The 112949-nt window shown below is 68.3% G+C and carries 102 protein-coding genes and 1 pseudogene (1 of these 103 running past the window's edge); 62 read left to right on the forward strand and 41 right to left on the reverse strand.

What is annotated here, in order from left to right:
* From H0523_RS05365 to H0523_RS05375, 3 genes are all read left to right on the forward strand, one after another.
* Window positions 1-1644: ATP-binding protein (locus tag H0523_RS05365; protein ID WP_371741518.1), on the forward strand; the 1644-nt coding region annotated here is incomplete at its 5' end.
* Window positions 1645-1703: 59 nt separating this feature from the next.
* Entirely contained in the window at window positions 1704-1913 is a 210-nt protein-coding gene (locus H0523_RS05370) for a hypothetical protein (RefSeq protein ID WP_156333309.1), read from the forward strand.
* 170 nt (window positions 1914-2083) lie between these two features.
* Window positions 2084-2956, forward strand: a complete 873-nt coding sequence (locus H0523_RS05375) for a DMT family transporter (RefSeq protein ID WP_054431331.1) — start codon at window positions 2084-2086, stop codon at window positions 2954-2956.
* A 68-nt stretch (window positions 2957-3024) separates the two neighbouring features.
* On the opposite strand, the gene H0523_RS05380 is transcribed toward H0523_RS05375, so the two are convergent.
* On the reverse strand, window positions 3025-3906 hold the full coding sequence (locus H0523_RS05380) for a hypothetical protein (protein WP_054431332.1): 882 nt from the start codon (window positions 3904-3906) through the stop codon (window positions 3025-3027).
* Between the two features lie 517 nt (window positions 3907-4423).
* A complete protein-coding gene (locus H0523_RS05385) occupies window positions 4424-5410 on the reverse strand; it encodes a Bug family tripartite tricarboxylate transporter substrate binding protein (RefSeq protein ID WP_054431333.1) in 987 nt (328 codons plus the stop codon).
* A gap of 552 nt (window positions 5411-5962) precedes the next feature.
* Between H0523_RS05385 and H0523_RS05390 the strand changes: the two genes are divergently transcribed.
* The 10 genes from H0523_RS05390 (at window position 5963) to H0523_RS05435 (ending at window position 15187) form a co-directional block, all read left to right on the forward strand.
* Complete coding sequence (locus tag H0523_RS05390) at window positions 5963-8878, forward strand: monovalent cation/H+ antiporter subunit A (RefSeq protein ID WP_054431334.1); 2916 nt, start codon at window positions 5963-5965, stop codon at window positions 8876-8878.
* Window positions 8878-9222 (forward strand): Na+/H+ antiporter subunit C, encoded by a 345-nt coding sequence (locus H0523_RS05395; protein ID WP_006227452.1) that lies wholly within the window; start codon window positions 8878-8880, stop codon window positions 9220-9222. The genes H0523_RS05390 and H0523_RS05395 overlap by 1 nt, the downstream gene beginning before the upstream one ends.
* A complete protein-coding gene (locus H0523_RS05400) occupies window positions 9219-10850 on the forward strand; it encodes a monovalent cation/H+ antiporter subunit D (RefSeq protein WP_054431335.1) in 1632 nt (543 codons plus the stop codon). Before H0523_RS05395 ends, H0523_RS05400 begins: the two co-directional genes overlap by 4 nt.
* Window positions 10850-11332 carry a Na+/H+ antiporter subunit E gene (locus H0523_RS05405; RefSeq protein ID WP_054431336.1) on the forward strand — a complete coding sequence of 161 codons (483 nt, stop codon included), beginning with the start codon at window positions 10850-10852 and terminating at the stop codon, window positions 11330-11332. Before H0523_RS05400 ends, H0523_RS05405 begins: the two co-directional genes overlap by 1 nt.
* Window positions 11329-11610, forward strand: coding sequence for a K+/H+ antiporter subunit F (locus H0523_RS05410; protein ID WP_006394683.1), 282 nt, complete (start codon window positions 11329-11331; stop codon window positions 11608-11610). The genes H0523_RS05405 and H0523_RS05410 overlap by 4 nt, the downstream gene beginning before the upstream one ends.
* Window positions 11607-11945: a monovalent cation/H(+) antiporter subunit G gene (gene mnhG, locus H0523_RS05415; RefSeq protein WP_054431337.1), complete on the forward strand. Its 339-nt coding sequence runs from the start codon at window positions 11607-11609 to the stop codon at window positions 11943-11945. The genes H0523_RS05410 and mnhG overlap by 4 nt, the downstream gene beginning before the upstream one ends.
* Window positions 11946-12174: 229 nt before the next feature.
* Window positions 12175-12678 (forward strand): hypothetical protein, encoded by a 504-nt coding sequence (locus H0523_RS05420; protein WP_231689845.1) that lies wholly within the window; start codon window positions 12175-12177, stop codon window positions 12676-12678.
* A gap of 106 nt (window positions 12679-12784) precedes the next feature.
* Window positions 12785-13633: an HAD family hydrolase gene (locus H0523_RS05425; RefSeq protein ID WP_054431339.1), complete on the forward strand. Its 849-nt coding sequence runs from the start codon at window positions 12785-12787 to the stop codon at window positions 13631-13633.
* A 10-nt stretch (window positions 13634-13643) separates the two neighbouring features.
* Window positions 13644-14135: a tRNA adenosine(34) deaminase TadA gene (tadA, locus tag H0523_RS05430; protein WP_054431340.1), complete on the forward strand. Its 492-nt coding sequence runs from the start codon at window positions 13644-13646 to the stop codon at window positions 14133-14135.
* Window positions 14132-15187, forward strand: coding sequence for an LD-carboxypeptidase (locus tag H0523_RS05435; RefSeq protein ID WP_054431341.1), 1056 nt, complete (start codon window positions 14132-14134; stop codon window positions 15185-15187). Before tadA ends, H0523_RS05435 begins: the two co-directional genes overlap by 4 nt.
* Before the next feature lie 36 nt (window positions 15188-15223).
* Here the strand turns inward: H0523_RS05435 and H0523_RS05440 are convergent, their stop codons facing one another.
* Genes H0523_RS05440 through H0523_RS05450 form a run of 3 tightly spaced genes read right to left on the reverse strand, consistent with a single transcriptional unit; the run spans window position 15224 to window position 18776 of the window.
* Window positions 15224-16822 (reverse strand): M48 family metalloprotease, encoded by a 1599-nt coding sequence (locus H0523_RS05440; protein WP_231689846.1) that lies wholly within the window; start codon window positions 16820-16822, stop codon window positions 15224-15226.
* Window positions 16809-17162 (reverse strand): hypothetical protein, encoded by a 354-nt coding sequence (locus H0523_RS05445; RefSeq protein ID WP_054431343.1) that lies wholly within the window; start codon window positions 17160-17162, stop codon window positions 16809-16811. The genes H0523_RS05440 and H0523_RS05445 overlap by 14 nt, the downstream gene beginning before the upstream one ends.
* A gap of 6 nt (window positions 17163-17168) precedes the next feature.
* Window positions 17169-18776, reverse strand: a complete 1608-nt coding sequence (locus H0523_RS05450) for a CHASE2 domain-containing protein (RefSeq protein WP_180180035.1) — start codon at window positions 18774-18776, stop codon at window positions 17169-17171.
* A gap of 259 nt (window positions 18777-19035) precedes the next feature.
* Between H0523_RS05450 and H0523_RS05455 the strand changes: the two genes are divergently transcribed.
* From H0523_RS05455 to H0523_RS05485, 7 genes are all read left to right on the forward strand, one after another.
* Window positions 19036-20640 (forward strand): ABC-F family ATPase, encoded by a 1605-nt coding sequence (locus tag H0523_RS05455; RefSeq protein WP_054431345.1) that lies wholly within the window; start codon window positions 19036-19038, stop codon window positions 20638-20640.
* 122 nt (window positions 20641-20762) lie between these two features.
* The gene (locus H0523_RS05460; RefSeq protein ID WP_054431346.1) at window positions 20763-21980 is read left to right on the forward strand and encodes an MFS transporter; all 1218 of its coding nucleotides are present in this window, start codon (window positions 20763-20765) and stop codon (window positions 21978-21980) included.
* Window positions 21981-22093: 113 nt separating this feature from the next.
* Window positions 22094-22864, forward strand: a complete 771-nt coding sequence (locus H0523_RS05465) for an ABC transporter ATP-binding protein (RefSeq protein WP_054431347.1) — start codon at window positions 22094-22096, stop codon at window positions 22862-22864.
* 70 nt (window positions 22865-22934) lie between these two features.
* Complete coding sequence (locus H0523_RS05470) at window positions 22935-23933, forward strand: ABC transporter substrate-binding protein (protein WP_054431348.1); 999 nt, start codon at window positions 22935-22937, stop codon at window positions 23931-23933.
* Entirely contained in the window at window positions 23930-24703 is a 774-nt protein-coding gene (locus H0523_RS05475; protein ID WP_049073452.1) for an ABC transporter permease, read from the forward strand. The genes H0523_RS05470 and H0523_RS05475 overlap by 4 nt, the downstream gene beginning before the upstream one ends.
* Before the next feature lie 8 nt (window positions 24704-24711).
* Entirely contained in the window at window positions 24712-25527 is an 816-nt protein-coding gene (locus H0523_RS05480) for a transporter substrate-binding domain-containing protein (RefSeq protein WP_054431349.1), read from the forward strand.
* Between the two features lie 84 nt (window positions 25528-25611).
* Window positions 25612-26199: an IMPACT family protein gene (locus H0523_RS05485; RefSeq protein ID WP_054431350.1), complete on the forward strand. Its 588-nt coding sequence runs from the start codon at window positions 25612-25614 to the stop codon at window positions 26197-26199.
* Window positions 26200-26231: 32 nt separating this feature from the next.
* Here H0523_RS05485 and H0523_RS05490 read toward each other — a convergent pair whose 3' ends face one another.
* Entirely contained in the window at window positions 26232-26606 is a 375-nt protein-coding gene (locus H0523_RS05490; RefSeq protein WP_006394697.1) for a thioredoxin family protein, read from the reverse strand.
* 200 nt (window positions 26607-26806) lie between these two features.
* Window positions 26807-27829 carry an LLM class flavin-dependent oxidoreductase gene (locus H0523_RS05495; protein WP_054431351.1) on the reverse strand — a complete coding sequence of 341 codons (1023 nt, stop codon included), beginning with the start codon at window positions 27827-27829 and terminating at the stop codon, window positions 26807-26809.
* Window positions 27830-28138: 309 nt separating this feature from the next.
* Here H0523_RS05495 and H0523_RS05500 point away from each other — a divergent pair, with 309 nt between their 5' ends.
* Window positions 28139-28495: a VOC family protein gene (locus tag H0523_RS05500; protein ID WP_054431352.1), complete on the forward strand. Its 357-nt coding sequence runs from the start codon at window positions 28139-28141 to the stop codon at window positions 28493-28495.
* An 84-nt stretch (window positions 28496-28579) separates the two neighbouring features.
* Here H0523_RS05500 and H0523_RS05505 read toward each other — a convergent pair whose 3' ends face one another.
* Window positions 28580-29872 carry an NCS2 family permease gene (locus H0523_RS05505; RefSeq protein WP_054431353.1) on the reverse strand — a complete coding sequence of 431 codons (1293 nt, stop codon included), beginning with the start codon at window positions 29870-29872 and terminating at the stop codon, window positions 28580-28582.
* Between the two features lie 108 nt (window positions 29873-29980).
* On the opposite strand from H0523_RS05505, the gene tsaD reads away from it, so the two are divergent.
* Window positions 29981-31012: a tRNA (adenosine(37)-N6)-threonylcarbamoyltransferase complex transferase subunit TsaD gene (gene tsaD / locus H0523_RS05510; RefSeq protein WP_054431354.1), complete on the forward strand. Its 1032-nt coding sequence runs from the start codon at window positions 29981-29983 to the stop codon at window positions 31010-31012.
* Between the two features lie 86 nt (window positions 31013-31098).
* Here tsaD and plsY read toward each other — a convergent pair whose 3' ends face one another.
* Window positions 31099-31737 (reverse strand): glycerol-3-phosphate 1-O-acyltransferase PlsY, encoded by a 639-nt coding sequence (gene plsY, locus H0523_RS05515; protein ID WP_054431355.1) that lies wholly within the window; start codon window positions 31735-31737, stop codon window positions 31099-31101.
* A gap of 191 nt (window positions 31738-31928) precedes the next feature.
* Between plsY and surE the strand changes: the two genes are divergently transcribed.
* The 7 genes from surE (at window position 31929) to rlmD (ending at window position 38695) form a co-directional block, all read left to right on the forward strand.
* On the forward strand, window positions 31929-32687 hold the full coding sequence (gene surE / locus H0523_RS05520) for a 5'/3'-nucleotidase SurE (protein WP_054431356.1): 759 nt from the start codon (window positions 31929-31931) through the stop codon (window positions 32685-32687).
* Window positions 32672-33496 carry a protein-L-isoaspartate(D-aspartate) O-methyltransferase gene (locus H0523_RS05525; RefSeq protein WP_054431357.1) on the forward strand — a complete coding sequence of 275 codons (825 nt, stop codon included), beginning with the start codon at window positions 32672-32674 and terminating at the stop codon, window positions 33494-33496. Before surE ends, H0523_RS05525 begins: the two co-directional genes overlap by 16 nt.
* 17 nt (window positions 33497-33513) lie before the next feature.
* The gene (locus H0523_RS05530; RefSeq protein WP_054431358.1) at window positions 33514-34368 is read left to right on the forward strand and encodes a peptidoglycan DD-metalloendopeptidase family protein; all 855 of its coding nucleotides are present in this window, start codon (window positions 33514-33516) and stop codon (window positions 34366-34368) included.
* Window positions 34365-35144, forward strand: a complete 780-nt coding sequence (locus H0523_RS05535) for a 3'-5' exonuclease (RefSeq protein WP_006394707.1) — start codon at window positions 34365-34367, stop codon at window positions 35142-35144. Before H0523_RS05530 ends, H0523_RS05535 begins: the two co-directional genes overlap by 4 nt.
* 169 nt (window positions 35145-35313) lie before the next feature.
* Window positions 35314-35925 carry a hypothetical protein gene (locus tag H0523_RS05540; RefSeq protein WP_054431359.1) on the forward strand — a complete coding sequence of 204 codons (612 nt, stop codon included), beginning with the start codon at window positions 35314-35316 and terminating at the stop codon, window positions 35923-35925.
* A gap of 347 nt (window positions 35926-36272) precedes the next feature.
* On the forward strand, window positions 36273-37025 hold the full coding sequence (locus tag H0523_RS05545) for a TorF family putative porin (protein ID WP_054431360.1): 753 nt from the start codon (window positions 36273-36275) through the stop codon (window positions 37023-37025).
* A 164-nt stretch (window positions 37026-37189) separates the two neighbouring features.
* Entirely contained in the window at window positions 37190-38695 is a 1506-nt protein-coding gene (gene rlmD, locus H0523_RS05550) for a 23S rRNA (uracil(1939)-C(5))-methyltransferase RlmD (protein ID WP_054431361.1), read from the forward strand.
* Between the two features lie 84 nt (window positions 38696-38779).
* Here the strand turns inward: rlmD and cueR are convergent, their stop codons facing one another.
* Window positions 38780-39172, reverse strand: coding sequence for a Cu(I)-responsive transcriptional regulator (gene cueR / locus H0523_RS05555; RefSeq protein ID WP_054431362.1), 393 nt, complete (start codon window positions 39170-39172; stop codon window positions 38780-38782).
* 26 nt (window positions 39173-39198) lie between these two features.
* Complete coding sequence (locus tag H0523_RS05560; protein ID WP_054431363.1) at window positions 39199-41472, reverse strand: heavy metal translocating P-type ATPase; 2274 nt, start codon at window positions 41470-41472, stop codon at window positions 39199-39201.
* 164 nt (window positions 41473-41636) lie between these two features.
* Between H0523_RS05560 and H0523_RS05565 the strand changes: the two genes are divergently transcribed.
* The 5 genes from H0523_RS05565 (at window position 41637) to H0523_RS05585 (ending at window position 46905) form a co-directional block, all read left to right on the forward strand.
* A complete protein-coding gene (locus H0523_RS05565; RefSeq protein ID WP_006394713.1) occupies window positions 41637-41837 on the forward strand; it encodes a heavy-metal-associated domain-containing protein in 201 nt (66 codons plus the stop codon).
* Between the two features lie 168 nt (window positions 41838-42005).
* Window positions 42006-42734: a glutathione peroxidase gene (locus tag H0523_RS05570; protein ID WP_006394714.1), complete on the forward strand. Its 729-nt coding sequence runs from the start codon at window positions 42006-42008 to the stop codon at window positions 42732-42734.
* 201 nt (window positions 42735-42935) lie between these two features.
* A complete protein-coding gene (locus tag H0523_RS05575) occupies window positions 42936-44372 on the forward strand; it encodes a dihydrolipoyl dehydrogenase (protein ID WP_054431364.1) in 1437 nt (478 codons plus the stop codon).
* 185 nt (window positions 44373-44557) lie between these two features.
* Entirely contained in the window at window positions 44558-46222 is a 1665-nt protein-coding gene (locus H0523_RS05580) for an HAL/PAL/TAL family ammonia-lyase (protein WP_054431365.1), read from the forward strand.
* Window positions 46219-46905, forward strand: coding sequence for a GntR family transcriptional regulator (locus H0523_RS05585; RefSeq protein ID WP_054431366.1), 687 nt, complete (start codon window positions 46219-46221; stop codon window positions 46903-46905). The genes H0523_RS05580 and H0523_RS05585 overlap by 4 nt, the downstream gene beginning before the upstream one ends.
* Window positions 46906-46929: 24 nt before the next feature.
* Here the strand turns inward: H0523_RS05585 and H0523_RS05590 are convergent, their stop codons facing one another.
* From H0523_RS05590 to H0523_RS05615, 6 genes are all read right to left on the reverse strand, one after another.
* Window positions 46930-47691 (reverse strand): SDR family oxidoreductase, encoded by a 762-nt coding sequence (locus tag H0523_RS05590; RefSeq protein WP_054431367.1) that lies wholly within the window; start codon window positions 47689-47691, stop codon window positions 46930-46932.
* 13 nt (window positions 47692-47704) lie between these two features.
* On the reverse strand, window positions 47705-48730 hold the full coding sequence (locus H0523_RS05595) for an AraC family transcriptional regulator (protein WP_054431368.1): 1026 nt from the start codon (window positions 48728-48730) through the stop codon (window positions 47705-47707).
* Window positions 48727-49086 (reverse strand): hypothetical protein, encoded by a 360-nt coding sequence (locus tag H0523_RS05600; RefSeq protein ID WP_054431458.1) that lies wholly within the window; start codon window positions 49084-49086, stop codon window positions 48727-48729. The genes H0523_RS05595 and H0523_RS05600 overlap by 4 nt, the downstream gene beginning before the upstream one ends.
* Window positions 49087-49317: 231 nt before the next feature.
* Window positions 49318-50208 (reverse strand): 23S rRNA (adenine(2030)-N(6))-methyltransferase RlmJ, encoded by an 891-nt coding sequence (locus H0523_RS05605; protein ID WP_054431369.1) that lies wholly within the window; start codon window positions 50206-50208, stop codon window positions 49318-49320.
* 12 nt (window positions 50209-50220) lie between these two features.
* The gene (gene ugpQ, locus H0523_RS05610; protein ID WP_054431370.1) at window positions 50221-50970 is read right to left on the reverse strand and encodes a glycerophosphodiester phosphodiesterase; all 750 of its coding nucleotides are present in this window, start codon (window positions 50968-50970) and stop codon (window positions 50221-50223) included.
* Window positions 50971-51504: 534 nt separating this feature from the next.
* Window positions 51505-52797 (reverse strand): M20/M25/M40 family metallo-hydrolase, encoded by a 1293-nt coding sequence (locus tag H0523_RS05615; RefSeq protein WP_054431371.1) that lies wholly within the window; start codon window positions 52795-52797, stop codon window positions 51505-51507.
* 340 nt (window positions 52798-53137) lie between these two features.
* Between H0523_RS05615 and H0523_RS05620 the strand changes: the two genes are divergently transcribed.
* Window positions 53138-55108, forward strand: a complete 1971-nt coding sequence (locus tag H0523_RS05620; RefSeq protein ID WP_054431372.1) for a SurA N-terminal domain-containing protein — start codon at window positions 53138-53140, stop codon at window positions 55106-55108.
* Between the two features lie 38 nt (window positions 55109-55146).
* Here the strand turns inward: H0523_RS05620 and H0523_RS05625 are convergent, their stop codons facing one another.
* Window positions 55147-55806 (reverse strand): arylesterase, encoded by a 660-nt coding sequence (locus H0523_RS05625; RefSeq protein ID WP_054431373.1) that lies wholly within the window; start codon window positions 55804-55806, stop codon window positions 55147-55149.
* Here H0523_RS05625 and H0523_RS05630 point away from each other — a divergent pair.
* Window positions 55805-56476, forward strand: a complete 672-nt coding sequence (locus tag H0523_RS05630; RefSeq protein ID WP_054460650.1) for an ABC transporter ATP-binding protein — start codon at window positions 55805-55807, stop codon at window positions 56474-56476. The genes H0523_RS05625 and H0523_RS05630 overlap by 2 nt on opposite strands.
* A 109-nt stretch (window positions 56477-56585) precedes the next feature.
* On the opposite strand, the gene H0523_RS05635 is transcribed toward H0523_RS05630, so the two are convergent.
* From H0523_RS05635 to H0523_RS05645, 3 genes are read right to left on the reverse strand one after another with little or no spacing between them, the layout of a single operon-like run.
* Complete coding sequence (locus H0523_RS05635) at window positions 56586-57569, reverse strand: ABC transporter substrate-binding protein (protein ID WP_054460652.1); 984 nt, start codon at window positions 57567-57569, stop codon at window positions 56586-56588.
* 22 nt (window positions 57570-57591) lie between these two features.
* Complete coding sequence (locus tag H0523_RS05640; RefSeq protein WP_006388177.1) at window positions 57592-59238, reverse strand: ABC transporter permease; 1647 nt, start codon at window positions 59236-59238, stop codon at window positions 57592-57594.
* 13 nt (window positions 59239-59251) lie between these two features.
* Complete coding sequence (locus H0523_RS05645; RefSeq protein ID WP_054431376.1) at window positions 59252-60328, reverse strand: ABC transporter ATP-binding protein; 1077 nt, start codon at window positions 60326-60328, stop codon at window positions 59252-59254.
* Between the two features lie 243 nt (window positions 60329-60571).
* On the opposite strand from H0523_RS05645, the gene H0523_RS05650 reads away from it, so the two are divergent.
* Entirely contained in the window at window positions 60572-61480 is a 909-nt protein-coding gene (locus H0523_RS05650; protein WP_054431377.1) for a LysR substrate-binding domain-containing protein, read from the forward strand.
* An 11-nt stretch (window positions 61481-61491) separates the two neighbouring features.
* Complete coding sequence (gene serB, locus H0523_RS05655) at window positions 61492-62214, forward strand: phosphoserine phosphatase SerB (protein ID WP_054431378.1); 723 nt, start codon at window positions 61492-61494, stop codon at window positions 62212-62214.
* A gap of 47 nt (window positions 62215-62261) precedes the next feature.
* Here the strand turns inward: serB and fabV are convergent, their stop codons facing one another.
* The gene (fabV, locus tag H0523_RS05660; protein WP_054431379.1) at window positions 62262-63458 is read right to left on the reverse strand and encodes an enoyl-ACP reductase FabV; all 1197 of its coding nucleotides are present in this window, start codon (window positions 63456-63458) and stop codon (window positions 62262-62264) included.
* Between the two features lie 118 nt (window positions 63459-63576).
* The gene (locus tag H0523_RS05665) at window positions 63577-64512 is read right to left on the reverse strand and encodes a DMT family transporter (RefSeq protein ID WP_054431380.1); all 936 of its coding nucleotides are present in this window, start codon (window positions 64510-64512) and stop codon (window positions 63577-63579) included.
* 87 nt (window positions 64513-64599) lie between these two features.
* Here H0523_RS05665 and H0523_RS05670 point away from each other — a divergent pair, with 87 nt between their 5' ends.
* The 13 genes from H0523_RS05670 to H0523_RS05730 all read left to right on the forward strand — a co-directional run bounded on the left by H0523_RS05670 (window position 64600) and on the right by H0523_RS05730 (window position 77967).
* A complete protein-coding gene (locus H0523_RS05670; protein ID WP_054431381.1) occupies window positions 64600-65505 on the forward strand; it encodes a LysR family transcriptional regulator in 906 nt (301 codons plus the stop codon).
* Between the two features lie 384 nt (window positions 65506-65889).
* The gene (locus H0523_RS05675; RefSeq protein ID WP_047992682.1) at window positions 65890-66936 is read left to right on the forward strand and encodes a TRAP transporter substrate-binding protein; all 1047 of its coding nucleotides are present in this window, start codon (window positions 65890-65892) and stop codon (window positions 66934-66936) included.
* A gap of 80 nt (window positions 66937-67016) precedes the next feature.
* Window positions 67017-67637 carry a TRAP transporter small permease subunit gene (locus tag H0523_RS05680; RefSeq protein WP_054431382.1) on the forward strand — a complete coding sequence of 207 codons (621 nt, stop codon included), beginning with the start codon at window positions 67017-67019 and terminating at the stop codon, window positions 67635-67637.
* Complete coding sequence (locus H0523_RS05685; RefSeq protein WP_054431383.1) at window positions 67634-68917, forward strand: TRAP transporter large permease; 1284 nt, start codon at window positions 67634-67636, stop codon at window positions 68915-68917. The genes H0523_RS05680 and H0523_RS05685 overlap by 4 nt, the downstream gene beginning before the upstream one ends.
* A 71-nt stretch (window positions 68918-68988) precedes the next feature.
* Window positions 68989-69672, forward strand: a complete 684-nt coding sequence (locus tag H0523_RS05690) for a DUF2848 domain-containing protein (RefSeq protein WP_054431384.1) — start codon at window positions 68989-68991, stop codon at window positions 69670-69672.
* 92 nt (window positions 69673-69764) lie between these two features.
* Window positions 69765-71111, forward strand: a complete 1347-nt coding sequence (locus H0523_RS05695; protein ID WP_054431385.1) for an amidase — start codon at window positions 69765-69767, stop codon at window positions 71109-71111.
* Window positions 71112-71297: 186 nt separating this feature from the next.
* Window positions 71298-72209 (forward strand): LysR family transcriptional regulator, encoded by a 912-nt coding sequence (locus tag H0523_RS05700; protein ID WP_054431386.1) that lies wholly within the window; start codon window positions 71298-71300, stop codon window positions 72207-72209.
* A gap of 102 nt (window positions 72210-72311) precedes the next feature.
* The gene (locus tag H0523_RS05705) at window positions 72312-73118 is read left to right on the forward strand and encodes a putative hydro-lyase (protein ID WP_054431387.1); all 807 of its coding nucleotides are present in this window, start codon (window positions 72312-72314) and stop codon (window positions 73116-73118) included.
* Between the two features lie 295 nt (window positions 73119-73413).
* A complete protein-coding gene (locus H0523_RS05710) occupies window positions 73414-74664 on the forward strand; it encodes an ABC transporter substrate-binding protein (protein ID WP_006394740.1) in 1251 nt (416 codons plus the stop codon).
* Window positions 74665-74709: 45 nt separating this feature from the next.
* A complete protein-coding gene (locus H0523_RS05715) occupies window positions 74710-75561 on the forward strand; it encodes a branched-chain amino acid ABC transporter permease (protein ID WP_054487460.1) in 852 nt (283 codons plus the stop codon).
* 1 nt (window position 75562) lies between these two features.
* On the forward strand, window positions 75563-76552 hold the full coding sequence (locus H0523_RS05720) for a branched-chain amino acid ABC transporter permease (RefSeq protein ID WP_054431390.1): 990 nt from the start codon (window positions 75563-75565) through the stop codon (window positions 76550-76552).
* Window positions 76533-77255, forward strand: a complete 723-nt coding sequence (locus tag H0523_RS05725; RefSeq protein WP_054431391.1) for an ABC transporter ATP-binding protein — start codon at window positions 76533-76535, stop codon at window positions 77253-77255. Before H0523_RS05720 ends, H0523_RS05725 begins: the two co-directional genes overlap by 20 nt.
* Before the next feature lie 4 nt (window positions 77256-77259).
* Window positions 77260-77967: an ABC transporter ATP-binding protein gene (locus H0523_RS05730; RefSeq protein ID WP_054431392.1), complete on the forward strand. Its 708-nt coding sequence runs from the start codon at window positions 77260-77262 to the stop codon at window positions 77965-77967.
* A gap of 119 nt (window positions 77968-78086) precedes the next feature.
* On the opposite strand, the gene H0523_RS05735 is transcribed toward H0523_RS05730, so the two are convergent.
* The 5 genes from H0523_RS05735 to H0523_RS05755 form a co-directional block, all read right to left on the reverse strand.
* Window positions 78087-79934 (reverse strand): ATP-binding cassette domain-containing protein, encoded by a 1848-nt coding sequence (locus H0523_RS05735; RefSeq protein ID WP_082412392.1) that lies wholly within the window; start codon window positions 79932-79934, stop codon window positions 78087-78089.
* Window positions 79935-80147: 213 nt separating this feature from the next.
* Window positions 80148-81218: a porin gene (locus tag H0523_RS05740; RefSeq protein WP_054431394.1), complete on the reverse strand. Its 1071-nt coding sequence runs from the start codon at window positions 81216-81218 to the stop codon at window positions 80148-80150.
* A gap of 335 nt (window positions 81219-81553) precedes the next feature.
* The gene (locus H0523_RS05745; protein ID WP_054431395.1) at window positions 81554-82855 is read right to left on the reverse strand and encodes a TRAP transporter large permease; all 1302 of its coding nucleotides are present in this window, start codon (window positions 82853-82855) and stop codon (window positions 81554-81556) included.
* Window positions 82848-83348, reverse strand: a complete 501-nt coding sequence (locus H0523_RS05750) for a TRAP transporter small permease (protein ID WP_054431396.1) — start codon at window positions 83346-83348, stop codon at window positions 82848-82850. The genes H0523_RS05745 and H0523_RS05750 overlap by 8 nt, the downstream gene beginning before the upstream one ends.
* Before the next feature lie 7 nt (window positions 83349-83355).
* Window positions 83356-84330, reverse strand: coding sequence for a TRAP transporter substrate-binding protein (locus H0523_RS05755; RefSeq protein ID WP_049073497.1), 975 nt, complete (start codon window positions 84328-84330; stop codon window positions 83356-83358).
* Window positions 84331-84610: 280 nt separating this feature from the next.
* Here H0523_RS05755 and nudC point away from each other — a divergent pair, with 280 nt between their 5' ends.
* The 3 genes from nudC to H0523_RS05770 all read left to right on the forward strand — a co-directional run bounded on the left by nudC (window position 84611) and on the right by H0523_RS05770 (window position 89803).
* Entirely contained in the window at window positions 84611-85381 is a 771-nt protein-coding gene (nudC, locus tag H0523_RS05760; RefSeq protein ID WP_054431397.1) for an NAD(+) diphosphatase, read from the forward strand.
* A gap of 203 nt (window positions 85382-85584) precedes the next feature.
* Window positions 85585-86094, forward strand: a complete 510-nt coding sequence (locus H0523_RS05765) for a winged helix DNA-binding protein (RefSeq protein ID WP_006388202.1) — start codon at window positions 85585-85587, stop codon at window positions 86092-86094.
* Window positions 86095-86179: 85 nt separating this feature from the next.
* On the forward strand, window positions 86180-89803 hold the full coding sequence (locus H0523_RS05770; RefSeq protein ID WP_054431398.1) for a hydantoinase B/oxoprolinase family protein: 3624 nt from the start codon (window positions 86180-86182) through the stop codon (window positions 89801-89803).
* Between the two features lie 80 nt (window positions 89804-89883).
* Here the strand turns inward: H0523_RS05770 and H0523_RS05775 are convergent, their stop codons facing one another.
* Window positions 89884-90036 carry a hypothetical protein gene (locus H0523_RS05775; RefSeq protein WP_156350074.1) on the reverse strand — a complete coding sequence of 51 codons (153 nt, stop codon included), beginning with the start codon at window positions 90034-90036 and terminating at the stop codon, window positions 89884-89886.
* A gap of 166 nt (window positions 90037-90202) precedes the next feature.
* Entirely contained in the window at window positions 90203-91243 is a 1041-nt protein-coding gene (locus tag H0523_RS05780; RefSeq protein WP_054431399.1) for a C45 family autoproteolytic acyltransferase/hydrolase, read from the reverse strand.
* A 165-nt stretch (window positions 91244-91408) separates the two neighbouring features.
* On the opposite strand from H0523_RS05780, the gene glnH reads away from it, so the two are divergent.
* From glnH to glnQ, 3 genes are all read left to right on the forward strand, one after another.
* Window positions 91409-92161 carry a glutamine ABC transporter substrate-binding protein GlnH gene (glnH, locus tag H0523_RS05785; protein ID WP_054431400.1) on the forward strand — a complete coding sequence of 251 codons (753 nt, stop codon included), beginning with the start codon at window positions 91409-91411 and terminating at the stop codon, window positions 92159-92161.
* A gap of 166 nt (window positions 92162-92327) precedes the next feature.
* Window positions 92328-92984 (forward strand): glutamine ABC transporter permease GlnP, encoded by a 657-nt coding sequence (gene glnP / locus H0523_RS05790; RefSeq protein WP_035360348.1) that lies wholly within the window; start codon window positions 92328-92330, stop codon window positions 92982-92984.
* The gene (gene glnQ / locus H0523_RS05795) at window positions 92981-93709 is read left to right on the forward strand and encodes a glutamine ABC transporter ATP-binding protein GlnQ (RefSeq protein ID WP_054431401.1); all 729 of its coding nucleotides are present in this window, start codon (window positions 92981-92983) and stop codon (window positions 93707-93709) included. The genes glnP and glnQ overlap by 4 nt, the downstream gene beginning before the upstream one ends.
* 118 nt (window positions 93710-93827) lie before the next feature.
* Here the strand turns inward: glnQ and H0523_RS05800 are convergent, their stop codons facing one another.
* From H0523_RS05800 to H0523_RS05820, 5 genes are all read right to left on the reverse strand, one after another.
* Entirely contained in the window at window positions 93828-96122 is a 2295-nt protein-coding gene (locus H0523_RS05800) for a RelA/SpoT family protein (protein ID WP_006394759.1), read from the reverse strand.
* A gap of 22 nt (window positions 96123-96144) precedes the next feature.
* Window positions 96145-96348 (reverse strand): DNA-directed RNA polymerase subunit omega, encoded by a 204-nt coding sequence (gene rpoZ, locus H0523_RS05805; protein ID WP_006394760.1) that lies wholly within the window; start codon window positions 96346-96348, stop codon window positions 96145-96147.
* A 46-nt stretch (window positions 96349-96394) separates the two neighbouring features.
* A complete protein-coding gene (gene gmk / locus H0523_RS05810; RefSeq protein ID WP_076413045.1) occupies window positions 96395-97027 on the reverse strand; it encodes a guanylate kinase in 633 nt (210 codons plus the stop codon).
* Between the two features lie 84 nt (window positions 97028-97111).
* A complete protein-coding gene (locus tag H0523_RS05815) occupies window positions 97112-98044 on the reverse strand; it encodes a c-type cytochrome (RefSeq protein WP_054431402.1) in 933 nt (310 codons plus the stop codon).
* Window positions 98041-98763, reverse strand: a complete 723-nt coding sequence (locus H0523_RS05820; protein ID WP_054431403.1) for a c-type cytochrome — start codon at window positions 98761-98763, stop codon at window positions 98041-98043. Before H0523_RS05820 ends, H0523_RS05815 begins: the two co-directional genes overlap by 4 nt.
* Before the next feature lie 360 nt (window positions 98764-99123).
* Between H0523_RS05820 and H0523_RS05825 the strand changes: the two genes are divergently transcribed.
* The gene (locus H0523_RS05825) at window positions 99124-99894 is read left to right on the forward strand and encodes an SDR family oxidoreductase (RefSeq protein ID WP_054502644.1); all 771 of its coding nucleotides are present in this window, start codon (window positions 99124-99126) and stop codon (window positions 99892-99894) included.
* A 174-nt stretch (window positions 99895-100068) separates the two neighbouring features.
* Here the strand turns inward: H0523_RS05825 and H0523_RS05830 are convergent, their stop codons facing one another.
* The 3 genes from H0523_RS05830 to H0523_RS05840 all read right to left on the reverse strand — a co-directional run bounded on the left by H0523_RS05830 (window position 100069) and on the right by H0523_RS05840 (window position 103375).
* Complete coding sequence (locus H0523_RS05830; protein ID WP_054431405.1) at window positions 100069-100662, reverse strand: C40 family peptidase; 594 nt, start codon at window positions 100660-100662, stop codon at window positions 100069-100071.
* Window positions 100663-100874: 212 nt separating this feature from the next.
* Window positions 100875-102962 carry a TonB-dependent receptor gene (locus H0523_RS05835; RefSeq protein ID WP_054431406.1) on the reverse strand — a complete coding sequence of 696 codons (2088 nt, stop codon included), beginning with the start codon at window positions 102960-102962 and terminating at the stop codon, window positions 100875-100877.
* Window positions 102963-103021: 59 nt separating this feature from the next.
* A complete protein-coding gene (locus tag H0523_RS05840) occupies window positions 103022-103375 on the reverse strand; it encodes a hypothetical protein (protein WP_054431407.1) in 354 nt (117 codons plus the stop codon).
* A 211-nt stretch (window positions 103376-103586) separates the two neighbouring features.
* Here H0523_RS05840 and H0523_RS05845 point away from each other — a divergent pair, with 211 nt between their 5' ends.
* Window positions 103587-105086, forward strand: a complete 1500-nt coding sequence (locus tag H0523_RS05845) for an AMP nucleosidase (RefSeq protein ID WP_369815833.1) — start codon at window positions 103587-103589, stop codon at window positions 105084-105086.
* A gap of 166 nt (window positions 105087-105252) precedes the next feature.
* Window positions 105253-106833, forward strand: coding sequence for an amino acid permease (locus H0523_RS05850; protein WP_156333316.1), 1581 nt, complete (start codon window positions 105253-105255; stop codon window positions 106831-106833).
* A 78-nt stretch (window positions 106834-106911) separates the two neighbouring features.
* Here H0523_RS05850 and H0523_RS05855 read toward each other — a convergent pair whose 3' ends face one another.
* Entirely contained in the window at window positions 106912-107841 is a 930-nt protein-coding gene (locus H0523_RS05855) for a YicC/YloC family endoribonuclease (protein ID WP_054431409.1), read from the reverse strand.
* A 179-nt stretch (window positions 107842-108020) separates the two neighbouring features.
* On the opposite strand from H0523_RS05855, the gene rph reads away from it, so the two are divergent.
* On the forward strand, window positions 108021-108755 hold the full coding sequence (gene rph, locus H0523_RS05860) for a ribonuclease PH (RefSeq protein WP_054431410.1): 735 nt from the start codon (window positions 108021-108023) through the stop codon (window positions 108753-108755).
* A gap of 25 nt (window positions 108756-108780) precedes the next feature.
* On the opposite strand, the gene H0523_RS05865 is transcribed toward rph, so the two are convergent.
* Window positions 108781-110151, reverse strand: coding sequence for an MmgE/PrpD family protein (locus H0523_RS05865; RefSeq protein WP_180180038.1), 1371 nt, complete (start codon window positions 110149-110151; stop codon window positions 108781-108783).
* Window positions 110148-111308 (reverse strand): acyl-CoA dehydrogenase family protein, encoded by a 1161-nt coding sequence (locus tag H0523_RS05870; protein ID WP_006394775.1) that lies wholly within the window; start codon window positions 111306-111308, stop codon window positions 110148-110150. Before H0523_RS05870 ends, H0523_RS05865 begins: the two co-directional genes overlap by 4 nt.
* Before the next feature lie 233 nt (window positions 111309-111541).
* On the opposite strand from H0523_RS05870, the pseudogene H0523_RS05875 reads away from it, so the two are divergent.
* Window positions 111542-112949 (forward strand): annotated as a pseudogene (locus tag H0523_RS05875) (methyl-accepting chemotaxis protein); its annotated part runs 26 nt beyond the window's last position; the annotation flags it as partial.

The raw sequence follows: 112949 nt of genomic DNA on the forward strand, positions 1-112949 counted from the left end.
CGCGCCCGCGCGCTGCGCGACACGCACGCCGCCGCCGCCGAACAGGCGCGCCAGCGGGTCGCCGCGGTGCAGGCGGTGGCCGACCGCCGCGACCTCGAACACCAGCTCGGCCAGCTGGCGCGCGACATCGAACGCCTGGACGGCGCGCTCGAAGAAGCCACCCGCCTGATCGAGCAGGGGTCGACCTTGAAGGCCGAGGCCGTGCGCATCGAAATCGCCGACGCCGACATCCTGGCCTTGCGCAAGAGCGAACGCGCGCTGGGCGACCTGCAACTGCGCCAGCAGGCCATCGCCACGCGCCTGTCGTATGCGCTCGATGCGGGCCGCGAGGTCCGGCTCGATGGCGCCACGCTGGTCGGCAGCGGCGAGTTGTTGCTGACCGCCGCGGCCGAACTCGAGCTGCCCGGCCTGGGCCGGCTGCGCATCGCGCCGGGCGGCCAGGACCTGCCGGCGCTCAAGCGCGAACTGGCCGACATGCAGGCGGCCAGCGCGGCCTTGCTGTCGCGCCTGGGCGTGGCCCACGCGGCCGAGGCCGAGGAACGCCACGCGCGCGGCATCGCCTTGCAGCGCGAACTCGAAGCCATGCGCAAGACGCTGGCGATCCATGCGCCCAAAGGCGTGGACGCATTGCGCGGCCAACGCAACGAAGCCCAGGCGCGGCGCGCGCAACTGGCCGAGCGATTGGCATTGCTGCCGCCGGCGGCGGAGGCGGACGACGTCGATGCGCCCGCCGCGCGCCAGGCGTTGCGCGATGCCGAGGCCAGCGCGGCGCAGGCCGAGCAGGACCTGGCGGCCGCGCAGCGCGCGCTGGATGCCGACAGCGCCCGTGCCCAGTTGCTCGAAACCCAGGCCGCCGCGCGCGGCGCCGACCTGCAATCGGCGGAACGCACGACGCAGCGCCAGGCCCGCGCCGGCCGGCTGGCCGAGGCCCGCAGCGGCCACGACCTGCTCGAACAACGCCTGCGCCAGGCGCAGGCCGCCCTGGAAGCGTTGCGGCCGGAACTGCTGGAGCAGGACGCGCAGCGCTACGAAAAGTCCGCCGCCATCGAACGCGACGCCCAGCACAAGCGCCACAGCGAGATCCAGCAGTTGCTGGGCAAGCTGGAGCAGGCCGGCGCGCAGGGCCTGGGCGAACGCTTGTCCGAGGCCGAGGCCGCCTGCGAGCGCCTGCAGCGCCGCCGCGACGAATTCCAGCGCCGCGCGCAGGCGCTGGAGCTGCTGTCCACCTTGCTGGCCGGCAAGCGCGACGCCGCCACCCAGCGGCTGCAGGCGCCGCTGGCGCGCCGCCTGAGCCACTACCTGGCGCTGCTGTTCCCCGAGTCCGCGCTGCGCCTGGACGAGGCGCTGCTGCCCGCGGCCCTGCAACGCGCGGGCGGCGAGGATCCGCTGGACGCGCTCAGCTTCGGCACGCGCGAACAATTGGGCATCCTGGCGCGCTTCGCCTACGCCGACCTGCTGCGCGAGGCCGGACGGCCGACGCTGCTGTTGTTGGACGATGCGCTGGTGCACACCGACGACGACCGCCGCGACCTGATGAAGCGCGCGTTGTTCGATGCCGCCACGCGCCACCAGATCCTGATGTTCACCTGCCATGGCGAGGCCTGGCGCGACCTCGGCGTCGAGCAGCGCCGCATCGGCGCTTGACGCTGGCGCGCCGCGCCGGTAGCCTACACGGGTTCATCACCGAACCCGACGCGCTTCACATGCCCGACTTCACGCCTTCCGCCGAATCCGCCTTCGCTGCCCGCGCAGCCGGCGCCGGCGTGCGCGCAAGCCTGCGGCACGGCGTGTCGCCTCCCGTTGTTTCTCCTGTCGTCTCGACGGTCGTATCGCCGCCGGTGGCTTCGCCGCCGTGCGATGTCGTCGTCGGTGTCGCGGGCGCCTATCCGCCCGTGGTCGCCGTCGTCGGCTGACCGCCCCTCACTTCCCGCTCCCGCCTTACCGCCTGGATCCGCCGCGCTGATGCGCTGATGCGTTTGCGTTCGCGCCCGCCCGCCGCGCGTCCACGCCTGATCCGTTCGCGCGCCGCAAGACGCGCGCACGCCGCGGGAGCCTGTTCCATACCCGACAGGTAGAAATCTTCATGTCTTTCAATCGCAATGCGTGGGCCGCCTACGGCTCCACTTCCTTGTTCGTGCTGCTGTGGAGCGGCGGCGCGATCTTCGCCAAATGGGGCCTGGCGCACGCCTCGGCCTTCGGCTTCCTGCTGCTGCGCTTCGTTCTGGCGCTGGCCGTGCTGCTGGTGATCTGCCTGGCACGGCGGCGCTGGCTGCCGGCTCCCGGCACGCGCGGCATCGTCGCGCTGACCGGGTTGCTGCTGATCGGCAGCTACTCCATCTGCTATCTGCTGGCGCTGGACCACGGCATCACGCCGGGCGTGCTGGCCACGCTGCTGGGGGCGCAACCCATTCTGACCCTGGCGCTGCTGGAGCGCCGCTATCCGCCCCTGCGGCTGGCGGGCCTGCTGCTGGCCCTGTGCGGACTGGCGATGGTGATGTTCCAGAGCATCGGCATGGCGCGGTTCTCGATGGCCGGCATGGCCTTCGCGTTCGCGGCGCTGGCCAGCATGACGGCGGGCGCCATCCTGCAAAAGCGCGTGCGCCAGGCGCCGATGGACGTGATGCCGCTGCAGTACGTGGTGAGCCTGGCGCTGTGCCTGCTGTTCGCGCCGTTCCAGCCGCTGCACGCGGATTGGAGCGTGGGCTTCGTGCTGCCGCTGCTGTGGATGGGCCTGGTGATCTCGGTCGGCGCGACGCTGCTGTTCTACCGCATGATCCAGTCCGGCAACCTGGTCAACGTCACCAGCCTGTTCTACCTGGTGCCGGCCGGCACCGCGGCGCTGGACTACCTGGTGCTGGGCAACCGCCTGTCGCTGCTGAGCCTGGGCGGCATGGCCGGGATCCTGCTGGGCCTGATGCTGGTGTTGCGCACGCCGGCTGCGCGGCCGGGCGGCTGACATCTGCCGGGGTGGGGCTGATTGCCGCGCGGCCCGTCGCGCCAGGCGTTGCGACGGCGCTGTACGTGCTACGCGTGCGCGGTCTCTTCCTGGCCGGCCCAGTGGCCGCTGACCAGTTGCGCCGGCCGTTCGCGGGCCTGGACCCGGGCGCAGACCGCCCAGGCGTCCAGGCGCACGTTCAGGCCGGCATAGACGCCGTGGCCGTCGCCGGCCTCGATCCGGCCGTTGGCCTGCACGCCTTCGCCGGCGCGGATCGAGCCGTCGGCGCGGATGTCTTCGCCGGCGATCAGGCCCCAGCCCGCGGCCAGGTGGCCGCCGCAGGCGATGGCGGCGCCGGCCTGGATGCCGCAGGCGGCATCGATGTCCTTGGCGGCCTGCACGCCGCCGCCGGCCTTGATGCCCTGGCCGCACTTGAGGGCGCCTTGCACTTGCACGTCCTGGCCGGCCCGCAGGTGGCCGGTCACGGCCAGATCCTGGCCCGCGCAGATGTCCCACTTGGCGCGCAGGTTGCCGCGGCAGTCGAAGGCGGCGGCGACCTCGATGCCCCATTCGGCGGACACGTCGCCGCCCGCGCGCAGGTCGCCGGCGCTGGCGATGTTGGCGCCGGCAATGATGTTCTCGCCCGCCACGATCGATTCGCCGGCGCGGATGCCGCCGCCGGTGACGATGCTGCGCCCGGCCCGCACCACGCTGTCGACGTTGATGCCCATGCGCACCTCCAGCGTGCCGGCGAAGACGATGGCGTGGGCGTCGAGCGTGTCCAGCTTCAGCACGGCGTCGGTCGGACCGAACTGATCCAGCAGCCAGCAGGCGTCACCTACGCGCCCGTCGGCCACCAGGGCATCGAGGACGGCCTGGTAGTCCCCCTGTCCGTTGTGGTCGCGCAGGAACCATTTGTAGCCGCCCGCGCAGGGGTTCTTGGCTTTGACGAATTTCTTGGTGAGTTGCATGGCGTTCGGTGGCAATCAAGGCGTGGTGCCGCCCGCCGGTCATAGTCGGCGCGCGGACGGAAAACGTGGCAAGACCGCCCGGCCATGCGGCAGGGCGGTCGCGCCGGCCGGCCTCGAACCGCGCCGCGCGCAACAAAGGTACGGGCGTGCAGGCGGCCGGCGGCGGGCCGGTGACGGAAAGCGGGAAGGGGGGATGCCGGCGATTAGCCGGGCTTGGAACGCGCGTAGGCGGAACGCGCGGCGACTTCCTGCGAGCTCAACAGGGTCGAGCGCAGGGCGCAAAGCACGCAAGCGGTGTCGGAAGGATGGGAGAAATCGATTCGCACGGACGAAATGGTAGCAGAGCGCGGGCGCGTCATCTGCCCGGCGATCGCCGATGTGGCGTGGGACTGTCCGAATCTGGCGCCGCGCAGGGTGCGCATTGTGCCGGCGGCCTCGGAAAGGGCCCGCCGGCACGGCGTGGCGGCGGGCAGACGGACTGGAGCCCGGGTCACGCGGCGAGGCCGCGCGACAAGCCTCAGTTCGTCGACTGGATGTTGCGTTCCTTGGCGATGCGCTGGCGCAGCTCCAGTTCGCGCTTGATCTGGGCGGCGTATTCGGCCGGCGTGTTGCCGTCGACCAGCGAGCCGCCGTCGGCCAGGCGCTGGATGATCTTGGGATCCTTCAGCGCCTTGACGGTGGCGTCGTGGATGCGGTCGATCACCGCCTGCGGCGTGCCGGCGGGGGCGACCAGGCCGTACCAGGCCATGTTGTCCATTTCCGGCAGGCCGCCTTCGGAGAACGTGGGCACGTCCGGCAGGGTGGGCAGGCGCTTGGGCGCGGCCACGGCCAGGGCGCGCAGCTTGCCGGCCTGGATGTGGGGCATGGACGAGGGCAGGTTGTCGAACTGGGCGTTGACCTGGCCGGCGATGACGTCGTTCAGGGCGGGGCCCGAGCCGCGGTAGGGCACGTGCACCATGTCGGTCTTGGTGAGCGACTTGAACAGCTCGCCGTCCAGGTGGCCGATGCCGCCGGCGCCGGACGAGGCGTAGCTGTACTTGCCCGGGTTGGCCTTGAGCAGGGCGATGAACTCGGCCATGGTCTTGGCCGGGACGGCCGGGTTGACCGTCAGCACGTTGGGCACGTTCACCATGTTGGTGATGGGCGCGAAGTCCTTGAGCGGGTTGTAGGGGTTCTTGGGGTTGGTGGCCGGGTTGGTGGCCATGGTGCTGACGGTGGCCACGCCCAGCGTGTAGCCGTCCGGGGCGGAACGGACCAGCGCGTCGGCGCCGATCGAGCCGCCGCCGCCGCCGCGGTTTTCCACCACCACGGCCTGGCCGAGTTCGCGGCCCAGGCCTTCGGCCACCACGCGGGCGACGATGTCGGTGGTGCCGCCGGCCGCGAACGGCACGATCAGGCGGATGGGTTTGTTGGGGTAGGCGTCAGCGGCGTGCGCGGCGCCGCTGAGGCAGAGGCCGGCGAGGGCGGTGGCCAGGACGGCCTTGGCTTGGGACAGCACGGTCAAGAGTCTTCTCCATATTATTGAAATCCGAGCCGGCCGGCTTCGTTGGCCGGCGTCGGTGAAGCGCGCCGGACCCGGATGCCGGCCGGCCGTCGCTTCGTGGGCGCCATTCCACACAGTTATATGGAACCGGTCAATCGGTATTCCCCCTGCGTTCCGTGTGGGTATTTTTACCCCGGCGGAAGCCGGCCCGAAGCGCGACGATGACGCAAAAAAACGTATGCTGACAAGAACTTGAACGAAATTGGGGCCGGTCATCGATGCGTAATGATTGCGCAGCGATCATGTCGTCATCCCCCAGGTACGCGCATAAATCTCTGCATAACTTACAAGAATCTGATATTTTTCGGATGAGATTCTTGGCCGGTCTTGCAAGAAAACTATTGCGTTTGTTTCTGTCCGCGCCGTTCAATGGGCGTTGGTTGATGTCCCCGCGGGGCAACGTGTAGTGCAGCGACGCACCGGGCCAGGGTTCCGTCCGTTTTTCAATCCCCGGTCTGTTTCGTCTCTCGCTGCTGCGCTGGCGGGAGGGGGCCCGGACATTCTCGGAACGCCATGTCGCTGATACTGATCCTCGCTCTGCCGTTCGCCGGCAGCCTGTGCGCCGCGCTGCTGCCTTCCAACGCCCGCAATGCCGAGGCCTGGTTGGCGGGCATCATCGCCCTGGCCTGCGCGGTTCTGGTCGCCAGTCTCTATCCGCAGGTCGCCGGCGGCGGCGTGGTCCGCGTCGACATTCCCTGGGCGCCCGCCCTGGGCCTGCAGTTCACCCTGCGCATGGACGGCTACGCCTGGCTGTTCGCGCTGATCGTCTCGGGCATGGGCGCGCTGGTGGTGCTGTACGCGCGCTACTACATGTCGCCGGAAGACCCGGTGCCGCGCTTCTTCTCGTTCTTCCAGGCCTTCATGGCCGCCATGCTCGGCGTGGTGCTGTCGGGCAACCTGATCCAGCTGGTCATGTTCTGGGAAATGACCAGCCTGGCTTCTTTCATGCTGATCGCCTACTGGCACCACCGCCTGGACGCCCGCCGCGGCGCGCGCATGGCGCTGACGGTGACCGGCGCCGGCGGGCTTTGCCTGCTGGCCGGGGTGCTGATCCTGGGCCACATCGTCGGCAGCTACGACATGGACCGCGTGCTGGCCGCCGGCGACGTGGTGCGCGCCGACCCCTGGTATCCGGCCGTGCTGGTGCTGGTGGCGCTGGGCGCGCTGACCAAGAGCGCGCAGTTCCCGTTCCATTTCTGGCTGCCCAACGCCATGGCCGCGCCCACGCCGGTGTCGGCCTACCTGCACTCGGCCACCATGGTGAAGGCCGGCGTGTTCCTGCTGGCGCGTTTCTGGCCGGTGCTGTCCGGCACCGACGAGTGGTTCTGGATCATCGGCGGCGCCGGGCTGATCACGCTGGTGCTGGGCGGTTACGCCGCCATCTTCCAGCAGGACATGAAGGGGGTGCTGGCGTATTCGACCATCAGCCACCTCGGCCTGATCACGCTGCTGCTGGGGCTGAACAGCTCGCTGGCGCTGGTGGCGGCGGTGTTCCACATGGTCAACCACGCCACCTTCAAGGCCTCGCTGTTCATGGCGGCCGGCATCGTCGACCACGAGACCGGCACGCGCGACCTGAGCCGGCTGTCCGGGCTGTACAAGGCCATGCCGATCACGGCCACGCTGGCCATGGTGGCGGCGGCCTCGATGGCCGGGGTGCCGCTGCTCAACGGCTTCATCTCCAAGGAAATGTTCTTCGCCGAGACCACCTTCGTCAGCGGCGACTGGATCACCAAGGTGGGCCTGCCGCTGGCGGCCACGGTGGCGGGGGCCTTCAGCGTGGCCTATTCGCTGCGCTTCATCCTGCAGGTGTTCTTCGGCCCGCCGGCCACCGACCTGCCGCGCGCGCCGCATGAGCCGCCCGGCTGGATGCTGCTGCCCAGCGGCCTGCTGGTGCTGATGTGCCTGGTGGTGGGCATCCTGCCGGGCGTGACGCTCGGCCCGTTCCTGGCCACCGCCGCGCAGAGCATCCTGGGCGCCGATATGCCCGAATACAGCCTGGCCGTGTGGCACGGCGTCAACCTGCCGCTGGTGATGAGCTTCGTGGCCATGACCTCGGGCGTCATCCTGTACCTGGCGCTGCGCGCGCACCAGCGCGCCAACCCCGGCCGGGTGCCGTTCATCTACCGCCTGGACGGCCGCCGCTCGTTCGAGACGCTGCTCGACGGCTCCAGCGTCGCCGCCGCCTGGCTGCTGCGCTGGCTGGCCTCGTCGCGCCTGCAGGTGCAGATGCTGCTGATCGTGCTGGGCACGCTGTTCGTGGCCTGGCTGCCGTTGCGGGCAGGCGGCTGGCTGGAAGGCGCCGGCCGTCCGGCCGCGGTCGATCCGGCCTTCGCCCTGCTGTGGCTGGTGGGCTGCGTCTGCGCCGTGGCCGCGGCCTACCAGGCCAAGTACCACCGCCTGGCGTCGCTGGCGCTGGCCGGCGGCGCGGGCCTGGTGACCTGTCTCACGTTCGTCTGGTTCTCGGCGCCCGACCTGGCGCTGACGCAGCTGTCGGTCGAGGTGGTGACGCTGGTGCTGCTGCTGCTCGGCCTGCGCTGGCTGCCGCGCCGCATCGAGCAGGACGAGGACGAGGGCCTGGGGGCGACCCTGCGCGCCCGCGGCCGCCGCCTGCGCGACCTGCTGATGGCCACCGCCGCCGGCACCGGCATGGCGGCGCTGGCGTACGCGGTGCTGGTGCGGCCGCAGACCGACACGATCTCCTCGTATTTCGTCGACCGCGCGCTGCCCGACGGCGGCGGCACCAACGTGGTCAACGTGATCCTGGTGGACTTCCGCGGCTTCGATACCTTTGGCGAAATCACGGTGCTGGGCATCGTGGCGCTGACGGTGTACGCGCTGCTGCGCCGCTTCCGGCCGGCCGCCGAGAGCGCCGACCTGCCGCGCCAGCAGATCGACCAGGACGGCCCGGTGCCGGCCGCGCCGGACATCAAGACGATCGTGCCGACCGGCCCGATGATGGTGCCGACGGTGCTGGTGCGCCTGCTGCTGCCGACCGCGGCGCTGATTTCCGTGTACTTCCTGCTGCGCGGCCACAACCAGCCCGGCGGCGGCTTCGTGGGCGGGCTGATCTTCGCCACGGCCGTGATCCTGCAGTACATGGTGGGCGGGGTCTACTGGGTCGAGTCGCGCAGCCGGCTGAACCCGCAGAACTGGATCGGCATCGGCCTGCTGTTCGCCGGCACGGCGGCGGTGACGGCCTGGCTCGCCTACAAACCGTTCCTGGCCGCGCTGGCCTGGGACATCGCCTTGCCGCTGGTGGGACACGTGCACCTGTCCAGCGTGCTGCTGTTCGACCTCGGCGTCTACATGCTGGTGGTCGGGTCCACCGTGCTGGTGCTGGTGGCGCTGGCCCACCAATCGCTGCGCGCACAACGCAAGGCTGCCGCCGAAAGCCAGGCGGCCGCCGCACAAACGGGGGAAGCCTGATGGAATTGATTTACGCCGTCGCGATCGGCGTCCTGGCGGGCTCGGGGGTCTGGCTGCTGCTGCGGCCGCGCACCTTCCAGTTCATCATGGGCCTGTCGCTGGTCTCATATGCGGTCAACCTGTTCATCTTCGGCATGGGCCGCCTGACCTCGGGCCGGCCGCCGGTGGTGGACCCGGCCATGGCCCATGATCCTTCCTGGTACGCCGATCCGTTGCCCCAGGCGCTGGTGCTGACGGCCATCGTGATCGGCTTCGCCACCACCGCGCTGTTCCTGGTGGTGCTGCTGGCTTCGCGCGGCTTGACGGGCACCGACCACGTCGATGGACGGGAGTCCCAATCTTGAGTTTCTGGCTGCAACATCTTCCCGTATTGCCCATCATCACGCCGCTGCTGGCCGGCGCCGTGATGCTGATGCTGGGCGACACCCGCCGCTACACGCGCGGCGCGATCGCCATGCTGTCGACGCTGGCGCAGCTGGCCGCGGCCATCGCGCTGTTGGCGGTCGCCGGCGGCGCCGTGCCGGACGTCTGGCCGCATGGCGTCGGCGTCTACCTGGTGGGCGACTGGCCCGCGCCGTTCGGCATCGTGCTGGTGGTGGACCGCCTGGCCGCGGTCATGCTGACCCTGACCGCGGTGCTGGGCCTGGCCTCGCTGACCTACGCGCTGGCGCGCTGGGACCGGGCCGGGGTGCATTTCCATTCCCTGTTCCAGTTCCTGCTGATGGGCCTGAACGGCGCCTTCCTGACCGGCGACCTGTTCAACCTGTTCGTGTTCTTCGAGGTGCTGCTGGCCGCGTCCTACGGCCTGTTGCTGCACGGCTCGGGCGTGGCGCGCGTCAGCGCCGGCCTGCAGTACATCGCGGTCAACCTGGTGGCCTCGTTCCTGCTGCTGATCAGCATTGCGCTGATCTACGGCGTGAGCGGCACGCTCAACATGGCCGACCTGGCGCTGCGCGCCGGCAACCTGACCGGTTCCGACCGCATGCTGTTCGAGGCCGGCGCCGCCATCCTCGGCGTGGCCTTCCTGGTGAAGGCGGGCGCCTGGCCGCTGAACTTCTGGCTGGTCAAGGGCTACGGCTCGGCCGGCGCGCCGATCGCGGCCATGTTCTCGATCATGACCAAGGTCGGCATCTACGCGCTGCTGCGCATCGGTTCGCTGCTGCTGCCGACCGGCGCGCCGGCGGCGTTCAGCCTGGACTGGATGTTCGCGGCCGGCCTGGCCACGCTGCTGTTCGGCGGCCTGGGCCTGCTGGCCACGCAGCAGCTCGAGAAGATGGTGGGCTATTGCGTGATCGTCTCGGCCGGCACGCTGCTGACGGCGCTGGGCATGCCCGGCGTGACGCTGACCGGCCCGGCGCTGTTCTACCTGATCAGTTCGGTGCTGACCACGGGCGCGTTCTTCATGCTGGCCGAACTCATCGAACGCACCCGCAGCTTCGGCGCCAACGTGCTGGCGGTGACGCTGGACGCGTTCGACCTAGACGACCCGGCCTCGGTGAATCGTTCCGACGACGTGGTCGGGGTGGCGATTCCGGCGGCCATGGCGTTCCTCGGCCTGGCCTTCATCTGTTGCGCCTTGCTGGTGACCGGGCTGCCGCCGCTGTCCGGCTTCGTCGCCAAGTTCTCGCTGCTGTCGGCGGCGGTTTCGGCGGCCAACGAGTCGGCGCCGCCGATGGACGCCTGGATCCTGGTGGCGGCCGTGCTGGTGTCCGGCCTGGCGGGGCTGATCGGCCTGGGCCGCACCGGCATCCGCGTGTTCTGGGCCAGCGACGATCGCAGCACGCCGCGCCTGCGTGTGATCGAGGCGGGGCCGGTGGCGGTCCTGCTGCTCTTGTGCGTGGGCCTGGCGGCGGGCGCGGGCCCGGTGTCGGCCTACCTGGATGACGCCGCGCGTTCGCTGGACCAGCCCAAGAGCTATATCGACGCCGTCATGTCCGCGCAGACGGTGCGCGCCACGCTGGGAGGAAACTGATGCGCCGCCTCTATTTCCTCTTCCTGCCGGTATTCCTGTTCGTCCTGTGGCTGGTGCTGAACGAGAGCCTGTCGGCCGGCCAGATCGCGCTGGGCGTGGCGCTGGCCCTGTGGTTCACCTGGGCCGCCTCGCGCCTGCGGCCGCTGAGGGCGCGGCCGCGCCGTCTGTGGAAGGCGATTCCGCTGTTCTGGCACGTGACGGTGGACATCATCAAGTCCAACATCGCGGTGGCCAAGCTGATCCTGAATCCGCGCCGCAATGATTTCTCGCCCGGGTTCATCAAGATCCCGCTGACCATGCGCGATCCGCATGGCCTGGCGATGCTGGCCTGCATCGTCACCTACACGCCCGGCACCGTCTGGGTCGAACTGGGCGATGACCACCGCCTCAAGCTGCACGTGCTCGACCTGCAGAACGAGGAAGACTGGGTGCGCCTGGTGCAGGACCGCTACGAGCGCCCCTTGATGGAGATCTTCGAATGAACGCCATACTCTACTGGGCGGCGTCCTTTGCCCTGGTGTGCTTCGCGCTGGGCATGGTGTTCGCCGCCATCCGCCTGCTGCGCGGCCCCACCGCGCAGGACCGCGTGCTGGCGCTGGACACGCTCTACATCAACGGCATGCTGACCATGCTGGTGTTCGGCATCCGCTCGGGCACGTCGGTGTACTTCGACATCGCGTTGCTGATCGCGCTGTTCGGTTTCGTGGGTTCGACCGCCATGGCCCGCTTCCTGCTGCGCGGCGAGGTGATCGAGCCATGATCGACAATCTTCCCCTGTGGGCCAGCATTCCGGCCAGCGTGCTGCTGGTGCTGGGCGGCCTGCTGGCGCTGACCGGCTCGGCCGGGCTGCTGCGCTTTCGCACCTTCTACGCCCGCATCCACGCGCCCACGCTGGGCAACACGCTGGGCTGCGGCTGCGTGCTGGCGGCGTCGATCCTGGTGTTCTCGGCGCTGTCGTCGCGGCCCGTGTTCCATGAAGTGATCATCACGTTGCTGCTGATCGTGTCGTCGCCGGTGACGGCGATGCTGCTGATGCGCGCGGCGGTTTACCGTAACCGTTTGACCAAGGCCGACGCCGACCTGGACGCGAGGTAGCGGGCAGGGCGGCGCCGGGTACACGGGGACGTATCGGCGCTTTTTCGGGGACGAATTGCGTTGGCGCAATGAATATTGCGTCGCAGCATCGGAAACTTCGGCTTACGATTGCACGTTGCTGGACATGTCCCCGTCGTGTCATCGTGGGATAGTTGTATCAAGCAGACGGTGCCGGCCCAGCCAGGCCCGCGCCGTTCGGGTTCAATCCTCTTTCTCCAAGGAGCTGGCCATGAATGTACGTCCCATGCACACCAAACGCCTTGCGGCATCCCTTTGCGCGGCTGGCCTGATGCTGGCCGCGGGAGCGGCCCAGGCGGCCGATCCGATCGGCCGCGCCGGCATCCAGGCGCAATATGAACAAGATGTGGCGGCTTGCAAGAACGGCAGCACCGGCCAGGAGCGCACCGCCTGCATGCGCGAGGCGGGCGCCGCCCGCGAGGAAGCCAACCGCCAGCGCCTGAGCGACGGCACCACCGACCAGCACCAGCAGAACATGCTGGACCGCTGCAATCGCCTGCCGGCCGATTCGCGCCAGGACTGCATCACGCAGATGACCTCTCCGACCCAGGTGCGCGGCAGCGTGCAGGGCGGCGGCGTGCTGCGTGAAACCGTGATCCAGGTGCCGGCTGGCACCGCCGGCACGGTGCCGCCGCCTCCGCCGCCGGTTGGCGCGCCCGGCATGGCGCCCGCGCCGGGCATGGCGCCGCCGCCGCCCGCGCCGATGCGCCAGTAACGGGCGATCGATGGCGCCAGGGGAGGGGCGATGCGTCCTTCCCCGCGCCCCGGCCGCCGCCACAATCAGGCAAAATGGCGGCTGTCGCCTTTACTTACGCATATCCATGTCCGACGTCATCGCCCTGATTTTCGACTTCGACGACACGCTGGCCTCGGACAGCACGTCCGGTTTCCTGGACAGCATCGGGGTGGACACGGCGTCCTTCTGGAAAGACCAGGTCGATCCGCTGCTGTCCAACCAGGACTGGGACCCGGTCCCGGGCTATCTCTACCAGATGATCCAGCTCTCGCGCGAGGGCAAGCATGGCCTCATCACGCAGCAGCGGCTGCGCGACTGGGGCGCGCGTCTCGAACTGCACGATGGCGTGGTCACGCTGTTCCAGCGCCTGCGCGCCGCGGTGCGGGCGGCGCAGCCGCAGGTGCAGCTGGAGTTCTACCTGATCTCCAGCGGCATCGGCGACGTGGTCCGCTCCACGCCCATCGCGCACGAGTTCACCGAGATCTGGGCCTCCGAATTCACCTACGGCGCCGACGGCGGCATCGAGTTTCCGCGCCGCATCGTCAGCTTCACCGACAAGACGCGCTACCTGTTCCACATCCAGAAGGGCATCATCGGCCGCGATTTCCGCAACAAGCCGTTCGAGGTCAACCGCAAGGTGCCCGAGGACCGCCTGCGGGTGCCGTTCGACCAGATGGTGTTCGTTGGCGACGGCTACACCGACATTCCGTGCTTCTCGCTGATCCGGCGCGCCGGCGGCTACGCCTTCGGCGTCTGGGATCCGAAGCACCGCGACAAGCGCAGCCGCGCCTGGGGCTTCATCGAGGAAGGCCGGGTGTCGAACCTGAACCAGGCGCGCTACGACGAGAACGCCGAGCTCTACCAGTGGCTCGAAGAGGCCGTGACCAGCCTGGCCGGCCGCATCGCGCTCAAGTCGCGGGTGTACCGTGGTTGAGCCGATCGCCATGGCGGCCGTGCCGCCCTGGACCGCGCAGGACGCCGAATTCATGACGCTGGCGCTGGAAGAGGCGCGGGCGGCCTATGACATCGGCGAGGTGCCGGTGGGCGCGCTGGTGGTCTCGGCCCAGGGCGACATCCTGGGGCGCGGCTACAACCGCACCATCATCGACCACGACCCCACCGCGCATGCCGAGATCGTCGCCCTGCGCGGCGCGGCGCGCGCCCTGGAAAACTACCGGCTGCCGGGCATCACCGTGTACGTCACGCTGGAGCCCTGCGTCATGTGCATCGGCGCCATGCTGCATGCGCGCCTGGCGCGGGTGGTGTTCGGCGCCTACGACCCCAAGACCGGCGCCTGCGGCAGCGTGCTGGACGTGGGCTCGGTGCCCAAACTCAATCATCACACTTCAGTCACCGGCGGCGTGCTGGCGGAACCCTGCGGCGAGCTGCTGCGCCGGTTCTTCCGCGAACGCCGCGCCAAGGAATCCATCGCATGAGCAACACCCGAGGCGCCAAGGCGCGCGGCGCCAGGGCGGCCGCCGCCCCGGCGCATGACCACGCCAGCCACGCGCACGACCACGATCACGAATGCGGCGAGGCCTGCGGCCACGACCACAGCCACGACCACGAGCCGGGCCACGTCCACAGCTTCCCGGACGCGCGCGGCATCTACCTGATCTCGCCGTCGTCGGCGGTGCGCGACCCGCAGACCGTCGAGCTGGCGCGCGAGCGCCTGGCCGCGCAGGGCTTCAAGACCGCGCTGGACCGCACCGCGCTGGCCGAACACCAGCGCTTTGCCGGCACCGACGCCCAGCGCCTGGCCAGCCTGACGCGCGCCGCCAAGCAGAAGCTGCCGATCGTCATGGTGACGCGCGGCGGCTACGGCATGGGCCGGCTGCTGCACCTGGTTGACTGGAAGGCCATGGCCGACAGCGGCAAGCGCTTCGTCGGCATGAGCGATTTCACCGCCTTCAACCTGGCGCTGCTGGCGCAGACCGGCGCAGTCAGCTACACCGGCGCCACCGCCATCTACGACTTCGGCGGCAAGAAGGTCGACGACCTGACCGAAGCGCTGTTCGGCGAAGTGATGCGCGGCGAGCTGGAAATCCTCAGCTTCGAGACCCAGGACGCCGACCCGGTCGATTGCCGCGGCATCCTGTGGGGCGGCAACCTGGCCATGCTGGCCTCGCTGATCGGCACCCCGTACATGCCGAAGGTGCGCGGCGGCATCCTGTTCCTGGAAGACGTGGCCGAGCACCCGTACCGCATCGAACGCATGCTGATCCAGCTGTGGCAGGCGGGCATCCTGGGCAAGCAGAAGGCCATCGTGCTGGGCCGCTTCTCGGACTACAAGCTGGCGCCGCACGACAAGGGCTACGACCTGCACGAGGTGGTGGCCTGGCTGCGCAAGACGGTCAAGGTGCCGGTGGTGACCGGGCTGCCGTACGGCCACGTGGCCACCAAGGCGACGCTGCCGATCGGCCAGAAGGTCGGCATCGCCACCGAAAAGGGTCTGGCCCACCTGGTGCTGGACGAACACCATCATTGACGCGGGCGGGCCGCAAGGCCCGCCGCGTGGCGTGCTTCACTTCTTGAACAGCCTGTCGACCAACGACTGCGCCTTCTGCTCGCCGCGGCGCTTGGCCTCGGCCTGCTCGGCGGGTGTCTGCGCGGCTTTGTTGCAGGCGCCGGCATAGCTGGGAAAGCGCGACGCGCATTCCTGCGCCAGCTTGCGCGCCCTGTCCCAGCTGTCGGTCTGCCCGTAGAAGGCAATGGCCTCCGGCCAGGCCAGGCCGGCATCCTTGAAATACTCGAAGCCCTGGTTCATGACCGCGGTGGCGGGTGCGCGCTGGCCCGAGCCCAGCAGATTGTTGGCGCGCAGGACATAAATGCGCCAGGCGCGGTCGCCCTCGGATTGCAGGTTGCGGTCCAGCAGGGCGGCGGCGCGGGCGGACGGCTTGCCGGGTTCGCCTTGCGCCATGCTTAGCGCCAGCAACGGCAACGCCTGCTGTGCGGTCGGGCCGGAGGCGGCCTGGGCCGCGAGCTTGCGCGCCTGGACATAGTCCTGCGCCTGCAGCGCCTGTTGCGCGGCGTTGGCGCTCTGATAGTTCTTCAGCACGGTGGCGCTGCGACGTTGCGCGCGCGCCTTGTCCCACGGCGCGATGGTGGCCGCGGGGCGAGGCTTGCCGGCCATCAGCGGCGTGACCTGCCCGGTCAGCGAGGTCAGCCGCGCTTCGGTGCTGGGATGGCTGACGGTCAGCTTTTTCCAGATGTCGTCCAGGCCATTGCGCAGGTCTTCGCTGGCGCCAGCGAGGCCGGAGCTCAGCGACGCCTGCATCTCGGTCAGCGGCGCGACCTGGTTGCCCGAGGCCTTGGCTTGCTTGCGCGCATCCTGCGCGGCGGCCTGCTTGATCTGCTCGACCATGCGCTTGCGGTCTTCTTCCTGGATCCTGGCGTTGTCCGTTTCCCAGGTGGCCTGACGCTCCAGGAAGGCCTTGAACCCTTGCGTGTAGGAATAGCCCAGCCGCAGGCTGACGGTGGCGCCGAAGCGATCGGCGTTTTCCTCCTGCTGCCGGTTCCAGGCGGGGACCAGCACGTCCTTGCCGAAGGCATAGGAAGCGATCACGCTGTCCACCGGGCTCCAGCCCGTCGCGCTGCCGGCCTTTTGCGCCAGGGCCACGCCCAGCGCCGCCAGCGTGGCGACCTGGTCGCTGGTCGTATTGGCCGCTTCCAGCTGGTGATAGTCCAGGTAGATGTGGCCAAATTCGTGCGACAGGATGGCGACGATCTCGTCCTCGGACTCCGCGGACGACAGCCATCCGATCGACAGGTAGATATTGCCCGCGCCGGTGCTGTAGGCCTCCAGCGCCGGGGAAGCGGTGACGTACACCGCGCCTGGCCAGCCGGGCACGCCGGCGGCATCCTTGATACGGCCGAGCAGGCCGTTCAGGTAGCCCTGCATCTCGGGCATGGCAACCAGGCCCATGTGTTGCGCGCGCTGATTGCGAGCGTCGCGGTCGGCGTCGGGCCACTTGCGGTCGGTGGGGGCGGGCGGCAATTCCCCGGTCTTGAACGACAGGCCGGCGCCGGGCATGTTGGCACAGCCAGCCAGGACCATCGCCAGGGTCAGGGCCGCGAGGCGGGGCGCGTGATGGAAGGGCATCGCCATGTCAGCGGCAGGCATTTTCGCCGGCGCCGGCGGTGGAGCCGGTGGGACCGGGCACGCGCTTGACCACCGGGCCGCACTGCGCCGACGAATTGCGCGCCACGCGCACCTGCATGCTGTCCACCCAGTAGTCGGCGCCGTTCACCTTCACCCGGTAGAACTCTTCGCGGCTTTCCAGTACCGGCCACGGCATGCCCTGGCCATCGGATTGGGCGGCCGGCGTTCCGCCGCCCGGCTGTGCATAGAGCGGCAGCGGCTTGAGGCTGGCGCCGACGATCTGGTCGGCCGCCAGGGCCGGCGCGCCGTACAGGGCCAACGCCGCGAGGGCGGCGGCAATCATGGAGGAAGGCTGGATCATGCGGTTCTACTCCTGAGGTTTGGCGGAAGATTGCGGCGGCGCCGGGGGCGGGGTGGTCGCGTCCGCCTTGGGCTTGCCGCCGAGAAACTTGGTGACGGTGTCGGTCCAGCCGAGCCAGTGCGCGGCCAGCGCCATGACCGCCAGGTCGACAATGGGCAGGGTGCCGACGTCCACCCATTCCTGCGCGATCAGCACGATGTACATGACCACCAGCGAAGACAGCAGGATGGAGGCCGCCTTGCCCAGTGTCAGCGCCAGCGCGATCAGCAGCTTTTCCGCGACCTTGCGCGCCAGCCAGCGGCGGCAGGCGCGATCGGCGCAGATGGCGCGCAGCAGGCGCAGGCGCGTCAGCGGGCCGCGCGCGGCGCCCAGCGCGATCCACCGCGCGGGCCGCTGCGGCAGCATCTCGGTGCCCTCGGCCGGGGGCGTCGCCGCGGTCAGCCGCCATGATTTCGGCGGCACCAGCCAGCGTCTGGTCCAGCCATTGATTTCGCGCAGTTGCACGACCAGCCACTGGGCCAGCCAGTGCAGGAAGTGCGCCGCCATGACGATGGGGATGCCCAGCAGCCACAGGATGTTGGGTGGCCAGATTTCCCATTCCAGCGCGCGCTTGTAGTGGTCCCGGTAGGTCAGCAGGTTGTCCAGCGCCATGGCGTGCATGAAGACCCCGGGGATCACGTCGTGCACGGGCGACAGCACAGTGTCGTTGAAGCCGCTCAACGCCGCGCCGATCATGACGTAGCGGTCCGTGAGCAGGTCCTCCAGGCGGGCCTGGTCGGTATCGGCGGCGCGCAGTTCGGACAAGGTCAGCGTGCGGGTGTAGGGGCAGATCGGCTTGCTCGCCTCGGGGCCGTACAGCAGCCTGCGCACGTAACCCGGCAGCATTTCGGGATAGCCGCCGCGCGCCAGGCGGCAGTCGGGCGAGAAAGGCCGCTGGCCCAGGTTGTCGACACCCCAGGTCAGGGCCATGGCCTCTTCGCCCTTGGGCAGCGCGATGCCGGCCACGTCCTGCGCCATCGCCAGCGCGGCGCTGCGCGTGTCGCCGTCGGACCAGAGCGGATAACTCCACACCAGCCGGTCGACCTTGCTGGCCGAATAGCGCACGTCCACCAGGGTGAAGCAGGGCGGCTGGCCGGCCGGCGTGGCCAGGCCCGCGCGCAGCCGCAGTCCGCCATCGTCGCCAGGCAGCGCGGCCAGGAACACCGGCACGCCGGCGTCCCGCAGCTCGCACAGGGCAGAGACCAGCTCCGGCAAGGTCGGGTCGTCCCTTTCGCGGCCGAAGGTGATGTCAAGGAAGATGGCGCGGGGCTTGTGGATCAGGCCGATATTGCGCAGCCAGCGGGCATGCGTGCGGTAGGGGACGGGCCAGGCGCCTTTTTGCGGATCGAGCGAATCGTCGTCGATCAGCACCACGGTGGTGTCGTTGCGATGCGCGGGACTGTAATAGCCGCCCACCAGCCGCGCCTGCAGTCGGGCAATGGCGTAGGTCAGCAGATCCGAACTGGGCGTCAGTCGGGGCGTCGCCCACAACATGGTGATCGCGACCAGCGCGGCGACGATCAATGAGCGGAAATAGAACTTGACGTTTCCGGAAGGCGGGGACGAATCGGTCACGGGACGGCGGCTAGGGGTTGAGTCAGCCTCCATGGCCCGGCGGGCAGGAAGCGCGCGTGTCGAGGGCGCAATGGTACCCGATTTAATACAAATTTTTACTTTAAGACAACAAATGGCACTCGACGCCAGCCCGTGCGCCACGCCCGTGCGCTTGCGTGGCAAGCTCCGGACAGATGGGCTTGGTACACTATCGGGTTTCGCCGCATCCGCTTTGGCCGCTGCGCGACCTCAAAACCAAGATTCCCCCCAAGACACCACCGTGATATCCACCGCCAATCTCACCATCCAGTTCGGTCCCAAGCCCCTTTTCGAGAACGTCAGCGTCAAGTTCGGGGAAGGCAACCGCTACGGGCTGATCGGGGCCAACGGGTCCGGCAAGTCGACGTTCATGAAGATCATCGGCGGCGACCTGGAGTCGTCGGCCGGCAACGTCTCGCTGGAGCCGGGCGTGCGCCTGGGCAAGCTGCGCCAGGACCAGTTCGCCTTCGAGGACCTGCGCGTGCTGGACGTGGTGATGATGGGCCACACCGAGATGTGGGCCGCGATGTCCGAGCGCGACGCGATCTACGCCAACCCGGAAGCGTCGGAAGACGACTACATGCGCGCGGCCGACCTGGAAGCCAAGTTCGCCGAATATGACGGCTACACCGCCGAAGCCCGCGCCGGCGAGCTGCTGCTGGGCCTGGAAATCGCCGTGGACCAGCACAACCTGCCGATGCGCGAAGTGGCGCCGGGCTGGAAGCTGCGCGTGCTGCTGGCGCAGGCGCTGTTCTCGAACCCGGACGTGCTGCTGCTGGACGAACCGACCAACAACCTGGACATCAACACCATCCGCTGGCTGGAAAGCGTGCTCAACAGCTACCAGAGCACGATGATCATCATCAGCCACGATCGTCACTTCCTGAACCAGGTCTGCACCCACATGGCCGACCTGGACTATGGCGAGATCCGCATCTACCCGGGCAACTACGACGACTACATGCTGGCCTCGACCCAGGCCCGCGAACGCCTGGTGGCCAACAACGCCAAGGCCAAGGAACGCGTCACCGAACTGCAGGACTTCGTGCGCCGTTTCGCCGCCAACAAGTCCAAGTCGCGCCAGGCCACCTCGCGCCTCAAGCAGATCGACCGCATCAAGGCCGAGCAGGTCGTGGTCAAGCCCTCGTCGCGCCAGAACCCGTACATCCGCTTCGAGCAGAACAAGGTCATGCACCGCCTGGCGGTCACGGTCGAAGGCCTGTCCAAGTCCTACGACGCGCCCGTGATCCGCAACTTCTCGGCCATGGTCGATGCCGGCGAGAAGATCGCCATCATCGGCGCCAACGGCGTCGGCAAGACCACCTTGCTGCGCCTGCTGGCCACCGACCTGGCGCCGGACGCCGGCAGCGTCAAGTGGTCGGAAAACGCCGACCTGGGCTACATGGCCCAGGACGTGTCGGATCAGTTCCTGCAGACCGACATCAACCTGCTCGACTGGATGGGCGACCATCGCCAGCCGGGCGACGACGACCAGTCGATCCGTTCGGTGCTGGGCCGCCTGCTGTTCTCGGCGGACGACCTGCCCAAGGCGCCCAAGGTGCTGTCCGGCGGCGAAAAGAACCGCATGACCTTCGGCCGCCTGATGCTGGGCCGCCACAACGTCATGCTGCTCGACGAGCCGACCAACCACCTGGACATGGAATCGATCGAATCGCTGCAGTTCGCGCTGGAAAAGTACGAAGGCACGCTGGTGTTCGTCTCGCACGACCGCGAATTCGTGTCGGGCCTGGCCACCCGCGTGATCGAGATCCTGCCGTCGGGCGAGATCGTCGACTACCGCGGCGGCTACGAAGACTACCTGTCCTCGCGCGGTATCGAAGCCTGATCCCCCAAGCCTGATCCCCGCATCGAGGCGGCTGGCCGAATCCCGTTCAGCCAGCCGCAATCCTGCTGGGCTATCATCCGGGTAAACCCTGGCCCGTTGCGCCAGGTTCCACCCCGTCAGCCATGCCTCCCACACCTCATACCACGCCCGATGGCCAGCCCATCGGGACGTTCGCGTTGACCTCGCGCATCGTCGCGATCGCCTTTTTCACCTTCATCTGTTACCTGGCCATCGGCCTGCCGCTCGCGGTGCTGCCCGGCTACGTGCACGGCCAGCTCGGTTACGGCTCGGTGCTGGCGGGGCTGGCCATCAGCGTGCAGTACGTAGCCACGCTGCTGAGCCGCTCGCACGCCGGCCGCATGGCCGATACGGTCGGACCCAAGCAGACCGTGGTGATCGGCATGGCGGCCTGCGCCGCCAGCGGCGTGTTCCTGCTGCTGGCCTATGCCTTTGAGCGCAGCGCCTGGCTCAGCCTGGGCGCCATCATCGTCAGCCGGCTGGCGCTGGGCTTCGGCGAAAGCTGGGTCGGCACCGGCTCGGCCACCTGGGCGATTGCCCGGGTCGGCCCGCTGCACACGGCGCGGGTGATCTCCTGGAACGGCATCTGCACCTACGGCGGGCTGGCGCTGGGCGCGCCGCTGGGCGTCTACCTGGAAACCGAATGGAGCATGGGCGCGCTGGGCGGCGCGGTGCTGCTGCTGGGCCTGGCCGGCCTGGGGCTGGCGCTGGCGCGGGCCGCGGTGGCCATCGTCGGCGCGCATCGCATGGCCTTCAAGAGCGTGGTGCTGCGGGTGTTCCCGCACGGCATGGCGCTGGGGCTGGGCTCGGTCGGCTTCGGCACGCTGGCGGCCTTCGTGGCGCTGTACTACGCCAGCTTCTCGTGGGAGGGCGCGGCGCACGCGCTCAGCGCGTTCGGCTGCGCCTTCATCGGCGTGCGCCTGCTGTTCGCCGGCACCATCACGCGCTTTGGCGGCTTCAAGGTGGCGCAGGTGTCGTTCCTGGTCGAGGCTGCCGGCCTGGCGCTGCTGTGGCTGGCGCCCAATCCCACCGCCGCGCTGGTGGGCGCGGCCCTGACCGGCTGCGGCTTCGCGCTGGTGTTCCCGGCCATCGGCGTCGAGGCCGTGGCGCGCGTGCCGGCCGGCAGCCGCGGCGCCGCGCTGGGCGCGTATTCCGCCTTCCTGGACCTGGCCCTGGGCGCCACCGGTCCGGTGGCGGGCTACATCTCGGGCGGCTTCGGCTATCCGGCGATCTTCCTGGCGGCGGCGATGTCGGTGCTGCTGGGCTTCCTGATCGCGTTCGGACTGCAGCGCCACGCCAGCCGCGCGCAGGCGGCGGCCTGAGGTGCTTTGTTTATAACCACAAGTCTTAAGAACATTCGATATTGATCGTTTGGATTCATATAACGAATTGTTAGATTAGGCCCGTTCCCCAACGCGCGCCCACGATTCGTTCCATGAACCTGACTTTCGACCACGTCCACAAGCACTTCGGCGACCTGCCGGTCGTCGACGGCTTCACCAGCGAATTCAAGACCGGCGAGCTGGTCGCGCTGGTCGGCCCGTCCGGCTGCGGCAAGTCGACCCTGCTGCACCTGGCCGCCGGCCTGGAAAAACCCACGCAAGGGCAGGTGCTGGCCGACGGCAAGGCCGTGACGGGCCCGCATCCCAGCCGCACGCTGGTGTTCCAGGAACACGCGCTGTATCCATGGCTGACGCTGGAAGACAACGTGGCGCTGGCGCTGGAATTCCAGAAGACCCCCAAGAAGCGCGCCCGCGAGGCGGCGCGCGAGTGGCTGGCGCGCGTCAGCCTGGCCGGCTTCGAGCACTATTACCCGCATCAGGTGTCCGGCGGCATGCGCCAGCGCGCCGCGCTGGCCCGCGCCTTCATCGCGCAGCCGCAGACCATGCTGATGGACGAACCCTTCGGCGCGCTTGACGCGCTGACGCGCCTTGCGCTGCAGGACGTGCTGCGCCAGCTGATCGCGCAGGAAAAGCCCACCGTGCTGCTGGTGACCCACGACGTCGACGAGGCGCTGTTCCTGGCCGACCGCATCGTGGTGTTCAGCCCGCGTCCGGCGCGGGTGCTGCGCGAATTCAACCTGGCCCATCGCGCCAAGAGCCACGACCTGTCCGACCTGGCCGCCGAGAAGCGCGAGATCCTGCGCTTGCTGGGCATCGCCGTCGACGGTTCGTCGGCCCACGCCGACCTGGCGCTGGCGGCCTGATTCCCTGATTTTCCGGTTTACGGACGGCGCCACCGGCGCCGGCCATCCTCGATTCCCTGGAGCTTTTCCCATGAAATTCAAGCAATGGCTGTCCCTGCCGCTGGCCGCGGCGCTCCTGGCGGCGGCGCCCGCCATGGCCGCCGAGAAATTCCGCGTCGGCTACCTGCGCGTGATGGACGATGCGCAGGCCATCGTGGCGCAGGAGGGCGGCTACTACAAGAAGGCCGGCCTGGATTCCGAGCTGATCGAGTTCAAGTCGGGCACCGACCTGATCAAGGCCATCGTCGGCGGCCAGCTGGACATCGGCGTGCTGGGCTTCACCAATGCCGTGGCCTGGGCCTCCAAGGGCGCGGACCTGAAGGTGGTGGGCGGCGCGCAGCAGGGCTACCACTCGCTGATCGTGCGCGACGATTCGGGCATCAAGGACATCGCCGGCCTGAAGGGCAAGACGCTGGCCTCGCAGGCCGAGGGCAGCACCGCCGACGTGGTGCTCAAGGGCGTGGTGCTCAAGCAGGGCAACCTGGACGCGGACGACGTCAACGTGATGGGCGTGAGCCCGGCGGTGGCGGTGCAGTCGCTGGTGGGCAAGCGCGTCGACGCGGCCTTCCTGTTCGAACCCTACGACCGCATCGCGCAGCTGGTGGCGCCGGTCAAGCAGATCTACGAAGTGGGCCAGGCCTGGCCGTTCCCGTGCATGGTGGTGATCACCTCGGGCGAGACGCTGGCCAAGCGCAAGGATGACGTCTGGAAGGCGCTGGACGCGCAGAACCAGGCCATCGCGCTGCTGCAGAAGGAACCGGCCCAGGCCTCCAAGCTGATCGCCTCGTACTTCATTGCCGAGCCCACGCTCAAGACCCTGAGCCGTGGCGAGCTGCCGCGCGAGACGGTGATCGCCGAGGCCATCAGCACGCAGGTGTTCACGCCCAAGCTGACCGAGAAGGACACCAAGCGCATGCAGGAGATCGCCGACATCCTGCAGGCCCAGGGTTCGCTCAAGACGCGCGACGGCAAGCCGTACGACGTCTCCAGCATCGTCGACCTGTCCTGGCAAGAGGCTCGCAAGCTTTGAGCGCATCGACCCGTGTGACCGGCGCCCGCAAGCATCTGGCGGGCGTGCTGGGCGTCCTGTTCATCCTGGCGCTGTGGCAGGCGGCGGCGTTCGCCTTGCCCGACTTCCTGATGCCGGGCGTGCCGGCGGTGCTCGAACGCCTGTTTGAAGACCTGGGCAAGCAATCGTTCCACCAGAGCCTGATGGGCACGCTGGGCCGGCTGGGCGCGGGCTACGGCCTGGCGCTTGCGGCGGGCATCGGCTTCGGCCTGGTGGCGGCGGTGCTGTTCTTCTTTCGCGAAGTGCTGCGCAGCGCCATCGTCATCCTGCAGTCGATTCCGTCGATCGCCTGGGTGCCGCTGTTCCTGATCGTGATGGGCTTCGGCAGCACGCCGATCATCGTGGTGGTGGCGCTGTCGGCGTTCTTCCCGGCGGCCCTGAGCGTGATGAACGCCACCGAGTCGGTGCAGCGCGTGCACGTCTCGGCCGCCCGCGTCATGGGCGCCACGCCCTGGGGCCTGGTCAAGCGCGTGTACCTGCCGGCCGTCATGCCCGAGCTGATCACCGGCGCCCAGCTGGCGTTCGGCAACGCCTGGCGCGCGCTGATTTCGGCCGAGATGCTGATCGGCTTCGGCAAGGGCCTGGGCCGTTCGCTGGCCTATTCGGGCGAGATCGCCGACATGACCGGCGTGATGACCAACATCCTGGTCATCGCGGTGCTGGCCGCGCTGATCGACCAGTTCGTGCTCGAGAACCTCAAGCACCGGCTGCTGCGCTACCAGTACGTGTGAGGCCAGGGATGCGGCGCGCGTTTTGTCTCCTGATCGGCGTATCGGCCTTGCTGTCCGCGGCTAGCGGCGCGGCGCCGGCCGACGGCCTGGCGGCCGCGCGCCAGCGCGGCGAGCTGGTGGTGGGCGTGCCGTACCTGGCGCCCGCGCCGGCGGCCGGCGCCAAGATCCGCACCCCCGAAGGGCTGGACCTCGCCATGGCCGAGAAGCTGGCGCAGGATCTGGGCCTGCCGTTCAGCCTGCGGCAGGTGGCGGCCGCCGACGCGGCCCGCCTGCTGGCCGCCGGCGAGGTCGACGTGGTGCTGGCCGACCGCGCGCAGCCGGGGCAGGCGCTGCCCGCGTCGCTGGCGGCGGTCGCCACCGGCTACGCCGCGCGTCCCAAGGCCGTGATCCGCAGCGATACCCGCATGCGCCAGGGCAGCGATGCCCGCGGCCGCAGCGTCTGCATGGCCGAGGCCGCCGTCGGCGCGCAGGCGCTGGCCCGCAGCTGGGGCGCGGTGGTGCGCACCTACCGCGTGCCGTCGGACGCGCTGGTGGCGGTGCGCGAAGGCGGCTGCGACATCGGCCTGGTCGACGACGCGGTGTGGGAGCCGCTGATGCGCTTTCCCGAATGGAAGAAATTCTCGGCCACGCTGGGCGCCGACGGCGCCCGCCAGGAACGCGTGTGGCTGCTGCCGGCGGCCGACACCGCCACGCAGGCCTGGCTCGATGCGCGCATGCGCGAATGGGCGCGGGCCGGCGCCTGGAAGGCCCTGCCGGCCAAGTGGGCGCGCGACGTGGCCTTCGACGTCTACCTGGACCAGGAAGTCGCCGACTGCCACGGCTGAGGCCCGCGCGCCGGAGCCGTCCGTCCTGGCCGCGCCAGGCGCGGCCGGGGTCCGGCCTGGATCCGGCCCTTACAATGCCGGGCTATGACCACCACCTTGACCGCTGTCTGCTCGCACGAGGAAGACATCAAGAAAAGCCGCTTCGTCGCGCATGCCGCGCCCGTCTCCAGCATCGACGAGGCCATGGCGTTCTTCGCGGCGCACAGCGACCCCGAGGCCACCCACAACTGCTGGGCCTACCGCATCGGCCAGGAATACCGCTTCAATGACGATGGCGAGCCCGGCGGCACGGCCGGACGCCCGATCCTGCAGGCGATCGAAGGGCAGGGCATGGACCGCGTGGCGGTGCTGGTGGTGCGCTGGTTCGGGGGCGTCAAGCTGGGCGCCGGCGGGCTGGTGCGGGCCTATGGCGGTTGCGCCGCCAACTGCCTGCGCAACGGTCCGCGCGCCGAGATCGTGGACCTGGCCACGGTGGCGTGCGCCTGCGGCTTCGCCGAGCTGCCGCTATTGAAGTCGCGGCTGGCGCAGGCCGGCGCGGTGATCGTGCAGGAGGATTTCAGCGCCGACGGCGTGGCGTTGCGCTTCACGGTGCCGCGCGACGCCGTGGCCGACCTGGAGATGACGGCGGCCAACATCACGCGCGGCCGCTCGGCCTGGGAACAACTGGCGTGAAAAACACAAGGGCCCCGAGGGGCCCTTGCGCATCACGCGTCCTGGCTGTCCTGGGCCGCGGCGATTTCCTGGTGGACCTTTTCCATGTCCACTTCCTTGATCTTGGCAAGCAGCTCATTGAGCTGGCCGCCCGACAAGGCGCCCGGTTGCGAGAACAGCAGGACCTTTTCACGGAACACCATCAGCGTGGGAATCGAACGGATGCCCAGCGCGCCGGCCAGTTCCTGCTCGACGTCGGTGTTGACCTTGGCGAACGTGACGTCCGGATGCTCGGTGGCGGCCTGCTCGAAGACCGGGGCGAAACCGCGGCACGGGCCACACCAGGGCGCCCAGAAGTCCACGATCAGGGTGCCGTCCGGCGTGATGGCTTCCTGGAAAGTGTCTTTGGTCAGTTCAACAATACTCATTTTGGATCCTTGCCGCTGGCGCGGCGCAAAAAGTCGATATCAGCGGCGCGGGGGAGGCATGCCCCGAACCGGATTCGGCGACGCGGTATTGCCGGTCCTGCCAGTCCATAGTAGAGCGGGGACCGGTCACGTCGCAATGGTTGGCGCTGTGGCGAGCGCAGTCTGCGGGGCTTGCGGGGCTGGCGGCGGGGCCGCCGGCCTCACGCCGCGGTTGTTGTGGACATGCCGTCGCGCTGCTTGAGCGCGGCGACGATCTCGAAGGAACGCAGGCGATCGGCAATATCGAAGAAATCGGACACGATCATGACTTCGTCGGCTTCCGTTTCGGCCACCAGGGCCTCCAGCCGGCGCTTGACGGTCTCGGGGCCGCCGACGATGGCGGCGCCCAGGCGCTGGTTCACGGCCTCGCGTTCCCACTCGTTCCAGAGCCCGTCCATGCTGTCGACCGGCGGCTGCAGCTGCAGGCGGTTGCCGCGCACCAGCGACAGGAACTTGAGTTGCTGCGTGGTGGCCTGGCGGCGGGCTTCCTCGTCGGTCGCCGCGGCGATCACCGGCACGCCGATCATGGCGTAGGGGCGGGCCAGCGTCTCGGACGGTTTGAACAGGTGGCGATACAGGCGCATCGCCGCCATGCCCTCGGGCGAGAAGTGGCCGGCGAACGAGAACGGCAGGCCCAGCTCGGCCGCCAGCCGGGCGCTGAAGTCGCTCGAACCCAGCAGCCAGATGGGGATGTCCAGGCCTTCGCCGGGAATCGCGCGCACCGGCTGGCCGGGACGCGAGGGCGCGAGAAATCCGCGCAGTTCCTCGACCAGCGCCGGGAATTCCAGGCCGCTGCGCGGACCGCGGCGCAGCGCGTGCTGCGTGGCGCCGTCGCTGCCGGGCGCGCGGCCCAGGCCCAGGTCGATGCGGCCGGGGTACAGGGTTTCGAGCGTGCCGAACTGCTCGGCGATGATCAGCGGCGCATGGTTGGGCAGCATCACGCCGCCCGAACCGACGCGCAGCGTCGAGGTGTGCCCGGCGATGTGGCCGATCAGCACCGCCGTGGCGCTGCTGGCCACGCCGTTGATGTTGTGGTGCTCGGCCAGCCAGAAGCGCTTGTAGCCCAGGCGTTCGACGTGCTGCGCCACCGCCACGCTGTTGCGGAAGGCGTCGGCGGCATCGCGGCCTTGCACGATCGGCGCCAGGTCCAGCACCGAGAAGGGGATACGGGCGAGGGTGCTCATGCGCGGCGCTCGCGGCGGCGGGGACAGGAGGAATGCGGGGTGTGGCGAGACAAGGTCGGCTCCATAGTCTTATATACATGGGGAGTGTATCGGCGAATTCAACCGCCTCCGACAGCAACCATGAGGGCCGGCGGGTTGATAGCGGACCTCAATGGCGGCGATTGGCTGGGGCAGGTGCGGACCCTGCCGGCTTCACCGGTGCGCCTGTCACTGTCGGGGTTCCGCGTCGCACTTGCCGCGCTTTGGCGAGACGTGGGCAGGCGATTCGCGAGATGATGCGGTTTTCTTCGATATCCGCGGGAGACACGCATGGGCGCCACCGGCCACAACCACCAGATCGACAACATCGAATTCAACGTCGCCGACATCGCGCGCAGCAAGCGCTTCTATGGCGACGCCTTCGGCTGGTCGTTCACCGACTACGGGCCGACCTACACCGAATTCACCGATGGCCGCCTGAAGGGCGGTTTCACCACCGGCGAGCCGGTGCGCCCGGGCGGGCCGCTGGTGATCCTGTACGCCGACGACCTGGCCGACGCGCAGCGCCGCGTGACGGCGGCGGGCGGCCGCATCAGCCGCGAGGCCTTCGATTTCCCCGGCGGCCGCCGCTTCCACTTCGCCGACCTCGATGGCTATGAACTCGCGGTCTGGACCGTCGTGGTCTGACGGCGGGGACGCGCGCCGGCATGAAAAAACCGCCGCCTTCCGGATCGGAAGCGCGGCGGTTTCGCATGGCGCGTCTGGCGGACGTTATTCCGGGAAGAACGCGTAGCGGATCACGAACAGGATCGCCACCAGCCAGGTGGCCGGATGCACGTCGCGCACGCGGCCCGTGGCGGTCTTGAGCACCACGTAGCTGATGAAGCCGAAGGCGATGCCGTTGGCGATGGAGTAGGTGAACGGCATCACCAGCGCGGTCAGCGCGGCCGGGGTGGCTTCGCAGACGTCGTTCCAGTCGATGTCGATCAGCTCGCGCATCATCAGGCCGGCCACGTAGAGCAGCGCGGGCGCGGTGGCGTAGGCGGGCACGGCGCCGGCCAGCGGCGAGATGAACAGCGCGGCCAGGAACAGCAGGGCCACGACCAGGGCGGTCAGGCCGGTGCGGCCGCCGGCCTGCACGCCCGAGGCGCTTTCGACGTAGGCGGTGGTGCTGCTGGTGCCCAGCATCGAGCCGGCGACGATGGCGGTGCTGTCGGCGAACAGCGCGCGGCCCAGGCGGTTGGGGCGACCCTCCGGCATCAGGCCGGCGCGCTTGGCCACGCCCACCAGCGTGCCGGTGGCGTCGAACACCTCGACCAGCACGAACACCAGGATGACGTGCACGAAGCCGGTGTGCAGCGCGCCCAGGATGTCCATCTTGAACAGCGTCGGCGCCAGGCTCGGCGGCGCCGCGAACACGCCCTTGAATTCGTTGTAGCCCAGCGCCATCGACAGCACCGTGACCACCAGGATGCCGATCAGGATGGCGCCGCGCACGCGCAGCGCGTCCAGCGAGGCGATGATGAAAAAGCCCAGGATGGCGAACAGCGGTCCCGGCGTGGTCAGGTCGCCCAGCGTCACCTTGGTGGCCGGATGCGCCACCACGATGCCGGCGCTCGACAGCGCGATAATGGCCAGGAACAGGCCGATACCGGCGGCGATGGCGCTGCGCAGCGAATGCGGAATGCCCTTGACCAGCCAGACCCGGATGCCCGAGATGGTCAGGATCAGGAAGATCACGCCCGAGATGAACACGGCGCCCAGCGCCTGCTCCCAGGTGTAGCCCATGGTCTTGACCACGGTGAAGGCGAAGAAGGCGTTCAGCCCCATGCCCGGCGCCATGCCGATCGGCCAGTTGGCGATCAGCGCCATCACCAGCGAGCCCAGCGCGGCGGCCAGGCAGGTGGCGACGAACACGGCGTTGCGGTCCATGCCGGTGGACGACAGGATGTCCGGGTTCACGAAGATGATGTACGACATCGTCAGGAATGTCGTCAGGCCGGCCACGATCTCGGTTCTCGCGGTCGTGCCGTGTTCACGCAGGTTGAATAGCTTCTCCAGCATTCTTATCCCCAGGGTGCTTGCAGGCTCGGTTTGTCGGGAGGGGGCGTTGCCGCCCTCGGTCATTTTGTAAACGGGCGTATTTTCGCATCAGTTGTAAACTCTGCCGCCATGATTATTCTCGGCTTTGAAAGCTCCTGCGACGAAACGGGCGTCGCAGCCGTCTGTACGGAACGCGGCCTGCTCGCGCACGCCCTGCATACCCAGATCGCCATGCACCAGGAATACGGGGGCGTGGTGCCCGAACTCGCCTCGCGCGACCATATCCGGCGCGTGGTGCCGCTGACCCACCAGGTGCTGCGCGAAGCCGGCCTGGAAATGTCGGACATCGACGCGGTCGCCTACACCGCGGGTCCCGGCCTGGCCGGCGCGCTGCTGGTGGGCGCCAGCGTGGCGCAGTCGTTCGCCTGGTCGCGCCACCTGCCGGCCATTCCCATCCACCACCTCGAAGGCCACCTGCTGTCGCCGATGCTGGCCGATCCGCGGCCCGAGTTTCCCTTCGTCGCGCTGCTGGTGTCGGGCGGCCACACGCAATTGATGCGGGTCGACGGGGTGGGGCGCTACGAATTGCTGGGCGAAACCCTGGACGACGCCGCCGGCGAAGCCTTCGACAAGTCCGCCAAGCTGATGGGCCTGGGCTATCCCGGCGGTCCGGCGCTGGCGCGCCTGGCGACGCAGGGCGATGCCACGCGTTTCGACCTGCCGCGCCCGATGCTGCACAGCGGCGACCTGGATTTCAGCTTCAGCGGCCTGAAGACCGCCGTGCTGACCCGGGTCAAGGCCGCCGAGCAGGACGGCGGGCTGGATGAACAGACCCGCGCCGACCTGGCCGCGGCGACCCAGGCCGCGATCGTCGAGGTGCTGGCCGCCAAGTCGATCCGCGCCTTGAAGCAGACCGGCCTGCGCCGCCTGGTGGTGGCCGGCGGGGTCGGCGCCAACCAGCTGCTGCGCGCCAAGCTGGCCGCCGCGCTCAAGCCCCTGAAGGCCCAGGCCTATTTCCCGCCGCTGGCGCTGTGCACCGACAACGGCGCCATGATCGCCTTCGCGGCGGCCGAGCGGGTCAAGGCGGGGCTGGTGACGCTGGACCCGGACGCCCACGGCTTCACCGTGCGGCCGCGCTGGGACCTGGCCGATATCGCCTGACCGAGACGGGCAATGAAAAAGGGGGCCGCAGCCCCCTTTTTTTCATCCCGCGCCGCGGCGGCCATGCCGGCCCGCCGGACGGGGCGTCACTTTTTCTTGCCGCCGATGCGGCTTTCGGTGCCTTGCACCAGGCGCGTGATGTTGGCGCGGTGGCGGTAGAACAACAGCACGCCGATGATGGCCAGGGCCACGCCCATGGCCGGCTGGGCATGCCAGGCCAGGCCCGAGCCGAACACGTAGTAGACCGGGGCGAAGAACGCCGCCACCAGCGAGGCCAGCGACGAGTAGCGGAAGAACACCGCGATGATCAGCCAGGTGGCCGCCGTGGCGACCGCCAGCCAGGGCTGGATGGCGACCAGCACGCCCAGGGCGGTGGCCACGCCCTTGCCGCCCTTGAAGCCCAGGAAAATCGGATACAGATGGCCCAGGAAGGCCGCCACGGCCACCGCGGCCAGCGGGCCGGGGGCGATGCCGGGGGCCAGCTTGACCGCCAGCCAGACGGCGAACCAGCCCTTGGCGGCGTCGCCCAGCAGGGTCAGGGCGGCGGCGGTCTTGCTGCCGGTGCGCAGCACGTTGGTCGCGCCGGGGTTCTTCGAGCCGTAGCTGCGAGGGTCCTGCAGCCCCATGAGTTTGCTGACCACCACGGCGAACGGCACGGAGCCGATCAGGTAGGCCAGCAGGATGAGCGCCGCGGTGAACGCCAGGGACGGTTCGGTGATCGCCATGTTCTAGAGGGGTCCGTTGTTATCGTGCAGTTGTCTCGGTGGCTGCGGATTCTACCCCGGTCGCCGGCCGGGCCGGGTACGGGTATGCGAGCGGGTCATCGGGGGACAGGTGGACGGGGACATGCCGGCGCCTTCCGCGGACGGTACAATCCAGCCGGTCCACCCGCGTTTTATTTTCTTTCGGATGCACAATGCGAATTCTGGTTTCGAACGATGATGGTTACTCGGCCCCTGGGCTCGAAGCGCTGGTCAAGGCGCTGGAAGGCCTCGGCGATCTGACCGTCGTCGCGCCCGAGACCAACCACAGCGGCGCGTCCAATTCCCTGACGCTGAACCGCCCGCTGTCGGTGCGCACCGCCTCCAACGGCTTCATCGCCGTCAATGGCACGCCGTCCGACTGCGTCCACGTCGCCCTGACCGGGCTGATGGACACGCGCCCCGACCTGGTGGTGTCCGGCATCAACAACGGCGCCAACATGGGCGACGACACGCTCTATTCGGGCACCGTCGCCGCCGCCAGCGAGGGCTACCTGTTCGGCATCCCGGCCATCGCCTTCTCGCTGGCCGAGAAGGGCTGGGAGCACATCGACTCGGCCGCCCGCGCCGCCCGCCTGGTGGTCGAGCGCCACCTGGCGCAGCCGCTGGCCGCGCCGGTGCTGCTGAACGTCAACATCCCCAGCCGCCGCTTCGACGACATGCACGGCTTCGAGGTCACCCGCCTGGGCAAGCGCCATCCGTCGCAGCCGGTGGTGCGCACCACCACCCCTTACGGCGACACGGTCTACTGGATCGGGCCGGTGGGGCAGGCCGCGGACGCCACGCCGGGCACGGATTTCCACGCGGTGGCGCAGGGCAGGGTGTCGGTCACGCCGCTGCGCCTGGATCTGACCCAGCACGGCCAGCTCGAAGAAATCCGGACCTGGGCGGAGCCGCTATGCGCCGACGCATAAGCCAGCCGGACGTTTCCCAGGCCGTGCCCGGGCGGCCCAGCCCGGTCCGCTACGATTCCGGACGGCTCAGTCCCGGCGTTACGCCGGCCAACAGCAATACCCGCATTTCGGCCGCCACCCTGCAAAGCCAGGCCAAGGCGCCGACGCCGGCTGCCGGCGGCAACCTGGGGCTCAATTCCGATCGCCTGCGCCAGGCCATGGTGCAGCGCCTGCGCGGACAGGGCGTCAGCGACGAGCGCGTGCTCAATGCCATGGCCGCGGTGCCGCGCCACCTGTTCGTCGACGAGGCGCTGGCCAGCCGCGCCTACGAAGACGCGGCGCTGCCCATCGGCCACTCGCAGACCATCTCGCAACCGTGGGTGGTGGCGCGCATGATCGCCGCCATCTGCGAAGACCGCACGCCCACCCGCGTGCTGGAAGTCGGCGCCGGTTGCGGCTACCAGGCCGCGGTGCTGGCGCAGTTCGTGCGCGAGGTCCATTCCATCGAGCGCATCCGCGGCCTCTACGAGCTGGCGCGCGAGCATCTGCGCGCCTTGCGGCTGACCACGCGGATCCGCTTGATCTACGGCGACGGCATGCTGGGCCTGCCCGGCGTGGCGCCGTTCGATGCTATCGTTGTGGCTGCCGCCGGCCTGACCATCCCGCAAGCGCTGCTCCTGCAGCTGGCGCCGGGTGGACGCCTGATCGCTCCCGAAGGGGGCTCGAACCAGCGCCTGGTGCTGATCGAACGCACGGGCGCGGCCAGCTGGAAACGAACTGAATTAGAGGCCGTGCGCTTTGTGCCGCTGCGTGCCGGAATACAATCTTGAGCAAACAGGAGAAACGTATGCTCAACGGGCAGTTGCAACTGACCGATATCACCCTTGGCGTGTCCATGACGCGCCTGCGCCGCCCGCTTTTCGTGGCGGGCGTCCTCAGCCTGGCCATTCTGGCCGGCTGCGCATCCAAAGGCACGCGCGCGCCGGTCGTCGACCTGGCCGGCGGGCAACCGGCCGCCACCGCCCAGCCGGGCGGCAGCTACGTCGTCAAGCCGGGCGACACGCTCTACAAGATCGCTCGCGCCAACAACGTCGATGTCGAGAACGTCAAGCGCTGGAACAACCTCAGCGACCCCAACCAGATTTCGGTCGGACAGGTGTTGAAGATGTCCGGTTCGTCGGGCGGCGGCGCGCAACCCGCGCCCATCGCCAGCACCAAGCCGCAGCCGCGTCCGCTGGACCAGCCCGGCGACACCTCGGCCACCGCCACGGCGTCGCTGCCGCCGCCCACGCCGACCCCGGCCGAGAACAAGCCTGTCACCCGCGCCGCCGATGCCGGCGTGATCAACTGGGCCTGGCCGGCGGGCGGCCAGATCATGCAGGGCTTCAACAACAACAGCAAGGGCATCGACATCGCCGGCGCGCTTGGCGACCCGGTCAACGCCGCGGCGGATGGCAAGGTCATGTACAGCGGCAACGGCGTGCGCGGCCTGGGCAACCTGATCATCGTCAACCACCAGAACGGCTTCATCACGGCGTACGCGCATAACCGCACGCTGCTCGTGAAGACCGGCCAGGACGTCAAGCGCGGCGCCAAGATCGCCGAAATCGGCCAGAGCGACACCACCTCGCCGCGCCTGCATTTCGAGATCCGCCGCCAGGGCACCCCCGTGGATCCGATGCAGTACCTGCCCGCCAAATGACGCCCACCCTGGTATTCGACCTCGAGACCATTCCCGACGCGGACGGCCTGCGCAAGCTCAACGGCTGGAGCGCCGACGTCCCCGACGCCGAAGTGGTCGAGCGCGCGCTGACCGCGCGCCGCGAGGCCGTGGGCCACGACTTCCTGCCGCTGCACCTGCACAAGGTCGCGGTGGTGGGCTGCGTGTTCCGCGACGACCAGGGCTTTCGCGTCAAGACGCTGGGCCAGCCCGACGATCCCGAAGCCGCCTTGCTGGCCGGTTTCTTCAAGACCATCGAGCGCTACACGCCCAAGCTGGTCAGCTGGAACGGCTCGGGCTTCGACCTGCCGGTGCTGCACTATCGCAGCCTGATCCAGGGCGTGCCCGCGCCGCGCTATTGGGACATGGGCGAGGAAGACCGCGATTTCAAGTTCAACAACTACATCTCGCGCTATCACTCCCGCCACACCGACCTGATGGACCTGCTGGCCAAGTACAACGGCCGCGCCAACGCGCCGCTGGACGAACTGGCCAAGCTGTGCGGCTTTCCGGGCAAGCTCGGCATGGACGGCAGCAAGGTCTGGGAGGCCTGGAGCCAGGGCCGCGCCGACGAGGTCCGCGCCTATTGCGAAACCGACGTGGTCAACACCTGGCTGGTGTATTGCCGCTTCCGCTTCCTGCGCGGCGAAATCGACCGCACCGCCTACGATGCCGAAATCGCGCTGGTGCGCGATACGCTGGCGGCCAGCGACGCGGCGCACTGGAAGGAATACCTGGCGGCCTGGGACGCCAGCTGAGCGATGCGCGCGGCGTGCGCGATAGGCGCGACGGACGGGGCCCGCTGGGCCCCGTTTTCACGTCCGGCAGGGGCGCAATCGACTGAAACATAGCTTGCGGGGACGAAACCCGGGTGAAACCGGGCGGATCGCACAATGGCCTCGCTTTCTTCACTGTCAGGAGACCTACATGTCCCGATTCGCACTCCGCTCCAACCTGGCTGCCCTGGCCATGGTCGCCGCCGCCGGCGGCTTGCTGGCCGGTCCCGTCATGGCGGCGGCGCCCGCCGACGGTGGTCCCGCCGCGATGCACGAAGGCCCCCGTGGTGGCGGCTTCCACAAGGGCATGCGCGACGGCCTGTGGATCCCGGGCCTGGGCCCCGTATCCAAGGCGCAGCTCGACCAGCTCAAGCTGGATGACAAACAACAAGCCCTGGTCAAGACCGCCCAGGACGGCCAACGCAGCCTGCACGAGGCCATGCGCGCCTCCGGCGGCCAGCGCCACGACCTGCTCAAGGCGCAACTGGACAGCGGCAAGCTGGACCCGCGCGCGCTGATCGAGCAATCCGACAAGTCGCGCGACCAGTTCGGCGCGCAGGCCAAGCAAGTCCGCGACCAGTGGCTGGCCGTGTGGGACAGCCTGAACGACGGCCAGCGCACCCAGGTGACCCAGATGCTCAAGGACCGCCAGGCCAAGATGCAGGAACGTCACGCCAAGATGGAAGGCCGTCACGGCAAGGGTCCGGGCAACGCCCCAGGCGCGGTGCCCCCGCCGCCGCCGGCCGCTCCGGCCGCCAACTGAGGCTAGCGCCAGGCGGCGGGAGGATCCGCCGCCTGACGGCCGCCCAGCCCGGGCGGCGCCGCTCGACCCCGACCCGCCCGCGCGGGCCGGGGTCTTTTTTGTCCCGCGATCCATGACGGGGCGTCAGCCCCATTTTGATGCGCCGCCGCCTGCGCGCGCGGCGTGGCGCACCGCCTTGGTGCGCCCGATATGCCCGTTCAGCGCCGCGCCAGCCCGTTGAGACGCAATTGAAACCTGGCACGGACCTTGCTTGAAGGGGAGGGAGCCGGCATCCGCCGTTGCAGGACCGGCCCGATGGATGCGCCTTCGGCCTTCCTCCTCGTCAAATCCGATCAGGACATCGCACCATGAAGAAGACGTTGCTAGCCTTGCCCGTTGTGCTCGCCACTTGTCTCATCGCAACGGCGCAGGCCGAACCGACCGACCTGGGCGGCGGTTTCTCGCTCAGCGGCAATGCCACCATCGCGAGCGATTACCGCTTCCGCGGCTACTCGCAGACCGATTTCCGGCCGGCGGCCCAGCTGGGCATCGACCTGACCCACAGCTCCGGTTTCTACCTGGGCAACTGGAACTCCAACGTGTCCAATTTCGTCTTCACCGACGGCAACCTGGAAATGGACTTCTATGGCGGCTGGAAGGGCGACGTCGGCGGCGGCTTCACGCTCGATGCCGGCGTGCTGCACTACTACTATCCGGGCTCCAGCTCGCCCAAGGGCGGCAACTACAACAACACCGACCTGTACCTGGCCGCGACCTACGCCAACTACACCCTCAAGTATTCCTACACGCCCAGCGACTTCTTCAGCACGCCCGACAGCAAGGGCACCTGGTACCTGGACGGCACCGCCAACTTCGACCTGGGCGATGGCTGGGGCCTGGTGGGCCACCTCGGTTACCAGAAGCTCAAGAACCAGGTCAACATGGAAGGCGATTCCATCGGCCACTACGTCGACTACAAGGTCGGCGTGACCAAGGACCTGAAGGGCTGGGTGCTGGGCCTGGCGGCGGTGGGCGCCACCAAGGACAACTGGCTGCCGACCAAGTACGGCCATCCGTCGGGCCGCCTGGGGGCGGTGTTCTCGGTGTCGCGTTCGTTCTGATTCCCATCCGTGGCGGCGTCCTGACCGGCGCCGGCTTTGGGGGGCTTGATGGAGACTGCCCGGCGGGCCGTCTCCGGCAAGTCCCCCTTTTTTTCGGGCGCGGGCGGGCCGCTGCCGAATCCTCTTACAATGCCGGGTTGCGTGAATTTTCTGGACTGCGTGAGATGTCTGACGTTTTGAGTATCGAATCCCTGGACCTGGAAGCCCGGGGCATCGCCCGCCGCGACGGCAAGGTCGTGTTCGTGGAAGGCGCCTTGCCGGGCGAGCGGGTCACCGCCACGACCGTGCGCCGCAAGCCGTCCTACGAAATCGCGCGGGTCGATCAGGTGCTGCGTCCGTCGTCGCAGCGCGTCGAGCCGCGTTGCCCCCATTTCGGCGTCTGTGGCGGCTGTGCCATGCAGCACCTGGAACCCAGCACCCAGGTGGCGATCAAGCAGCGCTCGCTCGAAGACACCTTCTGGCATGTCGGCAAGCTGCGTCCGGCGCGCGTGCTGGCGCCGCTGCACGGCCCGACCTGGGGCTACCGCTACCGCGCCCGCCTGTCGGTGCGCGTGGTGCCCAAGAAGGGCGGGGTGCTGGTGGGCTTTCACGAGCGCAAGAGCAGCTACGTGGCCGACATGCGCGAATGCCATGTGCTGCCGCGCCACGTCAGCGACCTGCTGATGCCGCTGCGCGCCATGATCGCGTCGATGTCCGCGCCCGACCGCCTGCCGCAGGTGGAGGTGTCGCTGGGCGACGGCGTGACCGCGCTGGTGCTGCGCCACCTGCTGCCGCTGACGGACAACGACATCGCCATCCTGCGCGCCTTCGCCGACAAGCACGGCGTGCAGTGGTGGCTGCAGCCCAAGGGCCCGGACACGGTCCACCCGCTGGTGCCCGAGCACCGCGACGCGCTGACCTACACCATGCCCGAGTTCGGCTTGCGCATGCCGTACCGGCCGACTGACTTCACCCAGGTCAACCACGCCATCAACCGCGCCATGGTGTCGCGCGCGCTCAAGCTGCTGGACGTGCAGCCGACCGACCGCGTCGCCGACCTGTTCTGTGGCCTGGGCAACTTCACGCTGCCGCTGGCCACGCAGGGCCGCGAGGCCGTGGGCGTCGAGGGCAGCAAGGCGCTGACCGACCGCGCCTACGAGGCCGCCGCGCGCCACGGGCTGGGCGACCGCACCCGCTTCGCCACGCTCAACCTGTTCGAGGTCGATGTCGAATGGCTGCGCGGCCTGGGTTTCTTCGACCGCATGCTGATCGACCCGCCGCGCGAAGGCGCGCACGCCGTCTCGCAGGCCCTATCGCAATTGACGCCCGAGGAACGGCCGCGCCGCATCGTCTACGTGTCCTGTAATCCGGCCACGCTGGCGCGCGACGCCTCCATCCTGGTGCACGAGGGCGGCTACCTGCTCAAGAGCGCGGGCGTGATCAACATGTTCCCGCACACCGGGCATGTCGAATCGATCGCGGTGTTCGAGTCGCTGGACGCCGCCGGCGTGCTGGAAGTGCAGGAAAACGCCCGCCAGCGCGCGCTGCAGCAGGCCGCCGACGTCGCGGCCGCGCAAGCGGAGAAAGCGGCGGCGGCCGCCGAGAAGGCCGCGGCCAAGCAGGCGGCGACCGATGCCTATCATGCCCGGGTGGCCGCCGAGGCCGAGGCCGCGGCGCAAGGCCAGGCCTGACAAGCCCAGGCGGGACGCGGCCGGGCAGGGACCTCGTCCCGCCTGGCGCAAAAAAAGGGCAAGCCGTTTGGCTTGCCCTTGTTCTTACCGGGACCGTCCCAGGTTTTCCAGGATGGGGCAGTCGGGCCGGTCGTCGCCATGGCAGTTGTGCGCCAGGTGCTTGAGCGTGGCCGCCATGTCGCGCAGGGCGCAGGCCTTGCGCTCCAGTTCGGCCACGTGTTCGAGCGCGATGCGCTTGACGTCGGCGCTGGCGCGGCTGCGATCGCGCCACAGCGCCAGCAGCTCGTTCATCTGCTCCACCGAGAAGCCCAGGTCGCGCGCGCGCCGCACGAAGCGCAGCGTGTGCAGGTCGTGCTCGCTGTAGACGCGATAGCCCGAGTCCTTGCGCAGCGCCGGGCCGATCAGGCCGATGCTTTCGTAGTAGCGGATCATCTTGGCCGAGATGCCCGATTCCTGTGCCGCTTGTCCGATATTCATGTGGGTTCTCCTGGTGGGCCGTCGCGTCAGTGCGCGGCGCGCGGGCGGAAGGTCTTCAGGCGCAGCGCGTTGCCCAGCACGAACACGCTGGACAGCGCCATGGCGCCGGCCGCGAAGATCGGCGACAGCGACAGGCCATAGGCGGGGTACAGCGCGCCCGCCGCCAGCGGGATCAGCGCGGCATTGTAAGCGAAGGCCCAGAACAGGTTCTGGCGGATGTTGGCCAGCGTGGCGCGGCTGAGCGCGATGGCGTTGGGCACGCCGTGCAGATCGTCGGCCATCAGCACCACCGAGGCGGCCTCGATGGCGACGTCGGTGCCGGTGCCGATGGCGATGCCGGTGTCGGCCGCGGCCAGCGCCGGCGCGTCGTTGATGCCGTCGCCGACGAAGGCCAGCTTGCGGCCGCCGGCGCGCAGCGCGGCGATGGCCTCGACCTTGCCGTCGGGCAGCACCTCGGCGCGCACTTCATCGATGCCCAGCTGGCGCGCCACGGCCTGCGCCGTGTGGCGGTTGTCGCCGGTGATCATGGCGGTCTTCAGGCCCTGCGCGTGCAGCGCCGCGATCGCGTCGACGGCCGACGGCTTGACCGGATCGGTCACCGCGATCATGGCGGCGGCCCGGCCGTCGATGGCGACGTAGATCGGCGTCTTGCCCTCGTTGCCCCATTGCTCGGCGCGCTGGCCGAAGGCGCTGACATCCACGCCGCGCTCGGCCATCAGGCGATCGGCGCCGGCCAGCACGCGCTTGCCGGCCACGCTGGCCTCGACCCCGGCGCCGGTGATGGCGGCGAAGCCTTCCGCCGGCAGCAGTTCGATCTGGCGTTCGGCCGCGGCCGCCACGATCGCCAGCGCGATCGGGTGCTCGGAACGCGCCTGCACCGACGCGACCCACTGCAGCACGTCCGCATCACGGAAGCCGGCGGCCGGTTCCAGTTCGGTCAGGGTCGGCTTGCCCAGCGTCAGCGTGCCGGTCTTGTCGAACGCCACCACCTGCACGTCGCGCAGCGTCTGCAGCGCGTCGCCCTGGCGGAACAGCACGCCCATGTCGGCGGCGCGGCCGGTGCCGACCATGATCGAGGTCGGCGTGGCCAGGCCCATGGCGCACGGGCAGGCGATGATCAGCACGGCCACGGCGTTGACCAGCGCATGCGACAGCGCCGGCGTCGGGCCGAGGAAGAACCAGGCCAGGAAGGTCAGGAGGGCCATGCCCATCACGGCCGGCACGAACCAGGCGGTGACCTGGTCGACCAGCGCCTGGATCGGCAGGCGCGCGCCCTGGGCCGCCTCGACCATGCGGATGATGCGCGCCAGCATGGTGTCGGCGCCGGTGTGGGTGACGCGCAGGGTGAAGCTGCCCGAGGTGTTGAGCGTGCCGCCAGTGGCCTGCATGCCGGGCTGCTTTTCGACCGGCACGGGTTCGCCCGTCAGCATCGATTCGTCGACGTACGAGCCGCCCTCGATGATCTCGCCGTCCAGCGGGATCTTTTCGCCGGGGCGCACCATCACGATGTCGCCCTTGCGCACCTGTTCGATGGCGATATCCTGCGGCTGGCCGTCGCGCATGACGCGCGCGGTGCGCGGCTGCAGGCCGATGAGGCGCTTGATGGCCGCGCCGGTCTTGCCCTTGGCGCGCGCTTCCAGCGTGCGGCCCAGCAGGATCAGCGTGACGATCACCGCCGCCGCTTCGTAATAGACGTTGCGGGCCGCTTCCGGCAGCCACTCGGGCGCGAAGGTCGCCACCACCGAGTAGCCCCAGGCGGCGCCGGCGCCCAGCGCCACCAGCGAGTTCATTTCCGGCGCGCGGCGCCACAGCGCGGTCAGCCCCTTGCTGAAGAAGTGGCGGCCGGGCCACGCCAGCACGGCGGTGGTCAGCACGAATTGCAGCAGCCAGCTGTTCTGCTGGCCAATGGTCGCCATGACCCAGTGGTGCATGGCGGGAATCAGGTGCGATCCCATTTCCAGCGCGAACACCGGCAGCGTCAGCGCCAGCGCGGCGATGAAGGCGTGGCGCAGGCGCTGCGCCTCGGCGTCGCGCGCTTCGGATTGGCGCTCGGCATGGTCGTCCTGCGCGACGATGGGGCGGGCTTCGTAGCCCATCTTGACGACGGCCTCGACCAGGGCGTCGGGTTGGGCCGCGGCCGGGTCGTAGGCCACCAGGGCGCGTTCGGTGGCCAGGTTGACCTGGGCCTGGGCCACGCCCGGCACACGGGTCAGGGCCTTTTCCACGCGCTTCACGCAGGACGCGCAGGTCATGCCTTCGATGGCAAGTTCGAGCTCGACGGAAGGGTTGGCAACGCTCATGGCAGTCTCGGTTGAGGTAGGAAGGCCCCAGTTTCATCCTTCCCATTGTGGGAAGGTCAAGGATTATTCTACGCTTGACCTTCCTATAATGGGAAGGTCTAAGCTGGGGTTGAGCTGGCACCGGAAGCGGTGCGGCAATCCCCCTGATCCCCACGGAGAACACCATGAGCATCGAATTCCAAGTCCTCGACATGACCTGCGGCCACTGCGTCAAGACCATCACCGGCGCGGTGACGGCGGCGGCGCCGGGCGCCAGCGTGGCGGTGGACCTGCCCACGCATCGCGTCACCATCAGCGGCACCGACCAGGCCGACAAGGTCGAGGCCGCGATCCGCGACGCCGGCTACGAGCCGCAGCGCGTGTGACGGCCGGCCGCCGTCGGGCGTATGATAGGCAACGACTGGCGGCGGTAATTTTGTTATTGCCAAAAACTATCAATCAATTAAGTTAATTAAATTTGAATAATTGATAGCTGCTGTTTATCATTCTTTCCATGGTGGTTAAACAACCCCGCTACCCCAAGGAGAGATTGAATGCTGCAAAACCGTGAAGGCCAACGTGTTCCCAACGTAACGTTCCCCGTCCGCGAGGGCAACACCTGGAAAAAGGTCACGACCGACGACCTGTTCAAGAACAAGACGGTCGTGGTCTTTTCGCTTCCCGGCGCTTTCACGCCGACCTGCTCGTCGACCCACCTGCCGCGCTACAACGAACTGGCCCCGGCCTTCGCCGCCGCCGGCGTCGACAGCATCGTCTGCGTGTCGGTCAACGACACCTTCGTCATGAACGAATGGGCCAAGGACCAGGAATCGGCCAACATCACGCTGCTGCCCGACGGCAACGGTGAATTCACCGCCGGCATGGGCATGCTGGTCGACAAGAGCGACCTGGGCTTCGGCAAGCGCAGCTGGCGCTACTCCATGCTCGTCAAGGACGGCGTGGTGCAGAAGATGTTCATCGAGCCCGAAAAGGAAGGCGACCCGTTTGAAGTGTCGGACGCCGACACCATGCTCGCCCACTTCGCCCCGACGGCCAAGAAGCCCGACCAGGTGGTGGTGTTCTCCAAGCCCGGCTGCCCGTTCTGCGTGGAAGCCAAGGCGCTGCTCGAAGACAAGGGCTATGCCCCGATCGAGATCCCGCTGGAGAACAAGGTCCGCGGCCGCGTGATCGGCGCCGTGTCCGGCAAGGGCACCGCTCCGCAGGTGTTCATCAACGGTTCGCTGATCGGCGGCCTGGACGACCTGAAGGCGCACTTCGCCTGATGCTGGCCGGGAAGGGGGCGCGCCGCGCTCCTTTCCGCGCCGGACCGCCGCTGGCGGCCCGGCTCGCCGGTTTCCCTTTTTCCGCATCTTCGCGCGGCCCCGACCGGGCGCCGCGGGACGGCGTTCGTCCCGAGGGTGCGCAACAAGGCGGAATCCGCTTTCGACACTTTTGCTCCACGCTACACCCGGGGGATCCCACTCATGAAGACTCTGCACACCGATATCGCCATCCTGGGCGCCGGCACCGCCGGCCTGGCCGCCTATCGCGCCGCCAAGGCCGCGGGCAAGCGCGCGCTGCTGATCGAAGGCGGTCCCTATGGCACCACCTGCGCCCGGGTCGGCTGCATGCCGTCCAAGCTGCTGATCGCCGCCGCCGAAGCGGCCCACCAGGCGGCGCACACCGTGCCGTTCGGGGTGTATGTCGAGGGCGAGGTCACGGTCAACGGCGAAGAGGTGATGGACCGCGTCAAGCGCGAGCGCGACCGTTTCGTCGGCTTCGTGCTCGAGGGCGTGGAGAACATCCCGGCCGAAGACAAGATCCGCGGCTATGCCCGCTTTGAATCGGATACGGTGCTGCGGGTCGATGACCACACCGAGATCCACGCGTCCCGCGTGGTGATCGCGACCGGTTCGCGGCCGTCGGTGCCGCCGCCGTTCCGCGCGCTGGGCGACCGCCTGGTGCTCAATGACGACGTGTTCGCCTGGGATGACCTGCCGCGCCGCGTGGCGGTGTTCGGCCCCGGCGTGATCGGGCTGGAGCTGGGCCAGGCGCTGGCGCGGCTGGGCGTCGAGGTGCGCGTGTTCGGCGTCAGCGGCAGCCTGGGCGGCATCAGCGATCCGCAGGTGCGCCACAGCGCCCGCAAGATCTTCCAGCAGGAGTTCTACCTGGATCCGGATGCGCGCGTGCTGGAAACGCAGCGCGTCGGCGACGAGGTCGAGGTGCGCTACGTGGCGCTGGACAACACCGAACGCACCGAGCGCTTCGACTACGCGCTGGTGGCCACCGGCCGCCGTCCCAACGTGGACGGCCTGGGCCTGGAGAACACCTCGCTGCAGTTGAACGCGCAGGGCGTGCCGCTGTTCGACCGCGACACCATGCAGGCGGGCGAGTCGGCGATCTTCATCGCCGGCGACGCCAACGCCGACGCACCGCTGCTGCACGAAGCGGCCGACGAAGGCCGCATCGCGGGTGAAAACGCGGCGCGTTATCCGGAAGTGCGCCAGGGCCTGCGGCGCGCGCCGCTGGCGGTGGTGTTCTCGGACCCGCAGATCGCGCTGGCCGGGCAGGGCCATGCCCGCCTGACGCCGGGCACCTTCGTGACGGGCGAGGTCGATTTCGGCGACCAGGGCCGTTCGCGGGTGATGCTGAAGAACCGCGGCCTGCTGCACGTGTACGCCGATATCGCCAGCGGCCGCTTCCTGGGCGCGGAAATGGTCGGCCCCAGCGCCGAGCACATCGGCCATCTGCTGGCCTGGGCCGTGCAGCAGGAGCTGACCGTGGCGCGCATGCTGGAAATGCCGTTCTACCATCCGGTCATCGAGGAAGGCCTGCGCACCGCGCTGCGCGATGCCGCCGCCAAGCTGGCGCGGGCGCAGGAGGCGCTGCGCCAGGTGGAAGCGGAAGACGCCGCGGCCTGAGGGTATCGAGGCGTGGAAAAGGCTGCCCTTTTGGGCAGCCTTTTTTGCGTCCTGGGCCGATGCGCGGAAGAGGGCGGCCCGGCTGACGGGGCGCCAGGCCTCGGGGCGACGGAGGAACCGTGTGGATTTCTTGTCACGCCAGGAAATTTTATAGATAATCTATAAAAATTGATCAGGCCCCGCCCATGAACACTCCCGTCATCACGCTGGACGGCGCGCATCTGCGCGCCGAGGACGTTGTCGCCATCGCGCGCGGCGGAGCGACCGTCGCCCTGGCTGACTCCGCTCGCCAGGCCCTGGACGCGACCCGCGGCTACATCGAATCGCACTGGCTCAACGACGCCGCGCCGCTGATGTACGCCTTCAACACCGGCGTGGGGGCGCTCAAGAGCCAGCGCATCGCGCCGGCCGAGATCGCCACGTTCCAGGCCAGCCTGGTGCGCTCGCATTCGGCGGGCACGGGCGAGCCGATGCCGGACGAGGTGGTGCGCGCCATGATGGCGCTGCGGGTGAATGCCTTCGCCAGCAACCATTCCGGCGTGCGGGTCGCGATCATCGACCGGCTCATCGCCATGCTCAATCACGGCATCACGCCGGTGGTGCCGTCCAAGGGCAGCGTCGGCGCCAGCGGCGACCTGGCGCCGCTGGCACTGATGAGCGGCGCCCTGATGGGCCTGCCGGAATCGCGCGTCACCTACCGGGGCGAGGCGATGCCCGCCGCGCGCGCCTTCGAGCAGGCCGGCATGGCGCCCACGATGGACGTGCAGGCCAAGGACGCGACGGCGTTGATCAATGGCGCGACCGCCTCGCTCGCCTATGCGGTGCTGGCCGCGCATGACGCGCGCGAGCTGCTGGGCAGCGCCACCGTGTCGATGGCCATGACGCTGGAGGCGCTGCGCGGCGAACTCTCGTGTTTCGAGGATCGCGTCATGCTGGCGCGCCCGCATCGCGGCCAGCGGCGGGTGGCCGCGGCGATCCGCCAGCTGGTGGCGGGCAGCCGGCGCTGCACCGAGCCGGCCCGGCAGGTGCGCCTGCGCGGCACGCCGGGGCTCGATCCGGCGCAGGCCGGCACGCCGCACGCGCCGCCGCTGGCGCCGCGCATCCAGGACGTCTATTCGCTGCGTTGCGTGCCGCAGGTCTACGGGCCGGTGCTGGACGCGCTGGACTACGTCGACGGCATCCTCGCCACCGAAATGAACAGCGCCACCGACAATCCGCTGATCTTTCCGGAAGACGCGGGCTACGCCATCGTCTCGGGCGGGCACTTCCACGGGCAGTACATCGCCCAGGCCATGGATCTGCTGGCGCTGGCGGTGGCCGACCTGTCGGCGATCTGCGACCGCCGCAGCGCGCGGCTGGTCGATCCGGCCTGCAACTTCGGTCTGCCGGCCAATCTGATCGCGCAGCGGCCCGGCATCAATACCGGCTTTTCGGTGGCGCAGAGCATGGGGACCGGGCTGGTGCTGGAAAACATGGGCCTGTGCGGCCCGGCCAGCGCCACCAGCCTGCCGGCCAAGGGCAATACCGAAGACCACATCAGCAACTCGTGTTTCGCCGCGCGCCGCACCCGCACCGTGGTCGAGAACACCCAGGCGGTGGTGGCCGTCGAGCTGCTGCTGGCCGCGCAGGCCCTGGATCTGGCCGAGCCCGACCTGGCCGCCTATCCGGTCGGCGCGGGCACGGCCGCGGCCTGGGCGGCGGTGCGGGCGGTGGTGCCGGCCATGCTCGGCGACGACCGCTGGCTCCATGACGACCTCGCGCAGTTGCGCGCGCGGGTCGCGGACGGCAGCCTGGCCGCCGCCACGCAGTCCGCCTGCGGCCCGCTGTGGCAGGCGCGGGAGGCGGCATGACCTTGGCCCACGGCGCGTCGCGCGACGATGACGACACCTTGCCCGGACGCATCGCGCGCACGCTGGTCGAACGCATCATCACCGGCCAGCTGCGCCCCGGCGAGCGGGTGGGCCAGGACGCGCTGGCGGCCGAGTTCGGCGCCAGCCATGTGCCGGTGCGCGAGGCGTTCCGCCGGGTCGAGGCGCGCGGACTGCTGGTGAGCGAGCCGCGCAAGGGCGTGCGGGTGAGCTCGCTGGACGAGGCCTCGATCGTGGAGATCACGCGCATGCGCGGCGCGCTGGAATCGCTGGCCCTGCGCCACGCGATGGCGGCGATGAGCGCCGGCGACCTGGCGCGGGCGCAGGCCGCGATCGACGCGGGCGACAAGGCGCGCGACATGCGCGACTGGGAGGCGGCCAACCGCGCCTTCCACGAGGCGCTGTACCGGCCGTGCGCGATGCCGCGGCTATTGGCGACGATCGACATGCTGCATGAATCGCGCACGCGCTACATGCATGTGACGGCATCGTGCGTGGCGTGGGATCCGGGCTCGCAGCGCGAGCACCTGGAATTGCTCGACGCGGTGCGCCAGGGCGAGGTCGAGCGGGCCTGTCGGCTGCTCGAGGCGCACATCGAGGAGGCGGGCGAGATCCTGGTGCGCGGCCTGGCGATATGGCGCATGACCGTCGTGGGCGAGCCCTGAGGCGGCCATCGGACCATCAGGGCGCTATTGACGGCCCATCTGCTCGGCATCCGAACGCCTCAAGACGGCGCGCGGGTTGATGCGGCCGATGAAACGGATCAACCTGCTCGCGCCGGGCAGCACTTCGTCCTGGCCCTTGCGCAGCCCTCGCAGCGCGGCGCGGCCGAACTTGGCGACGTCCATCAGCATGGCGCTGTTCATGTCTTCCTGGCCCTTGTTGAAGGCGGTGTCGATGGCTGGCGGCGCCAGTTCGACCACCTTCACGCTGGAATGCCTGAGCTGCGCGCGCAGGGACTGGGTGTACGAGTGCATCGCGGCCTTGGTGGCGCTGTAGATCGGCTTCAGGGCCAGCGGGACGAACGCAAGGCCCGAGGTGACGTTGACGATGGTGGCGCTTTGCTGGCGTTTCAACACAGGCAGGAGCTGGTTGATCAGCTGAATCGGGCCGATCAGGTTGGTCCTGATCTCGTTCTCCAGGTCCGGGAGGGGGCGGTCGGTTTCATTCAGGTTGAGCTTGAGCCCGATGCCAGCGTTGTTGATCAGCACATTCAGCGACGGAAACCGCTGGGAGATCGTCGCGCAAGCGCTGGCGATCGACGCCGGATCGCTCTGATCGCAGACGAAGGTGTGCAATGCGGGGAACGCGTTGCGCGCTTCGGCCAGGCGGGCCTCCGAGCGACCGGTGACGAGCACGGTGTTGCCCGCGGCGAGAAACTGCCTGGCCAGTTCGAGGCCGATACCGCTGGTGCCGCCGGTTATCAGGATGGTGTTGCCGGAGAGGTTCATTGGGCGGGTCTTTTCAAGGGTTGGACAAGGGGACGTGACGCTCGCGCCAGCGGACCGGCGTTGTCTGCTCCCAGTTCCGAAATGCGCGGGCGAACGAGTTGGGCTCCGCGAAGCCAAGCAGCATGGCGATGGCGACGGCATCGAGTTCGGTCGTCGACAGCAGCCGATTCGCGGTGGTGCGCCGGACACTGTCCAATTGCTGCTGGAAGGTGGTGCCTTGCGCCGAGAGCCGCCGTTGCAAGGTGCGGCGGCTGGTCAGCAGCCGGCCCGACACCGCGGCAATATCGGAGGAACGGCCTTCGCTCAGTTGCCGCGCGATCGCCACGCGCACGTCGGCGATGAGCGCCGGGAAACCCTCTCCCTCGGCAAGCCGTTGCTCCAGGCCTTCGGTCACCTGCGCGAAGGCGCCGTCGCTGGCGGTGGCGAACGGCACGTCGAGGGCCGCGCGCTCGAACACCATGGTGTCGCTGGTCGCCGAGAAGAGAATGGGGCATCCGAAGTGGTCGCGCAGAAGCGTCTGGTCCGCCGACCGTCGCGTCAGCTCCAGGCGAATGGGAGTCACCCGACCGGCGCTGCCGCGATGCGCCATCTCCTTGAGCGAGGCCAGGGTGGTGTCGACCAGCAGGCGCGGCACGTCCCCCGTCGCCTGCAGCCAGCGATAGCGCACGATCGCTTCGTCGCCCCGGGTCTCGACTTCCACCAGCTCGGGGCAGGTCAGCCGCTTGTAGCGGGCGAGGGCCGCGAGGGCCTGGCGAAAGTCCGGGGCGTGCAGCGCGACAATCGACGGGATGCCATAGCCGCGGGCGATGCCGTCGGCGCCGAAACGCAGGCCCGCCGATCGGTCATCGAGTTCCGCCTCCACGGCCTGCCAGAGGCGGAAGAACTCGCCCGTGTCCCAATTGGTCGACGGCGCCACGCCCGCGCGCTCGCACAATCTTTCGATCGACAGGCCGAAGCCGGCGATCGCCGAGGGCGGTATCGAGAAGGTCTCGACGCGCCGGTTGCCTGAGCGGACGCCTCGCGCTGACGCGGTCTTCATCGCGTGGCCACCATCGAGAGCGCGAGGACCGCGAACACGCTGATCAGGATCCTGGGCGGACGGTACTCGATGAAAACAAAGGCCAGGACGAGCCAGGCGGCCGCGGCGAAAACGGTGAGCGCGAGCGCGGGCCACTGGCTCAGGAGCGCGGGCGCCTGCCGCGCCACGAGCAAACCGAAGCCGCCGAAAAGCACCAGCCCGAGCGCATAGGCGGAGTGCAGGCCGTAGTACAGCGTCGTTTCCGGCCCGGGGGCGCGCGCACCCCGGGCGAACTGCGCAACGACATCGATGGCGAAGTGCAGGCCGCCTGCCAAGGCCAGCCATGAAAAGGAGGAATAGACCAGGATTTGACGCATCTTCCGGCTCCGTCGGATTGCCGCCGCGTACGACAGGACATCGGTATCGGCCAAACCCCCAAGATAAGCAGGCACCGCCGGTTTCGCAAATCCGATCGCGCCAAAAACGAATTACGTGTTCCCGGCGCAGAGGCTCGGCCGCGGCGCGCCAGGGGCGCAGGTCGAAATAGAAAAGCCCGGCCTTGCGTCTCGATCACGCAAGGCCGGGCTCTTATGGGGACGGGTCAGGAATCAGTCGTCCGACTGCTTCTTCGGCACGGGGAACGGATTCTCGCGGTACTGCAGCGTGAAGCTCGCGCGCTCGTCCTGGCCGAGTTCGCGCGCCAGGTAGGGCATGGTCTGCTTGAGGGCGTCGTGCAGCGTCCAGGGCGGGTTGATCAGGAACATGCCGCTGCCATGCAGGCCATAGCCGTCGATAGTGGCCTTCTTGACCGTGAGGGTGGCGTGCAGCCAGCTCTTGACCTTGAGGTTCTCGAAGTGGCGCGCCATTTCGCTGGCCTCGCGCCGCTGCACCAGCGGATACCAGACGGCGATGGTGCCGGTGGCGAAGCGCTTGACGCATTCCTTGACGGTGATCAGCGTGCGGCGGTAGTCGTTCTTGTCTTCATAGGACGGGTCGATCAGCACCATGCCGCGGCGCGTCGGCGGCGGCAGCAGGGCCTTGACGCCCTCGAAGCCGTCGTCGCCGTAGATGGTGGTCTGGCGCTGCGCGGTGCGGTCCATGTGTTCGAGGTTGCCGACCAGGGTGTCGATCTCGGTCGGGTGCATTTCGAACAGCCGCAGGCGGTCGGACGGGCGCAGCGCGTCCAGCGTCAGCCAGGGCGAGCCGGGGTAGCGCTTGAGGCGGCCGTTGGTGTTGAAGGCGCGGATGCGGGCGACGTAGTCGGCCAGCAGGGGCGGCAGGTCGTCGCGTTCCCACAGGCGGCCGATGCCGTCGGCGAACTCCGAGGTCTTGGCGGCCCAGTCGCTGTCCAGGCTGTAGAGGCCGGCGCCGGCGTGGGTGTCGATGACCCAGTAGGGCGCGTCCTTGCGGTTGAAGTAGTCCAGGGTGTGGACCAGGATGGCGTGCTTGAGCACGTCGGCATGGTTGCCGGCGTGGAAGGCGTGGCGATAGCTGAACACGGGGCGGGGGCCTCAGGCGGCCGGCCGGATGGCGGCCAGTTCGTCGGTGAAAATGCCGTCGATGCCCCAGTCCAGCAGCAGGCGCGCGCGCTCGGGGTCGTTGACGGTCCAGGCGGCGATGCGGTAGCCGGCGGCGTGCACGGCGTCGATCAGTTCGCGCGTGGCGTCCTTCTGGTTGATGTTCAGGGCGACACAGTCGTACTTGACCAGGCGGTCGAGCCAGTCGGCCGGCACCTTTTCGACCAGCAGGGCGCGCGGCAGCTCGGGCGCGGCGTCCTTGGCTGCCTGCAGGGCTTCCTCGGCGAAGGACGACAGCAGCGGGGCCACGGCGGCGCCTTGCCACAGCTCGCGGGCGGCCAGGGCGACGGCGGCGCCGGTCTCGGCCTCGCGGCCGGGGCAGGGCTTGATCTCGACGTTGCTGGCGATGCCGTTGGCGACGGTGTAGCGGGCCACGGCGGCGAAGGTGGGCAGGGGTTCGCCGGCGTAGGCGGCGGAGTGCCAGCTGCCGAAGTCCAGTTGCGCCAGTTCGCTGAAGGTCTTGGCGGCGGCGGGACCGTGGCCGTTGGAGGTGCGGTCGACGTCGTCGTCATGCATCAGGACGAGGACGTTGTCGCGGCTGAGCTTGACGTCGTATTCGAACATGGTGAAGCCGTGTTCGGCGCCGACGCGCATGGCGGCGAGGGTGTTCTCCGGGGCCAGGCGGCCGCCGCCGCGGTGGGCGATGTGGCGGGAATAGGGCCAGGTGGGGAGGGATGCGGTCATTTCTTTGATGCTTTTGGGGTTCTTTGGGACAGGGTGGAAGGATACTCTGTTCTGGGGGTTCCTTTCCTGTCGTGCGGGGGCGGGTTCTTGCTTCGTGCCTGTGTCGCGGGTTCGGTTCTTTTGGCGCGGCTGCGGGGCCGTGGCGCGGGGCCGGGGCTACGAGGCTTGTCCGGCGCCTGCGCGCCGGACAGCGCATCCTCATCCTCGTCGCCTGCGGCTCCTTCGGATTCCGTCGCGCGCGCCTCTACACGCCCCGGCCCCGCGCCACGGCCCCGCAGCCGCTCGCGGTGGGGAAAGCTCGAGGCGTCGCTGGGGCGGGGGGTGTGCTTGGACTTCGTGGGAAGGATGGCGGCGCTTGAAGGATTTGCTGGCGCCCGTCCGACAAGGCCGCCCTGCGCGGCCTTGTCGGACATACGTGGTGGCTGCTCGCGTGGGCGCATCCTGGGGCGGGAGGTGGGATTTGCGGGCGGGGAGCCTGTTGCTTGGGGGCAGGGGCGGCCTTCGTAGGGTTGCGCCGCCGCAGGCGCCGGGCGCCTATTTCATCGGGGCCTTGTCCTGGGAGACGTCCATGATCATGCGGGTGGCCAGGTAGAGGCGGGGGACGATGGAGGGGATCTGGATGTACTCGGCGTCGTTGGAGTGGGCGCCGAAGCCGCTCAGGCCCATGCCTTCGATGACGGGGCCGCGGGCCTTGAGGGCGGCGAAGGCGGCGTCGGTGCCGCCGCCGCTGGCGCGGTCGACGACTTTCAGGGGCAGGCCCAGTTCCTGGTAGATGGCGACGCCGTGGTTGGCGAGGGCGCGCGAGGCGGGGGTGGCTTCGAGGGGCGGGCGGCGCACTTCGAATTTGACGCTGACCTTGGCCTCGGGCAGCAGTTTCTTCTGGATGCGTTCCTGCAGGGTGCGCTCGAGCGCGTCGAAATCGGACACCTTGAGGGCGCGGGCGTCGGCCTGGGCGGTGGCCTGGCCGGGGATGACGTTGCGGTTGGTGCCGGCCTGAGCCACGGTCCAGTTCAGTTTCAGGCCTTCTTCGGGCTTGGACAGGTCCTTGAGCTGCAGGATCTGGTGGGACAGCTCGGTGAGGGCGTTGACGCCGCCCTCGGGACGGGCGCCGGCGTGCGAGGTCTTGCCCTGCACGGTCAGGTAGGCCGCGCCGATGCCGCTGGTGGCCAGGGTCAGGCGGCCCTCGGCGCCGCCGCCCTCGAAGGAGAAGACCGCGTCCTGGTCGGCGCCCAGGCGGGTGATGGTGGCGCGGGCGCCGGGCGAGCTGATTTCCTCGTCGCCGTTGATCAGTACGGTGAGGGTGCCGTAGTCCTTGAAGTCCAGCTTCTGCAGCAGGGCCACGGTGTGCAGGATGGTGGCCACGCCATGCTTGTCGTCGGCGATGCCCAGGCCGTAGGCGCGGTCGCCGTCGATGCGGAAGGGCTGGTCCTTGAGCATGCCGTTGCGGTAGACGGTGTCCATGTGCGCGATCAGCATGATCTTCTTCTGGCCGCTGCCCTTGAACTCGGCGTGCACCATGGGGCCGACGCGCTCGGGCGTGTCGTCCAGGCGGAAGATGTCGGCGGGCTGCAGGATCTCGACCTTGCCGCCGAGGGCCTTGAAGCGCTCGGCGATCAGGGCGGCGATGCGCTCCACGCCCTCGACGTCCTTGCTGCCCGATTCGATGTTGACCAGGTCGCGCATGGTGTCGAGCATGGCCTGCTGCTGGCCCTGGGCGGCGTCGTGGACGGCGGCCACCGGGGCGGCCAGGACGGTGGCGGCGCCACCGAGGCAGGCCAGCGCGAGCAGGGCGCGAAGGGCGAGCGGACGTGAGGACGGGTACGGCATCGAAAGTCACCTCTGCATGAAAAAGGGGAAGGAAGGCGCCGGCCACGGCGTGGCGGCCCGAGGCTCACGATACGAGTGGGGACGGAAGGCGAAAACCGGGGTTTCCCGGGTTGACCGGGGCCGGCTTCCATGGGGGTGGAAAGCGTGTGCCGCGGGGCGCGCAAGGGCGTCGCGCGGGCCGATGTAAGCAGACGCTGCGGGAAGAATGAGAAATGCTAAAATCCGCCCGCTGACCCGGTTTGACCGGTATGGGAATAGGGCGAATGAGATTCGCCTTTTTTTATGCGTTTTCGTGCGGCCCGGGCGGAAGTCTCCCCCCGAGTGCGGCAACAGGGATTCCATGTTCGAATTTATTCGCAGCCACCGGCGCTGGATGCAGTTCATCCTGCTGCTTCTGATTGTGCCTTCCTTCTTCCTCGTCGGGATTCAGGGCTATGAGAGCTTCATGCGCAAGGAGCCTGAACTGGCGACTGTCGCCGGCCAGCCCATTTCCCGCGCGGAGTTCGACCAGGCGCACCGCAACCAGCTTGAACAGTATCGCCAGCGCCTGGGCGCGCAGTTCGACCCGGCGGTGATCGACACGCCGCAACTGCGCGAAGCGCTGCTGAACCAGCTGATCAACCAGCGCCTGCTGGCGAACGTGGCGGTGGACAACCGTTTCTCGGTGTCCGATGAAACGCTGCGCAACACCATCGCCGCGATCCCGGAAGTGCAGGACAACGGCCGCTTCTCGCCCGAGCGCTACCGCCAGGTGCTGGCGGCCCAGGGCATGTCGCCCACTTCGTTCGAAGCCGGCCTGCGCCGTGATCTGGCCGTGGCCCGCGTGCTCGAGCCGGTTGGCCAGTCGGCCAGCGCGCCGTCGGAAGTGGTGGCATCGCTCGAAACCGCCCTGACGCAGCAGCGCACGGTGCAGCTGCGCCGCTTCGCCGCCGCCGATTTCCGCTCGCAAGTGACCGTCACCCCGGCCGACATCCAGGCCTGGTACGACGCCAACAAGCAGCAATTGCAGATTCCCGAGCAGGTCCAGGTGCAATACCTGGTGCTGAACGAGGCCGCCGCCACCGAAGGCGTGCAGGTCAAGGACGAGGATCTGGCTTCGTACTACGAGCAGAACAAGAACCGCTTCGGCCAGCCCGAGCGCCGCCGCGCCAGCCACATCATGATCGAAGTGCCCGCCGGCGCCTCGGACGATGCGCGCAAGGCCGCCCGCGCCAAGGCCGAGGATCTGGCCAAGCAGGCCGCCGCCGACCCGGCGCAGTTCGCCGAGCTGGCCCGCAAGAATTCGCAGGACGCCGGTTCGGCCGCCAATGGCGGCGACCTGGGCTGGCTGGCGCCGGGCATGCTGTCCGGCCCGCTGGAAAAGGCGATCTTCAGCCAGTCCAAGGACCAGGTGTCGGGCGTGGTCGAAAGCCCGTCGGGTTTCCACGTGATCAAGGTCACGGATATCCAGCCGGCTTCGATCAAGCCGCTGGCCGAGGTCAAGAGCCAGATCACCGCCGAAGTGCGCAAGCAACTGGCCGCCGTGCGTTTCTCGGAAATGGCCAGCCAGCTGAACAAGCAGGTCTACGACCAGCGCGACAGCCTGCAGCCCGCCGCCGACGCGGTCGGCCTGAAGCTGCGCACCGCCTCGGGCGTGACGCGCGAAGGCCTGTTGCCGGCCGACCAGGCCGGCCCGGGCTCCGCGGTCGACAGCCCGGACGCCGCGCTGCTGGACAACCCGCGCGTGCGCCAGGTGCTGTTCTCGCCCGACGTGCTGCGTGAAAAGCAGAATTCCGGCGTGATCGAGCTGTCGCCCGACACCATGCTGGCGGTGCGCGTGGCCGCGGTCGAACCGGCCCACGTGCCGGCGCTGGACAAGGTCAGCGATTCGATCCGCGCCAAGCTGCTGGACGAGCGTTCGGCCGAAGCCGCCAAGAAGGCCGGCGAAGCCGCGCTGGCGGCCGACCAGGCCAACCCGGCCGCGGCGCCGGAAGGCTTCGGCGGTCCGCTGGTGGTGTCGCGCCAGGATCCCAAGAACCTGCCGCGCTCGGTGCTGGACGCCGTGATGCGCCTGCCGGCCGCCAAGCTGCCGGCCTACACCGGCGTGCAGTCGGGCGCCGATTACACGCTGGTGCGCCTGGAGAAGGTCGAGGCCGGCACGGTCGAGGCCGCCGACAAGGAACGCCTGGCGCAGCAATTGGCGGGCGCCTGGGGCCAGGCCGAGAACGAAGCCCTGGTGCGCATGCTGCGCGAGGAATACAAGGTGCAGGTGCTGCCGGCGGCCGCGGACGTCATCCGCGGCGGCGACGCCTCGCAGCAGGCGGCGGGCTGATCCGCCGCGTGGCGGGTCGCGGGCCGCTCAGGCCCGCGTCACTGCAGCAAGGGCCGCAGCGCCGGCCAGACATTGTCCAGTAACCGGGCCTGGGCATCCTCGTTGGGATGGATGCCGTCGGCCTGGAACATCGCCCGGTTCGTTGCGATACCTTCCATCAGGAAGGGCACGAGCCGGGCGTTTTCGTCTTTGGCGACGGTGGGGAACACCTGGGCGAAGCGCTGGGTGTAGTCGCGGCCGTAGTTGGGCGGGATCTGCATGCCGACGATGACCACGTCGGCCTCGGCCTTGCGCGCCGCCTGCGCCATGGCGCGCAGGTTCTGTTCCGTCATGTTCAGCGGCAGTCCGCGCAGGGCGTCGTTCGAGCCCAGCTCCAGCACCACCACCGCCGGCTCGTGCTGGCGCAGCAGGGCCGGCAGGCGCGCGACGCCGCCGCTGGTGGTGTCGCCGCTGATGCTGGCGTTCACCACCTTGTACTTCGGGTATTGTTCGGAAAGCCGCGCGGACAGCAGCGGCACCCAGCCGGTGCCGCGCTTGATGCCGTACTCGGCGGCCAGGCTGTCGCCCACCACCAGCACGGTGCGTTGCGCGGAACCCTGGGCCGCGGCGGCGGTCTGAGCGTGGGCGGGCGCCACCAGGGTGGCGGCGGCGAGCGTGGATATCAGTAGTGAACGGCGAATCAGGGGAATCAGGCGCATGGATAGCAAGAATTCGATCGAGGTGAAAGGGCTGGGCAAGCGGGTGGCCGATGCCGGCGGGACGCTGTCTATCCTGGAAGACATCGATTTTACGGTGGCGGCGGGCAGCGCCGTGGCCATCACCGGCAGCTCCGGGTCGGGCAAGTCCACTTTGCTGGGACTGCTGGCCGGGCTGGATGTTCCCAGCCAGGGCAGCGTGCGCCTGGCGGGGCAGGACCTGTTCGCCCTGGACGAGGACGGCCGCGCGCGCCTGCGGGCCAATCACGTGGGGTTCGTGTTCCAGTCGTTCCAGCTGCTGCCGAACCTGACAGCGCTGGAAAACGTCATGCTGCCGCTGGAACTGGCGGGCCAGCCGGCGCGCGAGGCGGCCCAGGCCATGCTCGAACGCGTCGGGCTGGGGGCGCGCCTGCATCACTACCCGCGCACCCTGTCCGGCGGCGAGCAGCAGCGCGTGTCGCTGGCGCGCGCCTTCGTGGTGCAGCCTGACCTGCTGTTCGCCGACGAACCCACCGGCAGCCTGGATGCCGCCACCGGCGTCACGGTCATCGACCTGATGTTCGACCTGCACCGCGAGCACGGCACCACCCTGGTGTTGGTGACGCACGATCCGCAGCTGGCGGCGCGTTGCAGCCGGCAGGTGGTGCTGGCGGCCGGGCGCATGGCCGCCTAGGCGGGATGCCACCGCGGCCCCGTGCGGCCTGCGCCCGCGACACCCGCCTGAAACAAAAACGCCACCCGAAGGTGGCGTTTTCATTTGGCTTGGACCTTTGGCGCGGACCTTACTTGGCCTTGGCCACGGCCTGGTTCCAGGCGGTGACCACGGCTTCGTACTCCTTGGCGGCCGCGTCCTGGCTCACCGGGAAGATCTTGATGCTGTTGAAGTCGGGCAGGGTGGTCAGGCTGGCCACCGCGATGTCGGTGCGCGTCGGGCGGCGGAAATTCTTCACCAGCTGCGCTTCCTGGGCCTCCTTGCTGAGCAGGCCGTCGTACAGCGCCTTGGCGGCGTCCAGGTTCTTGGCGCCCTTGATGATGAACATGCCTTCCGGCGCCAGGTAGCTGCCCTCGGTCGGGTAGACCAGCTTGATCTCCTTCTGGCCGCCGGCCACGTATTCCTGGGCGGCGTATTCCAGCGTCATGCCGACCGCGTATTCGCCGGCCGCCACGCCCTTGTAGGTGGTGCCGGACGAGGCCGTGACCACGGCGTTGGCGGCGATCTTGTCCAGGCCTTCCTGGCCGAACTGCTTGTACAGGCCGTAGACCAGCATGTAGGCGGTGCCGCTCTTGGACGGATCGGTGATGGCGAACTTGCCCTTCCACTGCGGTTGCATCAGGTCGGACCAGGTGGCGGGCGCCGCCAGGCCTTTCAGCTGGCGCTCGTTGACCATCAGCACCATGATGTGGACGTTGGTGCCGACCCACAGGTCGTCGGGGCCGCGGAACTCGGCCGGGATCTTGTCGATGTCGGCCGAGCGGTAGGGCTGCAAGTGCTGGCGGTAAGCGCCCAGCGTGCCGAAGCCGCCGCTCCAGAACAGGTCGCCGCGCGGGTTCTGCGCCTCGGCTTCGATGCGCTTCATCATGGTGCCGGTGCCGCCGGTGACCGGCTGCACGTTCAGCTTGGGCGACTGCTTCTTGACGGCGTCGAGCGCGGTCTCGATGGTCTCGGTGTTGTTGGACGAGTACAGGACCACGTTCTGCGCGTGCGCGGCGCCCGAGGCCAGGATGGCGGCCAGCAGGCCGGTTTGCAGGAAGTGTTTGAGGTGCATGGTGAGCCTTTGTGGATGCGGGTTATTTGCCGGAGAACAGCTTGATGCGGAACGCCTTGACCGACACGATGATGGGCAGCACGATCACCGTGACCAGCGCCGCGCCATAGGCCGAGGCCATGCCCAGGCGGCCGCCGTCGACCTGGCGGAAGATGGCGATCGGCATGGTTTCGAGGCCGCCGCTGTAGGCCACGATCGAGGCCGACAGCTCGGAAATCGTGGTCAGCCACATCAGGATGGCGGCCGAGATGATGGAGGCCTTCATGGCCGGCAGGATGACCTTGAAGAAGGTCATCAGCGGCGACACGCCCAGGCTGATCGAGGCTTCCTCGATCGAGTCGGGAATGTTGAACAGCACCGACGAGGCGTTGCGCACCGCGAACGGCAGGCGCCGCACCGCGTAGCACAGCACCATGATGCCGGAGGTGCCCGCCAGCACCAGCCAGCCGGTGTTGAAGGTCTGCACCAGCGCGATGCCTAGCACCGTGCCCGAGATGGTCAGCGGCAGCACCACGATGTAGTCCAGCACCTGGGTGAAGGCGCTGCGCTTCTTGATGGTCAGGTAGCTCACCAGCACCGCGAAGGCCACGCCCGTCACCGTGGCCAGCGAGGCGAACTTGAGCGAATTCAGGATCGGCTCGGGCGCGCCATGCAGGGCGCGCTGCATGCTGGCCAGCGACCACGAGCCCCAATGCATCACCGGTCCGCTGGTCTTGGTGAAGGCGGCGATGAACACCACGATCAGCGGCAGCAGCGACAGCAGGATCACCAGGCCGACGCCGCCGGTGTACAGCATCGCTTGCCACGACCGCACCCGGCGCGCCGCCGGCGCGCGGCCCTGGGTCATGGTGTAGACCTTGCGCTCGACCACGCGCTTCTGCACGAACAGCACGATGGCGACGATGGCGATCGACACCACCGACATGGCGCTCTGCAGCGTCGGGCTGCCGCCCATTTCGCTGACGAAGGTGTTGTAGGTCATCACCGACAGCAGCGGCACGCGGCTGCCCAGCAGCATGGCCAGCGCGAAGTTGCCGACCACCAGCGTGAACACCACCAGCGCGTTCACCAGCACCGCCGGCAGCAGCACCGGCACCAGCACCCGCAACTGCGTCATCAGCGGCGGCGTGCCCAGGCTCAGGCCGGCTTCCTCCAGCTGGCCGTCGAAGCCGCGCAACGCGGCCAGCACGCCCAGGTAGATGTAGGTGTAGTAGACCAGCGTCATCGAGAACACCATGCCGGTCCAGCCGTAGAACGACGGCAGCGAGATGCCCGCGTCGCCCAGCAGGTTGGTCAGGATGCCGTTGTTGCCTAGCACCAGCAGCCACGACTGGCCGACGATGATCTCGGGAATGACGATGGTCAGCACCGGCAGGATCGCCACCAGGTTCTTGAGCGGGAAGTCGTAGCGCGCCACCATGTAGGCGAACGGCACGCCCACCAGGATGGTGCAGGTGGTCACCACCAGCCCCAGCACCAGCGTGTTGCCGAAGGCCTCCAGGTATTGCGAGTCGGCCAGCAGGGCGCGGAAGCCCTCCAGCGAGAAGCCGCCGTCCTGGCCGGTGACGCTGTTGCTGAACAGCACCGCCAGCGGATACAGCACGAAGAACAGCAGCAGCGCCAGGCTGATTGCCGTCAGGATGCCCCAGGGCCACCATTTGATTTTCATGGCGTGGCGGTCCTCAGGCGTTGACGACGCGGCTGTCGGCGGGAATTAGCACCTGCACGGCCTCGCCGGGCTGGAACTGCGCCACCATGTTGCCCGCGTGCAGCTCCACGCGGATTTCCGAGCCGTCCTGCAGCGCGATGCGGTAGGCGGTCTTGAAGCCCAGGTACTGGCGCCGCAGCACCTTGCCGGGCAGTGTGTTGGGCACGTAGGGCGCCGGCGCCATCAGGGCCAGTTCCTCGGGGCGGGCGATCAGCACCGAGCGCTCGGCCAGCGCGGCGCTGCCGAGCGTGCCGTCAAAGCCCAGGCCGCACAGCTCGTAGCGCACGTGGCCGGCCGGCGCGCCGGCCAGGCCGCCGCGGGCCGGCACCGGGATCACGTTGGCCGAGCCGATGAAGTCGGCCACGTAGGCGTTGACCGGCGTGCCGTACAGGTCTTCCGGCGTGCCCAGCTGGGCGATGCTGCCGTGGTCCATGATGGCGATGCGGTCGGACATGGCCAGGGCTTCCTCCTGGTCGTGGGTCACGAACACGGTGGTGATGCCGGCCTCGCGCACCAGGTCGAGGATGACGTCGCGCATCTGCAGGCGCATCTTGGCGTCCAGGTTCGACAGCGGCTCGTCCATCAGCAGCACGCGCGGCCGGATCACCAGGGCGCGCGCCAGCGCCACGCGCTGGCGTTGGCCGCCGCTCATCTGCGCCGGATAGCGGTCGGCCAGCGCCGCCAGGCCGACCTTGTCCAGCGCCTCGTCGACGCGGCGCTTGATCTCGGCGCGGGCCACGCCGCGGGCGCGCAGGCCGTAGGCGACGTTGTCGAAGGCGGTCTTGTCGGGGAACAGCGCGTAGTCCTGGAACACCATGCCGATGTCGCGGCGGTGCGCCGACACGTGCGTGACGTCGTCCTGGTCGAACAGCAGGCGGCCGCCGTCGGGCGCGTAGAAGCCGGCGATGCAGCGCAGCAGGGTGGTCTTGCCGCAGCCGCTGGGGCCCAGCAGCGTGTAGAACGCGCCGTCGGGAATGTGCAGCGACAGGTCGCGCAGGACCTGCTGGCCGCCGAATGTCTTGATGATGCCGTCTACCGTGATCGATGCCATGAGAGCTTCCTGCCTGGGATTGTGCGCATCATAGGAACCCCGCCGCGCCGCGACCAGCGGTGTTTTTTAAGAGCTGGCGTTAGTTTTTCTAAGAGGTCGGCTGCGCCGCAATCCCCTAGAATGCGGCTCATAGCCACGGCGCCGCCTCGCGCGGCGCCGGCAAAAAACAGACGACAAGGGAAATCGTGGGAACTAGCAGCAAAGCCTTGCGCCGGGGTGGCGCACGGGCGGGCGTCGCCTGAGATGGCGGGCCCGAGCCTGCCGCCGCTGAAAGCCTTGCGGGTATTCGAGGCCGCGGCGCGCCTGCGCAGTTTCACCGCGGCGGCCGACGAGTTGAGCATCACGCACAGCGCGGTCAGCCAGCAGATCCGCATCCTGGAAGACTACGTCGGCCAGCCGCTGTTCGCGCGCGAGGCCCGCGGCGTCACGCTGCTGCCGTGCGCGCAGGCGTATTTTCCCGAGGTCCAGGCCAGCCTGGAGCGCATCGCAGCGGCCACCGCCAAGCTGCGCTCGCCCGGTCATGGCGGCGTGCTGCGCGTCAGCGCCACGCCGTCGCTCACCATGAAATGGCTGATTCCGCGCCTGTCGGCGTTCCAGGCGCTGCATCCGGGCATCGACGTGCAGCTGACCACGCAGGGCCGGTCGTTCCTGGACCGCGGCGACGAGGCCGGCAGCGACGTGCAGATCCGGCATGGCTACGTGGCGCACGCCGAGATGGCCTGCGTGCATTGCCTGGATGACTTCCACGTGCCGGTGGCCTCGCCGCGCTTCATCGAACGCAACCGGCTGGCCACCCCGACCGATTGCCTGGGGCATCCCTTGCTCAAGGTGGCGGGCGGCATGGATCACTGGCCGCGCTGGTTCGCGCTGGCCAAGGTGGACGTGCCGGCGCAACTGCCCGGGCCGGTGTTCGACCATCAGTTCCTGTGCATGCAGGCCGCCATGAACGACCTGGGCATCGCCCTGGCGCCGTGGTGCCTGCTGCAGGACGACCTGCGCGCCGACCGGCTGCGGCCGCTGTTCCTGCAGCCGCGCCTGCCCAATGCCGGCGTCCATGCGCTGTTCCGCCCGGACGCGCCGGCGGCGGCCGCGGCGCGCCATTTCATCGACTGGCTGGGCCGCGAGGCCGGCCATCCGCTACCCGAGCAATAGAAGGATTGCCCATGCAAGATTTCCAGAGCGACGCCGGCCTGCACTGGCGCGGCATCGAACCGCCGCTGGCGCTGTCGGACTACAAGGTCATCGCCTTCGACATGGATTCGACCCTGATCGCCATCGAGACGCTGGACGAGATGGCCGACCTGATGGGGAAGAAGGCCGAGGTGGCCGCGCTGACGGAAGCGGCCATGCGCGGCGAGATCGTCGACTACAAGCAAAGCCTGCGGCAGCGCGTGGCGCTGCTGGCCGGCATGCCGGCCGAAGCGCTGGACGAGGTCTACGACCGGCGCCTGACGCTCAATCCGGGCGTGGAGGCGCTGATCGCCGCCTGCAAGGCCGCCGGGCTGTTCTGCCTGCTGGTGACGGGCGGCTTCACCTGCTTCACCGACCGGCTGCGGACGCGCCTGGGGCTGGACGACGTGCGCGCCAACGTGCTGGAGATCGAGAATGGTCGCCTGACCGGGCGGCTGCTGCCGCAGCCCTGGGGCGATCTGTGCGACGGCGAGGAAAAGCGCCGCAAGCTGCTGGAAGTGTGCGCGGCGCTGGGCGTGGGGCCGGAGCGCGCCATCGCGGTGGGCGACGGCGCCAACGACCTGCCGATGCTGCGCACGGCCGGCCTGTCGGTGGCGTACCACGCCAAGCCGGCGGTGCGGCGCGAGGCCAAGGTGGCGATCGACCAGGGCGGGCTGGATCAGCTGCTGCGCCTGTTCGCCGCCCGCGCCGCGTAAGCGGACGGCGCGCGGGCCGCGCTGTCCGCGGCCCGGTCCGACCCGCCTCAGGCGTTGATCAGGCCGGGGATCTTCACGTCCGGGTCGACATCGGCGTTGTAATCGACCCCGTCGATCTCGAACCCGAACAGGCGCAGGAAATCGCGCTTGTAGCCGGCGAAATCGGTCAGTTCATACAGATTGGACTCGGTCACCTGGTGCCACAGCGCCTGCACCTGCGCCTGCACGGCCGGGTCCAGTTCCAGGTAGTCCGCGCGCAACCGGCCCTCGGCGTCCAGGATCGGCGCCGCGCCGCACAGGCTGTCGCGATACAGGCCGTAGACCTGCTCGATACAGCCCTCGTGCGTGCCTTTTTCCTTCATGACCTTGAACAGCAGCGACAGGTACAGCGGCATCATCGGGATCGCCGAGCTGGCCTGGGTCACGACCGCCTTCAGCACCGAGACGCGGGCATCGCCGCCGCGCGCGGCCAGCTTGGCGCGGATGTCCAGCACCTTCTGGTCCAGGTCTTTCTTGGCGGCGCCGATCGAGCCGTTCCAGTAGATGTCGTGGGTGATCTTCTCGCCCAGGTAGGTGAAGGCGGTGGTGGTGGCGCCCTCGGCCAGCACGCCGGCCTCCAGCAGGGCGTCGATCCACATCTGCCAGTCCTCGCCGCCCATCACCGCCACCGTGGCGTCGATCTCTTCCTGGGTGGCAGGTTCCAGCACCGATTCCTTGATGACTTCCTTGTCGGTATCCAGGCCGCGCAGCGTGACCGCCTGGCCGACCGGCTTGAGGGTCGAGTTGAACACCGCGCCGCTGACCGGATGGGTGCGGCGCGGCGCGGCCAGGCTGTAGATCACCTGGTCGACCTGGCCCAGGTCCTGCCTGATGGCGGCGATGGTCTGGGTCTTGATGGCATCGGAGAAGGCGTCGCCGTTGATGCTCTTGGCGTACAGGCCCTCGGCGCTGGCGAACTTGTCGAAGGCGGCGCTGTTGTACCAGCCCGGGGTGCCGGCCTTGGCGGCCTCGCCGGGGCGCTCGAAGAACACGCCCAGGGTCTGGGCGCCACAGCCGAAGGCGGCGCTGATGCGGGCCGCCAGGCCATAGCCGGTGGACGCGCCGATCACCAGCACGCGTTTCGGCCCCCCCGCGATCGGGCCCTGGGCGCGGACGTAGTCGATCTGCTGCTTGACGTTGGCCTCGCAGCCGACGGGATGGGTGGTGACGCAGATGAAGCCGCGCACGCGGGGTTTGATGATCATGGAGACCTCGTTCTGGAAATGCCGGGAGGGTGCCGCGCGCAGGCGCGAGAGACGCCCGGCATTGTACGGGAGCCAACGGCGCCGGCCGCCGGGCAGCCCGGCCTGTGCGTGACGCGGATCAGGCCGCCGCGGCGGCCCGGGCGCGGCCGCGGCGCCATTCCACCAGGCCGATGCCGATGCCGCTGGCGCAGATGATGGCGATGCCGAGCCAGGTCAGGGGATCGGGGAAGTGGTCCCAGACCAGCCAGCCGACCGTGGTGGCGCTGATGATCTGCAGGTAGATGAAGGGCGCCAGGGTCGAGGCCGGCGCGCGGCGGTAGGCGGCGATCTGGAACAGGTGGCCCAGGCCGCCGGTGACCCCGGTGGAGATCAGCAGCGTCCAGTCCAGCGGCGTCAGCGCCTGCAGCACCGGCAGGGCGGGCGGCAGGATGAAGGGCAGGGCCAGCGTCAGGCAGCCGGTGCCGACCGCGCCGCTCCAGATCAGCGAGGTGAACGGATCGTCGCCGGCCACGCGGCGCGTGGCGATGAACTGGGCGGCGAAGCAACAGGCCGTCAGCAGGCCGAAGATGGTACCGACCGGATGCAGGCCGCCGCCCGGCCGGATGACGATGATGACGCCGATGAAGGCGATGCCCGCGGCGACGAAGCGCGACATGCGCGCCGGTTCCTTCAGGATCCAGGGCGCCAGCGACAGCACCAGCAGCGGCGCCAGGAAGTTGATGGCGGTGGCCTCGGCCTGCGGAATATAGCTGAGCGTGGTGAAGAACATCAGCGTGGCCAGGAACATCGAGCCGCCGCGCAGGAGCTGTTCGCGCGGCTTGTTGCTGCGCAGGATGCCGACGCCCCGGGTCGGCAGCACCAGCGCCAGCACCAGCACCAGGTGCACGGCATAGCGGAACCACGACAGCACCAGCAGCGGCACGCCCGCGTTCATGACCCATTTGCCGCTGGCGTCCAGGCAGGACAGCGTCCACATCGACAGCACCAGCAACAGGATCCCGACGAGCGGGCCGCTGGCGGCGGGACGCGGGCGACCGGTATCGGCCGGGGACATGGACAGGCTCCTTGTGCGCTAGGGGGCCGTGGGCGGGGCCACGGGGCGGCTGACATGATACGCTCATCGCGGCAGGGGGAAAGGTTCATGATCGAACTACGCAATATAGAAACGTTTTTCTGGGTCGCCACGCTGGGCAGCTTCCGCGCCGCGTCCGACAAGCTCAACACCACGCAGCCGGCGGTCTCGCAACGCATCGCCTCGCTCGAGGCCGACCTGGGCGTGCGCCTGTTCGAGCGCGACGCGCGCGGCGTCAAGCTCACCGGCAAGGGCCACGAACTGCTGTCGCACGCCGAACGCATGCTGCAGGTGCGGCGCGACATGTTCGAGGCCGCGCGCGAGCAGAACGTGATGACCGGCACGGTGCGCATCGGCGTGGCCGAGACCATCGTGCAGACCTGGCTGCCGACGCTGATCGAACTGGTGCACGCCTCGTATCCGGCGCTGGTGCTGGAGATCGAGGTCGACACCACGCACGTGCTGCGCTCGCACCTGATGGCGCGGCAGATCGACCTGGCCTTCCTGATGGGGCCGGTGCTGGAGGCGCGGGTCGAGAACCTGCCGCTGTGCACCTATCCGCTGGCCTGGGTCGCCAGTCCCTTGCTGGACCTGGGGCCCGAGCCGCTGACGCTGGAGCGCATCGCGCGGCTGCCGATCGTGACCTATCCGTCCAACAGCGCGCCGTACCGCGTGGTGCGCGACATGCTGACGCGCGCCGGCGTGGTCTCGCCGCGCATGTACGGCAGCGCCTCGATGTCCATGGTGGTGCGGATGACGCAGGACTGCATCGGCACCAGCGTCATCGCGCCGGTGTTCCTGGGCAAGGAGCTGGCGCGCGGCGAACTGCGCATCCTGCGGGTCGACGCGGATCCGCTGCCCGAGCTGAGCTTCACCGCCACCTGGGTGCAGGGGCCCGACAGCCACGCGGTGCGCCTGATCGCGCAGATGGCGCAGAAGGTCGCGGCGCAGGCCGGCGACGGCGTGCCCGCTTAGTACGGCAATGCCGCGTCCGGCGTGGCCGATCCAACCTAGGTGTTTTCCCCAGCAGGGCGTGCGCGGCCGCGTCGCGGCGGCCGTGCGCGCGCCGGCCGCGCGTTGTCGCGATTGCCCGCCAGGCCGCATGGTTGCTGGCTTTGCGGCCGGTGGCGGGTTCCGCAGCAATGAGACCCAAGAAATATTTATACCCCCACATCGCAACTTACGATTGGACGCTGGACGCCCCTGACGCTGCAATGGCGGCACATCAAGAAGATCGCCTGCTTCGACAGGCTCCGGGGGAAATCGTTTGCTCCTCTGACGTACCGATTCTTACCCGCGCGCTCAAGGTAACGGGGACCCGCGCGCGCAGACCATCCCGCCAGCCAGGAGTTTTCGTCCATGAAGAAGTCGCTCGCTCTCGCCGCCGTCGCCGCCAGCCTGTTGGCCGGCGCCGCCCAGGCGCAAGACCTGCCCAAGACCCACCTGAAGGTGGTCGGCGGCCTGTCCAACCTGACCGCCTACAACGATTACGAAAAGCCGTTCTGGACCAAGACCATTCCGGACGCGTCCAAGGGCCAGGTCACGGCGGACATCAAGGGTTTCAATGAAATGGGCCTGAAGGGCCCGGAACTGCTGCGCCTGATGTCCACCGGCGTGGTCGAGTTCGGCACCGCCACGCTGTCGTACTTCGCCAGCGACAACCCGATCAACGAAGCCATCGACCTGGCCGGCCTGGCGCCGGACGTGAAGACGGCGCGCGAGGTGACCAACGCCTTCGAGCCGGTCTATGCGCGCCTGTACGGCGAGGGCAGCAACGTCAAGCTGCTGGGCATCTCCACCTATCCGGCGCAGGTGCTGTTCTGCAACGCCGAGATCAAGGGCCTGGCCGACATCAAGGGCAAGAAGGTCCGCACCAGCAGCCGCACCACCGCCGAATTCGTGGAAGCGCTGGGCGGCTCCAGCGTCACCATGGCGTTCGGCGAAGTGGTGCCGGCGCTGCAGAACAAGGTGGTCGATTGCGCCATCACCGGTTCGCTGTCGGGCTACTCGGCCAAGTGGTACGAAGTCTCGACCCACCTGGTGGCGCTGCCGATCAACTGGAACCAGCAGATCCACGCCGTCAACCAGAAGGCCTGGGACAAGCTCGACCCCAACGTGCGCACCTTCCTGCAGGCCAACGTCAAGACGCTGGTCGACAACATCTGGGACGCCGCGGCGCGCCAGACCCAGGAAGGCTATGACTGCAACACCGGCGCGGCGGCTTGCCCGTTCCCGGTCAAGGGCAAGATGGTGCTGGTGCAGCCCTCGGACGCCGACCGCGAACTGCTCAAGAAGGTGACGCAGGAAGCCGTGCTGCCCAAGTGGGCCGCGCGTTGCTCGGCGCAGTGCGTCAAGGACTTCAACGCCACCGTCGGCAAGACGCTCGGCGTGACCGCCAGCAAGTAAGCGTGACGGCGCGCCGCCGCTGGCGGCGGCGCGCCCGCGATTCATCATCAAGGCCGCATCCGGCCGCAGAGGTTTTTCCCATGACCCGAACCGAACACTTCCGCCTGCTGGGCGGGCTGCTGCGGCGCGCCGAGACATTCTCGCGCGTCGCGGTGTGGGCGGGCGGCGCGCTGACCATCGCCAGCGTGCTGCTCATCTCCTTCGACGTGCTGGCCCGCAAATTCCTGGGCTTCAACACCGGCGGCGCCGACGAGCTGTCGAGCTACGCCTTTGCCATCAGCACCTCCTGGGCGCTGGCCTTCGCCACGCTGCAACGCGCCAACGTGCGGGTCGATGTGCTCTACCAGAAGCTGCCGGTGCGCGTGTCGGCCGTGCTCGACTGGATTTCCATGGTGGCCCTGGCGGTCTTCATGGTGTTCCTGACCTATTACGCCTTTGAAGTGGTGCAGATGTCGTGGACCCAGAAGTCCGCCGCCAACACGCCGCTGGCCACGCCGTTGTGGATTCCGCAGGGCCTGTGGCTGCTGGGCCTGGCCTGGATGTGCATCACCGTGGCATTGATGCTGGCGCGCGCCTCGGCCGCGCTGGTGACGGGCGACATCGAGCTGGTCAAGGAAATCTGCGGCGTGCGCTCGGCGCAGGAAGAAGCCGACGAAGAAGCCGCCGCCGGCGAGCGCATGGTCAAGGGAGCCACGGCATGATCGCAACCGCCCTGACCCTGTTGCTGGTCCTGATCGGCCTGTCCATCCCCGTGGGCGCCGCCCTGGGAGTGCTGGGCCTGATGCTGGATCCGCTGTTCTCCATGCTGCCGCTGTCGCGCGCGATCGGCGAAGTCTCGTGGAGCACCAACAACGAATTCCTGCTGGTCGCCATTCCGCTGTTCATCATGCTGGGCGAAGTGCTGCTGCGGGCCGGTTTCGCCGAGCGCATGTACGGCGCCATGAGCCTGTGGCTGTCGTGGCTGCCGGGCGGCCTGATGCACGCCAACATCGGCGCCTCGACGCTGTTCTCGGCCACCTCCGGCTCCAGCGTGGCCACCGCCGCGACCGTGGGCACGGTGGCGATCCCGCAGATCCGCAAGTACGGCTACAACGAGCCGCTGTTCCTGGGCAGCCTGGCCGCCGGCGGCACGCTCGGCATCCTGATTCCGCCGTCGATCAACCTGGTGATCTATGGCGTGCTGACCAATTCGTCGGTGCCCAAGCTCTACCTGGCCGGCATCATCCCCGGCTTCGCCATGGCGGCGCTGTTCATGCTGACGGTGATGATCGCCTGCGTGGCCAAGCCGTCCTGGGGCGGCAAGAAGATCCAGGCCACCTGGGGCCAGCGCTTCGCCAGCCTGGTGCACCTGGCGCCGCCGATGGGCATCTTCCTGCTGGTGGTGGGCTCGATCTATGCCGGCCTGGCCACGCCGACCGAGGCGGCCGCGCTGGGCGTGCTGGGCGCGCTGCTGCTGGCCGCCTGGTTCCGCCGCCTGACCTGGACCATGTTGCGCGAGGCGATGGAAGGCACCATGCGCTCGACCGCCATGATCATGCTGATCGTGGTGGCCGCGAGCTTCCTGAACTTCGTCATGTCCGCCACCGGCCTGACCGACGCGCTGACCCAGTCCATCACCGGGCTGGGCCTGTCGCCGGGCTGGATGCTGCTGATCGTGATCGTGTTCTACCTGGTGCTGGGCTGCTTCATGGAGACCCTGTCGATGATGATCACGACGATCCCGATCGTCGCGCCCATCATGATCGCGCTGGGCTACGACCCGATCTGGCTGGGCATCATCATCATCATCCTGGTCGAGGCCGCGCTGATCACGCCGCCGGTGGGGCTGAACCTGTTCGTGGTGCAGAGCCTGCGCAAGAGCGGCTCGATGAGCGCCGTGATCGTCGGCAGCCTGCCGTTCGTGCTGGCGATGTTCGTGATGCTGGCGCTGCTGTCGTGGTGGCCCGACCTGGCCTTGTGGCTGCCGCGGGTGTTCGGCTAGCCCCTGTCTCCCTTCGGGCGCGGCCGCGTCGCCGCGCCCATTCCTCCCCGTTTTCCTCCGCAGGACTTTTCATGAAAGCCGTATTCCAGATCGAAGCCGATTCCCCCCGCCAGGTCGAGGTGGACTTCAACACCCTCATCGTGGCCGGCTGGGCCGGGCGCGACATCGCCGCCATCGAGCACCATATCGAGGAACTGGCCGCCATCGGCGTGCCGCGTCCCACCAGCGTGCCGCTGTACTACCGCATCGCCGACAACCAGCTGACCCAGGCCGAACAGGTGCAGGCGGTGGGCGGCGATTCGTCCGGCGAGGTCGAGACCTTCGTGTTCGCGGCCGACGGCGAGATGTACGTCAGCATCGCGTCCGACCACACCGACCGCAAGCTGGAGACGGTCAGCGTGGCCATGTCCAAGCAGGTCTGCGTCAAGCCGGTGGCGACGACGGCCTGGCGCCTGGCCGACGTGGCCGGTTACTGGGACGAGCTGGTGATCCGTTCGTACATCGTCGAGAACGGCGCCGAGGTGCTGTACCAGGAGGGCCCGCTGGCCTCGCTGCGCACGCCGCAGGACCTGATCGCCGGCTACACCGGCGGCGCCGCGACGCTGCCCGAAGGCGCCGGCATGACCTGCGGCACCGTCGGCGCCATCGGCGGCATCCGCCCGTCGGCGGAATTCACCATGGAACTGTTCGATCCGCGCCGCCAACGCAGCCTGCGCCACCGGTATCATGTCGAGATCCTGCCGGTGGTGGCCTGACGCCCGGCAGGCGCCCTGATTGCCATGACGCGCCCCGGCGGGGCGCGCCGGTCCAACACTTTTCATGCCGCCCCGCGGCCCCCTGGAACCGTATGCTTTCGACCCTGAATGACCTGACCGCCGCCCTGAACGACGGCCGCACCACTTCCGTTGAACTGACCGAGGCCGCCCTGGCGCGCGCCGCCGATCCGGCCGGCGAGGGCGCCCGCGCCTTCACCCGCCTGTACGCCGAGTCGGCGCTGGCCCAGGCGCGCGCCTCGGACACGCTGCGCGCCGCCGGCATCGTGCGCTCGGCCATCGAGGGCCTGCCGATCAGCATCAAGGACCTGTTCGACATCGAGGGCGAGACCACCATGGCCGGCTCGGTGGCGCGCGAGGGCGAACCCGCGGCCGACGCCAACGCCGAAGTGGTGCAGCGCCTGATCGCCGCCGGCGCGGTCATCATCGGCCGCACCAACATGACCGAATTCGCCTATTCGGGCCTGGGCATCAACCCGCATTACGGCACCCCGCTGAACCCCTGGGACCGCGCCACCGGCCGCATTCCCGGCGGTTCGTCGTCGGGCGCCGCGGTCTCGGTGAGCGACGGCATGGCGGTGGCCGCCATCGGATCGGACACCGGCGGCTCGGTGCGCATCCCGGCCGCGCTGTGCGGCCTGACCGGCTTCAAGCCCAGCGCCTGGCGCGTGTCGATGGAAGGCGTGCTGCCGCTGTCGGCCAACCTGGATTCCATCGGCCCCATCGCCGCCAGCGTGCGCTGCTGCGCCGAGCTGGACGCCATCCTGTCGGGCGAGGGCGGTCCGGTGCCCGAGGCGCTGCCGCTGCGCGGCCTGCGCCTGGCGGTGCCCAAGACGCTGGCGCTGGACGCCATGGACAAGCATGTGTCCGACACCTTCGCGCGCACCGTGGCGCGGCTGGTCGAGGCCGGCGCCCTGGTCGACGAGATCGCCATTCCGGAATTCGCCGAACTGGCCGGCATCAACGCCAAGGGCGGCTTCACCGCCGCCGAGGCCTGGGCCTGGCACCGCGACCTGATCGCCCGCGCCGGCAAGCGCTACGATCCGCGGGTGGTGTCGCGCATCATGCGCGGCAAGGACATGGGCGCCGCCGACTACCTGGACCTGCTGGACGCGCGCGAAGCCTGGGTCGCCGCCGTCGACCGCCGCATCGCCGGCTACGACGCGCTGATCCTGCCGACCACGCCGATCGTGGCGCCGGCCGTGGCCGACCTGACGGCCTCGGATGAAGCCTATTACGCCGCCAACGGCCTGATCCTGCGCAATCCCACCCTGATCAACTTCCTCGATGGCTGCGCGCTGTCGCTGCCTTGCCATGCCGCCGGCACCGCGCCGGTCGGCCTGATGATCGCCGGCAGCAACGGCGCCGACCGCCGCATCCTGGCGATCGGCCTGGCGGTCGAGGAACGGCTCGCGGGCTGAACCCGCGTCGGGGCCGCGCGCTGTCGCGGCCCGTGGCCGCCCGCCGTCGGCCCGTGGCCGGCAAGGGGCGGCCGTCCCGGCGCCGCGCGGGCGGGCAGGGCGGTGTTTTCCGCCATACCGGAACCGTCCCCCTGACGCTAACATCCAGGCTGGACATGCCGCGCAACGGGGCAGGATACGGGCGCCATGATAGATCTGCGCAATATCGAGACGTTTTTCTGGGTGGCCACGCTGGGCGGTTTCCGCGCCGCGGCCGAGAAGCTCAACGCCACCCAGCCGGCGATTTCCCAGCGCATCGCGTCGCTGGAATCGGACCTGGGCATCCGCCTGTTCGACCGCGACGTGCGCGGCATCAAGCTGACCGGCAAGGGCCAGGAGCTGCTGTCGCATGCCGAGCGCATGCTGCAGTTGCGCCGCGACATGCAGGAAGCGGCGCGCGCCAAGAGCGTGATGAGCGGCACCCTGCGGCTGGGCGTGTCCGAGACCATCGTCCACACCTGGCTGCCGACCCTGATGGAGTACCTGCACGACACCTATCCGGCGCTGATGGTCGAGATCCAGGTGGACACCACCACGGTGCTCAAGACCCAATTGGCCTCGCGCCAGATCGACCTGGCGTTCCTGCTGGGGCCGATGGAAGAGCCGCGCATCGAAAACCTGTACCTGTGCAATTACCCGCTCAGCTGGGTCGCCAGCCCCAAGCTGAAGGTGGGGCGCCAGCCCATCAGCCTGAAGCGGCTGGGGGAATGGCCGGTCATCACCTATTCGTCCACCACCGATCCGCACCGCGCGGTGCGGCAGCTGTTGCAGCAGGCCGGCGTGGACGCGCCGCGCATGTACGGCAGCTCGGCGCTGAGCGTGATCGTGCGCATGGCGCTCGATGGCATCGGCACCGCCGTGATCGCGCCGGTGATCCTGCGCAAGGAGCTGACCCAGGGCGAGCTGCGGGTGCTGGACGTCAAGGCGCCGGCGCTGCCGCCGCTGCACTATACCGCCTGCTGGATGCAGGGGCCCGACAGCCAGGTGCCGCGCACCGTGGCCGAGGCCGCCCAGCACATCGCGCGTGAAGAAGCGCTGCGCTATCCGGCAAAACCCTGATAAGGAATTCTGATCGGGGTCTATCGCAACATGTGATTAGACGCAGGGCCCGAGTTCCTGTGCAATGTCTCCCATACCAACACTGGCTCAAGGGGAATTGACATGGCATTGGATTCGGCGGCCCGCAGCAGCGTGGAACTGGCGCGCCGCGCAAGGCTCGACGCCCGCAGCGGCAAACTGACCGGCCCCACGGCGAACCTGGCTCCCGGCCACGTGCAGGCCAACCTGGCGATCCTGCCGCGCGCGCTGGCGGCGGATTTCCTGCATTTCTGCCAGCGCAATCCCAAGCCGTGCCCGCTGCTGGCCATGTCCGAGCCGGGCAATCCGTCCTTGCCGGACCTGGGCCAGGACATCGACATCCGCACCGACATCCCGCGTTACCGCGTCTGGCAGAACGGCGAGCTGGTGGCCGAGCCGACCGACGTGCGCGACGTGTGGCGCGATGACCTGGTGTCGTTCCTGATCGGCTGCTCGTTCTCGTTCGAGGAAGCCATGCTGGACAACGGCCTGCCGGTGCGCCACATCGAGCAGGGCTGCAACGTGCCGATGTACCGCACCAACATCCCGACCCACGCCGCCGGCGTCTTCGGCGGTCCGCTGGTGGTGTCGATGCGGCCCTTGAAGGCCGCCGACGCCATCCGCGCCATCCAGGTGACGTCGCGTTTTCCCTCGGTGCACGGCGCGCCGGTGCATATCGGCGACCCGGCGTTGATCGGGATTGCCGACATCGACCGGCCGGATTATGGTGACGCCGTGGAGATCCGCGCCGGCGAGATGCCGGTGTTCTGGGCCTGCGGGGTGACGCCGCAGTCGGTGGTGGCGACGGTGCGCCCTGATTTCTGCATCACCCACGCGCCCGGGCACATGCTGGTCACCGATCTGGTCAACAGCCGCATGGCCATCCTGTAGGCCACGCTTCGATTCTCAGTCAACCGTCAGCGGAAAACCGCTAGAAATCACAGTCTTTACGTAGTCGCAGCACCGTTACAAAGCGTCCGCAGCCGGACGCGTCAGCAGCTTTGGTTTTGCCTCCAGAAAGATCCATGACAGGACAAGGGGAAAAGGCGACAAAAGTTCAAGATCCACCGCCCGCCGGACTAGCGACGGGCGGCGGGTCGCCGCAGGCCCGGATTTCCCGGGCCCGGGGCCGTGCGCCCCGCGTTTTGCATTGCTTTCACAGTGGAATTTCTCCAGGAGTCAGGTAATGAAGATGAAGCTCATTGCGGGTGTCGCCGCGAGTCTGGCGCTGTTGGCCGCCGCGCCGACGCAGGCGCAGGTCAAGACCGTGAAGATCGGCGCGATCTATCCCCTGTCCGGCGCGCTGGCGTCCACCGGCGCCGAGATCAAGGCCGCGGTGGAACTGGCCGTGGATATCGTCAATAATCCGCATCCCGAGCTCGAAGGGATCCCGCTGGCCGCGGGCGCCGGATTGCCGGCGCTGGGCGGGGCCAAGATCGAGGTGGTGTTCGGCGATTCGCAGGGCAAGCCCGAAGTGGGCCTGGCCGACGCGCAGCGCCTGATCGACCAGGAAAAGGTGGTGGCCCTGACCGGCGCCTACCAGTCGGCCGTCACCAAGACCGCCAGCCGCATCGCCGAGCAGCGCGGCATTCCCTACCTGAACGGCGAATCCAGCAGCCCGGACCTGACCGAGCGCGGCTACAAGTGGTTCTTCCGCACCTCGCCCAACGACGACACCTTCGTCGAGAACATGATGCAGTTCCTGGACGGCGTGAAGGGCACGCCGACCGCCAAGATCGCGGTGGTCTACGAGAACACCGACTTCGGCGTCAACACCTACAAGGCGGTCGAGAAGTTCGCCAAGCAGTACAAGCGCGAGGTGGTGGCCAACATCGCCTACAGCGCCGGCTCGGCCTCGGTCACCGCCGAAGTGCAGAAGCTGGCCGCGGCCAAGCCCGACGTGGCGATCTTCGCCAGCTACACCTCGGACGCCATGCTGTTCGTGCGCACCATGCGCGAAAGCAAGTACGCGCCGCCGGTGCTGCTGGCCAACGACGCCGGCTTCATCGACTCGCGCTTCGTGCAGGAAGTCGGTCCGCAGGTGCAGGGCGTGCTGACGCGCGACGTGTGGGGCAACGACGTCGCCGCCGCCAAGGCCGGCCTGAAGAAGATCAACGACATGTACAAGGCCAAGACCGGCAAGGACCTGAACGGCAACAACGCCCGTTCGATGCAGGGCGTGCTGGTGCTGGCCGATGCCATCAACCGCGCCGGCTCCACCGATCCGGAAGCGATCCGCAAGGCGCTGGCGGCCACCGACCTGGGCGAGTCGCAAGTGGCCATGCCCTGGGCCGGCGTGAAGTTCGATGACAAGGGCCAGAACACCAAGGGTTCCGGCCTGATCCTGGAACTGAAGGGCTCGTCCTACCAGACGGTCTGGCCGGAAAAGTACCGCACCGACAAGACGCTGCCCACGCTGCCGTTCTCCTGGAAGTAATCATCAGCCGTGGCGGGCCGCGGGGGCCCGCCACAGGAGCACTCCATGTTTGAAGCTCTCTCGGCAGGCCTGTTCAACGGCCTGATCTATGCCGCGGTGGCTGTGGGGCTGGCGCTGATCTGGGGCATCACCGACGTCATCAACTTCGCCCATGGCGAATTCCTGATGCTCGGCATGTATGCCGCCTATTGGCTATACACCCTGGGTCATATCGACCCCACGCTGTCGGCCCCCCTGGTCGCCATCGTGCTCGCCTTCGTCGGTTTCCTCACTTATGCGCTGATCATCAAGCGCCTGCAGAAAGGTCCCGCCATGGCGGTGATCCTGGCCACCTTCGGCCTGGGCCTGGTGCTGCGGCAACTGGCGTTCATCGCTTTCAGCCCCGACTACCGCAGCCTGCCCGACACCCTGGTGTCCGGCAGCGTCACGGTGGCGGGCATCTCGCTGGGCCGCCCGCAGGTGGTGACCGGCCTGATCGCGCTGGTGGTGGTGGCCGCGCTGTTCGTGCTGGTGTACCGCACGCGCTGGGGCCACGCCCTGCAGGCGGTGGCCGAAGACCGCCAGGTGGCGGCGCTGGTCGGCATTTCGCCCGACCGCGTCAACGCCCAGGTCTGGATGCTGGGCAGCGCCGCCGTCGGCCTGGCCGGCGCGCTGCTGACCACGTTCTTCTACGTGTTCCCCTCGGTGGGCACGGTATTCGGCCTGCTGGCCTTCGTGGCGGTCTGCATGGGCGGCTTCGGCTCGCTGCCGGGCGCCTTCATCGCCGGCATCCTGATCGGGATCATCGAGGCCATGACGGGCTACTTCGTGGCGCCCGCGCTGAAGACGGTCAGCGTCTTCATCCTCTTCATCCTGGTTCTCTGGTATCGGCCGCGCGGCCTGTTCGGGCGGTGGTGACATGACGACGATACAGAAAAAGGACGGCGCGGCCTCGGGCGTGCCGAAATGGCCGGTGGCCGTGGCCCTGGCGGCGGCGGTGCTGCTGGCGCTGGTGCCGCTGGTGGTGACCGACTCGTTCACCCTGCAGGTGCTGCTGCTGGCCATCATGTTCGGCGCGCTCGGCGCGTGCTGGAACCTGGTGGGCGGCTTTCTCGGCCGCATCTCGTTCGGCCACGCCGTGTTCGTGGGCGTGGGCGGCTACACCACCTTGCTGCTGCTGCATCACCTGAAGCTGACGCCGCTGCTCGGCATTCCGCTGGGCGGCCTGATCAGCGCGGCGCTGGCCTGGCTGGTGGGCGGGCCGACGCTGCGCCTGTCCGGCCACTATTTCGCCATGGCCACCATCGCGCTGCTGCAGATCGGGCTGCTGCTGATGATCAACTGGGACTGGGCCGGCGGCGCCGTCGGGCTGGAGGCGCCGATCGGCGACGCCGCCTGGATGCTGCTGTTCCGCAGCAAGGTGCCGTACTACTGGATCGCGGTGGGGCTGGCGTTCCTGACCTTCTGCGCCACGTACTTCCTGGTGCATTCCAAGACCGGCTTCTATTGGCGCGCCATCAACGGCGACGAGGCCGCCTCGCGCAGCCTGGGGGTGCCGGCGGACCGCTACAAGATGCTGGCGTTCGTGATGTCGGCCGGCATGACCGGCGTCTGGGGCGGCTTCTTCGCCATGTACGTGGGCTTCATCGATCCGGAGTCCATGTTCAGCCTGACGATGTCGGTGCAGGTGGTGCTGGTCGCCATCCTGGGCGGCGTGGGCACGCTGGTCGGCCCGTGGCTGGGCGCGGCGGTGCTGCTGCCGCTGTCGGAAGGCACGCGGGTGCTGTGGGGCAGTTCGGGCCTGGGCCTGGACCTGCTGATTTTCGGGTTGGCGATTCTGCTCGTCACCTTGTTCCTGCCAGGCGGTCTGGTGACATTGAGGAGGCGCCGTGGCTCTGCTCGACGTTAAGAACCTGACCAAGCGCTTCGGCGGCCTGGTCGCCAACAAGGACATTTCGCTGTCGGTGGACGCGGGCGAGATCGTCGCCATCATCGGTCCCAACGGCGCCGGCAAGAGCACCCTGTTCAACGGCCTGGTGGGCCATCACGAGCCGACCTCGGGCACGGTGGCGTTCGCCGGCGAGTCCATGATCGGCCGGCGGCCCGAGCAGGTCGCGGCCATGGGCCTGGTGCGCACCTACCAGATCCCGCGCAGCTTCGGCCAGATGACGGTGCTGGAGAACGCCATGGTCGGCGCGCTGCTGCGCCATCCGCGCCTGCCCGACGCGCGCCGCGCCTCGGCGCGGGTGCTGGAGCTGGTGGGACTGGCCGATCGCGCCGACACGCTGGCGGCCGAACTGAACGTGGCGGGGCAGAAGCGGGTCGAGCTGGCGCGCGCGCTGGCGACCGAGCCGCGCATGCTGCTGCTGGACGAAGTGGCTGGCGGCCTCAATCCGGCCGAGGCCATCGCGCTGGCCGAGATCCTGCGCGGCATCCACGCCGCCGGGGTCACGCTGATCATCGTCGAGCACGTGCTGGAAGTCGTGATGCGGCTGGCGCAACGGGTGCTGGTGTTGAACTTTGGCCAGATGATCGCGGAAGGGGCGCCCCAGGATATCGTGCGCCATCCCGCCGTGATCGAGGCTTATCTGGGGAGGAAGCACCGTGCCTGATGTGATGTTGAAGGTCGACAACCTGAGCGTGGCCTACGGCGGCGTGCAGGCCGTGCGCGACGTGTCGCTGGAAGTGCGCCAGGGGGAAATCGCCGCGCTGCTGGGCGCCAACGGCGCCGGCAAGTCCAGCACGCTGCTGGCCATCATCGGTTCGGTCAAGCCCAGGGAAGGGCGGGTCGTCTTCGAAGGGCGCGACATCACCGGAACGCCGCCGGACCAGCTGGTCAAGCAGGGCATCGCGATGATTCCGGAAGGCGCGCGGGTGTTCGCGCGCCAGCCGGTCGAGCAGAACCTGCGGCTGGGGGCGTACACCGTGCGCGACGAACGCGTCTACCAGGAGCGGCTGGACAAGGTCTACGCGCTGTTTCCGCGCCTGAAAGAGCGCCGGGAGCAGCTCGCCGGCACCATGTCCGGCGGCGAACGGCAGATGCTGGCGATCGGCCGCGCCCTGATGAGCGGGCCGCGGCTGCTGCTGATCGACGAGCCCAGCCTGGGCCTGTCGCCGCTGCTGGTCGAGCAGGTATTCGACGCCCTGGCCGCGTTGAACCGCGACGACGGCCTGTCGGTGCTGCTGGTCGAGCAGAATATGACGCAGGCGCTGGAAGTGGCGTCGCGCGCCTACGTCATGCAGAGCGCGCGCATTGCGCTGTCGGGCGACGCCGCCGAGCTGGCGGCGTCGGACGAGGTGCGCAAGGCGTATCTGGGCATGTAGCGCAAGCAGTGAGTTCCGCCAGGGAAAAGCCCATCGCGTGAGCGATGGGCTTTTTTTGTCAAGCGGCCGAATGCATTTCTCCTGAGCTCGTATCGCGAAACATGCCGGTGAGGCAGGCATCATTTCGATCCAAACGTGGGGCAAGAGACTTCCACGATACTTCGGACATAGTCATTCGTTCGAACTAGCTCCGATATATCACCAAAGTCCTCGATTTTTCCTTTTTTGAGAACGATTGCTTTCGTGGAAAGGTTCATGGCAGATAGCCTGTGGCTGATCGACAGGATTGTGCAATCACGGAATCTCGAATGCAGGTTCTCCGAGATGGACTTTTCGGTCAGCACGTCGAGTGAGGATGTTCCTTCGTCGAGGATGACTATCGCTGGTGTCCTGAGAAACAAGCGGGCCAACGCGATACGTTGCCGTTGTCCGCCGGACACACTGACGCCGCGGTCTCCAAGCTGGGTATCAAGGTCCAGCACCTGTGGCTGTATCGGCAGCCCTGCAAGCGTCAAGGCTTCGATGATCTGGTCATCCGTAGCATCGGCCCTGGCTATTTGCATGTTGAAGCGCAGGGTGTCATTGAAGATGCAGACGTCCTGGCTGACCACGCCGATGATCTCATTCAACGTCGATCTGTTGATGTTCTCGATCTCGCGTTCGAATATGAGGATTCTGCCTTTGTCGGCAGGGTACTCGCCAGTCAGCAGCCGGGCCAAGGTCGATTTTCCCGAGCCGCTTTCCCCCGTCAGGGTGATCTTGTCGCCCGATTTTATCTTGAGGGAAATGGGCCCCAGCAGGGCTTGCGGCGCTGAGGGATAGGAAAATAGGACATCGTCCATGACGATCGCGTATTCAGATGGGGCGAGTCTCTGAATCCCGGCGGGACGGGCTGGCGGTTGAAAGGTCTGTTCCAGGAACCGCTTGACGCCGTGCCAGGCCTGCTGCACTTCTCCGAAAGTGCTGCCCAGGAGTTCGATGGGACCGGAAAGAAGGACGACATAGGTGGCGATGAGCACGAAATCGCCAGCAGTCAGGACTCCATCTCTGGGGTAATGCATGATCCAGTATGCCGACATGCCAAACATAGCGATGAACAGTAGCGAGTTGATTGCCAACATGAACAATGTCAGGCGCCAGTATCGATTCTGTATGGTTCTATCCGAAGCCAAGGTGTTCTTATAGCGGAGGAAGAATACCGAAAACGCGTTGTATTGCCTTACCGCTGCGATGTTGATGACAGAGTCGACGAGCGTGGCATAGGACTTTCTGCCCGCTTCCATCACCAGAGTGTGCTGGGGGGAAAGCTGCTTGAGGAACAGGCGGTTGTTGAGCAGGAACAGGGCTGCATAGAGGAAGAATGTCAGGCCCACCATCGCGCCCAGTTCTCTGGAGACAACGACGACCGCGATGCTCAGTTGGATAAGGGGGGCGCTTATATTGAATGCGATGTTCCGGACAATGGTGTACAGGTCATTCGTGGCTTGATTGAGTTGTTGCGCAAGGCTGCCCACCGAATGATCCACGAAATATTGGGCCTCTCTTTCGCAAAGGTATGTGAAATAGTGCTCGGATACTGTTTCGATGAACTGGATTCTCAACAGGCTTTGCAAGTACAGCGAGGTAGTGTTGAACAGTTTCGTGAATGCGATGAAGCCTATATAGATTCCACCCAACCAGGCGATTGCGTGTTGCAACGCCTGGGCGCTCTGCTCCTGGGCGAACAGGTTCGTCATGTTTGCCAGTAGCAAAGGGGCCAGCGCGGACAGGGTGGATGAAATCAGGGTGATTGACGCTGCACCGGCGAAATACGCCGCCGACCTTCCACGCAATCCGCCCTGCATTAACAGTCGGAGCAGGGTTCTTTTGTTCATTGTCATTTCTTTGGACTGGGACGCCTGCTGCAATCCAGACCCGGCATGGGCCATGCCGCGCGGCTCTTGGGAATCGTTGCTCTTGGTCAGCAACGCGCCCGTCCTCGATCACAGGCAAGAACATAGGGAGAATTGTTCTTGCGAACAATGTCATTTCATCCTGCTTGTGGAGCTTTTGCTTTGCTTGATGCCGAATCTGGCTATGGGTATCGCCGGAAATCAACGGCGAGGCAAAGAAAAAGCCCGTCGCTCGCGCGACGGGCTTTTTGATATGCGGCCGGGGGCGGGCCGTAAGTCGCGAAGGACTTAGAAGATGTGGCGCATGCCCAGGCCGGCGCCGACCTGGCTGGTGCGGCCGGCGATTTCGCCGGTGACCGCGTCGCGGACCTTGTTGTAGTCCACGGTGCCGTACACCTGGGTACGCTTGGACAGCGAGTACTCGGCCACGGCCACCAGGGCGTAGCGCTTGCCCTTGTCGCCGTCCACGACCACGTTCTTGCTCTGGTCGTAGTAGGCGGCGCCGGTGATGGCCCAGCGCGGGGTGGCCTGCCAGGTCACGCCGGCGAAGTAGCCGTTGTCCTTGCGGTCGAGCTGGGCGGTGGTGGTGCCGCCCATGATCATGTTGACCCAGCCGGTCTGGTCGCGGCCGTTGAAGTAGCCGGCGAAGATCTTGGCGCTTTCGAACTGGTACGAGGCGCTCAGGTTCCAGACGCGCTGGCGCAGATCGGAGTCGGCGCCCTCGTAGGTGTTCTGGTAGGCGGCGCCCAGGCCCAACTGGCCGACGGTGTAGCGCAGGCTGACACCCATCTGCTGGCCGGCTTTGCGGTCCGACCACTTGTCGCCGTTGGACCATTGGGCCGCCACGGCCAGGTCACCCAGCGTGTTCGAGTAGCGGAAGGCGTTGCTGTTGCGCACGCGGCCCATGGCGGCGGGCAGCCACGAGTTTTCCGCGTAGTTACCGACCGTCAGCGGGTCGAAGTAATCGGCCATCAGGTCCTGGATCACCGTGTTCTGCAGACCCAGGGTCAGCGCGCCGATCTTGCCGCCATCCAGGCCGACGTAGGCCAGGCGGTTGAAGGTCTTGCTGGTGTCGGAGGCGATGCCGTTCTGCACGTTGAAGCCTTGCTCCAGGCGGAAGAAGGCGCGGTTGCCGTCGCCCAGGTCTTCCGAGCCGCGCAGGCCCCAGCGGCTGTTCGAGATGGCGCCGTTGGCCATGGCGATGCGGCTGCCGTCCTGGCCGGTCGCGCCGTCGCTGGTGTTGACGTAGCGGATGCTGACGTCGGCGATACCGTAGAGGGTGACGCTGGTTTCCGCCGAGGCGGCGCCGGCGGCCAGGCCGAGACCGGCTGCGGCGAGCGAGAGGGTGATGCGTTTCACGAAGGCTTCTCCTAATGTTTCTGTTCTTGGCATAAACCGGGCTTTTGGCTCGGCTGGATGCGCCTGGCGGTTCGCCTGGAGCGGGGCCGCTGCACCGACGCCAGGGTTGGCGCGGGTCCGGAGCATTGGCCCTGATTGCGTCCATGCGCCATCTTGGTGCGCACTGGAACGCCACGGGGATTCTAAAAAAGTTACGGCTTGTGTAGTGCGTTTATCTTTTTCGCGTTTTCCCTGGGTTTACAGAACGGCAAAAAAAGCGATTGTTGAAACAATCAGGCGATTGTTCCAAAAAAAAACCCCGTTGCGAGAACGGGGTTTCGGGGGGCGCTACGCGATCACAGCGTCATGTGCAGCGGCAGCCACGTGGCGATGCCGGGCACCACGTACAACAGCAGCACGGCCAGGATCATCAGGAAGAACATCGGCAGCGAGGCGCGCGCGATGTAGGGCAGTTCCCGTCCGCTCATGCCCGACAGCACGAACAGATTGAAGCCCACCGGCGGCGTGATCTGTGCCATTTCCACAACGAAAACGATGAAGATGCCGAACCAGATCAGGTCGATGCCGGCGGCCTGCACGGTCGGCAGCAGCACGCCCATGGTCAGCACCACGATGGAGATGCCGTCCAGGAAGCAGCCCAGGATGATGAAGAACACCATCAGCGCCATGATCAGCCAGAACTGCGACAGGCCCAGGCCGCCGATCCATTCGGCCAGCGCCCGCGGCAGGCCGATGTAGCCCATCGCCAGCGTCAGGAACTGCGCGCCCGCCAGGATCAGGGCGATCATGCAGTACAGCCGGGTGGCGCCCAGCAGCGATTGCATGAAGGTGGCACGGTTCAGCGAGCCCTGCAGGCCGGACAGGATCAGCGCGCCGACCACGCCGACCGCCGCGGCTTCGGTGGCCGTGGCGATGCCGGTGTAGATCGAGCCCAGCACCGCGCCGATCAGCAGCATCACCGGGATCAGGTGGCGCGAACGCGACAGCTTCTCCTTGAAGGTCAGGCCGGGATCGGCCGCCGGCACTTCATCGGGGTTGCGGATCGCCCACCAGGCGATGTAGCCCATGAACAGCAGCGCCAGCAGGATGCCCGGCACGATGCCCGCGATGAACAGCTTGGCGATCGACACGTCCGCCGCCACGCCATAGACGATCATGATGATCGACGGCGGGATCAGCAGCCCCAGCGTGCCGGCGCCCGACAGCGTGCCCAGGATCTTGGCCTCGGGGTAGCCGCGGCGCGTCAGTTCGGGGATGGTCATCTTGCCGACGGTGGCGCAGGTGGCCGCCGACGAGCCCGACACCGCCGCGAAGATGGCGCAGCCGATGACGTTGGTGTGCAGCAGCCGGCCGGGCAGCCGGTTGAGCCACGGCGCCAGGCCCTTGAACAGGTCCTCCGACAGGCGGGTGCGGAACAGGATCTCGCCCATCCACAGGAACAGGGGCAGGGCGGTCAGCGTCCAGCTCGACGAGGCGCCCCAGATGGTGACGGCCATGGCGTCGCCGGCCGGCCGGCTGGAGAAGATCTCCATGCCGATCCAGGCGGTGCCCGCCAGCGTCAGGCCGACCCAGACGCCGCATCCCAGGAACGCGAAGATCGAGACGACCAGCAGGGTAATGACGAGAAGTTCATTCATGGGTTTGCTGCGAGGTGGCGGCGGCCAGGCCGCGAGAACGGCGAACCAGCTCATCGAGCAGGGCGACCAGGAACAGGACCGTGCCCACGGCCATGCTGAGCTGCGGAATCCACAGCGGCGTGGCGTCGTTGGACGTGGACATGTCGTTGAACTGCCAGGAGTCGTAGGCCAGCTTGACGCTGAAGAAGGCGAAGGCGGCGGCCATCAGGCAGCCGATCCCGAGCGCGAAGATATCCAGGCGGCGGCTGGCGGCCGGCGACAGCGCGTTCAAGACCAGCGTCACGCGGATGTGCTCGCCATGCTTGAAGGTGCTGGCCAGCGCCAGGAAACCGGCCGCGGCCATGAAATACCCGGCATAGGCGTCGGTGCCGGGAATGTTCAGGCCGAGCTGGCGCGCGACGATCGCGGCCAGCACCGCCACCAATACACCGATTGTGCACAGGCCGGCCAGCAGGCCGGCCGCGCCGTAAAGTCCATCCAGAAAGCGGCGCATGGCGATATCACTGCTTCCGGTAGGCGTCGATCATGGCCTGGCCGTCGGCGCCGGCCTTCTTGAGCCAGTCATCCAGCATGCGCTTGCCGATCACCGACAGGCCTTCCTTGAGCTCGACCGTGGGCTTGATCGTCTCCATGCCGTTCTTGGCCAGCTCTTCCTGGTACCACTTGTTCTTTTCCTGCGACAGCTTCCAGCCGCGTTCCTCGGCCTGCGCGCCGGCCTTCTTCAGCGCTTCCTGGGTCGCCGGGTCGAGCGCGTCGAACGCCTTCTTGTTGACGATCACGGCGTTCTTGGGCAGCCAGGCCTGGGTGTCGTAGAACTTCTTGATGTACTCGTAGGTCTTGGTGTCGTAGCCGGTGGAGGCCGACGACATGTACGAGTCGATCACGCCGGTGGCCAGGGCCTGCGACAGTTCGGCCTGCTGCACCGTCACCGGCTGGGCGCCGACCAGTTCGGCGATCTTGGCGGTCACCGGGCTGTAGGCGCGCCACTTCAGGCCCTTCATGTCGCTGATCTGCTTGATGTCCTTGTTGGCGAAGATGCCCTGGGGCGGCCAGGCCACCGCGTACAGCAGCGTCATGCCCTGCGAATTCAGCTTCTTTTCCAGGAACGGCTTCTGCGCCTGGTACAGCTTGAACGAGGCGTCGTAGCCGGTGGCCAGGAAGGGCAGGCCGTCCAGTTCGTAGATCGGGTCTTCGTTGGCGAAGTTGGTCAGCAGGATCTCGCCGATCTGGGCCTGGTTGCCTTGCACCGCGCGCTTGATCTCGGGCGCCTTGTACAGCGAGGCGTTGTTGTGCAGCGTGATCTTGAGCTTGCCTTCCGACAGCGTGTCGACATCCTTGATGAAGGTCGTCAGGTTTTCGACGTGGAAGTTGCTGGCGGGGTAGGCGCTGGGCAGGTCCCACTTGGTCTGGGCCTGGGCACCGGCGCTGAATGCCACGATAAGGCTGCCGGTCAACAGCGAGAGCTTCTTGAACATGATGGTCCTTCTTTGCGAATGGGGAGTGCGGGGCGGGGCCCGGTGGGCATTGCGAAAAAAGAGCGCGGCGCGGCATGACGCCTAGCTGAAAAGCCGTGCCATTCTATGTTGCCAATTGGTCACAAAGTGCCTGTAAATGCGCGTTTACGGGTAATTCCTAGGCTGGCGCGCGCCGGATACTTGAAGATTGAACGAGTGTGCCCACGGGCCGGACGATATCTTGCGGCAAGGCTTTTTTCTTCTAAGATCTCGTCATCACAGTCGTGTCGCAGAGGGTCGTGTGAATTTCGTTTTTCGTCGTGACGAGTTGCTGGTCGAGGAAGCCACCAGCGTATTGCCGGACCTGGACGCCTGTGTGCGCGCCGGGCTTGGGGCCGATGCCCTGCAGCCGGTCTGGGCCGCGCCGGAATCGCCGGCCCGCGCCGCGCATGTCGAGCCGGGCATCGAGGCGCCGCACGGCTACGCCTTCAAGAAGCTGCGGTCCCTGTTCGGCGTGCTCGACGAAGAGCGCATGGCGCTGGCCGGCCGCGCCTATCAGATCGCCGAATGGGCCCGCACCCACCGCTTCTGCGGCGCCTGCGGCACCGCCACCACCCGCGTCAGCGGCGAGTTCTGCCAGCGCTGCCCGGCCTGCGGCTTCTCGGCCTATCCGCGCATCTCGCCGGCCATGATGGTGCTGATCCGCAAGGGCGACAGCATCCTGCTGGCGCGCCACACCGCCAACGCCACCGGGCGCTACACGGCGCTGGCCGGTTTCGTCGAGCCGGGCGAAAGCATCGAGCAGACGGTGCATCGCGAGGTGCTGGAAGAGGTTGGCCTGAAGGTCGGCAACCTGAAGTACTTCGGCAGCCAGTCGTGGCCGTTCCCGCATTCGCTGATGGTGGCCTACACGGCCGAGTACGTGTCCGGCGACATCCGCGTGCAGGAAGACGAGATCGCCCATGCGCAATGGTTCGGCCCGGGCGACCCGATGCCCGAGATCGCGGCGCGCATCTCCATCGCCGGTTCGCTGATCCGCGCGCACCTGCCGGCGGGCTGGGACGCGCCGTAGCGTCCAGGCTTGGGGCAGGCGTCTGTCTGGACGTCTGCCGCGAACGCCCTGGCGCGCCCGGGGCGAGGCCTGCGAACCTGGCCGACGGGACTAGGGTATTCCCTCGAAACGAGGGTTTTTTTGTGTCCCTGATTTATTTTTTATTGATGAAATATAGATAAATTATTAGTATTTCGCGCAGATAAACTTGTTGCGCAGCCGTTATGACCTCCACGCTGATCGCCTCGTCGGCCCACCTGGCCGGAGGCAGCGCGCCCGATCTGTCCGAAGTCGAATTCGGCCTGATGATCGCCAGCCACGCCTTTGACCGCTGGACCGTGCGCTGCATGGCCGCGGCGGGCCTGCCCGACCTGACGCCCACCGACGTCATGGTGTTCCACCACGTGTTTCACCGCCAGCGTCCCAAGAAGCTGGCCGACATCTGCTTCACGCTCAATGTCGAAGACACGCACATCGTCAATTACGCGCTGAAAAAGCTCGATCGCCTGGGCGTGGTCAAGGGCGAGCGCGCCAGCAAGGAAGTGTTCTACAGCGTCACGCCCGAGGGCGCGGCCATCATCAAGCGCTACGGCGAAATCCGCGAGCAATGCCTGACCGCCGGCCTCGATGCGCCGGGCGGGGGCGGCCTGGAATTCAGCCGCCAGCTGGCGCACACGCTGCGCGCCCTGTCCGGCCTGTACGACCAGGCCGCGCGCGCCGCGACCTCCCTGTAACCGATACGCGGGGCCACGCCCCGTACCACAACCCGCACGCCGCGGCCGGCAGCGCCGTGGCGGCTTCTTGTACCCGAGGATGAATATGAAGTGGCAATTCTGGATTGATCGTGGGGGCACCTTCACCGACATCGTGGCGCGCCGCCCCGACGGCACCACCACCACCGCGAAGATGCTGTCGGAGAACCCCGAGCAGTACCGCGACGCGGCGGTGGCGGGCATCCGCAAGCTGCTGGGCATCGCGCCCGGCCAGCCGGTGCCGGCCGAGCAGGTCGAATGCGTCAAGATGGGCACCACCGTCGCCACCAACGCGCTGCTCGAGCGCAAGGGCGAACGCACGCTGCTGGTGACCACCCGCGGCTTTCGCGACGGCCTGCGCATCGCCTACCAGAACCGTCCGCGCCTGTTCGACCGCAACGTGCTGCTGCCGGAAATGCTCTACGAGGCCGTGGTCGAGGCCGACGAGCGCGTCGCCGCCGACGGCGAAGTGATCCGCGACCTGGACGAAGCGGCGCTGCGCCGCGACATGCAGGCGGCCTACGACAGCGGCATCCGCACGGTCGCCATCGTCTTCATGCACGCCTGGCACGCCACCGCTCACGAACAGCGCGCCGCCCGCATCGCGCGCGAGATCGGCTTCACCCAGGTGTCGGCCTCGCACGAGGTCAGCCCGCTGATCAAGTACGTCTCGCGCGGCGACACCACGGTGGTCGACGCCTACCTGTCGCCCATCCTCAAGCGCTACGTCGACCAGGTGGCCAGCGAGCTGCCCGGCATCCGCCTGATGTTCATGCAATCGAGCGGCGGCCTGACCGACGCGCACCGCTTCCGCGGCAAGGACGCCATCCTGTCCGGCCCGGCCGGCGGCATCGTCGGCATGGTGCGCACCAGCGAGCAGGCCGGCTTCGACAAGGTCATCGGCTTCGACATGGGCGGCACCTCCACCGACGTGTCGCACTACGCCGGCGAATTCGAACGCGAATTCGAGACCCTGGTGGCCGGCGTGCGCATGCGCGCGCCGATGATGAGCATCCACACGGTCGCGGCCGGCGGCGGCTCGATCCTGCATTTCGACGGCGCGCGCCTGCGCGTCGGCCCGGATTCGGCCGGCGCCAACCCCGGCCCCGCCTGCTACCGCCGCGGCGGCCCGCTGGCCGTGACCGACTGCAACGTGCTGCTCGGCAAGATCCAGCCCGATTTCTTCCCCAAGGTGTTCGGCCCCGACGCCGACGAAGCGCTGGACCGCGACGCCGTCGTGCAGCGCTTCGAAGCCATGGCCGATGAGGTCCGCGCCGCCACCGGCCGCGACATGACGCCGGAACAGCTGGCCGAGGGCTTCCTCGAAATCGCCGTCGGCAACATGGCCGAAGCGATCAAGCGCATCTCGGTGCAGCGCGGCCACGACGTCACCGAGTACGCGCTGACCGTGTTCGGCGGCGCCGGCGGCCAGCACGCCTGCCTGGTGGCCGACGCGCTCGGCATGACCACCGTGTTCGCGCACCCGCTGGGCGGCGTGCTGTCGGCCTACGGCATGGGCCTGGCGGACCAGACCGACATGCGCCAGAAGACCGTCGAGAAGGTGCTCGACGCCGCGCTGATGGCCGAGCTGCAAGGCGAGCTGGACGCGCTGGCCGAGCAGGCCGTGGGCGAACTGCGCCGCCAGCACGTGGCCGACAACGACATCCAGGTGCAGCGCCGCCTGCACCTGAAGTACCGCGGCACCGACACCGCGCTGGACGTGGCCTATGGCACGCTGGAACAGGCGCGCGCGGATTTTGAGGCAGCCTACCGCCAGCGCTATTCGTTCCTCATGCCCAACCGCGAACTGGTGGTGGAGACCATCTCGGTGGAAGCCACCGGCGGCGGCGAGCGCGTCACCGAGACGCCCGCCTCGCGCAGCCGCGACGGCGCGCTGGCGCCGCGCCGCGCGGTGCGCATGTACAGCGGCGGCGCCTGGCGCGACACCCCGTTGTACGTGCGTGAAGACATGGCCGGCGGCGACGTGGTGGCGGGTCCCGCCATCATCTCCGAGCCGAACCAGACCACCGTGGTCGAACCCGGCTGGCAGGCCGAGCTGACGCAGCAGGACCACTTCGTGATCCGCCGCGTCGAGGCCCGTCCGCAGCGCCGCGCCGTCGGCACCCAGGCCGACCCGGTGATGCTGGAGGTGTTCAACAACCTGTTCATGTCGATCGCCGAGCAGATGGGCTACCGCCTGCAGAACACGGCATACTCGGTCAACATCAAGGAACGCCTGGACTTCTCCTGCGCCATCTTCGATGCCAAGGCCCGCCTGATCGCCAACGCGCCGCACATGCCGGTGCACCTGGGCTCCATGGGCGAGTCGGTGCGCACCGTCATGAACGCCAATGCCGGCCGCATGCAGCCGGGCGACGCCTACGTGGTCAACGACCCGTACCACGGCGGCACCCACCTGCCGGACGTCACGGTGATCACGCCGGTGTTCGACCGCAAGGGCGGCGAGATCCTGTTCTACGTCGGCTCGCGCGGCCACCACGCCGACATCGGCGGCACCACGCCGGGCTCGATGCCGCCGGATTCGAAGACGGTCGAAGACGAAGGCGTGCTGTTCACCAACTTCCAGCTGGTCAAGGGCGGCGAGTTCCGCGAACAGGCCGCGCGCGACATCCTCGGTTCGGGCCGCTGGCCGGCGCGCAATCCGGACCAGAACATCGCCGACATGCACGCGCAGATCGCCGCCAACGAAAAGGGCGTGCAGGAACTGCTGCGCATGTGCGATCACTTCGGGCTGGACGTGGTGCGGGCCTACATGGGCCACGTGCAGGACAACGCCGAAGAGGCGGTGCGCCGCGTGATCTCGGTGCTCAAGGACGGCAGCTACGAGTATCCGCTGGACAACGGCGCGGTCATCCGCGTCGCGGTGCGGGTCGACAACCAGGCGCGCAGCGCCGTGGTCGACTTCACCGGCACGTCGGACCAGCTGGACAACAACTTCAACGCCCCGGGCGCCATCGCCGTGGCCGCGGTGCTGTACGTGTTCCGCACCCTGGTCAACGACGACATCCCGCTGAACGACGGCTGCCTCGTGCCGCTGTCCATCATCCTGCCGGAAGGCTCGATGCTGCGTCCGAACCCGCCGGCCTCGGTGGTGGCGGGCAACGTCGAGACGTCCATGTGCATCGTCAACGCGCTGTACGGCGCGCTCGGCGTGCTGGCCGCCAGCCAGGGCACCATGAACAACTTCACCTTCGGCAACGCGCGCCACCAGTATTACGAGACCATCTCCGGCGGCACCGGCGCGGGGCCCGTGCGCATCGACGCCGCCGGTCCGGCCGATGAAGGCTTCCCCGGCACCTCGGTGGTGCAGGCGCACATGACCAACTCGCGTCTCACCGACCCCGAAGTGCTGGAGTTCCGCTTCCCGGTGCGGCTCGAATCGTACGAGATCCGCCACGGTTCGGGCGGCGCGGGGCGCTATGCCGGCGGCAACGGCGGCGTGCGTCGCATCCGCTTCCTGGAAGACATGACCGCCGCGATCCTGTCCAACAACCGCCTGCACGCGCCGTTCGGCCTGGCCGGCGGCGAACCGGGCGCGATGGGCCGCAACTACGTCGAACGCATCGACGGCTCGGTCCAGGAACTCGGTCCGCAGGACAGCGCCCAGCTGCATCCGGGCGACGTGTTCGTGGTCGAAACGCCGGGAGGCGGGGGCTACGGCGCCCATTGAGTCGGCGGCATGAGGGCGGGGCGATCCGGGATGGTCATCACGGGTCGCCCCGTTTGCGTTGGGGCCATGGGATTGGGTTCTCAGGCGAAAAGCCAATGTCGAATTGCCGCGATCGCCACGAGGATGAGAACGATCACGATCGCCACGATTTGAACCAGGTCAATCATGAAGGCGACCGTTCCCGGATCGTGCCACTGTATCGAACGCAAGTAGTTGAGTATTCTGCCGCGCATGAGACTCTCAAAAAATTGAGTCTCATTCTATGCAGCGCCGCCCCATTTCCAGTTGGCGATTGATCCGAGATTGTCGGTGGCGCGTATGGTTCGAGTCCTGATCGATGTGCGGGTGTGTCGATCAATGTGAACGCCGGGCCGTCCGCACGGGACGATTCGCGCCCCGTCACTCCGGATCGTTCATCACATCCAGCACGATCTCCGCCTTGGCCTTGCGGTCATAGACCCGCAACGTCACCTCGCCATCGCCGATCTCGAAGATCGCGGTGGCGAGCGTGTTTTCGCCATCCGGGTCCGCGGCATCGGTGCGCAGGATCGGCAAATCGCCTTCGGTATCGTGCAGCGCCGCCAGCAGGTCGGCGCCCGTGGTGGCGGGGGACCAGGTGTCGACGATGCCCTCGATGCGGCGCTGGCGGTCGCGCGACGAGTCGGTGATGATCTGCGATTGCCCCCGGCTGGCCTGGTGCACCATATGGTTGGCGTGGCCATACCGGGTGCCGATTTCCTGCGCCGAGGCGGTGCCCGGTGTCGCTTCGACACTGAAAATGCGCGCGTCGGCCGCCGATCCCAGCGTATGGTGAAAGCCCCCCGCGCGCGGGGTGTCGCGCAGCAGCGCCACCGCCTCGTCCAGCGTGGCGCAGTCGAGCACCGCGCGGGCCAGCAGCATGCGCGGCACGCCGGCAGGGCGTTGCCGGGTGCGCAGGTTGTTGATGGTCTGCACCAGGCCGGCGCGGTTGGCGCCGAAGGTATGGCCCGGCAGCGAACCCGGATAGTAGAAACTCAGGTAGCCCGGCGCGTCCTCCAGCGCCACGTCGACCAGGTGGCAGCGGCCGTAAAGGTAGGGGTCGCCGTCCTCGTTGTGGCCGATCCAGCGGGTGCCGTCGGCGGCTTTCAGCGCCACCGAGGTGCAGCCGTCGCCGCTGCCGCTGCTGTGCAGGAGGTCGCCGCGGCAATTCCACAACAGCACGTCGGCCAGCGGCATGTCCAGCCCCTCGGCCAGCCCCTCCAGTTCGTCCCACAGGGCGGGCAGGGCGGTCCGGGCCTGTTCGCCCAGCTCGTCCAGGTACGGGTGGCCGCGCCAGGGGCGCAGCGCCTTCCAGGTGGCGCTCTGGTCCAGGTAGGTCGCCATCAGCGGGCGGGCCAGCTTGCCCAGCGCCGCGCCGACCTGGCGCCGGTTGCCGGCGATGCGTACATACTTGTAGGGCATGGGGATTCTCCGGGGTGTCATGCGGATTGTAATTTTTCTAAGCTCTCTGCGGTGGGGACGGATGCGTTAACATGCCCCGTAAGTTGCTCCGGCGATCCCGGCGTGGCCCGCGCATCATGTTCCAACTAAAACCCGGGTGCTATCGGCCCCCAAGAGGAGAGTTTCATGATTAAACGTAAAGTCGCCGCCGCCTTGGTCGGCCTGTCCGTGGCCATGTTTGGCGCCGCCTCCGGCGCCTACGCCCAAGGCAAGGAATTGGTGGTGGCCACCGATACCGCTTTCGTGCCGTTCGAGTTCAAGCAAGGCAACACCTACACCGGCTTCGACGTCGACCTGTGGGCCGCCATCGCCAAGGAATTGAACGTCAAGTACAAGCTGCAGCCGATGGACTTCAACGGCATCATCCCTGGCCTGCAGACCAAGAACATCGACGTCGCGCTGGCCGGCATCACCATCCGTGACGACCGCAAGAAGGTGATCGACTTCTCCGATCCCTACTACGAAAGCGGCCTGGCCATCCTGGTCGGCGACAAGAACACCGACATCAAGGACGCCAAGTCGCTGGCTGGCAAGACCGTCGCGGTCAAGACCGGCACCGCCACCGTGGACTTCCTGAAGGCCCAGGTGCCGGACGCCAAGCTCAAGCTGTTCCCCAACATCGACAACGCCTACCTGGAACTGGCCACCGGCCGGGTCGACGCCGCCGTGCACGACACGCCCAACGTCCAGTACTACGCCAACACGGCTGGCAAGGGCCGCGTCAAGGTGGTCGGCTCGGTCAAGAGCGGCGACTTCTACGGCATCGCCTTCCCCAAGGGCAGCGAACTGGTGCCGCAGGTCAACAAGGCGCTGGCCACGCTCAAGTCCAACGGCCAGTACGACGCCATCTACGAGAAGTGGTTCGGCAAGAAGCCCTGAGCTTCCCTGTCGGATTGATGTTGCATTTCGGGGCCGCCCGGCAGTCTGGGGCCCCGGCGCTTCGCTCCGGCGACGCCGGGCCCGGGACGGGGCGGCCCCGAGTCGCTTGCGCCGCCGGGCGTTCCCGCCGTGATGCGGCGCGCTGGCGCGCCATTGAGGGGTAATCGTGGATTTTGACTGGAATGTAGTGATGGATGCGCTGCCCAACCTGTGGGTGGGCACGCAGATGACCATCAAGATCACTTTCTGGGGCCTGTTCGGCGGGTTCCTGCTGGGCGCGCTCTCCGGCGTGACCCGGGCCTACGGGCACCCGATCCTGTCGGGCATCGCCCAGGTGTACGTCGCGGTGATCCGTGGCACGCCGATCGTGGTGCAGGTGATGTTCATTTATTTCGCCTTGCCGCTGCTGGCGAACATCCGGGTGGACGCCGAGTGGGCGGCCATCGTCACGCTCATCATCAACTCGGGCGCCTATATCTCCGAGATCGTGCGCGGCTCGCTGCTATCGGTGCACAAGGGCCTGAAGGAAGCCGGGCAGGCGATGGGCCTGCCGTTCCACAAGATCCTGTTCCACATCATCGGGCCGGTGGCGTTCCGCCGCATGATTCCGCCGCTGGGCAACCAGTGCATCATCAGCCTGAAGGATTCGTCGCTGTTCATCGTGATCGGCGTCGCGGAACTGACCCGCCAGGGCCAGGAAATCATGGCCAGCAACTTCCGCGCGGTCGAGATCTGGTCGGCGATCGCCATCGTCTACCTGATCCTGACGGGCACGATGGCGCTGATCCTGCACCTGGTGGAAAAAAGGATGCGCATACTATGAGCATGGTTGAATTTCATGACGTCACCAAGACGTTCGGCGAGTCCACCGTCCTGAACGGCATCTCGCTCAATATCGATGCGGGCGAAGTGGTCGTGGTGGTGGGGCCGTCCGGTTCCGGCAAGTCCACCTTCCTGCGCTGCATCAACGTGCTTGAGACGATCAATGGCGGCGACCTGCTCGTTGACGGCCTGAGCGTGCATGGCGGCGCGGCGCAGGTGCGCGAGATCCGCCGCGAGGCCGGCATGGTGTTCCAGCAGTTCAATCTGTTCCCGCAGATGACCGCGCTGCAGAACGTCATGTTCGGGCCGGTGCACACGCGCGGCCAGAGCCGCGACGAGGCGCGCGAACTGGCCGAGCAGTTGCTGCGCAAGGTCGGGCTGGGCGAGCGCATGAACCACTACCCGTCCGAGCTGTCGGGCGGCCAGCAGCAGCGCGTGGCGATCGCCCGCGCGCTGGCGATCAAGCCCAAGCTGATGCTGTTCGACGAGCCGACCTCGGCGCTCGACCCGGAACTGCGCCACGAAGTGCTGAAGGTGATGCGCGACCTGGCCGAGGAGGGCATGACCATGGTGGTGGTCACGCACGAAATGGAGTTCGCGCGCAAGGTCGGCAGCCGCCTGATCTTCATCGACGCAGGCAAGATCGCCCATGACGGTCCGCCGGCCGAACTGCTGGACAATCCGCCCAGCCAGCGCCTGAAGGACTTCCTGCAGCACGTGGCCTGAGCGCGGATCGCCCCAGAACCGCGCCCCAAGCGGGATGTCACGGATCCGGCTCCGCCGGTCCGTAGACATGCCCCCTTGAGGGGGAAGCGCGCAGCGCTTCGGGGGGGGGCTTCTCCCTTCAGCCCTTCACGCGCACGATCTTCTGCACCTGCGGCACGTGGCGGATGGCGCGGATCACCTGCGCCAGGTGCTTGCGGCTATCGACCTGGATGGTCAGGTGCAGCGACACGGTCGAGACCGCGTCATCGTGCATCGTCACATGCATGATGTTGGCGTCGGCCGCCGTGACTTCGGCGGCCAGCCGGCCCAGCACGCCACGCTCGTTGCGGGTGACGATGTCCAGGCGCGTGGCCAGGTGCTTGGCGGTGTGGGCGTCCCAGGCGACGTTGATCCAGCGTTCCGGTTCGCGCAGGCGCTGGCGCATGGCCACCGGGCAGTCGGCGGTGTGCACCACCAGGCCGTGGCCCATGCGCATGCCGGCGATGATCGGGTCGCCGGGCAGCGGGCCGCAGCACGGCGCCAGCTGCACCGCCTGGCCTTCGTTGCCCTGGATCAGGATCGGGGCGCTGCGGGCCGAGGTCAGCTCGTCCACCGCCGCGGCGGTGGTGGCCACCAGCTGGTGCTCGGGCGCGAAGCGGCGCGCCACCACGGCGGCCAGGCGCTTGCCCAGGCCGATGTCGGCCAGGATTTCCTCGCGCGAGCTGGCGCCGGTGCTGCGCGCCAGCTTCTGCCAGGCCGGATCGTCGGTGGCCGGCAGCGGCATATGCAGCTCTTGCAGGGCCTGGCCCAGCAGGCGCTCGCCGAAGGCCACCGATTCCTCGTACTTGACGGTGCGCAGGTAGTGGCGGATCTCGGAGCGGGCGCGGCCGGTGCGCACGTAGTTGAGCCATTGCGCGTTCGGGCGCGAGGCGGGCGAGGTGACGATTTCCACCGTGTCGCCGCTGTTCAGTTCCGTGCGCAGCGGCACGAACTCGCCGTTGACTTTGGCCGCCACCGCCTGGTTGCCGATGTCGGTATGGATGGCGTAGGCGAAGTCCACCGGCGTCGCGCCGCGCGGCAGCGAGATGATCTTGCCGCGCGGGGTGAAGACGTAGACGGCGTCCGGGAACAGATCGACCTTGACGTGTTCGAGGAACTCGCCCGAATCGCCGGTCTGGCTCTGGATGTCCAGCAGCGATTGCAGCCACTGGTGGGTGCGTTTCTGCAGGTCGTTGAGCGTCAGGTCGGCGCCCTTGTACAGCCAGTGCGAGGCCACGCCTTCCTCGGCCACGTGATGCATGTCGCGGGTGCGGAACTGGAATTCCACCGGCGTGCCGTAGGGACCCACCAGCGTCGTGTGCAGCGACTGGTAGCCGTTGACCTTGGGGATCGCGATGTAGTCCTTGAACTTGCCGGGCACCGGCCGGTACAGCTGGTGCAGCGTGCCCAGCGCCAGGTAGCACTCGGGCAGCGTGTGGACGATGACGCGAAAGCCATAGATATCGAGCACGTCGGAGAACGACTTCTTCTGGTCGACCATCTTGCGGTAGATGCCGAACAGCGTCTTCTCGCGGCCGGTGACCTCGGCCTCGATGCCGGCGGCCGGCAGGGCGGCGCGCACCGAATCGGCGATCTTGCCGATCACCTCGCGGCGGTTGCCGCGCGCGGCCAGCACGGCCTTGTACAGCACCTGATAGCGGTTCGGGTACATGGCCGCGAAGCACAGGTCCTGCAGTTCGCGGAACAGCAGGTTCAGGCCCAGCCGATGGGCGATGGGTGCGTAGATGTCCAGCGTTTCGCGGGCGATGCGGCGGCGCTTCTCGGGGTTGACCGCGTCCAGCGTGCGCATGTTGTGCAGGCGGTCGGCCAGCTTGATGAGGATGACGCGCACGTCGCGCGCCATCGCCAGCAGCATCTTGCGGAAACTCTCGGCCTGTTGCTCGGCCTTGGTGGCGAAGTCCAGGCGGTCCAGCTTGGACAGGCCATCGACCAGCTCGGCGACTTCAGGGCCGAATTTCTCGGCCAGCTCGTGCTTGGCGATGCCCTGGTCTTCCATCACGTCGTGCAGCAGGGCGGCGGACAACGCGTTCGCGTCGAGCTTCCAGCCCGCGCAGATTTCCGTGACGGCGATGGGGTGCGAGATGTAGGGCGAACCGCTGGCGCGGAACTGGCCCAGGTGCGCCTGATCGGCGAAGCGGTAGGCTTCGCGGACGCGTTCTACATCTTTCTTGTCGAGATAGCTGCCGATGATTTCGGTCAGCGGTGCCAGCGAGGCGACCGGCGAGGCGGTCGCATCCGCCGCTTCTTGCGCGGCGACGGAGGCTGGCGTGGGGGAATTCTTGTCTTTCTTGCCGGTGCGGCGCCCGAGACGGGAGCCGGCACGGAGCGCGGCAAGCAGACCAGATGAAGCGTACTTCAGCCCGGGAAAAGCCATGCTTGCCGCCCCCCGGAGAAGATCAGGTGGGAACTTTACGCAGCATTTCCGCGCCGGTGAGGCCGCCCGCGATTTCGCGCAGGGCCGTGACGGTGGGCTTGTCTTTGCTGTCCAGGCGCGGGGCATGGCCTTGCGCCAGCTCGCGGGCGCGGTAGGTGGCGGCCAGCGTGAGCTTGAAACGGTTGGGGATCTGATTCAGACAGTCTTCGACGGTAATGCGAGCCATTAGGACACCTGGTGCTGATGGTGGATAGGGAGAATGCGGATTCGTTTCAGTGGGCTGCCGGGATGCCGAGTTGCGCGAACAATTCGGCGTGGCGGGCGGCCTGAGACGAAAAACGCAGCCGAGCGGCGCTGACGATTTGAGTCAGTTCCGACAAGGCTACGCTAAATTCTTGATTAATAATAACATATTCGCATTCAGGCGCGTGCGCGATTTCGCCGCCCGCGGCCATCAGCCGGCGCGCGATCACTTGCGGCGCATCCTGGCCGCGCGCCTTGAGCCGGCTTTCGAGTTCCTCGATGGACGGCGGCAGCACGAAGATGCCGATCGCGCCGGGAAAACGCTGGCGCACCTGGCGCGCGCCCTGCCAGTCGATCTCCAGCAGCACGTCGCGGCCTTCGCGGGTGGCTTCGTCGATGCGGTCGCGCGGCGTGCCGTAGAAATTGCCATGCACCTCGGCCCATTCCAGCAGCCGCTGCTCGTCGCGCAGCTGCTTGAATTCGTCGATGCCGATGAAGCGGTATTCGCGGCCGTCTTCCTCGCCGGGGCGGGGCGCACGGGTGGTGCAGGAGACGGACAGGAGAATGGACGGGTCTTGCTGCAGCAAGGCCTTGACCAGGCTGGATTTGCCGGCGCCGCTGGGGGCGACGACCATGAAAACATTGCCGGAAGTGGCGTGCATGAATGTGACGAGCGTGTGATGCCGAGACCCGAAGGATAGCAAATCGCGCGGCGCGGCAGGGGGAAAACCCGCCGCGCCGCGCCGTCAGCGGGCTGCCGCCTGCGTCAGCTTGCCGCCCGGCGCGGGCGAATCGCTGCCGAGCAGGTGGCCGTTGACCTCGATGCCGTACAGCGAATCGTCGGAGTCGTGGTACTTGGCGCGGGTCTTGGCGACCGATTCGGTGTAGCGCGGATCCTGCGGCCGTTCATACGCGTTCATGAAATACGCCACGTCCCAGGCCTCCTGGTCGCTCAGCATCCCCGCCTGGCCCAGCGGCATGTTGGCCTTGATGAAGCCGGCGGCGTTGCCGATCTGGTGCATGCCGGCGCCCCAGTTGAAGGAATCCGGCCCCCACAGCGCCGGGAACACCCAGTGCTCGCCGTTCTTCTGTCCCTTGCCCTCGGCGCCGTGGCAGACGGCGCAGTACTGGGCGTAGACCTCGCTGCCGCGCACGTAGTCGGCCTTCTGCGCCGGCGCAGGCAGCTTCAGGTAGCCCTGGCCCTTGAGGGCCACGCCGGTGGGCGCCTTGCTGGCCAGCCAGAACATGTAGGTCTGCAGCGCGGTCAGCACCGGATCGTCGGCGGCCGGCGGCTTGCCGTTCATGCTGAAGCGGAAACAGCCCTGCAGGCGCTCGGCCAGCGTGTTGACGTGGCCGTTTTTGGCCCGGTAGGCCGGATACAGCACGTAGGCCGCCCACATCGGCGCGGAATCGGGCCGGCGGCCGGCGTCCAGGTGGCAGCTGGCGCAGTTCAGGTCGTTGCCGACGAACTTGCTGGCGTTCTGCGGCGTGTGCAGGAAGATCTGCTCGCCCTGGCGCACGATCTTGCCGAATTCGGTGTCGGGCAGCGACGCGGCGCTGGGCGGCGTGAATGCGGGGCGCGCGTCGGCGGCGGCGGCCGTCGCGGTCGACATCAGCGCGCCGGCGCCCACGGCGGCCAGCAGCAACAGGCGGGCGAAGCGGTGGCGGATCGGATTCATGGCTTGGCTCCCGCGGCGGTGTTGGCTTGCGCGGCAAGCAGGTCGGCGGCCTTGGGCAGGCCGGCGTAATAGGCGGACACGGCGTCGATCTCGGCGTCGGTCAGGCGGGTGGCGACGGCCGGCATCAGGCCCAGCGGGCCGGGCGGGCGCTGGCCCTGGCGCCAGGCACGCAACTGGCCGGCGATGTAGGCCGCGGGCTGGCCGGCCAGGCTGGGGAAGTTGGCGCCGACGCCGATGCCGCCGGGGCCGTGGCACTGGTTGCAGGCGGGGACGTTCTTGTCCCAGGCGCCGCGCGTGGCGAGCCAGGCGCCGGTGTCGTCCGGCTTGGCCAGTTGCCGCGCGGTGGCGGCCAGCCGGTCGATGTTCAGCGGCGCGGGCAGGGCGGCGTAGTACTGGGCCACGGCCTGGCGCTGGGCCGGATCCAGCGCCTTGGCGGTGGCCGCCATCACCGGGCTGACGCGCGAGCCGTTGGCCATCGCCTCGAGCTGCTCGGCCAGGTAGGCGGCGCCCAGGCCGGCCAGGTGCGGGAAGCCGGCGGCGGGGTTGCCTTCCCCCTGGGCGCCGTGACAGGTCATACAGGCGGGCGCGCCATTGGCGCCCTGGGTGCTGATCTGGCGGCCGTCGGGGGCGGCGAGCGCCGCGCCGGGCAGGGCGGCGAGTCCGCTGGCGCCAAGGGCCAGCACGCCTGCCCAGCGGCGGAGTTGGGGCTGTAACGCCATGGGTATCTCCGGGTTTATTGGAATTTTGGTAATAAGTTAATTTCCCAAAATTATATGGAAATTTGTGACAGCGCAAAGCATTGATCGCGCCTTGCGCGCCATCGGCGGCGGCGGACGGGGTTTGTCCGGACGCAACGGGCGGCAAGGAGCGTTGTTCGATGTCGCGTCCGCCGCCATCGTTTTCCGCCGCGCGGCGCGGTTGCCGGACGTCGATCGCCTGGCGCGCGGAGTGTGGCGCGGGGCCGTGCCGATGACCGCGGCCCTGGGGCGGGCGGCGCGCGCGAACGATGGAACGTTCGCTTGCAGCATCGCCAGAATGATTCGGGTAGCATTTCGCCGACAGATAACAAGGAGCATCCGATGCACACGAACGAGATCGAACCTCCCCGCGTTGCGCTGGTCACGGGCGCCGGCACCGGCATAGGCCGGGCGGTGGCGCTGGAATTCCTGGCGCAGGGCTATCGCGTGGTGCTGGCCGGCCGCCGGCGCGAGCCGCTCGAAGCCACGCGCACGGCGGCGGGCGAAGACGGGGTGCGGGCGCTGGTGGTGCCGACCGACGTGTCGGATGAACAGGCGGTGCGCGAGCTGTTCGACACCACCCAGCGTGAGTACGGCCGTCTCGACGTGCTGTTCAACAACGCCGGCCGCGGCGCGCCCGCCATGCCGATCGAGGAATTGCCGGTGGCGCTCTGGCGCGAGGTGGTCGATACCAACCTGACCGGCATGTTCCTGTGCGCGCAGGCCGCGATCCGGGTCATGAAGGCGCAGACGCCGCAAGGCGGCCGCATCATCAACAACGGTTCGATCTCGGCGCACGCGCCGCGCCCGTTCTCGATCGCCTACACCGCCACCAAGCACGCGGTCACCGGCCTGACCAAGTCGATCTCGCTGGACTGCCGGCCGTACCACATCGCCTGCGGCCAGATCGACATCGGCAACGCCGCCACCGATATGACCGAGCGCATGGCCGCCGGCATCCTGCAGGCCGACGGCAGCACCAAGGTCGAACCGCGCATGGACGTGGCCCACGTGGCCCAGGCCGTCGCCGCCATGGCCCGGCTGCCGCTGGACGCCAACGTGCAGTTCATGACCATCATGGCGACCAACATGCCGTTCGTCGGACGCGGCTGATCGGGGTTCTTCCGCTGGCAACAAAAAAGCGCCCACGGGCGCTTTTTTGTTGCCAGGGCGGCATGCCCGCCCGCAAGAACAGCCGACCCGCCGCCGGGCCGCCCCGAAGCAGGGCAGCCCCCTCGGGGGGCAGCGAGCGCGTAGCGCGTGGCGTGGAGGCCCTTTTCTTTCTTTTTATCGTTGCGCCAGCATCTGGCCCTTGGCCGTGTCGATGTAGCTGCGCGCGCCGAGATAGCGCTTGGACCAATAGGGATTCTTCATCTCGTCCACCCGCACCTTGGCGCCGCGGCGCGGGGCGTGCACGAACTTGTCCTGGCCGATGTAGATGCCCACGTGCGAGGTGATGCCGCGGCCGCGGGTGGCGAAGAACACCAGGTCGCCGGGCTTGAGCAGTTTCTTGTTGGACACCGTGTCGCCCTGGGTGCGCTGCTGGCGCGCGGTGCGCGGCAGTTCCAGGCCCGCGATCTCGCGGAAGACGTAGAGCACCAGGCCGCTGCAGTCGAAGCCTTCGGCGGCGTCGTCGCCGCCCCAGCTGTAGGGCGTGCCGATGGCGGACAGGCCGGCCTGCACCACGCGTTCGCGCAGGGTGGGCACGGTCGGTTCCTGTGCCAGGCTCAGGCCGGACAGGGTGGCGCGGGCTTGTTCGGAGGGGATGGACGCCTGGGCGGCGCCGGGTAACCAGGAGAACGTCAGGGCCAGCAGGGGGGCGGAGAGGAAAGCGGGAAGGCGGAACAGGGCGGATCGTGCTTTTCGCGTAGGCGGCGTCATTACGTCACTTCAAGAATCGGAGTGGGCGGCATGGCTTTGTCGGGTCGGACAAGCCGGCGGAAAGGGGTGCAGGGGAGGCTTGAGCTTCACAAACTGCCATCGCATTGTAATGGAATAAAGTTTCATTACATTTGTAGTGCAATGCAGCATCCTGGCGGCGCGCCCGTTACCTCGGCCAGTGGGGAAAAGGTAACGGGCGCCGCGCCTGGCGACTAGAAACTGCCGCGCAGGCCGACCATCACGGCGCGGCCGCCCTCGGGGGCGACGTCGCGCAGCACCGACGTGGCGTAGCGGATGTCCTGGTTGGTCAGGTTGATGCCGCGCACGTAGGCCTGCCATTGCACCGCCGCAACCTTGAAGCGGTAGCCGGCGTTGGCGTCCAGGCTGTAGTAGCCCGCCGTGGCGGTGTCGTTGTCCGGGCGGCTGTGCTGGGCGAAGGCCTTGGAGACGCTGACGCCGGCGCTGTAGGGCCCGTAGCCGTAGTCCAGCGCCACGCGCAGGCGCAGCGGCGGGATGCGCGGCAGCGAACGGCCGGTGTCGCTGTTGCGGGCCACGGTGTAGTCGCCCGACAGGCCCAGGTCCAGCTTGTGGCCGCCCTGTTGCAGCACGCGCGTGCTGCTTTCCGCTTCCACGCCGTACAGGCGCGCGGACACGCCCTGGTAGCGGGCCTCGGGCAGGGCGCCATCGTCGCCGGCCGCGACCAGGTCGCCGTCGTCGTTGCGGAAGCGGCCGGTGTTCATTTCGGCCAGGTAGTTGGAGAAGCGGCTGTAGAACACGCCGACGCTGGCGCTGTCGGCGTCCTTCTTGTAGCGCAACGACAGGTCGCCGGACCAGGCGCGTTCCTTGGCCAGGTTCTGGTCGCCCACCAGGTATTGGCCGGTGGCGGCGTGCGGGCCGTTGGCGTACAGCTCGTAGAAGGTGGGCGCGCGCTCGGTGTAGGCGGTGTTGGCGGCCACCGACCAGGCGCTGTCCAGCTTGTAGATGCCGCCCAGCGAGAAGCTGCCGGCGGTGAAGGTGCGGCGGTTGGAGCCGTCGAAGCGTTCGTTGCCGCCGCCGCCCGGCGTCAGGCGGGTGTGGTCGGCGCGGGCGCCGGCGCTCAGCGTCAGGCGGTCGTTGATCTTCCATTCCTCCAGCGCGAACAGGGCGACCGAGTCGGTGTCGGTGGTGGGCACCAGGGCTTCGTCGCCCAGCGCCGAGAAGCGCGTCTGGCCCAGTTGCAGGCCGACCACGCCGTGCAGCGGCCCGATGTCGGCGTGGCGCGCCTCGATGCGGGCCTCGTAGCCGCGGTTCTTGAAGATGGTGCCGGTTTCGCCGTCCTCGATTTCCTTGTGCTGGTAATCGGTGTAGGCGAAGTTCACCTTGACGCTGGTGAACAGGCCCTCCAGGTCGCGCAGTTCGCTGGCGAAGCCGAAGCGTTCCTGGCGCATCTTGATGCGCACGTCCGGCTCGGCCACCGAACCGTAATCCGAGTCATAGCCGCTGTAGGACAGGCCGGCATAGCCGCGGTCGCCGGTCCAGGACATGCCGAGCGCGCCGCCGCTGGCCTGGCCGTCGCTGTTGGGCAGGGTGCCGCGCGGCTGGGCCTGGTCGGGGCCGTCGATGGCGCGCTGCTGCGCGGTGCGGGCGTAGCCGGGAATGCGCAGGTCGCCGGTCTTGCGGCTGAAGGCGTCGGCGTGGATGGCGAAGTTGCCGTCGCCGCCTTCGAGCTGGATCGCGCCATTGCGGTCGTTGTTGGCGCCGCCGTAGCTGCCGGCGACGTCGCCGTGGATGCCGTCGATGGGTTCGGTCGGAATGCGGTTGTCGATGGTGTTGACCACGCCGCCGATGGCGCTGCCGCCATACAGCAGGGCGGCCGGGCCGCGCAGGATCTCGACCCGGTTGGTGGACAGCGGGTCCTGCGGCACGGCGTGGTCGAACGACAGCGACGAGGCGTCGAGCGAGCCGACGCCGTTGTTCAGCAGGCGGATGCGGTCGCCGTCCATGCCGCGGATGATGGGCCGGCCCACCATCGGGCCGTAGGTGGTGGTGGAGACGCCGGGCAGGCCGTTGAGCGTTTCGCCCAGGTTCGAGCCGCGGCGCAGGTCGAGGTCGGCGCCTTGCACCACCGTGGACGGCGAGGCGAGCGCTTCGCTGCCCAGCGGATTGGCGGTGATGATGACGGGCGACAGCGTGGTGGCGTCGGCGGCGGCCTGGGCGCGGGCGGCCTGCGGCAGCGCCAGCAGGCAGGCGAGGGCCAGCGGGCTCAGGGTGAAGGCGCGCAGGGACGAACGCGTCCCCGCGAAGGAAGAAGCAAAAGACATGGTGGCAGTCCTGGATGCCGGCCGAGGGTCGGCGGCGGTTGATATCGGGCGCGAGGGGATCAGGCCGCGGCGGGCGGGGCGCGCGATTGGAACCAGGGACTGGTGACGAGGGTGGCGCCGCGCGGGGAGGGCGGCGGCGGCGTCAGCCGGGGCGGGCTGCCGGCGATGACGGGAAACGAGGCCGGCAGCGTCGCGTCCAGCAGATCCCAGATGTGGCAGAGATCGCAATGGCCGAGCTTGTCGGGGGTGTGCGCGGCATCCTGGCTGGACGCCGGTTCGCCATACAGGTGCGACAGCGCGTGCCGCGCGCCGCCCAGCGGCGCCAGCAGCAGGCAGGCGCACAGCCACGCCAGCGTCGCCCATCGGGCAAGGCGCTGAGTCGAGGGCGGGCGAAGGCCGGTGGCCGGCGGCATGGTCTGGGCGTGAAAAAAGGAAAAACGGAATGATATATTGTTTCCATCTCAATGACGACCATGAGACGGAAGATTGTGCGCCGCCATGCGGGCCAATATGACACTTCATCTGACGACCGGGTCGGGCATAATCGGTGCCATCGGCCCTTTCCGGCTTGATCGCCGACCGCGGCCGCTGAAAACAAGACCATAAGAAAGCGGAGTCCAGCGCATGATGAACGCAGTGCACCCTTTGTCCTCGATGAACCGGCCCGAGGCCATTCCTTTCGAGCCCTACCAAGACGCGGTGGCGGCGGTCGACCGGCTGGCGGAAATCTACGCCCGCAACACGGCATTCCTGCGGGCGGCGTTCCGCGAAGTCCTGAAAGGGTCGTCCAACGGCCGCGAACGGGCCCGGGCCTATTACCCGGCCATCCGCATCCTGGTGGAAACCTACGATCCCATCGATACCCGCCTGTCGTACGGCCACGTGGCCGAACCCGGCATCTACCAGACCACCATCACCCAGCCGGCGCTGTTTCGCGACTACCTGATCGAGCAGGTCGGCCAGCTGCTGCAGAACCACCGCGTGGCGGTGGAGGTCGGCGAATCCGATTCCCCCATCCCGCTGCATTTCGCCTTCCCCGAGGGCGCCTATGTCGAAGGCGAGCACCTGGAGGCGCTCAAGCGCCCGCTGCGCGACCTGTTCGACGTGCCTGATCTGGCGGTGACCGATGACGCCATCGTCAATGGTTCGTGGCGCGGCAAGGAGGGCGAGCCCAAACCGCTGGCGCCTTTCACCGCGCAGCGGGTGGACTACTCGCTGCACCGGCTGCAGCACTACACCGCGACGGCGCCGGCGCATTTCCAGAATTTCGTGCTGTTCACCAACTACCAGTTCTACGTCGACGAGTTCTGCGCCCGCGCCCGCGCGCTGATGGCCAGCGGCAACGAGGACTACGAGATGCTGGTGGAGCCGGGCAACCGCATCACGCGGCGCGGCGAATCCGGCCCGGCCGACGACGGCCAGGCGCAGCGCCTGCCGCAGATGCCGGCCTACCACCTGGTGCGGGGCGACCATTCGGGCATCACGCTGGTGAACATCGGCGTGGGGCCGTCCAACGCCAAGACCATCACCGATCACATCGCGGTGCTGCGTCCGCACGCCTGGCTGATGCTGGGCCACTGCGCCGGCCTGCGCGATTCGCAGCGGCTGGGCGACTACGTGCTGGCCCACGGCTACGTGCGCGAGGACCACGTGCTCGACGATGACCTGCCCACCTGGGTGCCGGTGCCGGCCCTGGCCGAGGTACAGGTGGCGCTGGAGCAGGCGGTCGAAGAGGTCGCGGGGCTGTCCGGCTGGGATCTCAAGCGCATCATGCGCACCGGCACCGTGGCTACCATCGACAACCGCAACTGGGAATTGCGCGACCACGTCGAGCTGGTCGAGCGCTTCGCGCAGTCGCGCGCCATCGCCCTGGACATGGAGTCGGCCACCATCGCCGCCAACGGCTTCCGCTTCCGCGTCCCCTACGGCACGCTGCTGTGCGTGTCCGACAAGCCGCTGCACGGCGAACTCAAGCTGCCGGGCATGGCCAGCGCGTTCTACCGCCGCCAGGTCAACCAGCACCTGGAGATCGGCATCCGGGCGCTCGAGCGCCTGCGCGACATGCCGCCCGAGCGGTTGCATTCGCGCAAGCTGCGCACCTTCATGGAAACGGCGTTTCAATAGCCCCGTCGCCAATATTCCCCGCGCGGGGACGGATCCACGCCTGCCCCCGGCCGTTTCGACGACCGGGGGCAGTTGCGCTATGCTCGCGCGTTGCGTGGAAATCCCACGGCGCCCGGGGGCACAATCCGCGGGGGCTTTTTTGCTCTGAAGGAACACGACTTTGGCATTGACGGAACAGGACCAGCACCGCGATGGCGGCAAGAAGGGGACGACAGAACCGTCCGAATTGCGCCGCGCCCTGTCGGCGCGCCACCTGACCATGATCGCGGTGGGCGGCTCCATCGGGACGGGCCTGTTCGTCGCCTCCGGCGCCACCATCGCCCAGGCCGGGCCGGGCGGGGCGCTGCTGGGCTATGTGCTGATCGGCGTGATGGTCTATTTCCTGATGACCAGCCTGGGCGAGCTGGCCGCCGCCATGCCGGTGTCCGGGTCGTTCTCGACCTACGGCGCGCGCTACGTCGAAGACGGCTTCGGCTTCGCGCTGGGCTGGAACTACTGGTACAACTGGGCCGTCACCGTGGCCGTGGACCTGGTGGCCGCGCAGCTGGTGATGGCGTACTGGTTCCCGGACGTGCCGGGCGTCTACTGGAGCGCGCTGTTCCTGGCCATCACCTTCGGCTTGAACGCGCTGTCGGCGCGCGGCTTCGGCGAGGCCGAATTCTGGTTCGCGCTGATCAAGGTGGTCGCGGTGCTGGCGTTCGTCGCCATGGGCGTGATGATGCTGCTGGGCATCATCCGCGGCGGCGAGGGCGGGGGCGTGGCCAACTGGACGGTGGGCGACGCGCCGTTCGCCGGCGGTTTCGCGGCGCTGATCGGCGTGGCCATGGTGGTGGGCTTCTCGTTCCAGGGCACCGAGCTCATCGGCATCGCCGCCGGCGAGTCCAAGGACCCCGCGCGCAACCTGCCGCGCGCCGTGCGCCAGGTGTTCTGGCGCATCCTGCTGTTCTACGTGATGGCGATCCTGGTGATCGGCCTGCTGATTCCCTATACCGACCCGCACCTGCTGCGCAACGACGTCACCGACGTCAGCGTCAGCCCGTTCGCGCTGATCTTCGAGCGCGCCGGGCTGCTGGCGGCGGCCTCGGTCATGAACGCGGTGGTGCTGACCTCGGTGCTGTCGGCCGGCAACTCCGGCATGTACGCGGCCACGCGCATGCTCTACAGCCTGGCGCGCGACGGCAAGGCGCCGCGCATCTTCGGCCGGGTGTCGCGCAATGGCGTGCCGCTGTGGGCGCTGCTGGCCACCACCGTGGTGGCGGCGCTGTGCTTCTTCTCGTTCATCTTCAGCCCCAAGGCGGTCTACATCTGGCTGCTGAACACCTCCGGCATGACCGGCTTCATCGCCTGGCTGGGCATCGCCATCAGCCACTACCGGTTCCGCCGCGGCTACGTCAAGCAGGGCCGCAACCTGGCCGATCTGCCCTATGTGTCGCCGTTCTTCCCGTTCGGCCCGATCTTCGCCTTCGTGCTGTGCCTGATCATCACGCTGGGCCAGAACTACCAGGCCTTCCTGGAACACCGCATCGACTGGGGCGGCGTCGCGGCGACCTATATCGGCATCCCGCTGTTCCTCCTGATCTGGCTGGGCTATCGGCTGGCCAAGGGCTCGCGCTTCGTCAGCTACAAGGACATGACTTTCCCGGACGCCCGGGCGCGCAGCGCCTACCTGGATTCGGCCCTGCGCGGCGACCCCGCCACGGTCGGGCCGGAAACGGCCGCCACGGCGCCCGGCAGCGCCGGACGATGAAAAAGGCCGCGGTAGTCCGCGGCCCCAGTGAATCCATCCAAGGCCGTCGCGGCAACGCGGCGGCCTTGTCTTTTGGCGTCACTCGATGTTCTGCGCCTGTTCGCGCATCTGCTCGATCAGCAGCTTCAGGTCCATGGCGGCGCGCGTGACTTCCATGCTGCCGGCCTTGGAGCCCAGCGTGTTGGCCTCGCGGTTCATTTCCTGGAACAGGAAGTCCAGGCGCTTGCCGGCGCTGCCGGCGTTCTTCTTGCCTTCGGGCTTGCCGCCGCCATCGGTCAGCAGGTGGCGCAGTTCCGCCACGTGCGAGCGCAGGCGCGACAGTTCCTCGGCGACATCGATGCGCAGCGCGAACAGGTTGGCCTCCTGCGACAGGCGCTCGGACAGCTCGGCGCCGGAGATGTGGGTGAAGCCGCCCGGGAAGGCCGATTCCACGCTTTCGCGCAGCTTGGCGGCGAGCTTGTCGCGGTGGTCGGCCAGCAGTTGCGGCAGGTGGTTCTGCACCAGTTCGACGATGCCGGCCACGCCGTCCGCACAGTCCCGCATCATGCCGGCCAGGCGTTCGCCTTCGCGCGCGCGGCCTTCCTGCAGCTGCGTCAGGGCTTCCTGGGCGGCCTGCATGCAGGCCGCGCCCCAGACTTGCGGGTCGAGCGCGTCGTTGGCGCGCTGGCCGGGCCAGTTGAACAGCTCCACCAGGCGCGGCGCGGCGATGTCGGGCAGGATGCGGCGCGCGGCCTGCAACTGCTCGGCCAGGGTTTCGAGCCAGGCCGGTTCCAGCTTGGACAGGTCGGTGCTGACGTTGCGGGTGTAGGACACGCGGATCTCGACCTTGCCGCGCGCCAGTTGCGCCGTCAGCAGTTCGCGCAGCGGCGTCTCGACGTGGCGCAGCTCGTCGGGCAGGCGGAAATAGAGGTCGAGGAAGCGGCTGTTGACGCTGCGCAGTTCCAGCGCCAGCGTGCCTTGTTCGAGGTCTGCCCGGGCGTTGCCGAAGGCGGTCATGCTGCGAATCATGGTGTCGATATCCTGTTGCTTGTCTTGGATCGGGCCGCGCCGGTTCCGCCGGTCCGTCGGGCGCGGACGAGGGCGGGTATATGCAACCCGTGTATCGCGGCAGGATACTCCAAACCCGGGCGGGGCCGCGACCCGCTGCCCGTACAATGCCGCCAACCGAATCTGATTGGAGCCTTGCCATGACCTCTGCCAACGCCATTGCCCGCCCGTCGGGCCGCGCCGTCGATGAACTGCGCCCGTTCAGCCTGGAGCGCGGTTTCACGCGCTACGCCGAGGGGTCGGTGCTGGTGAAGGCCGGCAATACCCACGTGCTGTGCACCGCCAGCGTGCTGGAAAAGGTGCCGCCGTTCCTCAAGGGCAAGGGGGAGGGCTGGGTCACGGCCGAATACGGCATGCTGCCGCGCGCCACCCACACCCGTGGCGACCGCGAGGCCGCGCGCGGCAAGCAGAGCGGCCGCACCCAGGAAATCCAGCGCCTGATCGGCCGCAGCCTGCGCGCCGTGTTCGACATGCGGGCGCTGGGCGAACGCACGCTGCACCTGGATTGCGATGTGCTGCAGGCCGACGGCGGCACGCGCTGCGCCAGCATCACCGGCGCCTGGGTGGCGGCGTCCGACGCCGTGGCGCTGCTGATGCAGCGCGGCGACCTGGCCGCCAACCCGATCCGCGACGCGGTCGCGGCGGTGTCGGTCGGGCTGGTGCAGGGCCGTGCGGTGCTGGACCTGGACTACGAGGAAGACTCGGCCTGCGACGCCGACGTCAACGTCATCATGACGGGCGGCGGCGCCTTCGTGGAAGTGCAGGGCACGGGCGAGGGCGCCACCTTCACCCGCGCCGAGCTGGACGCGATGCTGGGTCTGGCCGAGAACGGCATCGCCGGCCTGGTGCGGGCGCAGCGCGCGGCGCTGGCGTAACAGCAGGCGGGCGCGGGCCCGGGCGTCAGGGCAGCAGGGCGCCCACCTTGCCGGCCCGTTCCAGGTTCCAGATCGCGCCGATCAGGCCGCGCAGCTCGGTCTCGCTGGCGGCGTCGGCATAGCGGCCCAGGCTCAGCGTCTTGGCCTCGATCTCGGCGCGCGACAGGGTGTTGCCGGGATCGCCCTTGGGTTCGTCGACGCGGCCGTGCAGCACGCGGCCGTCGCGGGTATGCACCGTGACCTTGCCGATCCAGCGCTGCGGATAGGCGCCGTCGACTTCCGGATCCAGTTCCATCGTCACGCGCCCGCGGAAATCGGCCACCGCCGGATCGTCCAGCGCGGCGTCGAATTCCGGCAGGCCGGCGCGGCCCTGGCGCGCGATCAGGCCCAGCACCGTGCCCATCGAGAACTTGGACTGGTGCACCGTGCGCGGATCGACCACCGGCCCCAACACGTCGATGGCGCCCTGATGCACGTGCGCCACCACCCGCGCGATGTCGCTTTCGGCCAGCTGATGCTCGCGCAGCACCTGCTGCAGCGCATCCGCCGCCGGATGGGTATGGCGGCACGAGGCATGGAACTTGAACGAGGTCTCGGCCAGCGCCCAGCGCGTGCCCAGCCGGTCGGTCAGGCGCGTCGGATCGGCGTCGCTGGACATGCCGGCGGCCATGCCCTGCGGGCCTTCGAGGATGTGGCGCGCGCCGGTGAAGCCTTCCTGCGCCAGGTAGGCCGCGGCGATGCCGTTGGCGGCGGCGCGGGCGGTGTGCAGCTGCTTGGAATCGGCGGCGTCGCGCAGGAATTCCCACAGGCCGGCGGCCTGGGTGCCGGCCGAGCCGAAGGCGTCCAGCATGGCCGCGGGCGCCAGGCCCAGCAGACGGCCGGTGGCCGCGGCGGCGGCCAGCGTGCCCGCGGTGCCGGTGGTGTGGAAGATCTTGTAGTGCGAGCGGCCCAGGAATTCGCCAACCCGGATGCCGACCTCGTAGCCGGCCACGGCCGCCACCAGCAGGTCGCGGCCGCTGCGGCCCAGCGCCTGGGCCACCGCCAGCACCGGCGGGAACACCACGGCCGCGGGGTGGAACACCGAACCATTGTGCACGTCGTCCTGCTCGACCACATGGGCGGCGGCGGCATTGACCATGGCGGCGAACACCGGCGAGGTGCGGCGCCGGTTGATCAGGATCTCGCTGGGGCCGTCGGCCGGCCCCATTGTTGCGGCGTAGCGGTCGATGGCCAGCACCGGGCGCGACGCGGCGCCCGCCAGGATCGAGGCCAGGCAGTCCAGCAGGAGGTCTTCGGCTCGGCGCAGCACCGGGGCGGGGATGTCCTCGAAGCGCAGGTTGGCGGCGAAGGCGGCGAGGGTGGAGCTTGGATGGGAGGTGTCGGGGGTCATGGTCAGAAGGAGCGCGGCAGGCCCAGGATGTGTTCGGCGACGTAGGAGAGGATCAGGTTGGTCGAGATCGGCGCGACCTGATAGAGGCGGGTCTCGCGGAACTTGCGCTCGACGTCGTATTCGGTGGCGAAGCCGAAGCCGCCGTGGAACTGCAGGCAGGCGTTGGCGGCCTCCCAGGAGGCGTCGGCGGCCAGCAGCTTGGCCATGTTGGCCTGGGCGCCGCAGGGCTCGTGGGCGTCGAACAGGCGGCAGGCCTCGTAGCGCATCAGGCTGGCGGCCTCGACGTTGATGTGGGCGCGGGCGATGGGGAACTGCACGCCCTGGTTCTGGCCGATGGGGCGGCCGAACACCATGCGTTCCTTGGCGTAGGCGGTGACCTTGTCGACGAACCAGTAGCCGTCGCCGATGCATTCGGCGGCGATCAGGGTGCGCTCGGCGTTCAGGCCGTCCAGGATGTACTTGAAACCCTTGCCTTCCTCGCCGATCAGGTTGTCGGCCGGGATCTCCAGGTTGTCGAAGAACAGCTCGTTGGTCTCGTGGTTGACCATGTTGGGGATCGGCCGGATCGACATGCCGTGCTTGACCGCCTCGTGCAGGTCCACCAGGAAGATCGACATGCCCTCGGACTTGCGCGTGACCTGGTCCAGCGGCGTGGTGCGCGCCAGCAGGATCATCAGGTCGGAGTGCTGCACCCGCGAGATCCAGACCTTCTGGCCATTGATGACGTAGCGGTCGCCGCGGCGCACGGCGGTGGTCTTGATCTTGGTGGTGTCGGTGCCGGTGGTGGGTTCGGTCACGCCCATCGACTGCAGGCGCAGCTCGCCGGCGGCGATGCGCGGCAGGTATTCGCGCTTCTGCGCCTCGGAGCCGTGCCGCAGCAGGGTGCCCATGTTGTACATCTGGCCATGGCAGGCGCCGGAATTGCCGCCGCTGCGGTTGATTTCCTCCATGATGACCGAGGCCTCGGTCAGGCCCAGGCCGGAGCCGCCGTATTCCTGCGGGATCAGCGCGGCCAGCCAGCCGGCTTCGGTGAGGGCGCGCACGAAGGCGTCGGGGTAGCCGCGTTCTTCATCCACCTTGCGGAAGTACTCGGCGGGAAATTGCGCGCACAGATCGCGCACGGCTTCGCGGATGTCCTGGTAGGCGTGGGAGGCTTGATGCATGGGGTGGGCTGCAATATGGGTGTCGTAAAGGGGTTCGGTACAGGATCGAATGTGCCGCAACGGGCCGCCCCTGCCAATTCACAATTCATTAATACCGGGTTCCTGTTCGCAAAAGCGCACTTATGTGACGGCCGTTCGTCATGCGAGGGGGCGGGTTGTGTCAAGAAATTGCCAAACTGCATCCCCATAATCGCGCCGATACGCCTTTGTGGCGATGCAACAGACGGATGGATATGCGGAAAAATCTCAGGGTGACCACGGCGGTTTCGGCCATTCTCGCGGTGTTTGTGGCGCTGTTCGCGCTGGCGGCGGCGGCCGGGATCTTCGTGCTGCGCGAGAATCGCGCCGACATCGAGGCGCTGGGCCGGGGCAGCATCGAGCGCGCCAGCGACCTGTCGGACATGACCAGCAGCCTGTTCCAGGCGCGCGCCGCGCTGACGGACGCCAAGACCGCCATGGAAGGCGGCCTGGAGGAGGCCCGCGACCAGTCGCTCAACCACGCCGACGCGCTGCTCAAGCAGGCCGCGGCCAGCCTGGCGCGGTTGCGCGCCAACGCCGACACCAGCGCCCAGGGCGCGCCGCTGTTCGACCAGGCGCTGGCGGCCTATGCCGCCTTCGCCGACCAGACGCTGGCGCCGATGTTCAAGGCCATCAAGGGCTGGAACGGCATCGAGGTCAACCGGTTGGTGGACAAGGTGCTGCCGGTGTCCGGCTCGGCCTACGTCAAGCAGGCCGACGCCTACCAGGCCTACGCCCGCCAGCAGGGCCAGGCCGCGGTGGCCGACGCCAGCCAGACCATGCAGCGCGTGACGGTGGTGGCCGCGGCGGTGCTGGGCTTCGTGCTGGTGCTGGCGGTGCTGATCCGGCTGGCCTTCCGCCGCCGCATCCTGCGGCCGCTGAACGAGGCTGGCGCGCACTTCGACCGCATCGCCGACGGCGACCTGACCGGCAACATCGCGGTCCACGGCAACAACGAGATCGGCGTGCTGTATTCGGCCATGCGCCGCATGCAGACCGGCCTGTCGGCGGCGGTGGCGTCGGTGCGCCATGGGGTCGAGGAGATCCACACCGGCTCGGGCGAAATCGCCGCCGGCGGCGCCGACATGTCGGACCGCACGGCGCGCCAGGCCGGTTCGCTGCAGGAGGCCGCGGCCAACATGACCCAGCTGGCCCACACGGTGCAGATGACCGCCGGCAATGCCGACCTGGCCAGCCGCCAGGCGCTCAGCGCCACTCAGCTGGCCCAGCGCGGCGGCCAGGCGGTGCAGGAAGTCGTGACCAGCATGCAGGGCATCGCCGACAGCGCGCGCCGCATCGGCGAGATCGTCGGGGTGGTGGACAGCATCGCCTTCCAGACCAACATCCTGGCGCTGAACGCGGCGGTCGAGGCGGCCCGCGCCGGCGAGCAGGGCAAGGGCTTCGCGGTGGTGGCGGGCGAAGTGCGTTCGCTGGCCCAGCGCAGCGCCCAGGCGGCCAAGGAAATCAAGGGCTTGATCGAGGATTCGACCTCGCGCGTCGAGGTCGGCGTGCGCCAGGTCAACCTGGCCGGCGACACCATGCGCGACATGCTGACCTCGGTCGACCGCGTGACCCAGATCGTGGCCGAAATCTCCAGCGCCACGGCCGAGCAGGCCGCCGGCA

The organism is Achromobacter insuavis, from assembly GCF_902859645.1.
In the GTDB taxonomy this organism is placed as follows: Bacteria; Pseudomonadota; Gammaproteobacteria; order Burkholderiales; family Burkholderiaceae_B; genus Achromobacter; species Achromobacter insuavis.

What these genes read in the sequence shown, in the direction of transcription:
- H0523_RS05370 (WP_156333309.1), top strand. Translation starts at nt 1,704, where the DNA reads ATGCCCGACTTCACGCCTTCCGCCGAATCCGCCTTCGCTGCCCGCGCA.
- H0523_RS05375 (WP_054431331.1), top strand. Translation starts at nt 2,084, where the DNA reads ATGTCTTTCAATCGCAATGCGTGGGCCGCCTACGGCTCCACTTCCTTG.
- H0523_RS05380 (WP_054431332.1), bottom strand. Translation starts at nt 3,906, where the DNA reads ATGCAACTCACCAAGAAATTCGTCAAAGCCAAGAACCCCTGCGCGGGC.
- H0523_RS05390 (WP_054431334.1), top strand. Translation starts at nt 5,963, where the DNA reads ATGTCGCTGATACTGATCCTCGCTCTGCCGTTCGCCGGCAGCCTGTGC.
- H0523_RS05395 (WP_006227452.1), top strand. Translation starts at nt 8,878, where the DNA reads ATGGAATTGATTTACGCCGTCGCGATCGGCGTCCTGGCGGGCTCGGGG.
- H0523_RS05405 (WP_054431336.1), top strand. Translation starts at nt 10,850, where the DNA reads ATGCGCCGCCTCTATTTCCTCTTCCTGCCGGTATTCCTGTTCGTCCTG.
- H0523_RS05410 (WP_006394683.1), top strand. Translation starts at nt 11,329, where the DNA reads ATGAACGCCATACTCTACTGGGCGGCGTCCTTTGCCCTGGTGTGCTTC.
- mnhG (WP_054431337.1), top strand. Translation starts at nt 11,607, where the DNA reads ATGATCGACAATCTTCCCCTGTGGGCCAGCATTCCGGCCAGCGTGCTG.
- H0523_RS05420 (WP_231689845.1), top strand. Translation starts at nt 12,175, where the DNA reads ATGAATGTACGTCCCATGCACACCAAACGCCTTGCGGCATCCCTTTGC.
- H0523_RS05425 (WP_054431339.1), top strand. Translation starts at nt 12,785, where the DNA reads ATGTCCGACGTCATCGCCCTGATTTTCGACTTCGACGACACGCTGGCC.
- tadA (WP_054431340.1), top strand. Translation starts at nt 13,644, where the DNA reads ATGGCGGCCGTGCCGCCCTGGACCGCGCAGGACGCCGAATTCATGACG.
- H0523_RS05435 (WP_054431341.1), top strand. Translation starts at nt 14,132, where the DNA reads ATGAGCAACACCCGAGGCGCCAAGGCGCGCGGCGCCAGGGCGGCCGCC.
- H0523_RS05440 (WP_231689846.1), bottom strand. Translation starts at nt 16,822, where the DNA reads ATGCCTGCCGCTGACATGGCGATGCCCTTCCATCACGCGCCCCGCCTC.
- H0523_RS05445 (WP_054431343.1), bottom strand. Translation starts at nt 17,162, where the DNA reads ATGATCCAGCCTTCCTCCATGATTGCCGCCGCCCTCGCGGCGTTGGCC.
- H0523_RS05460 (WP_054431346.1), top strand. Translation starts at nt 20,763, where the DNA reads ATGCCTCCCACACCTCATACCACGCCCGATGGCCAGCCCATCGGGACG.
- H0523_RS05465 (WP_054431347.1), top strand. Translation starts at nt 22,094, where the DNA reads ATGAACCTGACTTTCGACCACGTCCACAAGCACTTCGGCGACCTGCCG.
- H0523_RS05470 (WP_054431348.1), top strand. Translation starts at nt 22,935, where the DNA reads ATGAAATTCAAGCAATGGCTGTCCCTGCCGCTGGCCGCGGCGCTCCTG.
- H0523_RS05480 (WP_054431349.1), top strand. Translation starts at nt 24,712, where the DNA reads ATGCGGCGCGCGTTTTGTCTCCTGATCGGCGTATCGGCCTTGCTGTCC.
- H0523_RS05485 (WP_054431350.1), top strand. Translation starts at nt 25,612, where the DNA reads ATGACCACCACCTTGACCGCTGTCTGCTCGCACGAGGAAGACATCAAG.
- H0523_RS05490 (WP_006394697.1), bottom strand. Translation starts at nt 26,606, where the DNA reads ATGAGTATTGTTGAACTGACCAAAGACACTTTCCAGGAAGCCATCACG.
- H0523_RS05495 (WP_054431351.1), bottom strand. Translation starts at nt 27,829, where the DNA reads ATGAGCACCCTCGCCCGTATCCCCTTCTCGGTGCTGGACCTGGCGCCG.
- H0523_RS05500 (WP_054431352.1), top strand. Translation starts at nt 28,139, where the DNA reads ATGGGCGCCACCGGCCACAACCACCAGATCGACAACATCGAATTCAAC.
- H0523_RS05505 (WP_054431353.1), bottom strand. Translation starts at nt 29,872, where the DNA reads ATGCTGGAGAAGCTATTCAACCTGCGTGAACACGGCACGACCGCGAGA.
- tsaD (WP_054431354.1), top strand. Translation starts at nt 29,981, where the DNA reads ATGATTATTCTCGGCTTTGAAAGCTCCTGCGACGAAACGGGCGTCGCA.
- plsY (WP_054431355.1), bottom strand. Translation starts at nt 31,737, where the DNA reads ATGGCGATCACCGAACCGTCCCTGGCGTTCACCGCGGCGCTCATCCTG.
- surE (WP_054431356.1), top strand. Translation starts at nt 31,929, where the DNA reads ATGCGAATTCTGGTTTCGAACGATGATGGTTACTCGGCCCCTGGGCTC.
- H0523_RS05525 (WP_054431357.1), top strand. Translation starts at nt 32,672, where the DNA reads ATGCGCCGACGCATAAGCCAGCCGGACGTTTCCCAGGCCGTGCCCGGG.
- H0523_RS05530 (WP_054431358.1), top strand. Translation starts at nt 33,514, where the DNA reads ATGCTCAACGGGCAGTTGCAACTGACCGATATCACCCTTGGCGTGTCC.
- H0523_RS05535 (WP_006394707.1), top strand. Translation starts at nt 34,365, where the DNA reads ATGACGCCCACCCTGGTATTCGACCTCGAGACCATTCCCGACGCGGAC.
- H0523_RS05540 (WP_054431359.1), top strand. Translation starts at nt 35,314, where the DNA reads ATGTCCCGATTCGCACTCCGCTCCAACCTGGCTGCCCTGGCCATGGTC.
- H0523_RS05545 (WP_054431360.1), top strand. Translation starts at nt 36,273, where the DNA reads ATGAAGAAGACGTTGCTAGCCTTGCCCGTTGTGCTCGCCACTTGTCTC.
- rlmD (WP_054431361.1), top strand. Translation starts at nt 37,190, where the DNA reads ATGTCTGACGTTTTGAGTATCGAATCCCTGGACCTGGAAGCCCGGGGC.
- cueR (WP_054431362.1), bottom strand. Translation starts at nt 39,172, where the DNA reads ATGAATATCGGACAAGCGGCACAGGAATCGGGCATCTCGGCCAAGATG.
- H0523_RS05560 (WP_054431363.1), bottom strand. Translation starts at nt 41,472, where the DNA reads ATGAGCGTTGCCAACCCTTCCGTCGAGCTCGAACTTGCCATCGAAGGC.
- H0523_RS05565 (WP_006394713.1), top strand. Translation starts at nt 41,637, where the DNA reads ATGAGCATCGAATTCCAAGTCCTCGACATGACCTGCGGCCACTGCGTC.
- H0523_RS05570 (WP_006394714.1), top strand. Translation starts at nt 42,006, where the DNA reads ATGCTGCAAAACCGTGAAGGCCAACGTGTTCCCAACGTAACGTTCCCC.
- H0523_RS05575 (WP_054431364.1), top strand. Translation starts at nt 42,936, where the DNA reads ATGAAGACTCTGCACACCGATATCGCCATCCTGGGCGCCGGCACCGCC.
- H0523_RS05580 (WP_054431365.1), top strand. Translation starts at nt 44,558, where the DNA reads ATGAACACTCCCGTCATCACGCTGGACGGCGCGCATCTGCGCGCCGAG.
- H0523_RS05585 (WP_054431366.1), top strand. Translation starts at nt 46,219, where the DNA reads ATGACCTTGGCCCACGGCGCGTCGCGCGACGATGACGACACCTTGCCC.
- H0523_RS05590 (WP_054431367.1), bottom strand. Translation starts at nt 47,691, where the DNA reads ATGAACCTCTCCGGCAACACCATCCTGATAACCGGCGGCACCAGCGGT.
- H0523_RS05595 (WP_054431368.1), bottom strand. Translation starts at nt 48,730, where the DNA reads ATGAAGACCGCGTCAGCGCGAGGCGTCCGCTCAGGCAACCGGCGCGTC.
- H0523_RS05600 (WP_054431458.1), bottom strand. Translation starts at nt 49,086, where the DNA reads ATGCGTCAAATCCTGGTCTATTCCTCCTTTTCATGGCTGGCCTTGGCA.
- ugpQ (WP_054431370.1), bottom strand. Translation starts at nt 50,970, where the DNA reads ATGACCGCATCCCTCCCCACCTGGCCCTATTCCCGCCACATCGCCCAC.
- H0523_RS05615 (WP_054431371.1), bottom strand. Translation starts at nt 52,797, where the DNA reads ATGCCGTACCCGTCCTCACGTCCGCTCGCCCTTCGCGCCCTGCTCGCG.
- H0523_RS05620 (WP_054431372.1), top strand. Translation starts at nt 53,138, where the DNA reads ATGTTCGAATTTATTCGCAGCCACCGGCGCTGGATGCAGTTCATCCTG.
- H0523_RS05630 (WP_054460650.1), top strand. Translation starts at nt 55,805, where the DNA reads ATGGATAGCAAGAATTCGATCGAGGTGAAAGGGCTGGGCAAGCGGGTG.
- H0523_RS05625 (WP_054431373.1), bottom strand. Translation starts at nt 55,806, where the DNA reads ATGCGCCTGATTCCCCTGATTCGCCGTTCACTACTGATATCCACGCTC.
- H0523_RS05635 (WP_054460652.1), bottom strand. Translation starts at nt 57,569, where the DNA reads ATGCACCTCAAACACTTCCTGCAAACCGGCCTGCTGGCCGCCATCCTG.
- H0523_RS05640 (WP_006388177.1), bottom strand. Translation starts at nt 59,238, where the DNA reads ATGAAAATCAAATGGTGGCCCTGGGGCATCCTGACGGCAATCAGCCTG.
- H0523_RS05645 (WP_054431376.1), bottom strand. Translation starts at nt 60,328, where the DNA reads ATGGCATCGATCACGGTAGACGGCATCATCAAGACATTCGGCGGCCAG.
- H0523_RS05650 (WP_054431377.1), top strand. Translation starts at nt 60,572, where the DNA reads ATGGCGGGCCCGAGCCTGCCGCCGCTGAAAGCCTTGCGGGTATTCGAG.
- serB (WP_054431378.1), top strand. Translation starts at nt 61,492, where the DNA reads ATGCAAGATTTCCAGAGCGACGCCGGCCTGCACTGGCGCGGCATCGAA.
- fabV (WP_054431379.1), bottom strand. Translation starts at nt 63,458, where the DNA reads ATGATCATCAAACCCCGCGTGCGCGGCTTCATCTGCGTCACCACCCAT.
- H0523_RS05665 (WP_054431380.1), bottom strand. Translation starts at nt 64,512, where the DNA reads ATGTCCCCGGCCGATACCGGTCGCCCGCGTCCCGCCGCCAGCGGCCCG.
- H0523_RS05670 (WP_054431381.1), top strand. Translation starts at nt 64,600, where the DNA reads ATGATCGAACTACGCAATATAGAAACGTTTTTCTGGGTCGCCACGCTG.
- H0523_RS05675 (WP_047992682.1), top strand. Translation starts at nt 65,890, where the DNA reads ATGAAGAAGTCGCTCGCTCTCGCCGCCGTCGCCGCCAGCCTGTTGGCC.
- H0523_RS05680 (WP_054431382.1), top strand. Translation starts at nt 67,017, where the DNA reads ATGACCCGAACCGAACACTTCCGCCTGCTGGGCGGGCTGCTGCGGCGC.
- H0523_RS05685 (WP_054431383.1), top strand. Translation starts at nt 67,634, where the DNA reads ATGATCGCAACCGCCCTGACCCTGTTGCTGGTCCTGATCGGCCTGTCC.
- H0523_RS05690 (WP_054431384.1), top strand. Translation starts at nt 68,989, where the DNA reads ATGAAAGCCGTATTCCAGATCGAAGCCGATTCCCCCCGCCAGGTCGAG.
- H0523_RS05695 (WP_054431385.1), top strand. Translation starts at nt 69,765, where the DNA reads ATGCTTTCGACCCTGAATGACCTGACCGCCGCCCTGAACGACGGCCGC.
- H0523_RS05700 (WP_054431386.1), top strand. Translation starts at nt 71,298, where the DNA reads ATGATAGATCTGCGCAATATCGAGACGTTTTTCTGGGTGGCCACGCTG.
- H0523_RS05705 (WP_054431387.1), top strand. Translation starts at nt 72,312, where the DNA reads ATGGCATTGGATTCGGCGGCCCGCAGCAGCGTGGAACTGGCGCGCCGC.
- H0523_RS05710 (WP_006394740.1), top strand. Translation starts at nt 73,414, where the DNA reads ATGAAGATGAAGCTCATTGCGGGTGTCGCCGCGAGTCTGGCGCTGTTG.
- H0523_RS05715 (WP_054487460.1), top strand. Translation starts at nt 74,710, where the DNA reads ATGTTTGAAGCTCTCTCGGCAGGCCTGTTCAACGGCCTGATCTATGCC.
- H0523_RS05720 (WP_054431390.1), top strand. Translation starts at nt 75,563, where the DNA reads ATGACGACGATACAGAAAAAGGACGGCGCGGCCTCGGGCGTGCCGAAA.
- H0523_RS05730 (WP_054431392.1), top strand. Translation starts at nt 77,260, where the DNA reads ATGTTGAAGGTCGACAACCTGAGCGTGGCCTACGGCGGCGTGCAGGCC.
- H0523_RS05745 (WP_054431395.1), bottom strand. Translation starts at nt 82,855, where the DNA reads ATGAATGAACTTCTCGTCATTACCCTGCTGGTCGTCTCGATCTTCGCG.
- H0523_RS05750 (WP_054431396.1), bottom strand. Translation starts at nt 83,348, where the DNA reads ATGCGCCGCTTTCTGGATGGACTTTACGGCGCGGCCGGCCTGCTGGCC.
- H0523_RS05755 (WP_049073497.1), bottom strand. Translation starts at nt 84,330, where the DNA reads ATGTTCAAGAAGCTCTCGCTGTTGACCGGCAGCCTTATCGTGGCATTC.
- H0523_RS05765 (WP_006388202.1), top strand. Translation starts at nt 85,585, where the DNA reads ATGACCTCCACGCTGATCGCCTCGTCGGCCCACCTGGCCGGAGGCAGC.
- H0523_RS05770 (WP_054431398.1), top strand. Translation starts at nt 86,180, where the DNA reads ATGAAGTGGCAATTCTGGATTGATCGTGGGGGCACCTTCACCGACATC.
- H0523_RS05775 (WP_156350074.1), bottom strand. Translation starts at nt 90,036, where the DNA reads ATGCGCGGCAGAATACTCAACTACTTGCGTTCGATACAGTGGCACGAT.
- H0523_RS05780 (WP_054431399.1), bottom strand. Translation starts at nt 91,243, where the DNA reads ATGCCCTACAAGTATGTACGCATCGCCGGCAACCGGCGCCAGGTCGGC.
- glnH (WP_054431400.1), top strand. Translation starts at nt 91,409, where the DNA reads ATGATTAAACGTAAAGTCGCCGCCGCCTTGGTCGGCCTGTCCGTGGCC.
- glnQ (WP_054431401.1), top strand. Translation starts at nt 92,981, where the DNA reads ATGAGCATGGTTGAATTTCATGACGTCACCAAGACGTTCGGCGAGTCC.
- H0523_RS05800 (WP_006394759.1), bottom strand. Translation starts at nt 96,122, where the DNA reads ATGGCTTTTCCCGGGCTGAAGTACGCTTCATCTGGTCTGCTTGCCGCG.
- rpoZ (WP_006394760.1), bottom strand. Translation starts at nt 96,348, where the DNA reads ATGGCTCGCATTACCGTCGAAGACTGTCTGAATCAGATCCCCAACCGT.
- gmk (WP_076413045.1), bottom strand. Translation starts at nt 97,027, where the DNA reads ATGCACGCCACTTCCGGCAATGTTTTCATGGTCGTCGCCCCCAGCGGC.
- H0523_RS05815 (WP_054431402.1), bottom strand. Translation starts at nt 98,044, where the DNA reads ATGAATCCGATCCGCCACCGCTTCGCCCGCCTGTTGCTGCTGGCCGCC.
- H0523_RS05820 (WP_054431403.1), bottom strand. Translation starts at nt 98,763, where the DNA reads ATGGCGTTACAGCCCCAACTCCGCCGCTGGGCAGGCGTGCTGGCCCTT.
- H0523_RS05825 (WP_054502644.1), top strand. Translation starts at nt 99,124, where the DNA reads ATGCACACGAACGAGATCGAACCTCCCCGCGTTGCGCTGGTCACGGGC.
- H0523_RS05830 (WP_054431405.1), bottom strand. Translation starts at nt 100,662, where the DNA reads ATGACGCCGCCTACGCGAAAAGCACGATCCGCCCTGTTCCGCCTTCCC.
- H0523_RS05835 (WP_054431406.1), bottom strand. Translation starts at nt 102,962, where the DNA reads ATGTCTTTTGCTTCTTCCTTCGCGGGGACGCGTTCGTCCCTGCGCGCC.
- H0523_RS05840 (WP_054431407.1), bottom strand. Translation starts at nt 103,375, where the DNA reads ATGCCGCCGGCCACCGGCCTTCGCCCGCCCTCGACTCAGCGCCTTGCC.
- H0523_RS05845 (WP_369815833.1), top strand. Translation starts at nt 103,587, where the DNA reads ATGATGAACGCAGTGCACCCTTTGTCCTCGATGAACCGGCCCGAGGCC.
- H0523_RS05855 (WP_054431409.1), bottom strand. Translation starts at nt 107,841, where the DNA reads ATGATTCGCAGCATGACCGCCTTCGGCAACGCCCGGGCAGACCTCGAA.
- rph (WP_054431410.1), top strand. Translation starts at nt 108,021, where the DNA reads ATGACCTCTGCCAACGCCATTGCCCGCCCGTCGGGCCGCGCCGTCGAT.
- H0523_RS05870 (WP_006394775.1), bottom strand. Translation starts at nt 111,308, where the DNA reads ATGCATCAAGCCTCCCACGCCTACCAGGACATCCGCGAAGCCGTGCGC.